The organism is Pseudomonas wadenswilerensis, from assembly GCF_900497695.1.
Classification (GTDB): Bacteria; Pseudomonadota; Gammaproteobacteria; order Pseudomonadales; family Pseudomonadaceae; genus Aquipseudomonas; species Aquipseudomonas wadenswilerensis.
This window is the reverse complement of record NZ_UIDD01000007.1, coordinates 514,200-627,275: the sequence shown is the minus strand read 5'-3', so window position 1 is coordinate 627,275 and position 113,076 is coordinate 514,200. Positions and strand designations below refer to the sequence as shown.

General features: G+C 63.5%; 101 protein-coding genes, 1 pseudogene and 3 riboswitches (2 of these 105 running past the window's edge). Of the genes and pseudogenes, 66 read left to right on the top strand and 36 right to left on the bottom strand.

Annotated features, from left to right (window positions below; genetic code table 11):
• A protein-coding gene (gene mddA, locus CCOS864_RS13975; RefSeq protein ID WP_115086844.1) for a methanethiol S-methyltransferase crosses the window boundary here: on the bottom strand, nt 1–610 show its 5' portion. Its footprint begins 140 nt before the window's first position; 610 of the gene's 750 nt are visible here — the first part of the coding sequence; it begins with the start codon at nt 608–610; the stop codon falls past the left edge of the window.
• 183 nt (nt 611–793) lie between these two features.
• On the opposite strand from mddA, the gene CCOS864_RS13970 reads away from it, so the two are divergent.
• On the top strand, nt 794–1,282 hold the full coding sequence (locus CCOS864_RS13970) for a DUF2199 domain-containing protein (protein WP_115086843.1): 489 nt from the start codon (nt 794–796) through the stop codon (nt 1,280–1,282).
• A 5-nt stretch (nt 1,283–1,287) separates the two neighbouring features.
• On the opposite strand, the gene CCOS864_RS13965 is transcribed toward CCOS864_RS13970, so the two are convergent.
• Nucleotides 1,288–2,340, bottom strand: a complete 1,053-nt coding sequence (locus tag CCOS864_RS13965; RefSeq protein ID WP_115086842.1) for an NAD(P)-dependent alcohol dehydrogenase — start codon at nt 2,338–2,340, stop codon at nt 1,288–1,290.
• 175 nt (nt 2,341–2,515) lie between these two features.
• Between CCOS864_RS13965 and CCOS864_RS13960 the strand changes: the two genes are divergently transcribed.
• Complete coding sequence (locus CCOS864_RS13960) at nt 2,516–3,409, top strand: AraC family transcriptional regulator (protein WP_115086841.1); 894 nt, start codon at nt 2,516–2,518, stop codon at nt 3,407–3,409.
• A 118-nt stretch (nt 3,410–3,527) separates the two neighbouring features.
• Here CCOS864_RS13960 and CCOS864_RS13955 read toward each other — a convergent pair whose 3' ends face one another.
• Nucleotides 3,528–3,848: a cupin domain-containing protein gene (locus tag CCOS864_RS13955; RefSeq protein WP_167458901.1), complete on the bottom strand. Its 321-nt coding sequence runs from the start codon at nt 3,846–3,848 to the stop codon at nt 3,528–3,530.
• A gap of 73 nt (nt 3,849–3,921) precedes the next feature.
• Between CCOS864_RS13955 and CCOS864_RS13950 the strand changes: the two genes are divergently transcribed.
• From CCOS864_RS13950 to chrA, 6 genes are all read left to right on the top strand, one after another.
• The gene (locus CCOS864_RS13950; RefSeq protein ID WP_115086839.1) at nt 3,922–5,826 is read left to right on the top strand and encodes a M14 family metallopeptidase; all 1,905 of its coding nucleotides are present in this window, start codon (nt 3,922–3,924) and stop codon (nt 5,824–5,826) included.
• 92 nt (nt 5,827–5,918) lie between these two features.
• The gene (locus CCOS864_RS13945; protein ID WP_115086838.1) at nt 5,919–7,091 is read left to right on the top strand and encodes an MFS transporter; all 1,173 of its coding nucleotides are present in this window, start codon (nt 5,919–5,921) and stop codon (nt 7,089–7,091) included.
• Nucleotides 7,092–7,172: 81 nt separating this feature from the next.
• The gene (locus CCOS864_RS13940) at nt 7,173–8,162 is read left to right on the top strand and encodes a helix-turn-helix transcriptional regulator (RefSeq protein WP_115086837.1); all 990 of its coding nucleotides are present in this window, start codon (nt 7,173–7,175) and stop codon (nt 8,160–8,162) included.
• Between the two features lie 82 nt (nt 8,163–8,244).
• Nucleotides 8,245–9,987 carry an amidohydrolase gene (locus CCOS864_RS13935; protein WP_115086836.1) on the top strand — a complete coding sequence of 581 codons (1,743 nt, stop codon included), beginning with the start codon at nt 8,245–8,247 and terminating at the stop codon, nt 9,985–9,987.
• A gap of 41 nt (nt 9,988–10,028) precedes the next feature.
• Nucleotides 10,029–10,763: a TorF family putative porin gene (locus CCOS864_RS13930; protein ID WP_115086835.1), complete on the top strand. Its 735-nt coding sequence runs from the start codon at nt 10,029–10,031 to the stop codon at nt 10,761–10,763.
• A gap of 145 nt (nt 10,764–10,908) precedes the next feature.
• Entirely contained in the window at nt 10,909–12,108 is a 1,200-nt protein-coding gene (gene chrA, locus CCOS864_RS13925; RefSeq protein ID WP_115086834.1) for a chromate efflux transporter, read from the top strand.
• Here chrA and CCOS864_RS13920 read toward each other — a convergent pair.
• Nucleotides 12,101–12,886: a PhzF family phenazine biosynthesis protein gene (locus CCOS864_RS13920; RefSeq protein ID WP_115087121.1), complete on the bottom strand. Its 786-nt coding sequence runs from the start codon at nt 12,884–12,886 to the stop codon at nt 12,101–12,103. The genes chrA and CCOS864_RS13920 overlap by 8 nt on opposite strands.
• 5 nt (nt 12,887–12,891) lie before the next feature.
• Nucleotides 12,892–13,587 (bottom strand): helix-turn-helix transcriptional regulator, encoded by a 696-nt coding sequence (locus CCOS864_RS13915; protein ID WP_115086833.1) that lies wholly within the window; start codon nt 13,585–13,587, stop codon nt 12,892–12,894.
• Nucleotides 13,588–13,759: 172 nt separating this feature from the next.
• On the opposite strand from CCOS864_RS13915, the gene CCOS864_RS13910 reads away from it, so the two are divergent.
• The 5 genes from CCOS864_RS13910 (at nt 13,760) to CCOS864_RS13890 (ending at nt 19,095) form a co-directional block, all read left to right on the top strand.
• The gene (locus CCOS864_RS13910) at nt 13,760–14,275 is read left to right on the top strand and encodes a sigma-70 family RNA polymerase sigma factor (protein WP_166675755.1); all 516 of its coding nucleotides are present in this window, start codon (nt 13,760–13,762) and stop codon (nt 14,273–14,275) included.
• Nucleotides 14,272–15,219, top strand: a complete 948-nt coding sequence (locus CCOS864_RS13905; protein ID WP_115086831.1) for a FecR family protein — start codon at nt 14,272–14,274, stop codon at nt 15,217–15,219. Before CCOS864_RS13910 ends, CCOS864_RS13905 begins: the two co-directional genes overlap by 4 nt.
• 77 nt (nt 15,220–15,296) lie before the next feature.
• Nucleotides 15,297–17,753 carry a TonB-dependent siderophore receptor gene (locus CCOS864_RS13900; protein WP_115086830.1) on the top strand — a complete coding sequence of 819 codons (2,457 nt, stop codon included), beginning with the start codon at nt 15,297–15,299 and terminating at the stop codon, nt 17,751–17,753.
• Between the two features lie 125 nt (nt 17,754–17,878).
• A complete protein-coding gene (locus tag CCOS864_RS13895) occupies nt 17,879–18,490 on the top strand; it encodes a hypothetical protein (protein WP_115086829.1) in 612 nt (203 codons plus the stop codon).
• Between the two features lie 17 nt (nt 18,491–18,507).
• Nucleotides 18,508–19,095 carry a hypothetical protein gene (locus CCOS864_RS13890; protein ID WP_115086828.1) on the top strand — a complete coding sequence of 196 codons (588 nt, stop codon included), beginning with the start codon at nt 18,508–18,510 and terminating at the stop codon, nt 19,093–19,095.
• Between the two features lie 73 nt (nt 19,096–19,168).
• On the opposite strand, the gene CCOS864_RS13885 is transcribed toward CCOS864_RS13890, so the two are convergent.
• On the bottom strand, nt 19,169–19,447 hold the full coding sequence (locus tag CCOS864_RS13885) for a DUF7693 family protein (RefSeq protein ID WP_115086827.1): 279 nt from the start codon (nt 19,445–19,447) through the stop codon (nt 19,169–19,171).
• 194 nt (nt 19,448–19,641) lie between these two features.
• On the opposite strand from CCOS864_RS13885, the gene CCOS864_RS13880 reads away from it, so the two are divergent.
• The 4 genes from CCOS864_RS13880 to CCOS864_RS13865 all read left to right on the top strand — a co-directional run bounded on the left by CCOS864_RS13880 (nt 19,642) and on the right by CCOS864_RS13865 (nt 25,114).
• Nucleotides 19,642–21,003 (top strand): M16 family metallopeptidase, encoded by a 1,362-nt coding sequence (locus CCOS864_RS13880; protein ID WP_166675754.1) that lies wholly within the window; start codon nt 19,642–19,644, stop codon nt 21,001–21,003.
• 104 nt (nt 21,004–21,107) lie between these two features.
• Nucleotides 21,108–21,614: a sigma-70 family RNA polymerase sigma factor gene (locus tag CCOS864_RS13875; protein WP_115087120.1), complete on the top strand. Its 507-nt coding sequence runs from the start codon at nt 21,108–21,110 to the stop codon at nt 21,612–21,614.
• On the top strand, nt 21,611–22,585 hold the full coding sequence (locus CCOS864_RS13870; RefSeq protein WP_115086825.1) for a FecR domain-containing protein: 975 nt from the start codon (nt 21,611–21,613) through the stop codon (nt 22,583–22,585). The genes CCOS864_RS13875 and CCOS864_RS13870 overlap by 4 nt, the downstream gene beginning before the upstream one ends.
• Before the next feature lie 54 nt (nt 22,586–22,639).
• Nucleotides 22,640–25,114 carry a TonB-dependent siderophore receptor gene (locus tag CCOS864_RS13865; protein ID WP_415842489.1) on the top strand — a complete coding sequence of 825 codons (2,475 nt, stop codon included), beginning with the start codon at nt 22,640–22,642 and terminating at the stop codon, nt 25,112–25,114.
• A 39-nt stretch (nt 25,115–25,153) separates the two neighbouring features.
• On the opposite strand, the gene gcvA is transcribed toward CCOS864_RS13865, so the two are convergent.
• Nucleotides 25,154–26,023 (bottom strand): transcriptional regulator GcvA, encoded by an 870-nt coding sequence (gcvA, locus tag CCOS864_RS13860; protein WP_095162736.1) that lies wholly within the window; start codon nt 26,021–26,023, stop codon nt 25,154–25,156.
• Nucleotides 26,024–26,173: 150 nt separating this feature from the next.
• On the opposite strand from gcvA, the gene CCOS864_RS13855 reads away from it, so the two are divergent.
• Nucleotides 26,174–27,118, top strand: coding sequence for a DMT family transporter (locus CCOS864_RS13855; RefSeq protein WP_115086824.1), 945 nt, complete (start codon nt 26,174–26,176; stop codon nt 27,116–27,118).
• A gap of 28 nt (nt 27,119–27,146) precedes the next feature.
• Here CCOS864_RS13855 and CCOS864_RS13850 read toward each other — a convergent pair whose 3' ends face one another.
• Nucleotides 27,147–27,533, bottom strand: coding sequence for a hypothetical protein (locus CCOS864_RS13850; RefSeq protein ID WP_208644377.1), 387 nt, complete (start codon nt 27,531–27,533; stop codon nt 27,147–27,149).
• Nucleotides 27,534–27,829: 296 nt separating this feature from the next.
• On the opposite strand from CCOS864_RS13850, the gene CCOS864_RS13845 reads away from it, so the two are divergent.
• From CCOS864_RS13845 to CCOS864_RS13815, 7 genes are all read left to right on the top strand, one after another.
• On the top strand, nt 27,830–28,186 hold the full coding sequence (locus CCOS864_RS13845) for a hypothetical protein (RefSeq protein WP_038995487.1): 357 nt from the start codon (nt 27,830–27,832) through the stop codon (nt 28,184–28,186).
• A gap of 37 nt (nt 28,187–28,223) precedes the next feature.
• On the top strand, nt 28,224–29,303 hold the full coding sequence (locus CCOS864_RS13840; protein ID WP_038995486.1) for a S1 family peptidase: 1,080 nt from the start codon (nt 28,224–28,226) through the stop codon (nt 29,301–29,303).
• A 14-nt stretch (nt 29,304–29,317) separates the two neighbouring features.
• The gene (locus CCOS864_RS13835) at nt 29,318–30,253 is read left to right on the top strand and encodes a hypothetical protein (RefSeq protein WP_038995485.1); all 936 of its coding nucleotides are present in this window, start codon (nt 29,318–29,320) and stop codon (nt 30,251–30,253) included.
• Entirely contained in the window at nt 30,247–30,945 is a 699-nt protein-coding gene (locus tag CCOS864_RS13830; RefSeq protein ID WP_095162742.1) for a M12 family metallopeptidase, read from the top strand. The genes CCOS864_RS13835 and CCOS864_RS13830 overlap by 7 nt, the downstream gene beginning before the upstream one ends.
• Nucleotides 30,946–30,961: 16 nt before the next feature.
• The gene (locus CCOS864_RS13825) at nt 30,962–31,606 is read left to right on the top strand and encodes a DUF1353 domain-containing protein (RefSeq protein ID WP_208644376.1); all 645 of its coding nucleotides are present in this window, start codon (nt 30,962–30,964) and stop codon (nt 31,604–31,606) included.
• Between the two features lie 68 nt (nt 31,607–31,674).
• Nucleotides 31,675–32,373 (top strand): MOSC domain-containing protein, encoded by a 699-nt coding sequence (locus tag CCOS864_RS13820; RefSeq protein ID WP_115086823.1) that lies wholly within the window; start codon nt 31,675–31,677, stop codon nt 32,371–32,373.
• A gap of 336 nt (nt 32,374–32,709) precedes the next feature.
• A complete protein-coding gene (locus CCOS864_RS13815) occupies nt 32,710–33,633 on the top strand; it encodes an EamA family transporter (protein ID WP_052251506.1) in 924 nt (307 codons plus the stop codon).
• A gap of 47 nt (nt 33,634–33,680) precedes the next feature.
• Here the strand turns inward: CCOS864_RS13815 and CCOS864_RS13810 are convergent, their stop codons facing one another.
• A complete protein-coding gene (locus CCOS864_RS13810; RefSeq protein WP_115086822.1) occupies nt 33,681–34,496 on the bottom strand; it encodes a gamma-glutamyl-gamma-aminobutyrate hydrolase family protein in 816 nt (271 codons plus the stop codon).
• A 366-nt stretch (nt 34,497–34,862) separates the two neighbouring features.
• Between CCOS864_RS13810 and hpaR the strand changes: the two genes are divergently transcribed.
• Together hpaR and CCOS864_RS13800 are read left to right on the top strand one after the other, a co-directional pair.
• The gene (hpaR, locus tag CCOS864_RS13805; protein ID WP_010222002.1) at nt 34,863–35,285 is read left to right on the top strand and encodes a homoprotocatechuate degradation operon regulator HpaR; all 423 of its coding nucleotides are present in this window, start codon (nt 34,863–34,865) and stop codon (nt 35,283–35,285) included.
• Between the two features lie 161 nt (nt 35,286–35,446).
• Entirely contained in the window at nt 35,447–35,740 is a 294-nt protein-coding gene (locus tag CCOS864_RS13800) for a hypothetical protein (RefSeq protein ID WP_115086821.1), read from the top strand.
• A gap of 42 nt (nt 35,741–35,782) precedes the next feature.
• Here CCOS864_RS13800 and CCOS864_RS13795 read toward each other — a convergent pair whose 3' ends face one another.
• The 7 genes from CCOS864_RS13795 to CCOS864_RS13765 form a co-directional block, all read right to left on the bottom strand.
• Nucleotides 35,783–36,937, bottom strand: coding sequence for an acetyltransferase domain-containing protein (locus CCOS864_RS13795; protein WP_115086820.1), 1,155 nt, complete (start codon nt 36,935–36,937; stop codon nt 35,783–35,785).
• Between the two features lie 198 nt (nt 36,938–37,135).
• Nucleotides 37,136–37,924, bottom strand: coding sequence for an amino acid ABC transporter ATP-binding protein (locus tag CCOS864_RS13790; RefSeq protein WP_115086819.1), 789 nt, complete (start codon nt 37,922–37,924; stop codon nt 37,136–37,138).
• An 18-nt stretch (nt 37,925–37,942) separates the two neighbouring features.
• Nucleotides 37,943–39,184, bottom strand: a complete 1,242-nt coding sequence (locus CCOS864_RS13785; RefSeq protein WP_115086818.1) for an NAD(P)/FAD-dependent oxidoreductase — start codon at nt 39,182–39,184, stop codon at nt 37,943–37,945.
• A gap of 25 nt (nt 39,185–39,209) precedes the next feature.
• Nucleotides 39,210–39,920 (bottom strand): ABC transporter permease, encoded by a 711-nt coding sequence (locus CCOS864_RS13780; protein WP_115086817.1) that lies wholly within the window; start codon nt 39,918–39,920, stop codon nt 39,210–39,212.
• The gene (locus CCOS864_RS13775; RefSeq protein WP_115086816.1) at nt 39,917–40,636 is read right to left on the bottom strand and encodes an ABC transporter permease; all 720 of its coding nucleotides are present in this window, start codon (nt 40,634–40,636) and stop codon (nt 39,917–39,919) included. Before CCOS864_RS13775 ends, CCOS864_RS13780 begins: the two co-directional genes overlap by 4 nt.
• Nucleotides 40,637–40,779: 143 nt before the next feature.
• Nucleotides 40,780–41,538 (bottom strand): transporter substrate-binding domain-containing protein, encoded by a 759-nt coding sequence (locus tag CCOS864_RS13770; RefSeq protein WP_010222010.1) that lies wholly within the window; start codon nt 41,536–41,538, stop codon nt 40,780–40,782.
• A gap of 34 nt (nt 41,539–41,572) precedes the next feature.
• Nucleotides 41,573–42,442: a MurR/RpiR family transcriptional regulator gene (locus CCOS864_RS13765; RefSeq protein ID WP_115086815.1), complete on the bottom strand. Its 870-nt coding sequence runs from the start codon at nt 42,440–42,442 to the stop codon at nt 41,573–41,575.
• A gap of 149 nt (nt 42,443–42,591) precedes the next feature.
• Here CCOS864_RS13765 and CCOS864_RS13760 point away from each other — a divergent pair, with 149 nt between their 5' ends.
• From CCOS864_RS13760 to CCOS864_RS13720, 9 genes are all read left to right on the top strand, one after another.
• Nucleotides 42,592–43,617 carry an Ldh family oxidoreductase gene (locus CCOS864_RS13760; protein ID WP_115086814.1) on the top strand — a complete coding sequence of 342 codons (1,026 nt, stop codon included), beginning with the start codon at nt 42,592–42,594 and terminating at the stop codon, nt 43,615–43,617.
• Between the two features lie 198 nt (nt 43,618–43,815).
• On the top strand, nt 43,816–45,009 hold the full coding sequence (locus CCOS864_RS13755) for an amino acid aminotransferase (RefSeq protein WP_115086813.1): 1,194 nt from the start codon (nt 43,816–43,818) through the stop codon (nt 45,007–45,009).
• A gap of 250 nt (nt 45,010–45,259) precedes the next feature.
• Entirely contained in the window at nt 45,260–46,537 is a 1,278-nt protein-coding gene (locus CCOS864_RS13750) for a serine/threonine transporter (RefSeq protein WP_115086812.1), read from the top strand.
• Nucleotides 46,538–46,696: 159 nt separating this feature from the next.
• Nucleotides 46,697–47,197, top strand: coding sequence for a thiol peroxidase (gene tpx / locus CCOS864_RS13745; protein ID WP_115086811.1), 501 nt, complete (start codon nt 46,697–46,699; stop codon nt 47,195–47,197).
• A 291-nt stretch (nt 47,198–47,488) separates the two neighbouring features.
• A complete protein-coding gene (locus CCOS864_RS13740; RefSeq protein ID WP_115086810.1) occupies nt 47,489–48,772 on the top strand; it encodes an MdtA/MuxA family multidrug efflux RND transporter periplasmic adaptor subunit in 1,284 nt (427 codons plus the stop codon).
• A complete protein-coding gene (locus CCOS864_RS13735; RefSeq protein WP_115086809.1) occupies nt 48,769–51,864 on the top strand; it encodes an MdtB/MuxB family multidrug efflux RND transporter permease subunit in 3,096 nt (1,031 codons plus the stop codon). Before CCOS864_RS13740 ends, CCOS864_RS13735 begins: the two co-directional genes overlap by 4 nt.
• A gap of 121 nt (nt 51,865–51,985) precedes the next feature.
• Complete coding sequence (locus tag CCOS864_RS13730; protein ID WP_115086808.1) at nt 51,986–55,093, top strand: efflux RND transporter permease subunit; 3,108 nt, start codon at nt 51,986–51,988, stop codon at nt 55,091–55,093.
• A complete protein-coding gene (locus CCOS864_RS13725) occupies nt 55,090–56,595 on the top strand; it encodes an efflux transporter outer membrane subunit (RefSeq protein WP_115086807.1) in 1,506 nt (501 codons plus the stop codon). Before CCOS864_RS13730 ends, CCOS864_RS13725 begins: the two co-directional genes overlap by 4 nt.
• Before the next feature lie 270 nt (nt 56,596–56,865).
• Entirely contained in the window at nt 56,866–58,950 is a 2,085-nt protein-coding gene (locus CCOS864_RS13720; protein ID WP_115086806.1) for a putative bifunctional diguanylate cyclase/phosphodiesterase, read from the top strand.
• Here CCOS864_RS13720 and CCOS864_RS13715 read toward each other — a convergent pair whose 3' ends face one another.
• A complete protein-coding gene (locus tag CCOS864_RS13715) occupies nt 58,951–59,211 on the bottom strand; it encodes a DUF1652 domain-containing protein (RefSeq protein ID WP_115086805.1) in 261 nt (86 codons plus the stop codon). It lies immediately after the preceding gene.
• Between the two features lie 308 nt (nt 59,212–59,519).
• Here CCOS864_RS13715 and CCOS864_RS13710 point away from each other — a divergent pair.
• A pseudogene (locus CCOS864_RS13710) lies at nt 59,520–60,692 on the top strand (pyridoxal phosphate-dependent aminotransferase); the annotation flags it as partial.
• A 9-nt stretch (nt 60,693–60,701) separates the two neighbouring features.
• Here the strand turns inward: CCOS864_RS13710 and CCOS864_RS13705 are convergent.
• The gene (locus CCOS864_RS13705) at nt 60,702–61,349 is read right to left on the bottom strand and encodes a DUF1345 domain-containing protein (RefSeq protein ID WP_115086804.1); all 648 of its coding nucleotides are present in this window, start codon (nt 61,347–61,349) and stop codon (nt 60,702–60,704) included.
• 131 nt (nt 61,350–61,480) lie between these two features.
• Here CCOS864_RS13705 and CCOS864_RS13700 point away from each other — a divergent pair, with 131 nt between their 5' ends.
• Nucleotides 61,481–62,272 (top strand): hypothetical protein, encoded by a 792-nt coding sequence (locus CCOS864_RS13700; RefSeq protein WP_115086803.1) that lies wholly within the window; start codon nt 61,481–61,483, stop codon nt 62,270–62,272.
• A 181-nt stretch (nt 62,273–62,453) separates the two neighbouring features.
• Nucleotides 62,454–63,368 (top strand): site-specific integrase, encoded by a 915-nt coding sequence (locus CCOS864_RS13695; RefSeq protein ID WP_115086802.1) that lies wholly within the window; start codon nt 62,454–62,456, stop codon nt 63,366–63,368.
• Nucleotides 63,369–63,414: 46 nt separating this feature from the next.
• On the opposite strand, the gene CCOS864_RS13690 is transcribed toward CCOS864_RS13695, so the two are convergent.
• The 4 genes from CCOS864_RS13690 to gspG all read right to left on the bottom strand — a co-directional run bounded on the left by CCOS864_RS13690 (nt 63,415) and on the right by gspG (nt 66,592).
• Nucleotides 63,415–64,080, bottom strand: a complete 666-nt coding sequence (locus tag CCOS864_RS13690; protein ID WP_115086801.1) for a TenA family protein — start codon at nt 64,078–64,080, stop codon at nt 63,415–63,417.
• A 3-nt stretch (nt 64,081–64,083) separates the two neighbouring features.
• Nucleotides 64,084–64,731, bottom strand: coding sequence for a TenA family protein (locus CCOS864_RS13685; protein ID WP_115086800.1), 648 nt, complete (start codon nt 64,729–64,731; stop codon nt 64,084–64,086).
• 81 nt (nt 64,732–64,812) lie between these two features.
• Nucleotides 64,813–64,927, bottom strand: a riboswitch (TPP riboswitch).
• A 38-nt stretch (nt 64,928–64,965) separates the two neighbouring features.
• Entirely contained in the window at nt 64,966–66,153 is a 1,188-nt protein-coding gene (locus CCOS864_RS13680; RefSeq protein ID WP_115086799.1) for a type II secretion system F family protein, read from the bottom strand.
• 16 nt (nt 66,154–66,169) lie between these two features.
• Complete coding sequence (gene gspG / locus CCOS864_RS13675) at nt 66,170–66,592, bottom strand: type II secretion system major pseudopilin GspG (RefSeq protein ID WP_115086798.1); 423 nt, start codon at nt 66,590–66,592, stop codon at nt 66,170–66,172.
• 177 nt (nt 66,593–66,769) lie between these two features.
• On the opposite strand from gspG, the gene CCOS864_RS13670 reads away from it, so the two are divergent.
• From CCOS864_RS13670 to CCOS864_RS13575, 20 genes are all read left to right on the top strand, one after another.
• Nucleotides 66,770–67,372 carry a lytic transglycosylase domain-containing protein gene (locus CCOS864_RS13670; protein WP_115086797.1) on the top strand — a complete coding sequence of 201 codons (603 nt, stop codon included), beginning with the start codon at nt 66,770–66,772 and terminating at the stop codon, nt 67,370–67,372.
• A gap of 238 nt (nt 67,373–67,610) precedes the next feature.
• Nucleotides 67,611–73,487: a manganese-oxidizing multicopper oxidase MnxG gene (gene mnxG, locus CCOS864_RS13665; RefSeq protein WP_115086796.1), complete on the top strand. Its 5,877-nt coding sequence runs from the start codon at nt 67,611–67,613 to the stop codon at nt 73,485–73,487.
• Nucleotides 73,488–73,502: 15 nt separating this feature from the next.
• The gene (locus CCOS864_RS13660) at nt 73,503–75,482 is read left to right on the top strand and encodes a cytochrome D1 domain-containing protein (protein WP_115086795.1); all 1,980 of its coding nucleotides are present in this window, start codon (nt 73,503–73,505) and stop codon (nt 75,480–75,482) included.
• Nucleotides 75,479–76,126 carry an SCO family protein gene (locus CCOS864_RS13655; RefSeq protein ID WP_115086794.1) on the top strand — a complete coding sequence of 216 codons (648 nt, stop codon included), beginning with the start codon at nt 75,479–75,481 and terminating at the stop codon, nt 76,124–76,126. Before CCOS864_RS13660 ends, CCOS864_RS13655 begins: the two co-directional genes overlap by 4 nt.
• The gene (locus tag CCOS864_RS13650; protein WP_415842496.1) at nt 76,123–76,767 is read left to right on the top strand and encodes an SCO family protein; all 645 of its coding nucleotides are present in this window, start codon (nt 76,123–76,125) and stop codon (nt 76,765–76,767) included. The genes CCOS864_RS13655 and CCOS864_RS13650 overlap by 4 nt, the downstream gene beginning before the upstream one ends.
• A gap of 3 nt (nt 76,768–76,770) precedes the next feature.
• Nucleotides 76,771–78,306, top strand: a complete 1,536-nt coding sequence (locus CCOS864_RS13645; RefSeq protein WP_115086793.1) for a cytochrome c/ABC transporter substrate-binding protein — start codon at nt 76,771–76,773, stop codon at nt 78,304–78,306.
• A complete protein-coding gene (locus CCOS864_RS13640; protein ID WP_115086792.1) occupies nt 78,303–78,950 on the top strand; it encodes a SurA N-terminal domain-containing protein in 648 nt (215 codons plus the stop codon). Before CCOS864_RS13645 ends, CCOS864_RS13640 begins: the two co-directional genes overlap by 4 nt.
• Before the next feature lie 229 nt (nt 78,951–79,179).
• The gene (locus CCOS864_RS13635; RefSeq protein WP_115086791.1) at nt 79,180–79,713 is read left to right on the top strand and encodes a response regulator; all 534 of its coding nucleotides are present in this window, start codon (nt 79,180–79,182) and stop codon (nt 79,711–79,713) included.
• Between the two features lie 53 nt (nt 79,714–79,766).
• A complete protein-coding gene (locus tag CCOS864_RS13630) occupies nt 79,767–81,467 on the top strand; it encodes a GspE/PulE family protein (RefSeq protein WP_115086790.1) in 1,701 nt (566 codons plus the stop codon).
• Nucleotides 81,418–82,245, top strand: a complete 828-nt coding sequence (locus CCOS864_RS13625; RefSeq protein ID WP_115086789.1) for a hypothetical protein — start codon at nt 81,418–81,420, stop codon at nt 82,243–82,245. Before CCOS864_RS13630 ends, CCOS864_RS13625 begins: the two co-directional genes overlap by 50 nt.
• Nucleotide 82,246: 1 nt before the next feature.
• The gene (locus tag CCOS864_RS13620) at nt 82,247–82,789 is read left to right on the top strand and encodes a pilus assembly protein (RefSeq protein WP_115086788.1); all 543 of its coding nucleotides are present in this window, start codon (nt 82,247–82,249) and stop codon (nt 82,787–82,789) included.
• A complete protein-coding gene (gene pilO / locus CCOS864_RS13615) occupies nt 82,776–83,324 on the top strand; it encodes a type 4a pilus biogenesis protein PilO (RefSeq protein WP_115086787.1) in 549 nt (182 codons plus the stop codon). Before CCOS864_RS13620 ends, pilO begins: the two co-directional genes overlap by 14 nt.
• Entirely contained in the window at nt 83,324–83,824 is a 501-nt protein-coding gene (locus CCOS864_RS13610) for a hypothetical protein (protein ID WP_115086786.1), read from the top strand. The genes pilO and CCOS864_RS13610 overlap by 1 nt, the downstream gene beginning before the upstream one ends.
• Nucleotides 83,821–85,644, top strand: a complete 1,824-nt coding sequence (locus tag CCOS864_RS13605; RefSeq protein ID WP_115086785.1) for a secretin N-terminal domain-containing protein — start codon at nt 83,821–83,823, stop codon at nt 85,642–85,644. The genes CCOS864_RS13610 and CCOS864_RS13605 overlap by 4 nt, the downstream gene beginning before the upstream one ends.
• Before the next feature lie 3 nt (nt 85,645–85,647).
• Nucleotides 85,648–86,124 (top strand): prepilin-type N-terminal cleavage/methylation domain-containing protein, encoded by a 477-nt coding sequence (locus CCOS864_RS13600; RefSeq protein ID WP_115086784.1) that lies wholly within the window; start codon nt 85,648–85,650, stop codon nt 86,122–86,124.
• Between the two features lie 5 nt (nt 86,125–86,129).
• Nucleotides 86,130–86,504: a type II secretion system protein gene (locus CCOS864_RS13595; RefSeq protein WP_115087115.1), complete on the top strand. Its 375-nt coding sequence runs from the start codon at nt 86,130–86,132 to the stop codon at nt 86,502–86,504.
• The gene (locus CCOS864_RS13590) at nt 86,479–87,009 is read left to right on the top strand and encodes a type II secretion system protein (protein ID WP_115086783.1); all 531 of its coding nucleotides are present in this window, start codon (nt 86,479–86,481) and stop codon (nt 87,007–87,009) included. The genes CCOS864_RS13595 and CCOS864_RS13590 overlap by 26 nt, the downstream gene beginning before the upstream one ends.
• Nucleotides 87,006–87,401: a curli production assembly/transport protein CsgE gene (gene csgE, locus CCOS864_RS13585; protein ID WP_115086782.1), complete on the top strand. Its 396-nt coding sequence runs from the start codon at nt 87,006–87,008 to the stop codon at nt 87,399–87,401. The genes CCOS864_RS13590 and csgE overlap by 4 nt, the downstream gene beginning before the upstream one ends.
• A complete protein-coding gene (locus CCOS864_RS13580; protein ID WP_115086781.1) occupies nt 87,398–87,817 on the top strand; it encodes a curli assembly protein CsgF in 420 nt (139 codons plus the stop codon). The genes csgE and CCOS864_RS13580 overlap by 4 nt, the downstream gene beginning before the upstream one ends.
• Nucleotides 87,818–87,846: 29 nt before the next feature.
• Nucleotides 87,847–88,689 (top strand): CsgG/HfaB family protein, encoded by an 843-nt coding sequence (locus CCOS864_RS13575; protein WP_115086780.1) that lies wholly within the window; start codon nt 87,847–87,849, stop codon nt 88,687–88,689.
• A 110-nt stretch (nt 88,690–88,799) separates the two neighbouring features.
• Here the strand turns inward: CCOS864_RS13575 and CCOS864_RS13570 are convergent, their stop codons facing one another.
• Genes CCOS864_RS13570 through CCOS864_RS13550 form a run of 5 tightly spaced genes read right to left on the bottom strand, consistent with a single transcriptional unit; the run spans nt 88,800 to nt 91,158 of the window.
• On the bottom strand, nt 88,800–89,045 hold the full coding sequence (locus CCOS864_RS13570) for a DUF1272 domain-containing protein (RefSeq protein WP_115086779.1): 246 nt from the start codon (nt 89,043–89,045) through the stop codon (nt 88,800–88,802).
• 43 nt (nt 89,046–89,088) lie between these two features.
• Nucleotides 89,089–89,835 carry a precorrin-4 C(11)-methyltransferase gene (cobM, locus tag CCOS864_RS13565; RefSeq protein WP_115086778.1) on the bottom strand — a complete coding sequence of 249 codons (747 nt, stop codon included), beginning with the start codon at nt 89,833–89,835 and terminating at the stop codon, nt 89,089–89,091.
• A gap of 30 nt (nt 89,836–89,865) precedes the next feature.
• Entirely contained in the window at nt 89,866–90,264 is a 399-nt protein-coding gene (locus tag CCOS864_RS13560; RefSeq protein ID WP_115086777.1) for a cobalamin biosynthesis protein, read from the bottom strand.
• Nucleotides 90,265–90,268: 4 nt separating this feature from the next.
• The gene (locus CCOS864_RS13555) at nt 90,269–90,961 is read right to left on the bottom strand and encodes a CbtA family protein (protein ID WP_115086776.1); all 693 of its coding nucleotides are present in this window, start codon (nt 90,959–90,961) and stop codon (nt 90,269–90,271) included.
• Nucleotides 90,962–90,972: 11 nt separating this feature from the next.
• On the bottom strand, nt 90,973–91,158 hold the full coding sequence (locus CCOS864_RS13550) for a CbtB domain-containing protein (protein WP_115086775.1): 186 nt from the start codon (nt 91,156–91,158) through the stop codon (nt 90,973–90,975).
• Between the two features lie 98 nt (nt 91,159–91,256).
• A riboswitch (cobalamin riboswitch) is annotated at nt 91,257–91,484 on the bottom strand.
• 59 nt (nt 91,485–91,543) lie between these two features.
• Nucleotides 91,544–91,742: riboswitch (cobalamin riboswitch) on the top strand.
• A gap of 96 nt (nt 91,743–91,838) precedes the next feature.
• Here CCOS864_RS13550 and cobW point away from each other — a divergent pair.
• From cobW to CCOS864_RS13530, 4 genes are read left to right on the top strand one after another with little or no spacing between them, the layout of a single operon-like run.
• Complete coding sequence (cobW, locus tag CCOS864_RS13545) at nt 91,839–92,906, top strand: cobalamin biosynthesis protein CobW (RefSeq protein ID WP_115087114.1); 1,068 nt, start codon at nt 91,839–91,841, stop codon at nt 92,904–92,906.
• 3 nt (nt 92,907–92,909) lie between these two features.
• The gene (gene cobN, locus CCOS864_RS13540; RefSeq protein WP_115086774.1) at nt 92,910–96,668 is read left to right on the top strand and encodes a cobaltochelatase subunit CobN; all 3,759 of its coding nucleotides are present in this window, start codon (nt 92,910–92,912) and stop codon (nt 96,666–96,668) included.
• A 1-nt stretch (nt 96,669) separates the two neighbouring features.
• Nucleotides 96,670–97,671 carry a magnesium chelatase ATPase subunit I gene (locus CCOS864_RS13535; RefSeq protein WP_115086773.1) on the top strand — a complete coding sequence of 334 codons (1,002 nt, stop codon included), beginning with the start codon at nt 96,670–96,672 and terminating at the stop codon, nt 97,669–97,671.
• Nucleotides 97,596–98,336 carry a vWA domain-containing protein gene (locus tag CCOS864_RS13530; RefSeq protein ID WP_115086772.1) on the top strand — a complete coding sequence of 247 codons (741 nt, stop codon included), beginning with the start codon at nt 97,596–97,598 and terminating at the stop codon, nt 98,334–98,336. Before CCOS864_RS13535 ends, CCOS864_RS13530 begins: the two co-directional genes overlap by 76 nt.
• Nucleotides 98,337–98,446: 110 nt before the next feature.
• Here the strand turns inward: CCOS864_RS13530 and CCOS864_RS13525 are convergent, their stop codons facing one another.
• Entirely contained in the window at nt 98,447–98,713 is a 267-nt protein-coding gene (locus CCOS864_RS13525; protein WP_115086771.1) for a hypothetical protein, read from the bottom strand.
• Between the two features lie 239 nt (nt 98,714–98,952).
• Here CCOS864_RS13525 and CCOS864_RS13520 point away from each other — a divergent pair, with 239 nt between their 5' ends.
• Nucleotides 98,953–100,368, top strand: coding sequence for a hypothetical protein (locus tag CCOS864_RS13520; RefSeq protein ID WP_115086770.1), 1,416 nt, complete (start codon nt 98,953–98,955; stop codon nt 100,366–100,368).
• 280 nt (nt 100,369–100,648) lie between these two features.
• Nucleotides 100,649–101,974, top strand: coding sequence for a sigma-54 dependent transcriptional regulator (locus tag CCOS864_RS13515; protein ID WP_115086769.1), 1,326 nt, complete (start codon nt 100,649–100,651; stop codon nt 101,972–101,974).
• Between the two features lie 41 nt (nt 101,975–102,015).
• Here the strand turns inward: CCOS864_RS13515 and CCOS864_RS13510 are convergent, their stop codons facing one another.
• From CCOS864_RS13510 to pnuC, 8 genes are all read right to left on the bottom strand, one after another.
• Nucleotides 102,016–103,296, bottom strand: coding sequence for a coiled-coil domain-containing protein (locus CCOS864_RS13510; RefSeq protein ID WP_115086768.1), 1,281 nt, complete (start codon nt 103,294–103,296; stop codon nt 102,016–102,018).
• Nucleotides 103,297–103,342: 46 nt separating this feature from the next.
• Complete coding sequence (locus CCOS864_RS13505; protein WP_115086767.1) at nt 103,343–104,089, bottom strand: hypothetical protein; 747 nt, start codon at nt 104,087–104,089, stop codon at nt 103,343–103,345.
• Between the two features lie 33 nt (nt 104,090–104,122).
• Nucleotides 104,123–104,803, bottom strand: a complete 681-nt coding sequence (locus CCOS864_RS13500; protein ID WP_115086766.1) for a C39 family peptidase — start codon at nt 104,801–104,803, stop codon at nt 104,123–104,125.
• Nucleotides 104,804–104,867: 64 nt separating this feature from the next.
• Nucleotides 104,868–106,421 (bottom strand): heme utilization protein, encoded by a 1,554-nt coding sequence (locus tag CCOS864_RS13495; protein ID WP_115086765.1) that lies wholly within the window; start codon nt 106,419–106,421, stop codon nt 104,868–104,870.
• Between the two features lie 52 nt (nt 106,422–106,473).
• The gene (locus CCOS864_RS13490; protein WP_115086764.1) at nt 106,474–107,046 is read right to left on the bottom strand and encodes an adhesin; all 573 of its coding nucleotides are present in this window, start codon (nt 107,044–107,046) and stop codon (nt 106,474–106,476) included.
• A gap of 1 nt (nt 107,047) precedes the next feature.
• Nucleotides 107,048–107,464: a hypothetical protein gene (locus CCOS864_RS13485; protein ID WP_115086763.1), complete on the bottom strand. Its 417-nt coding sequence runs from the start codon at nt 107,462–107,464 to the stop codon at nt 107,048–107,050.
• 344 nt (nt 107,465–107,808) lie between these two features.
• Entirely contained in the window at nt 107,809–108,333 is a 525-nt protein-coding gene (locus CCOS864_RS13480; protein ID WP_115086762.1) for an AAA family ATPase, read from the bottom strand.
• Nucleotides 108,330–108,896, bottom strand: coding sequence for a nicotinamide riboside transporter PnuC (gene pnuC / locus CCOS864_RS13475; RefSeq protein WP_115086761.1), 567 nt, complete (start codon nt 108,894–108,896; stop codon nt 108,330–108,332). The genes CCOS864_RS13480 and pnuC overlap by 4 nt, the downstream gene beginning before the upstream one ends.
• Before the next feature lie 235 nt (nt 108,897–109,131).
• Here pnuC and CCOS864_RS13470 point away from each other — a divergent pair, with 235 nt between their 5' ends.
• Nucleotides 109,132–113,076, top strand: partial view of a hypothetical protein gene (locus tag CCOS864_RS13470; RefSeq protein WP_115086760.1) — the 5' portion only. 2,286 nt of this gene lie beyond the right edge of the window; the window shows 3,945 of its 6,231 coding nt (coding positions 1–3,945); it begins with the start codon at nt 109,132–109,134; its stop codon lies beyond the right edge, outside the window.

The following is a 113,076-nucleotide window of genomic DNA, read 5'->3' as shown; positions in this document are numbered from 1 at the left end:
GCAAGTGGCCAACCGTCATGTGCGGTGTCGCCCAGAAGGTCATGACAAATCCCAGGTACAGCGGATGACGCACCAGCTTGTACAGCCAGGGCGTCTTGAAGGTGCGGGATTCACCCCGGTGCGGGCGAAAAACGTCCAGCGCCTGCTTGAGGCCGAACAGTTCGAAGTGGCTGAGCAGGAAGGTGGCCAGCAGGGCGATGATCCAGCCGAGCCAGTAAAGGCCGTTGATCAGCCCGCGCGCCGCAGGTGTCTCGATATCCCAAAGGGTCAGCGAGATCGGTTGCCAGAGCAGGAACATCAGGCTCAGCGCCAGGCTGCTGAACAGCACATAGGTGGCCCTTTCGATGGGGGCCGCTACCCACTGCAACCAGAATGATTTGAAGCTTTTGCGCGCCATGCCACTGTGTTGCAGAGCGAACAGGCTGATCAGCGCTACGTCGATCAAAGCCGCGAAATACCAGGCAGTCGCCGGTCCCGAGTCGATGTCCTTGGGCACCTGCGGCGGCCCGATGAAGCCCACGAAATACACCAGCACCAGCATCGAGTAGACATAGCAGAACAGGCTGTAGAGCAATCCGAGGCATTTATGCAGCAGCGGTTTCTCGTCCATGAGGCATTCCTTTCAATAAGCACCTGGGCGTCCTGCGCAGGTGGGTTGCAAGGGCTGAACCTTTAACCATAGACCAGAAAACCGGCGGCTTGCCGAGTAGGGCAATCAGCCGCAGCTCAACATTGCGCTGCCGGCCTGATAAAGTCGCCCCCCTGATGACTCGACCCATTGCAGGAGGCAGCTTTGAACACGTGCAGTCAGTGCGGCAAGGACCATGCGGATGACCTGGGGGAACTGGCGTTTCGCCGCCCCGATGCGCTATTCGAACTTTCCCCCGAAGAACGCGAGCACAACGTCAAGCAAAGCAACGACTGGTGCGTGATCGCCGGCGAGCGGTTTTTCCTGCGGGCATTACTGCCACTGAGCGTGGTGGAGCTTAACGACAGCTACTGCATCGGCATCTGGGTCGAACTGCAGCCGAGCGCTTTTGAGCGCGTCTGCGAGCTGTGGCGCGATGAACGCCAGGCGGCCGAGCCGCCCTTTACCGTGCGCCTGGCCAACAGTATCCCGACCCTGCCACAGACCCTGGGGCTCGAAGGCCTGCTGCAATTGAGCGGCCCGACCTCGCGCCCCAGTGTGACGCTGAGCACCAGCAGCCACCCGTTGGCCGTGGAGCAGGCCAAGGGCATTTCCCTGCACCGCGCTCATGAGTACAGCGTGGTGTTCGCCTGAAGGGCTCAGGCCTTTAGCGTGGCCATGTCAATCACGAAGCGGTACTTCACATCGCCGGCAATCATGCGGCTGAAAGCCTCGTTGATGTTGCCGATATCAAGCATCTCGATATCGCAGCTGATGCCGTGTTCGGCGCAGAACTCCAGCACTTCCTGGGTTTCAGCGATGCCGCCGATCAACGAACCGGCCAGTACCCGGCGCTTCATTACCAGGTTGGCCGCATGCAGCGCCGGGTCGACCGGTTCGATCAGGCCGACGAGGATGTGCACGCCGTCGAACGTGAGGGTTTCCAGGTAGGGGTTGAGATCGTGCTGGACCGGGATGGTGTCGAGGAGAAAATCAAAGCAGCCGGCGGCGGCCTGCATCTGCGCTGCGTCAGTGGACACGATCACATGGTCGGCACCCTGGCGCCGCGCTTCTTCGGCCTTGCCCGGTGAACGGGTGAAGAGGGTGACTTCGGCGCCCATGGCTTTGGCGAACTTGATGCCCATATGGCCCAGGCCGCCCATGCCGAGGATGCCGACGCGGTCGCCGGCCTTGACCCCGTAATGCTTGAGCGGCGAGTAGGTGGTGATGCCGGCGCAGAGGATCGGCGCGGCGCTGGGCAGGTCCAGGCCTTGCGGAATGCGCACGACGAAGTGCTCGCTGACCACGATGCTGCTGGAGTAACCGCCCATGGTGTTGCTGCCGTCGACCCGGTCGGGGGTGGCGTAGGTCATGGTCGGGCCTTCCAGGCAGTATTGCTCAAGGTCCGCCTGGCATGCTTCACAGTGACGGCAGGAGTCGACCATGCAGCCGACGCCGACCAGGTCACCGACCTGATAGCGGCTGACGTTGGCGCCGACGGCGGTGACCTTGCCGACGATTTCGTGGCCGGGCATCAGCGGGTAGACGGCGATGCCCCATTCGTTGCGGGCCTGGTGAATGTCGGAGTGGCACACGCCACAGTAGAGAATCTCGATCGCCACATCGTCGGCACGCGGGCTGCGGCGCTGGAAGGTCATGGGCGCCAGGGGCGCGGTGGCAGACTGGGCGGCGTAACCGATGGCTGTGTACATAGGGCCTCAAAAACGGTGATCAGTGAAGGCTGCGCATTCTGCGCATCAAGCGCCGCGCCGCCCATCGTCATTCCTCCGCCTGTCATGCCTAAAACTCCGTAGTTGGTCGCCGGGCCCTGGCGCCTGGCTGTGAAGCTGCGATGATGTCAGTGTCCAATCCTCCGTGCGGTTCTCCATGCAGCTCACTCGCCACTCCGATGCCAACGCCACCCTGTGCTCCCTGATCCGCTCCCTGGCGCTGCGCCCGGGCTTCGTCGACACGCGCCTGGCGCAGGTGCAGGTGCTGTCGGCCAGTCACTACGTGGCCAGCAGCCCGCAGATCTACGAACCGAGCCTGATGATCCTCGCCCAGGGCAGCAAACTGGCGCGCCTCGGGCCGCGTACCCTGGAATACGGCGCCGGGCATTACCTGGTGCAGGCGCTGTCGGTGCCGTTCATGTGCGAGACCTTCGCCACCCCGCAAGAGCCGTTGCTGGGGGTGTCGGTGGCCATTGACCGAATCGTCCTGGGTGAGCTGGTGCAGAGCATGGGCCTGGCGCCGGACCGGGCGATCAAGGCGCAGACCCCGGAGTCGATGACTTCGGCGGCGCTGGATGAGGCCATGCGCGACAGTGTCGAGCGTTTGCTGCGCTGCCTGCACGACCCGCTGGACTGCCAGGTGATGGGCCAGGCGCGGGTGAGGGAAGTGCTGTATGTGGCCTTGCGCGGGCCGCAATCCGGGGTGTTGCGGGCACTGGTGGAGCAGCAGGGCCACTTTGCCCGCATCGCGGCGGCGCTCAGCTACTTGCGCGAGCACTATGCCGAGCCGCTGAGCGTCGAAGCCCTGGCGGCGTGTGCAAACATGAGTGCCTCGACCTTTCACGAGCATTTCAAGCGCAGCACCTTGCTGTCGCCGATGCAGTACCTCAAGCGCCTGCGCTTGCTCAAGGCCCAGCAGATGCTGATTGGTGAAGGCCTGGGCGTGGCCCAGGCGGCGCACCGGGTGGGCTACCAGAGCACATCGCAGTTCAGCCGCGAGTACAAACGCCATTTCGAGCGCAGCCCGGGGGAAGAACAGCTGTATCGGTAGCGCTACACCTGTGGGAGCGGGACTTGCCCGCGATCGAGCGCGAAGCGGTCGCAATCCAGGCGACAGATGATGTGCTGGTTGCACGGGCCTCATCGCGGGGCAAGCCCGCTCCTACCCATCAGTCATAATGCACGGCGAGCCACACCGTGGCCTGGGTGCTGTCGGTCCACTCCACCCGATGCCGGCAATGCGCCGGAATCTCGACAAAATCCCCCGGCCGCAGCACTCGCTCGGCAGGCTCATGCTCCAGCCGCAACCCGGCAGACCCTGCCAGCAACACCACCCATTCCCCCTGCGCCTGGTTGTACCAGAACCCCGGCGGGCTGGCCTGGCCATGGGAGACGATACGCTCGATGCGCAGCCCCGGCCGGGCCAGCAGGGCTTCGAAGTGCTCTTGCGCGCCGGGAGTGGGGAGGGGGTTGAACAGGTTGTCGAGCATGGCGGCCTGGCTCTCGTCTGGTTGCAGATTGTGGTTTAAGGTGGGCACCTGCTTCTCATGACAGGGATCGATCATGAAACACCCGCTTTTGCAGCCCCTCGTTGTCGCGATGTTGCTGGGCACTGCGCTGCCAGCCCTGGCGGCCTTGCCCAGCGCACCGTCCTACATCGACGATAGCCTGTATTCGCCGGCTGCCAAGCAGCGCATCCTGCCGCCGATGTTCGCCCAGACCCTGGCCAGCACCCGCTACCTTGCCAAGCCGGACAACCCGCTGATCACCCAGGCCGAAGCCAGCGAATTCCGCCAGACCAGCAACTACGATGAAACCCGCGCCTACATGACCCGCCTGGCCGCCGCCTCCGGTGGCAGCATCGTGCTCAACGACCTGCCGGAGAAAAGCGCCGAAGGCCACCCGATGTTGATGGCCATTGCCTCCCTTGAGGTCGACAAATCACCCGCCGGGTTGAATGAGTCCGGCAAGCCGACGATCTTCGTCGAAGCCGAAATTCACCCGGGCGAGGCCAATGGCAAGGACGCGATGTTCATGCTCCTGCGTGACATGACCACCGGTGACAAGCCGCTGGCCGCCTTGCTGGAGAAGGTCAATATCCTGTTCATCCCCACCGTCAACGTTGATGGCGACCTGCGCCGCAGCGCCTACGGGCGGATCAACCAGAATGGCCCGGACGAAACCGGCTGGCGGGTCAATGGCCTGAACTACAACCTCAACCGTGACTTCACCAAGCTCGACAGCGCCGAGATCCGTAACGTCGCCTGGGTGTTCAACACCTACCAGCTGAGTTTTTTTGCCGACACCCATTCCACCGACGGCGCCATGTACCCCTACGACAGTTCCTATTGCCACAACGGCAACGGCTGGTCGCCGGCCAGCAGCGCCTGGATGGACAACGTCATGCGTGCGCCGGTGTACCAGGCGCTGGAGGCCGACGGCCATGTGGTGCATGAGTGCATCAGCCTCAACAGCAACCAGGACCCGGGCCAGGGTTACTACCCGTACCGCACCGACTATGCGCGCTTTTCCAACCAGTACGGCGACATTCGCAACGTACCGTCGATCCTGATCGAGCAACACGCCTTGCACCCTTACCAGACCCAGGTGCTGGGTAACTACGTGATGCTCAAGAGCATGTTCCAGGTGATCGGCGATCAGGCAGTGTCGCTCAACGAAGCCATCCGCCAGGACCGCGAGCGCCTGGAGGCCCAGGAGCAGGTGACCCTGACCTGGAAACCGGGCAAGGCCCAGACCACGGCGTTCACCGTCGGTGACTACCGCTATGAGCAGTCGCCGATCACCGGCGCCAGGACTATCGTCTGGAGCAACACACCGAAAAAACTCAACGTGCCGGTCACCGGCAACACCGAGCCCGACCTGGTGGTCAAACGGCCCCGGCAGTACGTGGTGCCGGGGCAGTGGCGCGAGGTGATTGCCCGGCTCAAGGCCCATGGCATTCACATGACTACCCTCGACAAACCGACGCCGATTGCGGTGACGCTGTATCGCATGGATGAGGTGAAAGTGGCAGGTGGCTTCGAGCCCGATCGCACGCAAAGCAACCAGATCCCGGGTTACGAAGGGCGTTTGCTGGTCAGCGGCGTGGCCAAACCGCTGGAGCGCTTGCAGACCTTCCCGGCGGGTTCGGTGGTGATCGATACCGACCAGCCGTTGGGCGTGCTGGCGGTCAACCTGCTGTACCCCGAAAGCCCGGACTCGTTCTGGGCCTGGGGCTTTTTCAACGCGACCCTGGTGGCGGCTGAAGAGCCCGAGGAATACGTGATGGAGCCAATGGCGCGCAAGATGCTCGCCGAGAGTCCGGACTTGAAGGCCGAGTTCGACAAGAAACTCAAGAGCGACAAGGCCTTCGCCGCCAGCCCCAGCGCCCGCCTGCACTGGTTCTACCAGCGCACGCCGTTCTATGACGTCAATGCGTTCGTCTATCCGGTGGGCGCGGTGTACTGATTCCGGTATCAATCGGTCTGAAATCGGTATTGGTGTTCAGCAAAACCTGTGGTCTATAAAGGCTCTGGTCTTCCGGCCAGAGCCTTCACTGCATGAACATCCGTTGCCGTTCACTGTTCGCCGCGAGCATGGCCCACGCCGTGCACGATGGCCTCACCGACGTCATCTACGTATTGCTGCCGCTGTGGCAGGCGCAGTTTGCCCTGAGCTTCGTCCAGGTCGGCCTGCTGCGTGGCGCCTATGCCGGGATGATGGCTGGCCTGCAGCTGCTGGCCAGCCGCGCAGCGAAACGCTGGGGCCGGGAGCGGCTGTTAGTGGGCGGCACCGCCCTGGCCGGGCTGGCTTACCTGGTTGTCGGGCAGGCCGGTGGCCTGGGCATGCTGCTGTTCGCGTTGTTGCTGGGCGGCCTTGGCGCCAGTACCCAACACCCCCTGGCGTCCTCGTTGGTCACCGACACCCATGAGGCCGGGGGCGGGGTCAAGGAGGCGCTGGCGCATTACAATTTTGCCGGTGATATCGGCAAGATGCTGGTGCCCGCCGGGGTCGGCTTGCTGTTGCTGGTGACCAGCTGGCAAACCAGTGTGACCGTGCTGGGCCTGCTAGGCCTGGCTGTCGCTGCCGTGCTCTGGTGGCTGGTTGCACCGCAGACCTCGTTGGCGTCGAGCCCGCGCAAACCCGTCATTGCCAGTGGCAACGAGTCCAGCAATGGCCTGGCCGCATTGCTGCTGACCGGCACCCTCGATAGCGCAGTGCGCATGGGTTTTCTGACCTTTCTGCCGTTCCTGCTGCAAGGCAAGGGCGCAGGCTCTGCGGGTATCGGCCTGGCGTTGATGCTGCTGTTCGTCGGCGGCGCTTTCGGCAAGCTGCTGTGCGGCTACCTGGGCGCGCGCATCGGCATGATGAAAACCGTGTGGTGCACCGAGTCGCTGACCGCGCTGCTGATCGTGTTGATGCTGTTTTTGCCGCTGACGGCGATGCTGGCGCTGTTGCCGCTGCTGGGCCTGGTGCTCAATGGCACTTCGTCAGTGCTGTACGGGGTGGTGCCGGAACTGACGGGGGCGGGCAAGCGCGATCAGGCCTTTGCCTTGTTCTACACCGGCACCATCGGCGGTGGCGCGCTGGCACCGGTGGTGTTTGGGCGGGTAGGCGATGGGGCCGGCATCACGGCGGCAGTGATGACGCTCGCGGCAATCCTGCTGCTGACCCTGCCGCTGTCCTGGTGGGTAGAGCGGCAACTGCAATCGGGTTTGCCGACGACCGTTTAGCCACAGCGGCGCAGGCTGGACGCTATCCCACCCCCTGTGGCACTGTCGGCGCCACAGATCGGCAGCAAGCGGGGTTGGCCAATGCTCAGCAGTACCCAGTTCAAGGCATTCAATCGTTGTGTCCTGCAACTGGCCAGCCTTGCCCGCGAGCGCGGCGGTTCGCATTTCATCGCCGAGGGCCTGCAGGCGTTTCGCGCGCTCGTGCCGTTCGCCTCGGCCTGGTGGGGCGAGATGTCCGGCGCTGTCGCCAGTGCGCCGCCGCAAAGCTGGATGCACGGGCGCATCGACCTGCCGCCGGCCTTTGCCCGCGAATGGAGCGAAGTCGCCGGCATCGACTGCTTCGCCCACACCACCCTGGAGCGGCCGGGGCAGGTCGTGCGCGACAGCGAGTTCACCGACCCCAACGAAGCGGTCAATGTGTTCGCCCGCCGTTACGACCTCTACCACCTGATGTGCATCACCTTCGAGTTGCCACAGAGCGGTCTGAATTTCTACGTCTGCCTGTACCGAGGCCAGCACGATGCTGCTTTCAGCGACAGCGAGGATGAACTGTTCGCCGCCTTCTGCGAGCAGCTGCTGCAACTGTGGCGCTTTCAGGTGCAGGACATGATCCGTCTCGATACCGGCAACGCTGCTGCCGATTTTGGCATTGCCCGTCTGGATGGCAGCCTGCTGTATGTGGGCGCGCGCGTGTGCGCGGCGATCGAGCAAGCGCTGCCGGGCTGGAGCGGCTCGCTGCTGCCGCCGCAGGTGAGCGCGCAACTTGCCAGGGCGCCCTGCGTGATGCGCCTGGGCCGCAGCAGCCTGACCCTCAGTGGCAACGGCGAGCATGTAATCCTGTCGCTGGAGGCGCCACCCCCAGGGGTGCTGTTGGCCCCCCGCGAGCGCACCGCAGCCATGCTGTTCGCTGCCGGTCACTCCTACAAGGAAATCGCCCGGATCCTGTCCTTGAGCCCGGCAACCGTGCGCACCTACCTGCGCAATTGCTACGTGCAACTGGGGGTCAAGAGCAAGGTGGAACTGGGCGCGGCCTTGCGTGCGGCGCTGCCGGTGGCGGAAAAAACTGCCTGACCCTCCTCATTTGCAGAGGTCCCTTGCCTTGCTGCGCTCTATAGGGTGTGACCAGCCCCGATAACAACAAGAGAGCGCTGCAATGCAACGATTGATTCCCACGCTGTTGGCCACTGCGCTGGCCTGTTCTGCGCTGCCGGCATTGGCCGCTGCGGACCTGGTGCTGTTCAACGGCAAGGTGTTCACCGCCGAACCCGGCCAGGGCCTGATGCAAGCGGTCGCGGTCAAGGATGGCAAGGTCCTGCAAGTGGGCAGCGACGCACAGATCCAGGCCCTGGCCGATGCCCACACGCAACGTATCGACCTGGCGGGCAAGGTGCTGATGCCCGGCATGATCGACAGCCACAGCCACCCGGTGGTGGCGGCCTTCGACAGCCTCGGGGCCAACCTGCAGGATGAGGTCAAGCCGCTGCCCGAGCTTGAGCAGTGGATCCTGGCCGAGGTCGGGCAAGGCCGCGGCAAGGCGGGTGAGGTGATCAGTATCGCCGGGGTGAGTTCGGCCTACTGGGACAACAGCCGCGAGCTTGGCCAGCTGTTCAACCAGGGCCGCTGGGCCCGCCAGCCGCTGGTGCTCAGTGGCATCGACGGCCACACCGGCTGGGCCAACCAGGCCATGCTCAAGCGTTTGCAGATCGATGCTGCGCTGGTCAAGGGCCTGTCCGAACAGGACCGCAGCTATGTCGGGCATGACGTCGACTTCACCCCCAACGGCTACTTTGCCGAAGCGCGCTGGGACCAGGTACGCAGCCAGATTCCTGCGGCCAGCCAGGAAGTGATGCTCAAGGCCGCGCGCGAGGCGGTCAGGGTCAACAACCAGTACGGCGTCACCGCCTGGATGGATGCCGCGGCCAATGCCGGCAGCGGTGACTCGCTGTTCGACTTCAAGGCCACCGCGCAGACGGTTGGCGTGCTTCCGTTGTACCGGGCACTGGCCGAACGGGGCGAGCTCAATGCCCATGTCGCGGCGCTGATGATCACCAACCCCAAGAGCCGGCCGGCGGACCTTGAGGTGCTGGCCAAGGTCGTGAAGCAGTTCGAAGGCGTGCCCAACCTGAGCTTTCCGGGCATCAAGGTGTTCGTCGATGGCGTGCTGGAATACCCCGGGCAGACGGCGGCGGTGATCACCCCGTACAGCAACAGCCACAAGAATGGCCAACTGCTGATCGAGCCGCAGCACTTCGGCGAGTTGGTGGCGGCGGCCGAGCAGCGTGACTGGATCGTGCACATGCATGCGGTCGGCGACCGGGCGGTGCGCGAGTCGCTCAATGGCGTCGCCTATGCGCGCACGCTGCAGGGCACGCCGCTCGCCCACAGCATCAGCCACCTGCAATTGGTCGACCCCAAGGACTTTGCGCGCTTCAAGCAACTGGGGGTAATCGCCTCCATGCAACTGCTGTGGGCAACCGGCGAGAACTACACGGTCGAGCTGGTCAAACCTTACGTCAGCGCCCAGGCCTACGCCTACCAATACCCGGCGCACTCGCTGCAACAGGCCGGTGCAGTGATCGCCGGCGCCAGCGACTGGCCGGTGTCCAGCCCCAACCCGTGGAACGCCATTGCCCAGGCCATGACCCGCAAGGGCCCGCTGGGTGTGCTCAACGCCGGGGAAAGCGTCGATCGCCAGGTCATGTTCCAGGCCTACACCCTCAATGCCGCCAAAGCCCTGCGCCTGGAGCGGCAGATCGGCTCGCTGGCGCCCGGCAAGCAGGCCGACCTGATCGTGCTCGATCGCGATGTGTTCAAGGTCAGCGCCGAGGACCTGTTCGAGACCCGGGTGCTCAAGACCTACTTCGCCGGCAAGCAGGTTTACGCCAGCGAGTCCTGAAACCGCCGTTACCCGCACACTCATAACAACAGGGGTCTGGTATGAACACACGCTTGCTCATTGCTTTCGCCTGCCTGGCGCCGCTGACGGCCCAGGCACTGCCACTCAACGATGACTTCAGCCTCGACATGAGCCTTGCCGCCACCAGCGACTACCGCTCCCGTGGCATCTCGCAAAGCCTCGGCGACCCGGCGCTGCAGGCCGGTGCCACGCTGATGCACAGCAGTGGCCTGTACGTCGGCGCCTGGGCCTCGACGGTGGATTACGGCTTCGACTACAAGACCCGCCAGGAAATCGAGTACTACGCCGGCTGGTACTGGCAGGCTACCGAGGCCATCAGCCTGGACCTTGGTTATCTCAAGTACAGCTACCCCAAGGAAGGCCAGTTCAACATGAGCGAGGTTTACGCCATTGTTGACCTCTATGGGCTCAAGCTTGGCGCCTACTATTCCAATGATGCGCCAAATGCCTTTGGCAAGGACCAGGACACGTTGTACAGCTATGTTGCCTACAGTTTCGCCTTGCCGGCCGAGGTTGGCCTGGAGTTGCGGGCAGGGCGCAACGATGTCAAGGACCCGGCGTTCTGGTCGGCCAGTGGTGATGAGCGCAATACGTACTATGAGTGGGAGGCCAGGCTGAGTCGCGAGTTCGTCGGCGTGACCTGGGGCTTGAGCTATATCGATACCGACCTGTCCAAAAGCGAATGCAGCAGTTGGTATGGCTATGACGACCTGTGCTCGGCGACCGTGGTGGTGAGTGCCAGCAAGGCGTTCTGAGCCAGCATCAATCCAATCCTGTAGGTAGCGCCAAACCTGTGGGAGCGGGCTTGCCCCGCGATCGAGCGCGCAGCGCTCGTAATTTGCTGGCTGCACAAAGCCCATCGCTGGCAAGATGGGCGCAGTCCGGTAAAACGAGCGTCGTATGCCCCACGCCAACGATCACACGCCATGGCAGATATTCCTGATCTTCCTGCGCCTGGGCCTGACCTCCTTCGGCGGCCCCATCGCCCATCTTGGCTACTTTCGCGACGAGTTCGTCAGCCGCCGTCGCTGGCTGAGCGAGCGCAGTTATGCCGATCTTGTGACGCTTTGCCAGTTTCTGCCGGGGCCGGCCAGCAGCCAGGTCGGCATCGCCCTGGGGCTGTCGCGCGCAGGTTATGCCGGAGCGCTGGCTGCGTGGGCCGGGTTTACGCTGCCCTCGGCACTGGCGCTGATCCTGCTTGCCCTGGGGCTGGCCGGTTACGCTGAAGCGGTACCCGCCGGCATCCTCCATGGTTTGAAAGTGGTGGCTGTGGCGATCGTCGCCCAGGCGGTCTGGGGCATGGCACGCAACCTGTGCCCGGATGTGCCACGGATCTCCCTGATGGCAATTGCCACCTGCCTGGTGCTACTGGTGCCTGCGGCCTGGGCCCAGGTAGCGATAATTGCCGCCGCTGGCGTCGCCGGCCTGTTGCTGTTCAAGCCGGGCAACAGCGTCGAACACGATCCCTTGCCGATCGCCATCGGCCACCGCGCGGGCAGCCTCTGGCTGCTGCTGTTTTTTGCCCTGTTGCTAGGTTTGCCACTGTTGGCCGAACTCTGGGCCAGCCCGACCCTGAACATGATCGATGCCTTCTACCGCACCGGCTCCCTGGTGTTCGGTGGCGGTCACGTGATGCTGCCGTTGCTGCAGGCCGAGGTGGTGCCCACTGGCTGGGTCAGCAACGAGACGTTTCTGGCGGGGTACGGCGCCACCCAGGCAGTCCCCGGCCCGCTGTTCACCTTTGCCGCCTTTCTCGGTGCCTCGATGCACGGGCCGCAGTCCGGCTGGCCGGGGGCCGTCCTGTGCCTGCTGGCAATCTTCCTGCCGTCGTTTTTGCTGGTGCTCGGTGCGCTGCCGTTCTGGGAGCGCTTGCGCACCAACCAGCGCATGCAGGCGGCGATGCTCGGCATCAATGCGGCGGTGGTGGGGCTGTTGCTGGCGGCGCTTTATCAGCCGGTGTGGACCAGCGCCATCCTCCAGCCCCTGGACTTTGGCCTGGCGCTGCTGGCACTGGTGGCGCTGCTGTTCTGGAAACTGCCGCCCTGGCTGGTGGTGATTGCTTGTGGCCTGGGCGGCCAGTTGTTGAGCCTGCTCAGATGAAGATCGTACCGCGCATGAACAGCGCAGCCTGACCGCTGATGATCACCCGGCCGTTGTCCTGCACTTCACAGTGCAACTGGCCCTTGCGCGCACCGCCTTGCTCGGCTGTCAGGCTGCGCTTGCCCAGGCGCTCGGCCCAGTAGGGCGCGAGCGAAGTGTGGGCGGAACCGGTGACCGGGTCTTCGTTGACGCCTACCCGCGGGCCGAACCAGCGCGAGACGAAGTCGAAGTGCGTGCCGGCGGCAGTGACCGCAATGCCGCGCACGTCAAACGCGGCCAGCGCTGCAAAGTCGGGTTCAAGACCGGCAATCAGCGCTTGATCCTCGACCACCACCAGGTAGTCATCGGTGCGGTACAGCGCCTCGATCCGCTCCAGGCCCAGGGCCTGCAACAAGCCATCGGGCACTGCCACGGCTTGTGGCTGCTTGGCCGGGAAGTCCATGGCCAGGCGAGCACCGTCACGGCGAACCCGCAATTCGCCGCTACGGGTGGCAAAGCGCAGGGTGTCGCACTGTTCACCCAGTTGCTCGAACAATACCCAGGCGGTCGCCAGGGTGGCGTGGCCGCACAGGTCGACCTCTACCGTCGGGGTAAACCAGCGCAGCTCGAACAGCTCGCCGTTGCCTACTACATAGGCGGTTTCCGACAGGTTGTTCTCGGCAGCAATCTGCTGCAGCGTGGCATCCGGCAGCCAGGCTTCCAATGGGCACACCGCGGCCGGATTGCCGCCAAACGCCGTGGCCGAGAAAGCGTCTACCTGGAACATTTCAAGTTGCATGCTGATCATTCCTGTCCGTTATCTGCTGCCCGGATCTGCTCCAGGTAGTTGTAGATGGTGTAGCGGGTTACGCCGAGTGTGGCGGCGGCCTTTTCGATGCCGCCCTTGACGATGAACAGGCCGCGCTCCTGCATTTGCCGCACGGCCTCGATTTTTTGCGCTTTCTTCATGCCGAGCACGCCACCGGGGCAGGCGTCCTGGATGATCTCGGCCATCAGCTGCGTCATGTCTCTGGATTCATCCGGTGCTGGCGCAGGTGCGCTCGCCAGCCCCAGTAGCCCACCGAGCACTTGATGCGCGGCAGCGATTGCGCTGAGGTCAGTGTTGATGCACAGGCTGGCAAACGGCTGCCCGCTGCTGTCGCGATACACCACGGTAGCGCTGCGCAAGGGACGGCCGTCGGGGGCGAGGGTGGCGTAGTTCTCGATCACGACGGGATCGCTACTTGAGCGATCGTCCATAGCCCGGCGCACGGCGGCGAAACCCAGGTCATGGCGTGGCCCACCCAATACCGAACCACCGACCTGGCGCCCGGTGACATGGCCGTTGGCGATGGCGAGGATGGAGCGCTGCGGCTTGAGCAGGTCATGCAGGACAATTTCGGTGTGGGAGCCGAGTGCATGGCTGAGCATTTTCAGCGTGCTGTGCAGTACACCAAGAATCAGCCGTCGTTCGCTGCTCAATGCGCTGGAAACCTTCATCAGGACCTTCGAGAGAGTTGAATAATGGCGATCAAGCTATCAACAGATAGTTGAAATATCAACTTACTGTAGAATATTTAACCTGCATTTCCATCCGGTAGGGCCCTGGCGGATTGCGTCCGCCCGGCTCAGGCACTTAAGATATAACCATTCTCATTTAATGCCTGCGCCAATGAACGTGCCTCCTCCTGCTGACAGTCTCGACACCTTGTACAAGGGCTATCACGGCTGGTTGCTGGGGTGGCTGCGGCGACGCCTGGACTGTCCGCACAATGCCGCCGACCTGGCGCAGGACACCTTCGTGCGCCTGCTCAGTGCGGGTGCCTACGTGGCGCCGCGCGAGCCGCGGGCGTTTCTGGCCACGGTGGCGCGACGGCTGCTGGTCGACCGCAGCCGTCGGCAAAAGCTCGAACAAGCTTACCGTGAAGAACTTGCCCGGTACGTCGAGCACCTCGACCAGGCCCCATCCCCCGAACAACTGCTGGCGGCGGTAAATGCCCTTGAACACATTGCCCGCGCCCTGGAACAGATGAGCTCTCGCGTACGTCAGGTGTTCATCCTGCGTCACCTGGAAGGCCTGAGCCATGCGCAAATCGCCGAGCGCTTTCAGGTCTCGAGCAAAACCGTGCAGAACGATCTGGTCCAGGCTCTGTTGCAGTGTCACGCCGCCAGCGAGTCGGCACGATGAGCCCGTCACCCAGCGCCGCGGTATTGCGCGAGGCTGCCGAATGGTTGGTGCGCCTGGACGATGAGCCGAGCGCTGCCGACCAGCAGGCGTTCGGCGCCTGGTTGGCTGAATCCGACGAACACCTGGACGCCGTGCAACGCTTGCAAGGTAGCCTCGCGTCGCTGCGCCAGCTGCCTCGTGCCCCGGCCCGCGCTGCCTTGCAGCGGGTGACGGCAGCAAGCCCCGGCAAGCACGCACTCAAGGCGCTGGCCGTCGGCCTGGCACTGTTGTTGCCGGCCACGGCGTTGCTCCAGCATTATCCGCCAGCCTACCTGATGGCCGATCTGCGCACGGGCACTGGCCAGTGGCGCAGCGAGCAATTGCCGGACGGCAGCCGCATCAGCCTGGAGGGCCGTTCGGCGGTCGACCTGCAGTTCGATGCACAGACCCGCACCTTGCGCCTGGTCAGTGGCGAGATCCTCGTGGAAGTGGCCAAGGACGCCACTCGGCCATTCAAGGTGGTCACCGAGCACGGCAGTATTCGCGCGCTGGGCACGCGCTTCGTAGTGGAGCGCCTGGGCGATAGCACGCGCCTGGTGATGATCGAGTCGAGCACCGAAGTGCGCAGCGGCGCCAGCACCCAGACGGTGAGTGCCGGGCAGCAGGTGCAGTTCAGTGCCGCGGGCATGCAGGCGCTGCAGGCAGTGGATGCCTCGGGCCTGGAGCAGGCATGGGCCAGGCAGCAGATGCTGGTGCGCGAACAACCCTTGAGCGAGGTGCTGGAGCGCCTGGCCCGCAATCATCAGGGCTACCTGCTGTTCGACGCCAAGGCCCTGGCGCACCTGAACGTCACTGCGGTGCTGCCTGCCGACGACAGTGAGCGGGCCTTGCGCCTGCTGGCGCGCAGTTTCCCGATCCGGGTGGAGCACTACACGCCTTGGCTGACCCGTGTCAGACTCGAATAAAAATTATTATCAAGCGCTTCCAGTTCTTGTTACCCGAGCGTCCTTGTATTAGCCCAATACATCGGAGAGTCGGGAACATGTTTTCACCCAAGCCATTCAAGCCCTGCCGTGCGTTGACCCTGGCGGTCCATTTCGCCCTTGGCGCCGTGCCTCTGCTGGCAGCCCAGCCGCTACAGGCCCAGCAGCAGATAAAACGCTACGACATTCCTGGCGGCCCTTTGGGTGACGTGCTGAGCCGCTTTGCCCGCGAGAGCGGCCTGGCCATCTCGTTCAATGCCGGGCAAGTGGCAGGCCTTGCCAGTGCCGGTCTGCAGGGCAGTTACGCGGTGCAGGAAGGGTTCGCCCAGGTCCTGCGGGGCCATGCATTGCAGGCACAGGCGAGCAGCGATGGCTATGTGCTGGTCGAGGTGCCCGCCGCCAATGGGGCATTGGAACTGGGCGCCACCAGTATCAATGGACAGATGCTGGGAAGCATCACCGAAGACAGTGGTTCCTACACCACCGGGCCGATGCAGACGGCGACCAAACTGCCGCTGACTATCCGCGAGACGCCGCAGTCAGTGACGGTGATCACCCGTCAGCGCATGGACGACCAGAACCTGCGCAGCCTTGAAGATGTGCTCAAGAGCACCCCGGGCATGTCGATGACCAAGGATGGCCCGCAGCGCCCGACGTTCTACGCGCGTGGCTTTACCGTGGAAAACCTGATGAACGACGGGCTGTCCAACGACCTGTCGCATTACCTGTCGCGGGACATGAACTCGGCGCCGGACATGGCCATCTACGACCACGTCGAAGTGGTGCGCGGCGCCACCGGGTTGATGCAGGGGGCGGGTACGCCGTCGGCGGCCATCAACATGGTGCGCAAGCGCCCGACCGCGGACCCGCGCGTGAGCATCACCGCCAGCGCCGGTAGCTGGGACAACTACCGCAGCGAAGTGGATGCTTCCGGGCCACTCAACGACAACGCCACCTTGCGCGGGCGGGTAGTCACGGCGTACCAGACGCGCAACAGCTTTCAGGATGTCACCGACAGCGAGCGTTCGGTGTTCTACGCCATTGGCGAAGCCGACCTCAGCGACAACAGCACCCTGACCCTCGGCGTCTCCAACCAGCGTGTCAACAACACCGCGACCTGGGGCGGCTTGCCAACGGCCATCGATGGCAGCGACCTGCATTTGTCCCGCAAGACCTACCTGGGCAATGACTGGGAGTACTGGGACCAGGACAACACCACGGTGTTCAGCCGCCTGGATTACCGCTTCGACAACGACTGGAAACTGCTGTTGGCCGCCAGCCGCACCTGGTCGGACCTGAAGATGCTGGGCACCATGACCGAACGCATGGGCGACGGGGGCGAGGTGTTCGGTCAGTACCTGGGCCAGTACCACTATGACGATGAGCAGAGCAGTTACGACGCCTACGCATCGGGGCCTTTCCAGTTGCTCGGGCGGACCCATGAACTGGTGGTCGGGGCCAGCCGGCGTGAGCTGACCTTCGAAGGCAAGGGCAACTACAGCGACGACGCAATCGGCATGGATATCTACAACTGGGACCCGGGCTCGCTGCCCAAGCGCGAGCTGGACCTGAGCTACTGGCATCAGGACCGCGAGACCTCGCAGACCGGCGCCTACCTGACCACCCGCTTCAACCTGGCCGATGACCTGAAGCTGATCCTCGGCGGGCGCCTGGACTGGTACGACAACGACACCAGCACCCGCAACGGCAGCCGCGCGCCAACCGGCAGCGACTACTCGGTGACGCGCCATGTCACGCGTTACGCCGGCATCATCTATGACCTGGATGTGCACCATTCGCTATACGCCAGCTACACCGACATCTTCAAGCCGCAGTCGGAACTGGACGCGGCGGGCGCCGCGATCGAGCCGATGGAGGGCAAGAACTATGAGCTCGGGATCAAGGGCGAGTACTTCGACGGCAGCTTGAATGCCAGTGCCGCAGTGTTTCGCATCGACCAGCAAAACCGCGCCAAGACGCTTGAGCTCAATGAGTGCTCGGCGCTGGTGCCCAGTTGCGCGGAGGCTGCCGGCAAATTGCGCAGCGAAGGGATCGAACTTGAGCTCAACGGCACCGTTCTGCCGGGCTGGGAGTTGGGCGCGGGCTATACCTTTGCCCAGGTCAAATACGTCAAGGACAGCAACCCGGCCAACGAGGGACGCCTGTTCGATACTGACATTCCCCGGCATGTGTTCAAGGCCTTCACCACCTATCAACTGCCGGGTGAACTGCAACGCTGGAAGGTCGGTGGCGGCCTGTACCGGCAGAACCAGATCTACAACAAGGGCAACAATTTCTATGCCACCGAGAGCCGTTACCGTATCGAGCAGGAGGCCTATACCCTGGTCGATCTGATGCTCAACTACCAGGCTTCCGAGCACCTCGATGTGCGCTTGAACCTCAACAACGTGTTCGACAAGAAGTACTACCAGAGCATTGCCGGCAATACCGGCTACGGCGGCAACCTGTACGGCGATCCGCGCAACTTCATGCTGACCACGCGCTGGAGCTTCTAAGGCCAGGGCTGGTGCCAAGATGAGGCCGGTGCAGCCAGCACATCAGCTTCGGTGCATGCCGCGCTCAAGTTTCGCCATCTTGCGCCGAAGCACTCTGGCCCTCCGCTCAAAAATAAGGACATCCCGTGTTGAGAAAGCTGCTCCAGGCCACCGCTATCATCGCCACCCTGTCGATGACTGGCTGCGTGTCCTACAACGTCACCGGCCCATTGGGCGCCCCGCAACATCCTGCCGCCAGCACCAGCCCGCGCACGGCGCAAGTGGCCGATGTGGCGGTCACCGCACCGGGTATCGACGAGGCCACGCGCAAGGCCATCAGCCGCTCGCTGACTGCGCAGCTCGACCAGTACGTCGAGGCCGGCAAGTACTTCAAGCAGGTCAGCGAATACCCGACCCGCCTGGATGAGCAGGACGTGATGCTCAAGTTCAACATGACCTCGCTCAAGGGCCATCGCGGGCCACATCCAGGCTACGTGCCGGGGGCCTTGCTGACCCTGACCGTGTGGATCTGGGTCAACGGCCCGATCTATGTCGACAGCTTCGACGTCGCCGGTGACCTGGTGATCGAGGATCGCAACGGCAAGACCCTGGCCAGCTCCCGCCAGGCGCTCAAGCTCGAGCGCAATGTCGGCCTCTACCGCCGCGAATACTGGGCCCCGACCCTGGGTGCGCCGCAACTCAACGAAGTGGTTGCCAAGCTGCTTGACGACGCCACGCTGAAACTGGCCAAACAGTAATTTCCAGGAAGACTCCCATGCTGCGTATCATCAAGGCCAACCTGCTGCTCGGCGCTGTGCTGCTGACTGGCTGCGTCTCTTACTCGCAACACGAATTGGCGCCGGTCCAGAGCTGGCCGCCACAGGCACAAGCGCAGGCGGTTAAGCCGACCGCCTACGTACGTACCACCGCCCAGTACCAGGTCAATCGCGGCCAGCCCAATGCCACCGCCGGCGGGCCGGCCGAAGCCTGGGAGAAAGCGCTGGTCGAGACCTACAATCAGTCCGGGCGCTTCGCCCGGGTGAGCACCGAGAAAGTCGCGGCGGATATCTACGCCGAATCGACCCTGACCAACCATGAGCAGTACAGCGTGGCGTCGGCGATCATTACCGGGGCGACCTTCTTCATCATCCCGTCGACGGCGCGCAATACCTTTACCCTCGACACGGTGTTCAAGGACAAGGACGGCAAGGAGCTGGGGCGCATCAGCAAAAGCGAGTCGGTACGCACCTGGATGCACCTGGTGCTGATCGTCGGGATTCCGTTCCAGCAGGACACCCGCGAACTGGTCCGCCAGTTGACCCAAAGCACGCTGGACGAGGCGGTCAAGCGCCAGTTGTTGTAAGGCCTCATTGCTGCAAGCCAGCTCCTACAGGCCCTGCACCAACCCTGTGGGAGCCGGCCTTGCCGGCGATGGGCTACGCAGTAGCCCCGCGCAACAAGCGCTCGACCTGCGCCAGCTCCCAGGTGCTGAGCAAACTCACCGGATCGGTGCCCCATTGCCAACGGTCCAGCGTGCCCTCACGGCCGTCACTGCTGCAGCACTTGAGGCAATGGTGCAGGTGGGTACCGTCGAAATCCAGGCTCAGGCGCCAACCGTCGATGTCGACTTCAGTGCCGACACGCCGCAACGGACGAACGCCCAGGGCGGCATCACGCAGTTGCTGGCAAACCTCACGGGCGCTCAGGGCTGGCATCGGTTCCCCCTCTCAAGGTGCATGGCATAGGCAAAATGGGGTTCGAGCATAAAGCCTGCCGGCGCCAGTGTCAGCCAGTGCGCCAGGGCTTGATCTGCCGCGGCCAAGTGCGTAGCGTCCGCGCCTTGGCCTTTTGAGTAACCGCTATGACCCTGATGGAACGACTCTTCACCTGCGCGTTTGGATTGAGCGCAATGGCCCCGGCCCTGGCTGCCGACAACCTGGCCATTCAACACTGGACCCAGCCCAGTGGCGCGCGGGTCTACCTGTTGCCTCAAAGCCAGGCCAGCGACCTGCAGATCCAGGTTGACTTCGATGCCGGCAGCCGCCGCGACCCACTGGACCAACCGGGCCTGGCGGTGCTTGGCGCAGCGCTTGCGGTGGAAGGTATCCATGCCCAGGGCGATGCCCCGGAGCTGAACGGCAACGCGCTGCGAATGGCCTGGATGCGCCTGGACAGTGAACTGAATACCCAGGTCGATGCCGACCGCTTCAGCTACATCCTGAAGATCACCGACACCAGTGCCCAGCGCCAGGCCGAGGCCACGGCGTTGCTCGGTCGGCAGATTGCCGAACCGGCCTTTGCCGGCAGCATCTGGTTCCGGGCCAAGCCGTATTACATTCGCCAGGTCAACGGCGAAACCACCCGGCGTTTTGCCGGGGTAGGGCAACGCTTTGCCCAGGCGGTGTATGGCGACCATCCCTATGGCCGCGAACTGACCCGCCCAGGGCTGCAGCGCAACAAGCAGATTGACCTGGACGAGTACGCGCTACCGTTCGGCTATGCTCTGACCCCGGCCATGCTCGAGCGCACCCGCATGGAAGATTTGCGCACGCATTACCGTGCAATGATGCTGCCATGCCGGGCCACGGTCAGCCTGGTCGGCAATCTTGACCGGGCTCAGGCCGATGCCGTGGCCAATGCAGTGCTTGGGCGCTTGCCGAGCGGTGATTGCACCGCGTTGCCAGCGCTGCCCAAAGTGCAGGCGTTGAGCCAGGCCAGCCGCGAGCAACTGGAACCGCAGCAAGGTACGATCTGGATACAGATCGGCCAGCCGGCAGTGCCACGCAGCGACCCGGACTTTTTCCCGTTGCTGCTGGGCAGCGACATTCTCGGTGGCGAGCACTGGCCGACGCGGCTCAATCGGGCCGTGGGCGCTGAGCTTGGCGGCGATGTCAGCTGGGAATCGGCCAGCTACTTCGCCATGGGCCAACAGGCCGGGGCCTTCGTGATCTCGCTGGAAGTCCCTGCCGGGCATCAGGAGCAGGCACAGAAGGCGGCCCATCAGGCGTTGACGCGCTTTGTCAGCGAGGGCCCGAGCGCCGAGGAACTGGCTGAGGCCAAGGCGCGGCTACTCGAGCTTTTTGCCGGCACCAGCCGCCACCGCCTGCTTGAGCATGTTGCGCAGATCGCCTTGAACGGCTTGCCGGACGATACCCTGGTGACCTGGCGCCAACAGCTTGAGGCGGTGACGCCTGCGCAAGTCAAGGCGGCGTTTAAACGCGTCGTTCAGCCACAGAAGCTGGCGACCGTGGTGGCGGGGCAAGATCTGTAGGAGCGGCGGTGCGGCGATCCGACTTGCCCCGCGAAAAGGGGATTGTGAAATTTCCCACGCATCATGATAATGAGAGTAATTACCATTAATGTGTGATCACCCTCGTGCCGAGCTCTGTCCACTCCAAGGCTATCGTCGCCCACCTCTATAGCGACCATCATCGCTGGTTGCGCGCCTGGCTGTACCGCCGGCTGAACTGCCCGCACGATGCAGCGGACCTGGCCCAGGACACCTTTGTCCGGGCCATGACCAGCAGCGCCTTGCCCGCCCTTGAAGAACCCCGCGCCTTTCTCGCCACCGTCGCCCGCCGCCTGCTGAGCAACTTGTTTCGGCGTCGTGCGCTGGAGCAGGCCTACCTCGACGAGCTGGCGTGCCTGCCCGAACACTGCATGCCCTCGGCCGAAGACGTGGTGCTGGTGCGTGAAGCGCTGGCCGAAATCGACCGCGTGCTCGATGGCCTGCCGGTGCGGGTGCGTCACGCCTTTATCCTGCATCGCCTCGAAGGCATGAGCCAGCCGAGCATTGCCGAGCATCTGGGGGTGTCGCTGGCCACGGTCGAGCGCGACCTGCGCCGGGCCTTCGTGCATTGCCTGAGCGCGAGGCCGGAATGAGCAACACACAACTGGACCGCGCCACCCACGAAGCAGTGGACTGGCTGCTCAAGCTGGAGAATGTTGCTGCCGGCAGCCCGTTGCTGGTGGCGTTCAACAGCTGGCTCGAACAGTCTCCCGGCCATCAGGCCGCTTGGCAGCGGGTCAATGCCTTGCTCGGCGACCCCCTGGCCGATCTGCAGCAAGCCGAACAGCGCAACCCCGGCCAGTTGGCCATGGCCAGCCGCAGTTTGCGTGCCTTGCCTTCGCCGTCGCGGCGCAAGGCACTGGGCGGCGGTCTGGCGATGTTGTTGCTGGGGCTGGGCGCCGGGGCAATTGGTAATCGGGTGGCGCCGCTGGGCGATTTGCTTGCCGACCTGCGCACCGGCACCGGTGAACGGCGTACCTTCACCCTGGCCGATGGTTCGCGCCTGTGCCTGAACGCGCGCAGCGCGGTGGATGTGCGTTTCAGCGCCGGGCAGCGGCTGGTGCTGCTGCGCGACGGTGAGCTGCAAGCCGATGTGGCCGCAGAGCCGGGCCGGCCCTTTATCGTCGCTACCCGCGAAGGCCAGGTGCAAGCCCTGGGCACGCGCTTTAGCGTGCGCCAGGAAGAGCGCCAGAGCCTGGTTTCGGTGCAACAGCACAGCGTCATGCTCAGCAGCGGCAGCGCGCCAGCCCAGCGTGTGGAAGAGGGCCAGGCCTTCCGCTTTGATGGCCACGGCAGTCAGCCTGTGGCGGCCTCACTGCGCACCCGGGCGAGCTGGGCCGATGGCCGCATCGATGTCCGCGACGAGCCTCTGGGCGAGCTGATCGAGGCCTTGCGCCCGTACCGCGCCGGGCTGTTGCGCATCAGCCCGCAGGCCGCGCAGGTACGCGTCTATGGCAGCTTCCCGCTGGATGACAGCGAGCGCACCTTGCGCTCCCTGGCCGAGACCCTGCCGATCCGGGTCGACAGCTTTGGCGGCTGGCTGACCCGTATCGATGTGATCTGAATAAAAATAATTACGATTTCGCTGAGGGGATTCGGTCACTGGCGTGTCCTCGTTATGGACAACAACCTCGAACGAGCCAACACCTCCATGCCCGACTCCATGATCCGCCCCAGCCTGCTGGCCCTTGCCATCGCCCTGGGCAGCAGTGCGCCGCTGTACGCGCAGGCGCAAACCGACAGCAGCGTCAGCGCCAGCCAGCGTTTTGATATCCCGGCCGGGGACCTGGGCGAAGCCTTGAGCCACATTGCCCGCCAGTCCGGCCGGGTGCTGTCGGTCAAGCCGGCACTGTTGCAGGGCAAGCGCTCGGCAGCGGTCAGCGGTCAGTTCACTCCCGAGCAAGCGGCAACCCAGGCCCTCAATGGCAGCGGTCTCAACCTCAACATCACCGCCGGCGGCACCTGGAACCTGGTGCCGGCCGAGCAGAGCGGGGCGCTGGAACTGGGCCTGACCCAGATCGTTTCCAACGCCGGCGAAGAGGCCTGGGGGCCGGTCCAGGGCTATGTGGCCAAGCGCACCGGCACTGCGACCAAGACCGACACCTCAGTACTGGAAGTGCCGCAGACCATCAACGTCATCACCCAGGATGAAATCAAGGCGCTTGGCTCGCAGACGGTCACCCAGGCCCTGCGCTACACCCCGGGTATCACCGGTGGTGGTTTCTCCGACCGGGTCGGGATTTTCGACGAGCCGACCTCCCGCGGCTTCAGCCCGACGCCGCTGTACCTGGACGGCCTGCACCTGCCTTACGGCGGCGGCAGTACCGGCGGTGCGCTGCAGATCGATCCGTACGCGCTGGAACGTATCGAGGTGATGAAGGGCCCGGCCTCGGTGCTCTATGGCCAGAACCAGCCAGGTGGCCTGATCAACATGGTCTCCAAGCGCCCGACCGCGACGCCGCTGCATGAAGTCAAACTCGGTGGCGGCAGCCAGGACCGGCGTTACGGCGCGTTCGATTTTGCCGGCCCGGTGGATGACCAGGGCGAGTACCAGTACCGCGTGACCGGCATGGGCCTGGACAAGAACGGCGAGGCCGACTACGTCGAACAGCAGCGCTACATGATCGCCCCGAGCCTGACCTGGAACCCCAACGAGCAGACGCGCCTGACCGTTTACGGCCACTACCAGCGCGACAACGGCGTGCCGGAAGCCCAGGGCCTGCCGGCGGTGGGCACGGTGTTTGCCAGCCCCAATGGGCGGATCAAGCGCAGCCGATTCATCGGCGAGCCGGGGGTCAACTCCTACGATCGCGAGCAGTACACCTTTGGCTATGAAGTCAGTCATGAGCTGGACGACGTCTGGACCCTCAAGCAGAACACCCGCTACGCCTACGTCGATGACAAATACCGGGCGCCGCTGCACGGCTACGCCTTCGTGCCCAACCCGGTCACCGGGGCCGACGACCAGAGCGCGATGACCCGCTACGGGGTCGACTGGGCCCAGCGCAACAAGGTGTTTGGCATCGATAACATGGCCCAGGCCAAGTTCAACACTTTCGACGTCGCCCACACCCTGTTGATCGGCGTTGATTACTACCACTCCAACTCCAAATTCCTCGGCCTGTACGACCGCAATCCGCCGGTCATCGACCTGTACAACCCGGTGTACGGCAAGCCAATGAACTTCGGCCAGCCGTTCAAGTGGGACCGCACCATCAATCAGACCGGCCTGTACGTGCAGGATCAGCTCAAGTGGGACAACTGGTTCCTGACCCTCGGTGGCCGCTACGACTGGGCCGAGGCCGATAACAAGGAGCCGATCGCTGGCACCCATACCACCGTCAAGGACGAGAAGTTCACCGGCCGCGCGGGGCTTGGCTATGCCTTCGACAATGGCGTGACGCCTTATGTCAGCTACTCCGAGTCGTTCCTGCCGCTGAGCGGTGCCGACTACGCGGGCAAGGCGTTCGAGCCGTCCACCGGCAAGCAGGTCGAGGCGGGTATCAAGTACCAACCGCCTGGCCAGGACAGCTTCATTCAGTTGTCGGTGTACGAGATCAACCAGCAGAACATCCTCACCGCCGACGTCGGCAACCCCGGCTTCAACAGCCAGGTCGGCGAACTGCGCTCGCGCGGCGTCGAGCTTGAAGGCAAGGCCAACCTCACCGATAACCTGGGCCTGATCGCTTCGGTATCGCGCAACGACGTGGTTTACACCAAGGACAACGATGGCCGTGAAGGTCGTCATCCGTCGGGCACCCCGCCGATGACCGCATCGCTGTGGCTGGACTATCACTTCACCGGTGATACCCCGATTGCCGGCCTGGGCATGGGGTTGGGTGCACGTTATGTGCGCGGCAGTGACGGCACCGATTTTGCCGATGGCCACTTCAGCATCCCGTCCTACACCGTGTACGACGGCATGGTCTCCTACGACTTGCAGCAGTCGCCATTGCGCCTGAAAGGGGTGAAGTTGCAGGTCAACCTGCAGAACCTGGAAGACAAGGTGTATGTCAGCCGTTGCACCAGTGACGTGGATTGCTACTACGGCGAAGGGCGGACCATTACCACTGACCTGACCTATAACTGGTAAGACCGACTTGCCCGGCGATGGGCTGCAAAGCAATCCCTGCTAGCGACAAGCCAGCAACCACTGACGAAACCCGGCCACCTGCGGCCGTTCCAGTGCCGTCGCCGGGTACACCAGGTAATACGCCAGCTCACTGGCGATGCCCTGTGCAAAGGGCGTCACCAGCATGCCTTCATCCAGCTCCCGCTGCACAAAGCCGCGGCGCACCAGCGCCACGCCCAGCCCCGCTTTGGCCGCTTCAATCGCGCCGTTGCTGTCTACGAACAAGGTACCGCCACTGGCCTCCACCTGTGGCGCCCCGGCTGCATCCAGCCACATCCGCCAGTCGTGGCGGTGCTCATCGTGCAGCAGGTGCACGCTGGCAAGGTCGCCGGGTTGGTGCAGGGCGTGGATGTTGCGCAAGTGCGGGCTGCACACCGGCACCAGATCATCATCCAGCAAGCGTTCGGCGACCAGCCCGTCATAGCGGCCATAGCCATGACGCACCGCCAGGTCGATGCCGTCGCGGGCGAAATCCACCAGGCGCTTGCAGGCGCTGATGCGTACATCGACACCGCTTTGCTGCGCCTCGAAACCGCCTAGCCGTGGCAGCAGCCACTGTACGGCAAACCCGGGTGTGCAACTGAGCGTCAGTACCTGTTGTCTGGCGCGAGCAGTGAGGGCACTGGTGGCCTCACGAATCATGCGAAAGGCGCTGCGCAGGGTCGCGAAATAGTCCTCGCCCTCCGGGGTGAGGCTGAGGCTGCGCGGGCGGCGGACGAACAACTGCACGCCCAGGGCCGCTTCCAGTTCCTTGATCTGCAGGCTGACCGCACCGGGGGTGACGCACAACTCGCGGGCGGCAAGGGTGATACTGACATGCCGGGCAGCGGCTTCGAAGGCGCGCAAGGCGCTGAGTGAGGGGAGGGTCATGACGCTTTAGTTCACCTCAATCATCTGGCGAAAAATGCTCGTTTGTCGTGGTGCTGGTGCCCATGAATACTGGCATTGAAGGGCTCCAGAGGCTGCCAATTGACCTTAGCAGAGCTCAATCTCGATCGCCCGTTTGAGGAGTTAGCCACGATGAACAAAGTCATGAGCCTGAGGGAGTGGGGCCTGTTGATTGCCCTGTCGCTACTGTGGGGTGGTTCGTTCTTCTTCAATGGTATTGCCGTAAAGGAACTGCCGCCTTTCACCCTGGTGATGCTGCGCGTGGGGCTGGCGGCGCTGGTACTGCTTGCGCTGGTACGGCTGCTGGGGCTGTACATGCCGCGAGAGTGGCGGATCTGGCGGGCGTTTTTGGCCATGGGGCTGCTCAACAACCTGCTGCCATTCTGCCTGATCGTCTGGGGCCAGGCCCGCATCGGCAGCGGCCTGGCCTCGATCCTCAATGCCACCACGCCGCTGTTTGCGGTGATCGTTGCGCACCTGCTGACCGAGGACGAAAACATCAGCGTCAACAAGCTGGCCGGTGTTGCGCTGGGCTTTGTCGGAGTGGCGATCATGATTGGCTCGGCGGCTTGGTCCGGCCTGGACGGCAACCTGTGGGCACAACTGGCAGTGTTGGCGGCGGCCTTGTCATACGCCGTGGCCGGGGTTTACGGGCGGCGCTTCAAGGTCATGGGGGTGGCGCCGCTGATCACTGCCGCCGGACAGATCAGTGCGTCGGCCGTCTTGTTGGTGCCGCTGGCGTTGCTGATCGACCTACCCTGGAAGCTGGCCGCGCCAAGCCTGACAACCTGGGCGGCGGTGGCCGGTTTGGTGTTGCTTTCCACCGCGCTGGCCTATGTGGTGTTCTTTCGTATCCTGGCCACGGCCGGGGCGACCAACCTGATGCTGGTGACCTTCCTGATTCCGCTCAGTGCCATCGTGCTTGGCGTGCTGGTGCTGGGGGAGCGTCTGGAGACCAGGCACTTTATCGGTATGGGGCTGATTGCCCTGGGGTTGGCGGCGATCGATGGGCGCTTGCTGAAGTGGCGGCGGGTGGCGGCGGAGGATCCGGACAGTTTTATCGGCCGGGATATTTAGGTCGCAGTCAGCTTGCCGCGCTGCTGTGTCAGGCATCGCGCAACAGGTCATGGGCATCGAGCAGCCGGTAGGCAATCTCCGGTTGCTTCTCCAGCGCCCGCCGGATCGCCGCCGGAATATTCTGCCGGGTCTTGCGACACAAGCCCGGCAGGTCCTCGATTTGAATATTGATGCCACGCATGGTCCGCACTTCATTGAAGCTCGGGGTGATCTGCACGCGAATGCCCAACTGCTCATACAAGCGTCGTTGCATGTGCTCCAGGTCCGCCAGGCTCTGCAGGTTTTCCAGGCGTTCGAGCAGGCGCTTTTCTTCCTGGCGGGTCAGCAGCAGGATGCGCGGGTCCTGCAGCGTCTCGCGGCCGCAATCGCAGGCGCCGGGCGGGCAGGGGGTGCGGGTGGGCAGGGTGGCGTTCATGCCTTGCAGCATAGCGAGGCAAAGGGCGTTCTGCCTACGTGAGCGTGATCAAACCCAGGGCTGGGCTAATCCTGTTTCAATTTGGAAGCACAGGCCGCACGGGGTTGGCAACCTGCCGCTATATAGAGGTTGGCGTTTATTCGAAAAACAATAAGGAAAAAATAATGACGCAAAAAATAAAGCTGCTTTACTTAACTTCATATCCGTCTGTCATGGATCCAAAGCATTCAGTAAAGGTGCCAGAAATCAGTTTATATTGATCGGTATTTACGCTTTTATACTTGGAGGGTTCGACAATGAAACTTGCTGTCGGAGTGACCTGTGCGATGCTGCTTGCGATGACTTCGTTGGCCCGGGCTGAGCACCTTGAAGGCCAAGTTCGCGAAGCCATAGAAGCGGCGATGCAAGGTGAATGTTCGGAGGTATTGAGTACAATGGTAAAGGCAAGCTGTGAGGGCCAGATAGATCGCATGACGCAGGCTTTATCCCAGTTGGGCCCGTTGGCCAGCGTCGAGTTCAAAGGTAATGAAGATACGCCCTCAGGTTCGGCCGAGGTCTACCAGGCCACTCACGCCAATGGCAAGATGCTGTGGCTGGCGATCAAGGCACCCAGCGGAAAGTTGAGTATGTTCTGGTCGCCAGGCCCTCAATAACGGGGTGTTAAATATGCGCTGCCTGATGGTATTGGGTATGCTGTTCTTATTTCTTCCCGCGTGGTGTGTTGCCGGCAGTGAAGCCACGTTGATATGGGATGCTCATCATCAAAAAATAGTGCATGTCGAAGTAATTGGAAAGTTGGCGAACGGTACCAGTGAGTTGGTTCAGGCCGCCTCAGGGTTCCGCGTGGCGCAACCTTACGTTGTCACCAATGCCCACTTGTTTAGTTCGATCGGTAACTATGACTCTGTGCAGATCAATGTACGTTTGGAGTCGCGTAATACCAATCCCTACTCGGCTCACCTGGAAATTACCGACACGGATGTGGATGTTGCCCTGCTAAAGGTCGACGGTCTGCCTGTAGAAGCCGGTTGTCCGTACTTTCTGGTCACGGATTCCAACGCAGTCCGCCCGGGGGCTGACCTGTTTTTTCTGGGATTCCCTATCGATGACGTGCTGCGCATATCAGTCGGCATCCTTTCGATCAATGCCGATCCGACGCTTGCGTTATGGCAAACCGACGCCAATTTGAATGTCGGCAACAGTGGAGGGCCAGGCTTTACCAGTGGCGGCTATCTGGTCGGGATTGTCAAAGGCGCTGTAACTGGCTTCCAGGTAGGTGAGCAAACCAGTAACGTGCAAGGTATTGCGCAGTTCGTACCTTCCATCCGCTTCCAGCAGAGCCAGGTCGGTAAACGCGTGCTGGAAGAGCAGGAGGATGTCAGGTGCTTGCGCGCGGTCGCCATGAACGCTGACGGATCGTTCGGCCTTGGCAGCGATCCACTGGCGCCCATCGACAAGCCCACGCCATTGACGCTGGCCCTGCCGGTTGCGCTGAACTGGAAGGATGGTTCGCCGTTACCGACACCACGCAAGTTCAGCGCCAGCGACAACTATAGAATTACTCGTTGCAAGTTTGAAGGTGTGTCGGTTGAGGGGGCTGAAGTCTGGTGCACTGCCAGCGAATCGGGAACTTATGCCACGCTGGATCTCAAGCCTGTAGGTGCACAAGAGCCAGGTAAAGCACGACGGGTGGTCGGACGGGTAGTGTTGGATCAGATCCCGACGGCAATGGGGTCAGTTGCCCGGCTCCAGTCGCCGGTGGCGAAATGAACAGGGGACCACGAGTGCTGCTGATTCTGTTGAGCGTGATCGCCGCGACGCAGGCTGTTGCGCAGGACTGGTCGAAGCAAGCGATTCGCGTCGAACACAGCACGGATAGGCTGGCCCGTTTGCACGACAAGATTCAGAGCCAAGGGACTGCAGCGCTCAAAGACATCGCAAGCCAGGTCGAGTGGGTGATTTCAGTCAATTCCAGCAGTGAGCCAAACTCGATCTATAACGCTCAAGGGCGCAAAGTTGAGATTCCTGACGCTTTTGTTGCCAGGACTATAAACCTGGCTCGCATGGCAACCCTGGCTACCCAAAGTGGGGAGCTCAACTGCATCGCTCGCTACCGCAAGCACATGGATAGGACTGGGTCGCGCACGGTTCCTGAGAAGTACCTTGAACAGACAGGCGCCGATTGCAGCGCGATGCGGGCACGCTTGCCGCTTGGTGCGCTTCAAGAGGCCCGGGCCGAACAAGAGCTTGATGCGACGCTTGAGTTTGCTTATCTGCATGAACTCGGACACCAATATCACAACCACTATCGCGTGCCTTTACCACCTGATGTCGCGACCCCGCAACACCAGTGCGACTATCTGCGCATCAAGGCACTGTATCGGGCTATGGAGTACGAAGCCGATGATTTCGCGGTCGATGCCCTGGCCAGCCTTGGGGATTCGGCGATTGTTCTATCGATGGCCAACATGTGGTTGCCAGAGCCCGTAGACCCCGACCCGGGGAACATTGCGCGCAGCGAAATGCTCTCGCAACGGCTATCGGAGCATCCGGTTTCGATCTTGCGCTACATCCGGGTCCTGGATCGAACCTCCGGGGTGCTGGCGCGCCAACCTAACGTCAACCCCGAGATTCTGCAGATTATCCAGCAGTTCATCGACGTGCAGAAACGCGCCGAGCAATTTATTGCCGAGAGCGACGAAGAGCTCTCGCCATGTTGAGTCGCATGGCCGGGGTTGCGATAGGTCTGAGTGTTGTTCTGCTGAACCAGACAGGCGCAGCGCTCGCTCAGCCGGCTTTACCCGCAGGAAAGATCATAGAGCAGGACTTCGGCACCATAGTGCGATTGAGCAAGTGGCCCGGCACAACCATCGCGGTGTGCTGGGAGAGCCCCCAAAGTACGGACAGGCAGTTGCGGGAAGTGGTCAAACGTGCCGTTGAAGACACCTGGCAGCGTAACAGTGCGTTGCATTTCGAGGGCTGGCAAGCCTGCCAGGCTGCCAGTCCGGGCATACATATCAGAGTTGCTGAGGATCACCCCCATACCAAGCGAGTAGGCAGATACCTGGATCAGATGCAGGACGGCATGGTGCTCAACTTTCGCCCCGAACGCTGGAGACCTTCCTGTCACTGGCAACTGGAATTTTGTGTGGCGGCCATCGCGGTACATGAGTTCGGCCATGCCATTGGCTTTACCCATGAGCAGAACCGACCGGATGCTCCTGAAGAGTGCAAGGCCGATTCGCAGGGGATCCGTGGCGACTACCTGGTCACTCGCTATGACCCATCGTCGATCATGAACTATTGCAATCCGGTTTGGATTGGAGACGGAAAACTCAGCCAGCTGGACATAGCATCCGTGCGGACAGTCTATGGGGCACCTGTGGTTTCAGCTGTGCACCCAAGCCCATAACGCAGAGGGAAATGAAATGATGACCCGACGTACAACACTGGCGTGTCTTGGCGGCGCCCTGATCATGCCGATGCTTGCCTGCACAGCGAGGAAAGCCGACACAGCGGTGGACTATGCGGATCAGGGAGTGGCTGATGAGTGGATGCGTCAGTGGATGAACGAAGCTGGTAAACGCTCGCCCACTGGTGAGCAGGTACCGGTGGGGCCGTTGTTCATTGGGCGATTCGCCGACCCAGTGTACTACTTGAGGGAGCCCATCGGCTGGAGGCCTGGGCGGGGCGAAATCGGCAAGCATGAGGCGGTCGAAGTGCCTGTCGGTTTTGTGACTGATTTTGCCAGTATTCCCAGGGAGTTTTATTCACTCCTGCGACCGGACGGTCTTTATGCGTATGCAGCGGTTATTCATGACTATCTGTATTGGGACCAATCCCTTGAACGGGACGCTTGCGATGAGATCCTCAAACTGTGCATGAAGGATTTCAGGATTGACTTCGCTACGGTTACTACGATCTATACCGGCGTTCGTACCGGTGGCTGGAAAGCCTGGGCTGACAACGCTGAACTCAAGCGCCGAGGTGAAAAACGCATTCTCAAGCGTTTTCCCATGGATCCGACGATCCGCTGGGCACAGTGGAAGGTGCAGCCAGGTGTCTACCGTTGACGCTTGTTGCCAATTGAGTAACCAGGCTGTAATAGAGACAGTCTTGACATCTGTATAAGAGTGAACCCATGCAGAAGCAGCAACTGACCCTAGACAACGTATTGACCGGCCGTGCCGTGCCCTTCACCCGACCGGGTTCAGCCAGCGCCATCGCCAAGCTACCGCGCGACGGTGAGGTAGCAGTGACCGCGCTGGGCCTGGCCGGCGACGAGCAGGGTGATTTGCGCGTGCATGGCGGGATCGAAAAGGCCATCCACCACTATCCGCGTGAGCACTATGCCGCCTGGGCTGCGGAGTTGGGCGAGCAACCGCTGCTGCAAGCACCGGGCGCTTTCGGCGAAAACCTCAGCACGAGTGGCTGGACCGAACAGACCGTCTGCCTGGGCGACCGTTTTCGCGCTGGCAGCGCCCTGCTGGAAATCTCCCAGGGTCGCATGCCGTGCTGGAAGCTCAATGACCGCTTTGGCGTGAAGGACATGTCGCTGCGGGTGCAGCAAAGCGGCCGCACCGGCTGGTACTACCGGGTGTTGGAGGAGGGCGTGCTGGCCGCCGGTATGGACATCGCGCTGATCGAGCGGCCGCATCCGCAGTGGTCGGTGGCACGCTTGTCGTCAGTGCTGTTCGACAAGCAGGTCGACCTTGAGGTCATTCGCCAGTGCCTGGAACTGCCGTTGGCTGCCTCCTGGCGCCGGACACTTTCGCGGCGTCTGGAAAAGGCCGAAGTCGAGGACTGGGCACCGCGTTTGCAGGGGCCTGTACAGGGATGACGTAGCAACTCACAGCTGCGTGGTTACATCCTTGGAATCTTTTCCGCGGCTGCGGTCTTTAGAGTGTGCCGCCAGTCGGCACCTCTCGATTCCACAGGATCTGGAATACCCCATGAAGAAAGTCATGCAATCGCTGCTGGGTGCAGTCGTACTCGGCCTGGGCACTGCTGTGTTTGCGGCAGGTGGTCCGTAAACCGGAGACATGCTTTACAGGTCTTTCCCTAGCTGGGATAACCAGGATCAATCCTTCGTGAATGTCAGAGAAGTCGCATTTCGACAAATCTGAATATCGAATAGGCTCAGCGCCTCCTGCCTCTGGCCCCGCCTGGTCCTTCCATGTCGCCTTTAGAGTCCGTAACGACAAAGTCTAAGCAGCTAATAGGCAACAGCAACTTACTTGCGATCATCGCTGGGGTGGGCGCCAATATCTGGTTGGGAGGGTCGGCACTGTACTGGAAGGCGCTGCGGGAAATTTCACCCTTGGTGCTCGTTGCGTACCGGGTGTTCCTTTCGCTGGCTGTGTTGATGCTGGTGCTGGTGGTACTGGGCAAGCTGATTACGCTCTACCGGAATTTAACGCCCAAGAGTGTGGTCGTTCACGGGGTAGCTGGATTACTCCTGGCGACGAACTGGGGAGTATTTATTTACGCCTCCATCCAGGGCTACGTTCTGGAGTCTGGTCTGGGGTACTTGATCGCTCCCTGCATCACGGTAGCGGCCAGCGTGTTGATGCTGAGCGAGCGATTAAGCAGGCTGCACTCCGTTGCCTTTCTCCTGATTGGCATCGCACTGGTCTATTTGGTGGTGTACGCAGAGGGGCTGAATACTGGCATCTATCTGGCGATAGCACTTACGTGGGGCGGGTATGTGTGTCTGAAAAGGTTTTCGATGATTGATGCCTTTTGTGGCACTACGCTGGAAACGTTACTGTTATCACTGATCTGTCTCGGAGCGATGTTTTTTACTTCGTGGGATATGGCACTACCTAGGACGTTGCCTCAGTCGACGTCGATTATCCTGCTACTTGCCGGGTTCGTGTCGGTCTTGCCTTTACTGCTGATCGCTTTTTCGGCCAAACACTTAGCGTTGACGACAATGAGCGCATTCCAGTTTCTGTTACCAACCACTCAGTTCGTACTGGCTGTAGTCGTGTACAAGCAGCCGATCAACGTTACCGTCGCGACAGTTATAGTGTTTGTCTGGATACTATTGGCACTGCTCGTGGCCATGCCAGCGATGAAAAAAATGTGTCAGCAGTGATTTGAACTGGTCCCAACGAATCACGAAGGAACCAGTTCAATCAACAATCAGGCAGCCGTACCCAGCTTCTTCACCGCCTGACCCTTGGCAGCCTGCTTGCGGCAGGCTTCACCAAAGGCCTGGAACATCTTCACCGAGTCCGGGTTTTTCGCCGCTTGCCATTCCGGGTGCCATTGCACCGCGAAGAGGAAAGGCGACAGGCTCGGGGCATGGATGGCTTCGACCAGGCCGTCTTCGGCGCGGGCCAGGGGTTCGATGCCTTCGCCGAGGTTTTTCAGGCCCTGGCCGTGCAGCGAGTTGACGCGGATTTCATCGCTCTGCAGCAGCTTTTGCAGCCAGCTGCCTTGCTCCAGTTTGACGCTGTGAACAGCGCTGTACTGCACGTCGACCGGATCGTCCGGGTTTTCCCGGTGGTCGTTGAAGCCTGGCTCGGCGTAGACCTTCTGGTAGATGTCACCACCCAGGGCCACGTTGATTTCCTGCATGCCACGGCAGATGCCGAAGATCGGCAGGCCACGGGCGATGGCCAGTTGCACCAGCGGCAGGTCGAACAGGTCGCGGTCACGGTCCTGGGCCTTGCCTGGGGTTTCATTCTCCTGGCCATAAAGGGCCGGGTCGATGTTGCTGCCGGCGCCGGTCAGGTAAACACCGTCAGCCATGTCCAGGTAGGCTTCGAGGTCGTCTGTACCGCAGCAGGTCGGCACCAGCACAGGTACGCAACCGGCGTGTTCAACCAGCGGTACGATGTATTTGTGGGTCATTACCTGATAGTCGTGGCCTTTGCGCTCCTGGGAGCCCATGGTCATCAGCACGACGGGTTTGCGAGAGGTTTGATTCTTATTGCCAATGTTGCTGTTGGGCATATGTCACCTTGGGACAGGCGCAGCCTGTCATTATTGTGCAGGCGCGCCGCTGAAACCTTTGCGCTGCCTGAGGTTTCGAGCACTGCCGGTACGCCAAGCAAGGGGCTGTATCCGGTCGAAACCTGTCATATAGCTTGCCAGAGCCGTTTAATATGTCAAACGACTTCAGATTGCACGGGCGAAGCTTGAGATTGCCTGAATGCAATTATTGGCTGCAGGCCCCGGTAACCGGTGTGGCGCCTGCTACGGCCAGTTAATTATATTTAACAAGCGTCCGGTGTATGGCCGAAGCAGCGCCCGTGCAGCTTTGCTGCATCGCGCAGTTTCTCTTAAGCTGGCTGTCACCGATGACTACCAGCCTGAACCATGCCCACTCCAAGACCGTCCCTGACCCTGACCCTGTTGCAAGCCCGCGAAGCCGCCATGGCCTTCTTCCGCCCCTCGCTCAATGCCCATGGCCTGACCGAACAACAATGGCGGGTAATCCGCATCCTGCGCCAGCAAGGCGAACTGGAAAGCCATCAACTGGCCGAGCAGGCCTGCATCCTCAAGCCGAGCATGACCGGCGTGCTGGCGCGTCTGGAACGCGATGGCCTGGTGCGGCGCAAGAAGTCGACCCAGGACCAGCGCCGGGTGTTCGTAGGCCTGACCGAACAGGGCCAGCAATGCTTCGTCGACATGAGCGAAGACATGGAGCACAACTACCAGCGCATCCTCGAACAGTTCGGCGAAGACAAACTGCAAGCACTGCTGGGGCTGCTCAATAGCCTGAAGAACATCAAGCCCTGAGCGCCGTTTTGGCGCGCTGGCCGCTTGCTACCTATACTGTGCCCATCCGCAACAGCGTGCCGTCGTTGACCGGAGCCAGGCGCCTCTGTTCCCGTGGTCGTGACTTTCTGTAGTAGCCGGACGCGAGTCGTCAATTCATAACGCTACAAAGGGGTTGGATCATGGATATTGTCAGTCTGATCATTCAGATTGTTGCCGGTGTGGTGGGCGGCAACGCAGCCGGTATGAGCAAGCAGAGCATGGGCCCGTTACTCAACTCGATTTTCGGTGGGGTTGGCGGGGTGATCGTCGGGCAGATACTCGCGGCCTTGACCGGTGAACCCGGCGCTGCAGTGGCGGCGGGCGGTTCACTCGATCTGCCGGCGCTGATCAGCAGTATCGTCGGCGGCGGTGTCGGCGGCGCGGTGCTGACCTTCATTGCCGGTTTTATAAAGTCGAAAATGCATACCCAGTAAGCGGTGACGGGGCTGCCCCTGCTTGCAGGGGCACGCCTTGGCTCAGAAGTATTTGAGCCAGCCGATATCCCGGCGCCGGGCCTTGAGCCTGGCGAACCAGCAAACCGGCGGATAGAGCGCAATGCTCAAGACAATTGCCGTCAGCCATATCGCCCAGACCCCGTCGAAACCAAAGTAACTGTCCTGGTTCAGGCCAAAGCAGGCGACGGCGATCAGGTACAGCAACTTCAGTACGTACAGGTGCAGCAGGTAGAAGAACATCGGTGCTGCGCCGAACACGCTCAGCACCTGTATCGCGCGGTTGCTTTGCAGGTGCTCGAACCTGCGCAGCAGCAACACGCCGACGCCCAGGGTCAGGGCCAGGAACAGTAGCGACGGCGGGTATTTGGTGATGTTGAAGACGCTCATCAGGGTGCGCAGCGTGGTTTCACCGACCTGCCACTGCGCTTCGCCGTAACCGTTTAGCAGGCGCAGCAGCACAAAGCCGACGAGGGCGCCCAGGCCGGTGACTAGCAATTTGCGCTGACGTGCCAGCGCGTCCGCACCCCCGGCAAACCAGGGGCCCATGGCATAGCCCAAGGCAATTACGCCGATCCACGGCAGCAGTGGGTACGAGGTGCGCAGGCGCAAGCTGTCCGACACTTCGATCCAGCCGCGGTCATGCAAGATCGCCCAAGGGATGTGCATCGCCGAACCTGCAGCGAAGTGCAGCGGATCGAGCAGGTTGTGCCCGGCGACGATCAGCGCGCCGAGCACCAGCACCAGCGATCGCGGCAGCCACACCAGGCCGGCCAGGGCGATCATGCTCAGGCCGATGGCCCAGATCACCTGCAGGTAGATCACCTTGGGTGGCAGCTCCAGGGTCCAGGCCAGGCTGACCAGGGTAAATTCCAGTAGCACCAGCACCAGTCCGCGCTTGAACAGGAAGGCCGAGAGCGTGGCCTTGCCCTGGTGCTTTTCACCATACAGATAAGCCGACAGGCCGGTGAGCAGGACGAACACCGGGGCGCACAGGTGGGCGAGGGTGCGGCTGAGGAACAGCCAGGGGTCGGTGTTGGCGACGTCCATCGGGTCGCTGACCTGACGGTGCAGGAAGAAGGTTTCGCGCACGTGGTCGAGCAGCATGAAGACAATGACCAGGCCGCGCAGGGCGTCGATGCAGAGCAGGCGTTGGTTGGCGGGTGGGGCGGTTGGCATGGGTGAGGTCGCTGGCGTGGAATTGCTAAGTTATGCGTTATAACATAACTAATATGCCAGACAATGAACAAGGGCTGCTGCGCAGCCCATCGCCGGCAAGGCCGGCTCCCACAGGATTGGCGCTGGCCTTGAGAGCTGCGCAGAACTTGTGGGAGCTGGCTTTGCCGGCGATGCAAGGCGAAGCCTTGCCCAAAGGCCTCAGTGCAGTATCTGCGCCAGAAACCCTTTGGCCCGCGCACTCTGCGGGTTGTTGAAGAACGCCTCGGGGCTGGCGTCTTCAATGATCTGCCCACCATCGAGAAACAGCACCCGTTCCGCCACCTGGCGGGCAAAGCCCATTTCATGGGTGACGCAGAGCATGGTCATGCCGGTATCGGCCAGTTTCACCAGCACATCCAGCACTTCGGCGACCATCTCCGGGTCCAGCGCCGAGGTCGGTTCGTCGAACAGCATGATCTTCGGTTTCATGCACAGCGCCCGGGCTATCGCCACCCGTTGCTGCTGGCCGCCGGACAGCTGGCTGGGGTATTTGCCGGCCTGGCTTTCGATCCCCACCTTGTTCAGGTAGAAACGCGCTCGATCTTCGGCTTCCTTGCGCGACAGGCCGCGTACGCTCATGGGGGCCAGGGTGCAGTTGTCGAGCACGCTCATGTGCGGGAACAGGTTGAAGTGCTGGAACACCATGCCGATTTCGCTGCGCACGTCGGCAGCCTGGCGAGTGGTCAGGGCAAGGTCGGTGTCGTTGACACGGATGTTGCCCTGTTCGGCAATTTCCAGGCGGTTGATGCAGCGGATCAGTGTCGATTTACCCGACCCGGAAGGCCCGCACAGGACGATGCGTTCGCCTTCACGCACGTTGAGGTTGATGTCGCGCAGCACATGGAAGGCGCCGTAGTGCTTGTTCAGGCCCTCAATGGTCACCACGATCTTGCGTGGATCAACCTGAGGGGCAGGGGAAGGGCTAGCAAGGCTCAGTGAAGCGGTCATGTTGTTATTCTCCCGCGATCAGTTGAAGCGGTCCGCGCGGTACGGCGCAGGATCGGTGAATGGGGTTTCGCCGGTCATCATTTCTGCCAGCAGGCGGCCGGTCACCGGGCCCAGGGTCAGGCCGTGGTGGGCATGGCCGAAGTTGAACCACAGGCCTTTGTGGCGAGCGGCCGGGCCGATCACCGGGCGCATGTCCGGCAGGCACGGGCGGCGGCCCAGCCAGGGCTCGGCATCGACCCGCTCACCCAGCGGGAAGACCTTGCGCGCCAAGGCTTCGCAGCGCTGCAGCTGGATCTGGTTGGCAGCATCGGTGCTGGCGGCGAACTCGATGCCGGTGGTCAGGCGGATGCCCATGGCCATCGGCGCGAGCACGTAACCGCCCTGGGCATCGCAGATCGAATGCTTGAGTTCGGCGCCGTCACGCGCCCGGTAGTGCATGTGATAACCGCGCTTGATCTCCAGCGGAATGCGATAACCCAGCGGCTTGAACAGCTCGGCCGACTGTGGCCCGAGGGCGACCACCACCTCGGGTGCGGTGATTGGCCCCTGGCGGCTGTCGACCTGCCACTCGCTGCCGATCTGGCGCAGGGTGCGGGCGTCGCCGTGGATGAACTGGCCGCCACGCTGCACGAACAGCGCCGCATAGCCGCGGGTCAGGCCGCCGGGGTTGCTGACGGTCTTGGGGTCGAGCCAGTGGATGCCGCCGACCGCATTGTCGCTCAGGTCGACCTCGCGCTCGTGCAGCTGCTGGCGGTCGAGGATTTCGTATTTCAAACCATATGACTTCAGCGCGTGGGCACCGGCCACGGCGTTGTTGTAGGCGTCCTCATTGCGGTACACCTCGATCCAGCCGTTGGCCTTGACCAGTTCGCCGAGGCCCGCTGCGTCGATCAGCGCGTCGTGTTCTTCGACGCAACGCTGCACCAGTGGCAGCATGGCCTGCGTGGCCACGGCCAGGCCCGCTGGCGAGGAGTTTTTCCAGTACTTGAACAGCCACGGGCCGATCTTCGGCAAGTGGGTGAAACTGTAGCGCACGTCGGGCTGGCGGTTCAGGCCATAGCGCAGCAGGCTCGACAGATCATGGGGGAAGGCATAGGGGATGACGCTGGAGCGCTCGATCAGCCCGGCGTTGCCGTGGCTGGTGCCGCTGCCGGGCTCTTCGCGGTCGATGAGGATCACCTTGCGCCCGCGTGCCTGCAGATGAAGGGCCGTGGAGATACCGACGATGCCGGCGCCCAGAACAATGGTTTGGCAATGCATTGGAACGTTCCTCACAAGCAGGCGGTCAGCGCAGGTGGCGGCCCAGGCGGGCTTCTATGTGTTTGAGGCTGCGGCGCACGATCTCGACGATCAGCAGGTAGAGCACGGCGGCCCACAGGTAGATCTGGAAGTCGAAACTGCGCGAGAACGCCAGCTTGGTCACCCCCATCAGGTCGTAGATGGTCACCAGCGAGGCGATGGCGCTGGCCTTGATCATCAGGATCAGTTCGTTGCCCAGCGGGCCGATGGCGACGATCAGTGATTGCGGCAGGATCACCTTGAAGAACGTGGTCGAACGCTTCAGGCTGAGGGCCTTGGCTGCCTCGTACTGACCGGGAGCGACCGCCATCAGGCTGCCGCGGAAGATCTCGGCCTGGTAAGCGGCGGTGTTGAGGGTGAAGGCCAGCACCGTGCAGTACCAGGCATCCCGGAAGAACCACCACAGACCGACGTCCTGCCAGAAGCCCTTGAGCGAGCCCAGGCCGTAGTACAGCAAGAACAGCTGGGCGAGCAGCGGCGAGCCGCGGAAGAAGTAGATGTAACCTGCGCTCAGGCGTTGCAGCACCAGGTTGTTCGACAGCCTGGCCAGGGCCAGCAGCATGCCAAGCAGGGCGCCGAGGGTGAAGGACAGTGCCACCAGCTTGCCGGTCACCAGCAGGCCGTCGATAAAGCGCGGGCCGTAGCGTTCCAGCAGGTCGGGGTCGAGCACCAGGGCCAGCAGTTGATCGAAGCTCATGTACGTGCCCCCCGCAGATGACGGCTGAAGTACTGCTCGATGAAATTGAACACCCGGCCCGACAACGCCGAGAACAGCAGATAACCCAGGCAGGCAACGCCGTAGAAGAACATCGGCTCCTTGGTCACGCTGACCGCAAGGTTGGTCTGGCGCATCAGGTCGACCAGGGAGATGGTCGACACCAGCGAAGTGTCCTTGAGCAGCGACAGCCAGTTGTTCGACAGGCCCGGCAGGGCGATGCGCACCAGCTGTGGAAAGACCACCTTGCGAAAGGTAGTGGCCTTGCTCAGGCCCAGCGCCGCCGAGGCTTCGTACTGGCCTTTGGCGACAGTCTTGAACGCCGCCAGCCAGATCTCGCTGGAGAACGCGGCAAACACCAGGCTGAAGGCGATCATCGCCGCCAGGAAGGTGTTGATCAGCACTTCACCTTCGTAGCCCATGGCGGCAAGAATTTTCTGCGCGGCAATCTGGCAGCCGTAATAGATGATCAGCAGGGTCAGAAGCTCCGGCAGGCCACGAAACACGGTGGAGAACACCGTGGCGGCAGCACGCGGGAAGCGCTTGGAGGAACGGGCGGCGAGCGCGACGCCCAGGCCCAGCGGCAAGCCGATGGGCAGGCAGGCCAGGGCCAGGGAAATGGTCACCAGGGCGCCGGCCAGCAGAGCCTGGCCCCAGCCGCCGCTGGCGAAGGAAAGCAGTGACAGTTGTTCGAGCATGCTCAAACCCTCTCGCAAGACAGACACACAGCCCCGTGGGAGCCGGCCTTGCCGGCGATGGCATCGACACGCATTCAGTCAGTGCGCGGCGTCTGCATCGCTGGCAAGGCCAGCGCCCACAGGTCCCTCACAGGACGTGAGATTTACTGGTAGATATCGAAGTCGAAGTAACGACTGGCGATCTTCTGGTAGGTGCCGTTGGCGACGATTGCGTCCAGGGCCTTGTTCAGGCGTTCGCGCAGGGCTTCATCTTCCTTGCGCACGGCAATCGAGGCGTCGGCCTTGGTGCCGTTGACGTCGCCAAGGATCTTGCAGCAGTCCTTGCCGGCCTTGCCCAGCCATTCGGTCAGCGGGAACTTGTCGGCAATCACCCCGTCCAGGCGCCCGGCGGCGAGGTCGGCATTGGCTTCATCGAGGGTCGGGTAGAGTTTGACGTCGGCGCCGGCCTTGCCGTAGACGTCCTCGGCATAGATAGCCTGGGTCGAGGAGGATTGCGCGCCGACCGTGTAGCCTTTGAAGTCGGTTTGCGCGTCGGTGATTTCACTGTCCTTGGCCACGGCCACCGACAACGGGGTCTTGTAGTAGTGGTTGGTGAAGGCGATCTTCTTGCGCCGTTCTTCGGTATTGATCATCGACGCCACCACGGCGTCGTATTTCTTCGCCATCAAGGCCGGGATGATGCCTTCCCAGTCCTGGGCCACCAGGGTGCATTCGACCTTCATCTGCTCGCACAGGGCGTGGGTGATGTCGACGTCGAAGCCGTGCAGTTTGTTGTCTGAATCGACGTAGTTGAACGGAGGGTAAGCGCCTTCGGTGGCGATCTTCAGGGTTTCGGCCTGGGCCATGGTCGAGCCGGCGAGCAGCAGGGCGCAAGCCCCTGCGAAGCGGATAACGGGTTTCATGACACACCTCGATCTGTTGTTGTTTGCACTCTTGCTATTGTTTGCTCGTTGACGTGTAGCCAACGAATTCGTTGTGTAGAGCTGCAGTTGCTTCCAAGCGTTTTTCAACATCCGGTCCTAGCTTCTTGCAGACCTCGTTGACCATCAGGTGTACCCACGACAGCATCGTCGCGGTGGACTCCCAGAACAGATTGAATTCGGTGGGGATGCGAAACACCTCACTGGCGTTGGCATCGGCCCAGTCACAAAAAGTGTCGGTAACCAGGGTTACCGGAATGCCTGCCGCATGCGCCTTGCGACACAGGGTCAGGGCATGGCGGGAATAGCGGCGCGCCTCGAACACCACCAGGGCGCAATCGGCCGGAGCGCTGAGCAGTACCTCGCCAAAATGCCCGGCACTGCCATCGACCACCTGCACGCCATCGCGCAGGTATTGCAGCAGGTGGGCCATGCACTGGGCGATGCCGCGCTCGGTCTGAAAGCCGGCGACGAATACCTTGCGTCGCTGCGCCAGGCGCTGGCTGACGGTGTCCCACGCCGCGGTGCGGCTGTATTCGTAAACCCGCACCAGCGCGCCAACTTCCTGTTCAAGGCTGCGCGCAAGGCCGGCGGCGTCCTTGCCGTGCTGCTGGCGAAATTCTTGCAGACGATCACCGACCAGCCACGGGCCTTCACCCAGATCGTCCTTGAGGTCATGTTTGAGGGCCTTGAGGTGCTCGTAACCCAACGAGCGGCAGAAGCGCCCGACACTCGACTCGCTGACGCCGATTTTTGCCGCAAGGCTTGCGGAGGTTTCGAAGGGCAGGTCGGTGAGGTTGGCGAGCATGTGGCTGGCGATCTTGCGCCCGGACGCTGCTGCGTTGTGCAGGCTGTGTTCCAGGCGCTGTTTGATCGGTTGGCTCACAGGGCGATTCTCGAAGGCGGCGGCAGGTGAATCAGAAAATGAATGTTTTCTGTCATCAAGTCAATATTTGACAGTTTGCTGTCACTGGAGGAAAGTCTGGCCATTGCCCATCGCTGTCGCCCACTCCAAATCCAATAAGGGAGCTTCAGATGTCCGCACGTCCCGACACTGCTGTCGCGCAGATTGCTTTTGCCGACCTGCAGGCCTTGTTGCAGCGCATTTTCGTCCGTCATGGTTGCAGCGAAGTGGTGGCCCGGGTCCTGGCCTTCAACTGCGCCAGCGCCCAGCGCGATGGCGCGCACAGCCACGGTGTGTTCCGTATTCCCGGTTATGTCTCGACCCTGGCCAGCCATTGGGTCAATGGCCAGGCCGTACCCGAAGTCGAAGATGTTGCCAGCGGTTATGTGCGCGTCGACGCCAAGGGCGGTTTTGCCCAGCCGGCCCTGGCGGCAGCCCGCACGCTGCTGGTAGAGAAGGCTCGCAGTGCCGGGATTGCCGTACTGGCGATCCACAACTCCCACCATTTCGCCGCCTTGTGGCCGGACGTCGAGCCCTTTGCCGATGAAGGCCTGGTGGCCCTGAGCGTGGTCAACAGCATGACTTGCGTGGTGCCCCATGGTGCCCAGCAACCGTTGTTCGGCACCAACCCGATCGCCTTTGCCGCGCCGTGCGCCGGCAGCGACCCGATCGTCTTCGACATGGCCACCAGCGCCATGGCTCACGGCGATGTGCAGATCGCCGCGCGCAAGGGTGAACTGCTGCCTGAAGGCATGGGCGTCGACAACAAAGGCGAGCCGACCCGCGACCCGCAGGCGATTCTCGACGGCGGTGCGCTGCTGCCGTTTGGCGGGCACAAGGGCTCGGCGCTGTCGATGATGGTCGAACTGCTGGCGGCGGCGCTGACCGGCGGCAATTTCTCGTTCGAGTTCGACTGGTCGCAGCACCCGGGGGCGAAGACGCCCTGGACCGGGCAACTGATCATCGTCATCGACCCGGCCAGGTCGGTGGGCAACCGCTTTGCCGAACGCAGCCGTGACCTGGTGCGGCAGATGCAGGCGGTGGGCTTGCAGCGCCTGCCGGGCGAGCGCCGCTTCCGTGAGCGTGAGCAGTCGGCAAAGCAGGGCGTGACGCTGACAGTGGCGGAGCTTGAGCAGTTGCAGGGCTTGGCCCAGTAGTGAACTTGAGCACGCTATCGCTGGCAAGCCAGCTCCCACAGGGTTTTTGCTGATCATTGTGGGAGCTGGCTTGCCAGCGATAGCTGTGCACACATGCACTGATCAGTTGCACCAGAGGTAATGTTCCTCGGCCTCAGGTACAGGTATCCTCGACACAGCTTTTAGTCCGAACTGTCCTGACCCAAGGAGCTGTGCGCTGTGTTCAAACATGTCGATGCCTATGCCGGCGATCCGATTCTTTCCCTGATGGAGACCTTCAAGGCCGATCCCCGCGCCGCCAAGGTCAACCTGAGTATCGGCCTGTATTACGATGCCGCAGGCGTGGTGCCACAGTTGGCCGCGGTGCGCGAAGCCGAGCAGCGCTTTGCCGCCCAGCCTCACGAAGCCTCGATGTACCTGCCGATGGAAGGCCTGAGCAGCTACCGCCAGGCGATCCAGGCGTTGTTGTTCGGTGCTGGCCATCCAGCCGTTGAAAGCGGCCGCGTCGCCACCGTGCAGACGGTCGGCGGTTCCGGCGCGCTGAAAGTCGGTGCCGACTTCCTCAAGCGCTACTTCCCCGAGTCGCAGGTGTGGGTCAGTGATCCGACCTGGGACAACCACCGGGCGATCTTCGAAGGCGCAGGTTTCAAGGTCAACAGCTACCCGTACTTCGACCCGGCCAGCCGCGGCGTCAACTTCGACGGCATGCTCGGCACCCTCAAGGGCTTGCCGGCCAACAGCGTCGTCCTGTTGCACCCGTGCTGCCACAACCCCACCGGGGTCGACCTGAGCCAGGCGCAATGGCAGCAAGTAATTGAAGTGGTCAAGGCGCGCAACCTGATCCCGTTCCTCGACATCGCCTACCAGGGCTTTGGCGAAGGCCTGGCTGAAGATGCCTATGCCATTCGCGAAGTGGCCCGCGCCGGCGTGCCGTGTCTGGTGAGCAACTCGTTCTCGAAGATCTTCTCGCTGTATGGCGAGCGGGTCGGCGGCCTGTCGGTGGTCTGTGATGACGCCGACACCGCGCAAAGCGTGCTCGGCCAGCTCAAGGCCACCGTGCGCCGCAACTACTCCAGCCCGCCAAGCTTCGGTGCCCAGTTGGTGGCCGCGGTGCTCGGTGATGCTGAGCTCAACGCCCAGTGGGAAGCGGAAGTGGAGAAGATGCGCCTGCGTATCCTCGATATGCGCCAGGCCCTGGTCGATACCCTGGCCGAGCTGCTGCCGGGGCAGGACTTCCAGTTCTTCCTGCGCCAGCGCGGCATGTTCAGCTACACCGGCTTCAGCGTCGAGCAGGTGCGGCGCCTGCGTGACGAGTTCGGGGTGTACCTGATCGACAGCGGCCGGGTGTGCATGGCCGGCTTGCGTCCGGACAACCTGCAGCAAGTGGCCAAGGCGTTCGCTGCGGTTCAGTAAGTCACTTCAATCGCGGGGCAAGCCCGCTCCCACCGCTACTCACCTGATTTCAAGGATGGGGTAGTTCCGGTGGGAGCAGGCTTGCCCCGCGATGCTTTCAGCCCAAGGTGCAACCACTCCTCGGCCAGGGCTTTGCAAGTGCAACCAAACGGCGCACAATCGCGCCCCTCTTTGTATGGCTAAGAGGGGTGAGGCGTCTGTTTCGCCACTCTCAGCCCTGTTGCAGTCTTGCGAGTGGAGTTGCACCCGGATGAATGAGCAGGCCCCAAGCGTTGAACAACGCTTCGAATCGACCCCCGCCGCCCTCGGCAGCTGGGCCCGTCAGGACACTACCTGGATGCTGGGCCTGTTTGGCACGGCGATTGGCGCGGGGACCCTGTTCCTGCCGATCAACGCCGGCCTCGGCGGCTTCTGGCCGCTGCTGATCCTGGCGCTGCTGGCGTTCCCGATGACCTTCTACGCGCACCGCGGCCTGACCCGCTTCGTGCTCTCCGGGCGCGACGGCACCGACATCACCGACGTGGTCGAGGAGCATTTCGGCCTCAGCGCCGGTGCCCTGATCACCCTGCTGTATTTCCTTGCCATCTTCCCGATCCTGCTGATCTATAGCGTGGCCCTGACCAACACCGTCGGCAGCTTCATGGAGCACCAGCTGCACATCGAGCCGCCACCGCGCGCGGTATTGTCCTTTGTGCTGATCCTCGGCCTGCTGGCCATCGTGCGCTGTGGCGAACAGGCCACGGTCAAGGTCATGAGCTGGCTGGTCTATCCGTTCATCGTCGCCCTGGCGTTCCTGGCGGTGTTCCTGATTCCGCACTGGAACGGCGGCATCCTCAGCACTGCTACCGAACTGCCATCGGGCTCGGCGTTCCTGCACACCCTGTGGCTGGCGATCCCGGTGATGGTCTTCTCGTTCAACCATTCGCCGATCATCTCGGCCTTTGCCGTTGATCAGAAGCGCCGTTATGGCGTGCACGCCGACGAACGCAGCGGGCAGATCCTGTGCCGTGCCCACCTGCTGATGGTGGCCATGGTGATGTTCTTCGTGTTCAGTTGCGTATTGACCCTGACCCCGGCGCAACTGGCCGAGGCCAAGGCGCAGAACCTGTCGATCCTGTCGTACCTGGCCAACCACTTCAGTAACCCGACTATCGCCTTCGCCGCGCCGCTGATTGCCTTCATCGCCATCGCCAAGTCGTTCCTGGGCCACTACATTGGCGCCAGCGAAGGCCTCAAGGGCCTGGTCGTCAAGACCGGCAAGCGCCCTGGCGCCAAGGCCCTGGATCGCATGACCGCGGCCTTCATGCTGGTCATCTGCTGGATCGTCGCCACCCTCAACCCGAGCATTCTCGGCATGATCGAAAGCTTCGGCGGCCCGGTCATTGCCGCGATCCTGTTCCTGATGCCGATGTACGCCATCCGCAAGGTGCCGGCCATGAGCAAGTACCGCGGGCAGATGTCCAACGTCTTCGTCGTCGCCGTGGGCCTGGTGGCCATTTCGGCGCTGGTTTACTCGCTGCTGAGTTAAACCGCTGGGTTCGGGAGCCGGCAATCGGCTCCCGAACAACTAAAGATTGTCCACAAAAGTTGTCTGGCAATTCAACAATTTAACACTGGCCCATAGGTAGACGGGCACTTTCATGGTTAACTCTGGTCCTTTACTCACCCCCGCATAAGGACTTCGTTCATGGCTCAAGTGACTCTCAAAGGCAACCCGGTTCAGGTCAAAGGCGAACTGCCGAAAGTAGGCGCCCAGGCACCTGCGTTTTCCCTGGTTGGTGCTGGCCTGGCCGACGTGACCCTGGCCTCCCTGGCCGGCAAGCGCAAAGTGCTGAACATCTTCCCAAGCGTCGATACCCCGACCTGCGCGACTTCCGTGCGCACCTTCAACAAGAAGGCTGGTGAACTGAACAACACCGTCGTGCTGTGCATCTCCGCTGACCTGCCATTCGCTCAAGCGCGCTTCTGCGGTGCTGAAGGCCTGGAGAACGTACAGAACCTGTCGCTGCTGCGCGGCCGTGAGTTCTTCGGCAACTACGGCGTTGAAATCGCCGACGGCCCGCTGGCCGGCCTGACTGCCCGTGCCGTGGTGGTGCTGGATGAGAACGACAAGGTGCTGCACAGCGAGCTGGTTGGCGAAATCGCCGAAGAACCAAACTATGAGGCTGCTTTGGCAGTCCTGAAGTAATAGCGACCCCGCCGGGGCTGCTGCGCAGCCCATCGCTGGCAAGGCCAGCTCCCACAATGCACCTGCGTACGCTGTTCCTGTGGGAGCCGGCCTTGCCGGCGATGAAGGCGACGCGATTATTGTTAATAATTGCTAAGAGTTGTTGCGGCCTGGCCCTCGTCCAGGCCGTTTTTATTTATAGTTCATTACTTTAGCAACGTAAGCTCAAGGTAAAGTGCCGGTAAAGGCGCTTTGCTTATCCGTCTTCAGTGCTTATCGTTCAGCCTCCTCAAAAGAATTCTTTCCCGCACAATGGTCGATCACCCGATGCTTTCTCGTTCCCGTTCCCCTCGTCGCTGGCTTGTCGGCCTGCTGATCCTGTTGCTGGTCGCCGGCCTGTGCTGGTGGCTGTGGCCGTCGCCGGCCGCGCAAAAGGCCGGCGCTGCGCCAGGCGGCAAGGGCGGACGGCCGGGCTTTGGCGCGTTCGGTGGGCCGGTGCCGGTACGGGTCGAATCGGCGACGGTGGGTGATTTCCCGGTGTACCTCAAGGCCCTGGGTACGGTGACCGCGACCAACACGGTGAATGTGCGCAGCCGGGTGGGCGGCGAGCTGGTCAAGGTCAATTTCCAGGAAGGGCAGAAGGTCAAGGCCGGTGATCTGCTGGCCGAGATCGACCCGCGCACTTACCAGATCGCCCTGCAACAGGCCGAAGGCACGCTGGCGCAGAACCAGGCGCAGTTGAAAAACGCCCAGATCGACCTGCAGCGTTATAAAGGCCTGTACGCCGAAGACAGCATCGCCAAGCAGACGCTGGACACCCAGGAAGCACTGGTCGGCCAGTACCAGGGCACGATCAAGACCAACCAGGCGGCGGTGGGTGACGCCAAGCTCAACCTCGACTTCACCCGTATCCGCGCGCCGATCAACGGCCGCCTGGGCTTGCGCCAGCTTGACGTCGGCAACCTGGTGGCGGCCAACGACACCACCGCCTTGGTGGTCATCACCCAGACCCAGCCGATCACCGTGGCCTTCACCTTGCCTGAAACGGAGCTGAACACGGTGCTGGCGCGTTATCGCAGCGGCGCTCAGCTGCCCGTTGAAGCCTGGGACCGTGGCGATATCAAGCAACAGGCAGTCGGCGTGCTGCGCAGCCTCGACAACCAGATCGACACCACCACCGGCACCCTGAAGTTCAAGGCCTTCTTCGAGAACCAGGACGAAGCGCTGTTCCCCAACCAGTTCGTCAACGTGCGGCTGCTGGCCGATACCCTGAAGGGCGTGGTGCTGGCACCGTCAGCGGCGATCCAGTTCGGCACCGACGGCTCGTTCGTCTATGTCATGGAAGGCGACAACAAGGTGCGTATCCGCAAACTTACCCTCGGCGCCAGCGATGGCGACCACACCGTGGTCAACGAGGGCCTGGCCCAGGGCGAGCGGGTAGTGCTCGAAGGCACCGACCGCCTGCGTGATGGCAGTGACGTCGAGGTGGTCAACGACAGCGCCGAAGTACCGGTCACCCCCGGCCAGCACCTGCAGGGCCAGGATAAAAAAGACGCCTCCGTCGCTCCCGCTGAACAGGGCAAGGCCGGCGCATGAACCTCTCGCGGCTGTTCATCCTGCGCCCGGTGGCGACCACCCTGAGCATGCTGGCCATCGTTCTGGCCGGCTTGATCGCCTACAAGATGCTGCCGGTGGCGGCACTGCCCCAGGTCGATTATCCGACCATCCGGGTCATGACCCTGTACCCCGGCGCCAGCCCGCAGGTGATGACCAGCGCGGTCACCGCGCCGCTTGAGCGCCAGTTCGGGCAGATGCCCGGGCTGACCCAGATGGCCTCGACCAGCTCCGGTGGCGCCTCGGTGCTGACCCTGCGCTTCAGCCTGGACATGAACATGGACGTTGCCGAGCAACAGGTGCAGGCGGCGATCAACGCTGCCAGCAACCTGCTGCCCAGCGACCTGCCGGCACCGCCGGTGTACAACAAGGTCAACCCGGCAGACACACCGGTGCTGACCCTGGCGATTTCGTCGAAAACCATGCCGTTGCCCAAGCTCAACGACCTGGTCGACACCCGGGTGGCACAGAAGATCGCCCAGATTGGCGGCGTCGGCATGGTCAGCATCGCCGGCGGCCAGCGCCAGGCGGTGCGGATCAAGGTCAACCCCGACGCCCTGGCTTCGGCCGGGCTGAACCTGGCTGACGTGCGCACCCTGATCGGCGCTTCCAACGTCAACCAGCCCAAAGGCAACTTCGATGGCCCGACCCGGGTATCGATGCTCGACGCCAACGACCAGCTGCGTTCGCCCGAGGAATACGCCAACCTGATCCTCGCCTACAACAACGGCGCGCCGCTGCGCCTGAAAGACGTCGCCGAGATCGTCGACGGCGCCGAGAACGAGCGCCTGGCGGCCTGGGCCAACCAGAACCAGGCAGTGCTGCTGAACATCCAGCGCCAACCCGGGGCCAATGTCATCGAGGTGGTCGACCGGATCAAGGCCATGCTGCCGTCGATCACCGACAACCTGCCGGCGGGCCTCGACGTCAGTGTGCTTACCGACCGCACCCAGACCATCCGCGCCTCGGTCAAGGACGTACGCCACGAGCTGTTGATCGCCATTGTCCTGGTGGTCATGGTCACTTTCGTGTTCCTGCGCCGCTTCAGTGCCACCCTCATTCCCTCGGTGGCCGTGCCGCTGTCGCTGATTGGCACCTTTGCGGTCATGCACCTGGCCGGCTTTTCGATCAACAACCTGACCCTGATGGCCCTGACCATTGCCACCGGCTTTGTGGTCGACGATGCCATCGTCATGCTGGAGAACATCTCGCGGCATATCGAAGAGGGCGAAACGCCGATGCAAGCCGCGCTCAAGGGCGCCCGGCAAATCGGTTTCACCCTGATTTCGCTGACCTTCTCATTGATCGCGGTACTGATCCCGCTGCTGTTCATGGCCGACGTGGTCGGCCGGCTGTTCCGCGAGTTCGCCATTACCCTGGCGGTGGCGATCCTGATTTCCCTGGTGGTGTCGCTGACCCTGACGCCGATGATGTGCGCGCGCTTGCTCAAGCGCGAGCCCAAGGAAGAAGAACAAGGGCGCTTCTACCGGGCCAGCGGTGCCTGGATCGACTGGATGATCGACTACTACGGCCGCGGCCTGCAGTGGGTGCTCAAGCACCAGCCGCTGACCCTGCTGGTGGCCGTGGCGACCCTGGGGCTGACCGTGCTGCTGTACCTGGTGGTGCCCAAGGGCTTTTTCCCGGTGCAGGACACCGGGGTGATCCAGGGTATTTCCGAGGCACCGCAGTCGGTGTCGTTCACCGCCATGAGCCAGCGCCAGCAGGAGCTCAGCGCAGTGATCCTCAAGGACCCGGCGGTGCAGAGCCTGTCGTCCTATATTGGCGTCGATGGTGACAACGCCACCCTCAACAGCGGCCGCCTGCTGATCAACCTCAAGCCCCATGGCGAGCGTGACCTCACTGCTACCCAGGTAATTGCCCGCTTGCAGGGGGAGGTCGACAAGCTGGTCGGCATCCGTCTGTTCATGCAGCCGGTGCAGGACTTGAGCATCGAAGACCGGGTCAGCCGCACCCAGTACCAGTTCAGTTTGTCATCGCCCGATGCCGAGCTGCTGGCGCAGTGGAGCGGCAAGCTGGTCGATGCCCTGCAGCAGCGCCCGGAGCTGACGGATGTCGCCAGCGACCTGCAGGACAAGGGCCTGCAGGTGTTCCTGGTGATCGACCGCGACGCTGCCAGCCGCCTGGGCATCAACGTCGCCGACATCACCAACGCCCTGTACGACGCCTTCGGTCAGCGGCAGATCTCGACCATTTACACCCAGGCCAGCCAGTACCGCGTGGTGCTGCAGGCCGAGGCCGCGTCCAGCATCGGCCCGCAGGTGCTGGAGCAGATTCACGTCAAGGCCAGCGACGGCGGCCAGGTGCGGCTGTCGAGCCTGGCGCGCATCGAGCAGCGCCAGGCGCAACTGGCGATTGCCCATATCGGCCAGTTCCCGGCGGTGATGATGTCGTTCAACCTGGGCGATGGCGTGGCCCTGGGTGAGGCGGTCAAGGTCATCGAGCAGGTGCAGCAGGACATCGGCATGCCGGTGGGCGTGCAAACCCGCTTCCAGGGCGCGGCAGAAGCCTTCCAGGCCTCGCTGTCGAGCACCTTGCTGCTGATCCTGGCGGCGGTGGTGACCATGTACATCGTGCTCGGTGTGCTGTACGAGAGCTACATCCACCCGGTGACCATCCTTTCGACCTTGCCGTCGGCGGCGGTGGGCGCCTTGCTGGCGTTGATCCTCTCGGGCAACGACCTGGGCATGATCGCCATCATCGGCATCATTTTGCTCATTGGTATCGTCAAGAAGAACGCGATCATGATGATCGACTTCGCCCTGGAGGCCGAGCGCAACCAGGGCATGGCGCCCGAGGCGGCGATCTACCAGGCGGCGCTGCTGCGCTTCCGGCCGATCCTGATGACCACCCTGGCAGCGTTGTTCGGCGCCATCCCGCTGATGCTCGCCACCGGTTCCGGCGCCGAACTGCGCCAGCCGCTGGGCCTGGTGATGGTCGGTGGGCTGCTGGTCAGCCAGGTGCTGACGCTGTTCACTACGCCGGTCATCTACTTGTACTTCGATCGGTTGTCGAGGCGCCTTCGCTCCCGTGGCTTGACCGGAGACTTGGTATGATCGGCGCCAGCTACAAGCCGCAAGCTGCAAGCTGCAAGCGGTCCGGTGTTCGATCTGTGCATCGAAGGTCACCTCAAGTTGCTTGCAGCTTGCAGCTTGCAGCTTGCAACTGGAGCCACCCATGAACCTCTCAGCTCCGTTCATCGCCCGCCCAGTGGCGACGATGCTGCTGAGCCTGGCAATCATGCTGCTGGGTGGCGTCAGCTTCGGCCTGTTGCCGGTGGCGCCGCTGCCGCAGATCGAGTTCCCGGTGATCGTGGTCCAGGCCAGCCTGCCGGGCGCCAGCCCCGAGGTCATGGCCTCGACCGTGGCCACGCCGCTGGAGCGCTCCATGGGCGCGATCTCCGGGGTCAACACCCTGACCAGCAGTTCCAGCCAGGGCTCGACCCGGGTAATCCTCGGCTTCGACCAGGGCCGTGACATCGACGCGGCGGCGCGCGAGGTGCAGGCTGCCATCAACGCCTCGCGCAACCTGTTGCCCAGCGGCATGCGCAGCATGCCCACCTACAAGAAATACAATCCGTCCCAGGCGCCGATCATGGTCCTGGCACTGACCTCCAGCGTGCTGCAGAAGGGCCAGTTGTACGACCTGGCCTCGACCATCCTGTCCCAGAGCCTGTCCCAGGTGCCGGGGGTAGGCGAGGTGCAGATCGGCGGCAGTTCGCTGCCGGCGGTGCGCGTCGAACTCGAGCCGCAGTTGCTCAACCAGTATGGCGTGGCCCTCGATGACGTGCGCCAGACCATCGCCAATGCCAACCAGCGCCGGCCCAAGGGCTTTATCGAAGATGGCCAGCGCAACTGGCAGGTGCAGGCCAACGACCAACTGGAGAAAGCCAAGGACTACGAGCCCCTGGTGATTCGCTACCAGGACGGCGCGGTGCTGCGCCTGAGCCACGTGGCCAAGCTCAGCGACGCGGTGGAGAACCGCTACAACAGCGGGTTCTTCAACGATCAGGACGCGGTGCTGCTGGTGATCAATCGCCAGACCGGCGCCAACATCATCGAGACCGTAAGCAAGATCAAGGAGCAGCTGCCGGCCCTGGAGTCGCTGATGCCCGCCAGCGTCAAGCTGGACGTGGCCATGGACCGCTCGCCGGTGATCAAGGCGACCCTCAAGGAAGCCGAGCACACCCTGATCATCGCCGTGGTGCTGGTGATCCTGGTGGTGTTCCTGTTCCTTGGCAACCTGCGCGCATCGTTGATCCCGACCCTGGCGGTGCCGGTGTCGCTGGTCGGCACGTTTGCGGCCATGTACCTGTGCGGCTTCTCGCTGAACAACCTGTCGCTGATGGCCCTGATTCTCGCCACCGGCCTGGTGGTCGACGACGCCATCGTGGTGCTGGAGAACATCTCCCGGCATATCGACGAGGGCGTGCCGCCGATGCGCGCCGCGTACCTGGGCTCCAAGGAAGTCGGCTTCACCTTGCTGTCGATGAACCTGTCGCTGGTGGTGGTGTTCGTCTCGATCCTGTTCATGGGCGGTATCGTCGGTTCGCTGTTTCGCGAGTTCTCCATCACCCTGGCGGTGGCGATCCTGGTGTCGCTGCTGGTCTCCCTGACCCTCACGCCGATGCTCTGCGCACGCTGGCTCAAAGCCCAGCCAGAGGGCGAGCAGACTCGCCTGCAACGCTGGAGCGCGCAGCTCAACCAGCGCATGATGGCCGGTTACGGGCGCAGCCTGGACTGGGTGATGCGCCACCGGCGCCTGACCCTCCTGAGCCTGCTGGTGACCATCGCGGTCAACATTGCCTTGTACGTGGTGGTGCCCAAGACCTTCCTGCCGCAGCAGGACACCGGCCAGCTGATGGGCTTTGTCCGCGGCGACGACGGCCTGTCGTTCCAAGTGATGCAGCCGAAGATGGAAATCTACCGCCGCGCCTTGCTGGCCGACCCGGCGGTGGAAAGCGTCGCCGGCTTCATCGGCGGCAACAGCGGCACCAACAACGCCATGGTGATCGTGCGCCTCAAACCGCTCAGCGAGCGCAAGGTGTCGGCGCAGAAGATCATCGAGCGCCTGCGCAAAGAGATGCCCAAGGTGCCCGGCGGGCGGCTGTTCCTGATGGCCGACCAGGACCTGCAGTTCGGCGGCGGCCGCGACCAGAGCAGCTCGCAGTTCCTCTATACCCTGCAAAGCAGCGAACTGTCGGCCCTGCGCGAGTGGTACCCGAAGGTGGTCGCCGCGTTCAAGGCGCTGCCGGAGCTGACTGCCATCGACGCCCGCGAGGGGGGTGGCACCCAGCAGATAACCCTGGTGGTCGACCGCGAGCAGGCCAAGCGCCTGGGCATCGACATGAGCATGGTCACCTCGGTGCTCAACAACGCCTACAGCCAGCGGCAGATCTCGACCATCTACGACAGCCTCAACCAGTATCAGGTGGTGATGGAGATCAACCCCAGGTACGCCCAGGACCCGCGTACCCTGGAGCAGGTCCAGGTGATTACTGCCGATGGCGCAAGGGTGCCGCTGGCCACCTTCGCCCATTACGAGAACAGCCTGGCCGACGACCGCGTCAGTCACGAGGACCAGTTCGCCTCCGAGAGCATCAACTTCGACATCGCCGAAGGCTACAGCCAGGACCAGGCCCTGGCTGCGGTGGAGCGGGCGGTGGCCAAGGTCGGCCTGCCCGAGGACGTGATCGCCAAGCTCGGCGGTACCGGCGATGCCTTCGCCGAAAGCCAGAAGGGCCAGCCGTTCATGATCCTCGGCGCCTTGCTGGCGGTGTACCTGGTGCTGGGCATCCTCTACGAAAGCTACATTCACCCGCTGACCATCCTCTCGACGCTGCCATCGGCCGGGGTAGGGGCCTTGCTGACCCTTTACGTGGTCGGCAGCGAGTTCAGCCTGATCTCCCTGCTCGGCTTGTTCCTGCTGATCGGCGTGGTGAAGAAGAACGCGATCATGATGATCGACCTGGCCCTGCAACTGGAGCGTCACGAGCACCTGAGCCCGGAGGAGTCGATCCGCCGTGCCTGCCTGCTGCGCCTGCGGCCGATCCTGATGACTACCCTGGCGGCCATCCTCGGCGCCTTGCCGCTGCTGCTCAGCCACGCTGAAGGCGCCGAGATGCGCCAGCCACTGGGCCTGACCATCATCGGCGGGCTGGTCTTCAGCCAGATCCTCACGCTTTACACCACCCCGGTGGTCTACCTCTATCTGGACCGCCTGCGCCATCGCTTCAACCGCTGGCGCGGCGTGCGTACCGACGCTGCTTTGGAAACCCCGCTATGACCCGACGTCCGCTTTTTTCCGACCGTTCGCTGCAGCCGCTGCTGGCTGCCCGCGGCTCGCGCCTGCTGGCCTCGGCCCTGTGCCTGGCGATGCTCAGCGCTTGTACCCTGAGCCCGGATTACCACCGGCCCGAGACCCCGGCGCCGGTGGCGTTCAAGCACGCCGAAGGCTGGACCCAGGCCAACCCTTCGGACGCCATTGCCCGCGGCGCCTGGTGGGAGCTGTACGGCGACGCCCAGCTCAATGGCCTGGTCGAGCAGCTCAATGCCAGCAACCAGACCGTCGCCCAGTACGAAGCCCAGTACCGCCAGGCCCAGGCCCTGGTGCGCAGCGCCCGTGGCGCACTGTTCCCAAGCCTCGACCTGTCGGCCGGCAAGACCCGTTCCAGCCAGGGCACCGGCAGCTCAAGCTCGAGCCTGAGCAACAACAGCAGCGGCATCCGCAACACCTATAGCACCCAGCTGGGGGTGAGCTGGGAGGCCGACCTGTGGGGCAAGCTGCGTGACGGCCTGGCCGCCAACCAGGCCAGCGCCGAGGCCAGCCTTGCCGACATGGCGGCGATCCGCCTGAGCCTGCAGTCGGAGCTGGTGCAGAACTACCTGCAGCTGCGGGTGCTCGACGAGCAGAAGCGCCTGCTCGAGGCCACCGTCGAGGCCTATGAGCGTTCGCTGAAAATGACCGAGAACCAGTACCGTGCCGGCGTCTCGGGCAAGGACGCGGTAGCCCAGGCGCAAACCCAGCTGAAAAGCACCCAGGCCGACCTGATCGACCTGGTGTGGCAGCGCGCGCAACTGGAAAACGCTATCGCCGTGCTGCTGGGCAAGGCCCCGGCCGAGTTCGCCCTGGCCGACAGCAAGGACATCCCGGCACTGCCGCAGGTACCGCTGGCCTTGCCCTCGCAACTGCTGGAACGCCGCCCCGACATCGCCAAGGCCGAGCGCAACGTGATGTCGGCCAACGCCAGCATCGGCGTGGCCCGCGCCGCCTACTTCCCGGACCTGACCCTGAGCATGAGCGGCGGCTACAGCAGTAGCCGCTTCAGCGACTGGATCAGCCTGCCGAATCGCTTCTGGTCGGTCGGCCCGCAGTTGGCCATGACCCTGTTCGACGCCGGCCAGCGCGCCGCCGAAGTGGACCGCAGCGAAGCGGTCTACGACCAGACCGTGGCCCAGTACCGCCAGACCGTGCTCGACGGCTTCAAGGAAGTGGAAAACTACCTGGTGCAGCTCAAGGTCTACGAAGACGAAGCCCGGGTGCGCAGCGAAGCCCTGGACTCGGCCCGCGAATCCCTGCGCCTGACCAACAACCAGTACAAGGCCGGGCTGATCGCCTACCTGGACGTGGTCAACGTGCAGACCACCGCCCTGAGCAACGAGCGCAGCGTGCTCAACCTGCTGCAGGGGCGGCTGGTGGCCAGCGTGCAGTTGATTGCGGCGCTGGGCGGTGGCTGGGACTCGCAGGCGGCGTTTGTTGAGCAGGAAGATGAAGATAAATCCTTATAAAACAAGTGAATAGATAAACTTGTTAAAGTCGTATGTTCGGTATGGCGGCTTTCGATGCAGATTGCATTGAATGCTGCCATATAGCTTTAATTTATGATCTTAACTTACTGTTTTATATGATAAATATATTCTAGAAATCATCTGAAGAGGCGATGATTCGTTATTGCCATCTTCCACCGAAACTCCGTGCGTTTCGCCAAAGGTTGAGTACAATCATCGGCTTTTATCCGGGCCTTGCCAGTGCCCGGTCTACGGGTTGTGGAAGGCCTCATGCTGATCGGTAGTTACTCTTCTTCGCTGGTATTGATTTCGCTGTGTGTGGCCATCCTTGCTTCGTATACCGCCCTTGACCTGACCGGCCGGATCACCACCGCCAAGGGCCGTGCGGTGTACCTGTGGATCGCTGGCGGGGCGCTGGCCATGGGCACCGGGATCTGGTCGATGCACTTTATCGGCATGCTCGCCCTGAGCCTGCCGATCGAGCTGGGCTATGACATTACCCTGACCTTGCTGTCGCTGCTGATCGCCGGGCTGTCGTCGGGCTTTGCCCTGTGGCTGGTCAGCCAGCCGACCTTGCCCTGGTTGCAGCTGGGTTTTGGCGCACTGATCATGGGCACCGGTATCAGCAGCATGCATTACACCGGCATGGCCGCGCTGCGCATGGCGCCGGGCATCGACTACGACCCCACGTTGTTCAGCGCCTCGTTGCTGATCGCCGTCGGCGCTTCGGCGGCGGCCTTGTGGATCGCCTTCCGCCTGCGCCAGCAGACCCTCTACGTGCGGCAGATCCGTGGCGGCGCGGCGATCGTCATGGGCGTGGCAATCGTCGGCATGCATTACACCGGCATGGCCGCGGCGAACTTCCCTGAAGGCAGTTACTGCGGCGCCCTGGGTAATGGCCTGAGCGGCAACGGCCTGGATTACCTGGTGCTGATTACCACCCTGGCGGTGCTGGCCGCGGCCTTGCTGACCTCGGTGCTGGATGCTCGCCTGGAAGCCCGGACCGCCGAACTTGCCCGTTCGCTGACCCTGGCCAATCAGGAACTCACCCAACTGGCCCTGCACGACACGCTCACCGGCTTGCCCAACCGCACGCTGCTGGCCGACCGAATCGACCAGGCGATCAGCAAGGTGGCCGAGCAGGGTGGCTGTTTCGCCCTGATGTTCATCGACCTGGATGGCTTCAAGCCGGTCAACGATGCCTTCGGCCACCATATGGGCGACCAGTTGCTCAAGGAAGTCGCCCTGCGCCTGCGCGGACATCTGCATAGCCAGGACACCCTGGCGCGGATCGGCGGCGATGAGTTCGTGCTGCTGGTGGACCTGCAGGAAGCCGATGACGCCGTGGGCGTGGCGGCCAAGCAGGTCAACCTGATCTCGCGCAGCTTTCGCGTTGCCGAGCAGAACCTGCAGATCTCGGCGAGCATCGGTATCGTCCTGTACCCGGGTAATGGCATCGACCAGCACGAGCTGCTGCGCAACGCCGATGCCGCCATGTACCACGCCAAGAGCGCCGGCAAGAACGGCTACAGCTTCTTCGACGTGTCAATGAACAGCAACGCGCGCCTGCAGTTGCAACTGCTGCAGGATTTGCGCGTGGCCCTGGAGCAGGGCCAGTTCCGCCTGTATTACCAGCCCAAGTTCGATGCCCACAACTGCCAGCCGATCGGTGCCGAAGCGCTGCTGCGCTGGGAACACCCGCAGCACGGCCTGCTGCTGCCGGACCGCTTTATCGTCCAGGCGGAGAAAACCGGGTTGATCATCCCCATTGGCGAGTGGGTACTGGACGAGGCCTGTCGGCAGATGCGCATCTGGATCGACCAGGGCCACAGCGACTGGCGCATCGCCGTGAACCTCTCGGCCATCCAGTTCTGCCACAGCGGGTTGGTCGAGAGCGTGGCCAAGGTCCTGGAGCGCCATCAGTTGCCGGCCAACAGCCTGACCCTGGAGATCACCGAAACCACCGCCATGCGCGATGCCGACGCCAGCATGCAAGTGTTGCAACAGCTTGCAGACATGGGGGTGGACCTGTCCATCGACGACTTCGGCACCGGCTATTCGAGCCTGATGTACCTCAAGCGTCTGCCGGCCAACGAGCTGAAGATCGACCGTGGCTTTGTTCGCGACCTGGAGCAGGACAGCGACGATGCCGCCATCGTCTCGGCGATTGTCGCGCTAGGGCAGGCATTGGGGTTGCGGATTGTTGCCGAAGGCGTAGAGACCGATCGCCAGCAGAGCTTCCTGACCCGGCTGGGTTGTGATTCCTTGCAAGGGTACCTGCTCGGCCAGCCACAGCCGGCCGAGCGCTTCATTGCCGATATCGAGCGAGGGCGCGAGCCCCTGGCCGCCAGCTGATCAGCCGACGGCGCGCAGGTTGCAGGAGGGTTCGAAGGCGTCGAGTTCCGCCTCCACCGCTTCGATGATGCGTTCGACGTCAGCCGCCTGCATCAGCGTGGCACAGGGAATGCCGGCAATCGCCAGCAGGGTTTCGCCGGTGGCCCGGTCGAACAGGCGCGCAACCATGCTTCGCGGAGCGTCCATGCTGGCCTCGAAGCCCAGCGGATGAAAATGCCAGCGCATCATCTGGCAGGCGTTGGGGAACGTCAGCTTGTTCATGCCGGCCTCCTTGTACGGTGAACCTCACGCAAGAGTGGGCGGGCCGAGGTGACCCGGACAGAAACCTAAACATAGCATCACCGGCATCAGTGTCCGCCGCCGATCATGACGGTTTTTCGTTTGTTTGACCCAGGTCACGCGCGGTGCAGGGCAGGGCGAACACATTTGTTTGCCAGGCAAACGTTTGCACGGAATATTTCCCCGCGTCGAGCAATACCGTTCTGCTATTTTTACCGGCAGTCGGCTGGGATGCTTGCCAGGGAGTTTCAGACCAATGGCGCGTCCAGGTTCAGTCAAGGAGACCGTCCATGCGTTATTCCGCGCTCACCCAACGTATCGCCGGTGACGGTGCTGCAGCCTGGAACATTCACTACCGCGCCGTCGAACTGCAAGGCCAGGGCCGGGATATCATCCTGCTATCGATCGGTGACCCGGATTTCGATACGCCACAACCCATCGTCGACGCCGCCATCGACAGCCTGCGTGCCGGCCATACCCATTATTCCGACGTGCGCGGCAGCGAGGCTTTGCGCAGCGCCATCGCCGCTCACCACACCCGCCGCAGTGGGCAGCCGGTCGACCCGCTGGAAGTCGTGGTGCTGGCCGGTGCGCAATGCGCGCTGTATGGCGTGGCCCAGTGCCTGTTCGACCCGGGTGACGAAGTCATCGTCGCCGAGCCGATGTACGTCACCTATGAGGCCGTGTTCGGCGCCTGCGCCGCGAGGGTGGTACCGGTGCCGGTGCACCCGGAGCAGGGCTTTCGGGTCGACCCCGACGATGTCGCCCGGCTGATCACCGCACGCACGCGCGCCTTGCTGCTCAACAGTCCGCACAACCCCTCCGGCGCGAGCCTGCCCAAGGCCACCTGGCAGCGCCTGGCGCAGTTGTGCATCGACCACGACCTGTGGCTGATCTCCGATGAGGTGTACAGCGAGCTGCTGTTTGAGGGCGAGCATTTCAGCCCGGCGAGCCTGCCGGGCATGGCCGCACGCAGCGCGACCATCAACAGCCTGTCCAAGTCCCACGCGATGTCCGGTTGGCGGGTAGGCTGGGTGATTGGTCCGCAGGTATTGGCCGAGCACCTGGGCAACCTGGCCCTGTGCATGCTCTATGGCTTGCCGGACTTTATCCAGAACGCCGCCCAGGTGGCGTTGGAGCAGGATCTGCCCGAGGTGCGGCAGATGCGCGAAACCTACCGCGAGCGGCGCGACCGGGTTTGCGCCAGCCTCGAAGGCTGCCCGGGTATCCGCGTGCACAAGCCCGATGGCGGCATGTTCGTGATGATTGATATCCGCGAGACCGGAATCGGCGCCCAGGCCTTTGCCGAGCGCCTGCTGGAGGAACATGGGGTGTCGGTGCTGGCCGGTGATGCTTTCGGCCCCAGCGCCGCTGGGCACCTGCGCTTTGGCCTGGTACTTGATAGCGAACGCCTGGAGCAGGCCTGCCAGCGCATTGCCCGCTGCGCCGTACAAGTCCTTGAAGGCTTGCCGTCAGTTCAGCAAACCGGCCGCGATGTTGATGGTAAAGCCCAGAATCGCGGTATTGAACACGAAGCCTACCAGGGAGTGGGCCAGGACGATGCGGCGCATCTGCCGATCGGCAACCCCCACGTCCGAAGTCTGCACCGCGACGTTGAGGGTGAACGAGAAATAATGAAAGTCCCAGTAATCGGGGTTCAGCTCGCCGTCGGCAAAGCGCAGTAAAGGCTCCTTGCTGCCGGCGGTGTAGAACAGCCTGGCGTAGTGCAGGCTGAAGATCATGCCGATCATCAGCCAGGAGCCCGCGACGGTGAAGCCGGTGTAGGCGTAGTGCAGCAGTTGCGGGCCACCGGCCAGCCCTCGGCTGGCGGCCAGTTGCAGGGTCACTGCGGCGAGGCTGGCGATCGCCGCGATGCTGACGGTGAACAGCACCAGGCCGGCGTTTTCATCCTCGATGCAGGCGACTTCGCGAACCTTCTCGGGGCTGGCGCGCAAGGTCAGCCACAGCACCAGCAGCAGGTACAGCCAGACGCCGATGTTCCAGCCGGTAAGAATATGCTGGACCAGGTTGTCGGCGGGAATCAGCCAGCCCCCCAGGCAACCGGCGACGGCAGAAAAGCTCAGGCGCGGGTGGGTGCGGGTCAGTCGATGGAAAGCCATGGTGCCTCAGGTCGGGGGGTACCTGGGCAACTGTAGCCCATTGCTGCGGCCACCGGACACGGAAATGCTTGCTGGCAGGCGTGGCCTTGGGCATCCTTGCGCGCCTTGTATGCTCATGGATGACGCCGCCTTTGTTTGCCCCTTCTTTTCGCCTGGCCGCTTGTGCCCTGGGCGCTGCACTGTCGCTCGGCGGTTGCAGCCACGGTATCGAATCGATGCCGCTGGAGTTCAGCTCCTTCACCTATCACGACGGCTCCTATTACCTGCGCTTTCGCAGCGACGAAGAGATTGTCAGCCTGTTCAAACGGCACACCGGCGATGGCCAGATCGGTGAGTGGCTCAAGTGCGCCCTGGGTGACGACCAGGACTTCACTGTCGGTCATGCAATGATCTACAACCTGGGTGGCGGGGTGGACTTCGAGGGCATTTCTGAAATTCGGGGCTACAACTATGTGGTCTGGGCACGTTTCAACAAGACCACCCCGGACCGTTCTACCGAGACGGCGCTGCTCAAGCCGGCAATCCATCGCCTGCTGGAGGGCAAGACCAGCATCCCCTGCAAGCTGAGCATTACCGCCTTTGCCTACAACGCCTACTACTCGAAAACCATGCAACTGCCGGTCGCCCAGGTGCTCAGCGAAGTGGCCAAGCACCGCGACCGGCTGCCGGAGTGGGTGCCCGACCCGATAGTGGTCGGTCGTGCGCCCCTGGTGCCGCTGATCGACCCGTTGCCGCTCTACAGTGACCGGATGCAGATCATCGACACCGACACCGGCAAGCCGCGCGGCTATGTGCCCTACGTGGTCAAACGCAGTGACGGCTACCTGGAGCATGGCGAGAGCGATTTCGACGGCCTGACCCATGAAGTGCTGTCGCTGACCCGGGAGACGGTAAAGCTGTACGTGGAAGATCCGGTGCCATGAAATTGCCCTCAATCGATTCCGGGGGCATCGATGAGGTACTATCGGGATTCTTGCCGTGGCTAAAAAGACTTGCCAATCAATGACCTGATTGTGATGCAGGTCAGTTGCCGCGGCGTTGTGACGAGTCAGACTGGCCCGTTGCAGGCCCCTGACCTCTGTTGCGCTCTACAGGATTCCCGGTTTGTCCGATTCACTGCAAAACCCCTTGCTGCAATACCTCGCGCGCCTGGCGCCCTCCAGCCAGCTGACCATGAAGTACATCCTCCAGGATGCCGCCGACCGCCTGGGTTTCGAGGATTGCGATATTGCCGAGGTGCCCTGGCACCAGCTTGAACCCGGGCATGTCACCGCGTTGGTGGCGGCCTTGCGCGCCGACGGCTATGCGCCGAACACCTCGTCGCTGTACGTCAACGCGGTGCGTGGGGTAATGAACGAGGCGTGGCGCCTGAGCCTGATCAGCCAGGAGCAGTTGCTCAAGATTCGCACGGTCAAGCCGACCCAGGGCACGCGCCTGCCGGCCGGGCGCAACCTCAAGCGCAGCCTGATCCGCGAACTGATGGATGCCTGCGCCGCCGACCCGCGGCCCCAGGGCCTGCGTGATGCGGCGGTAATCGCCTTGCTGTACGGCACCGGCATGCGCAAGTCCGAGTCGGTCAACCTGACGTTAAGCCAGGTGGATTTCGACGAACGTAGCCTGCAGGTGCTGGGCAAAGGCAACAAGCAACTGATCAAGTACGCACCGCCCTGGGCCTTCGAGAAGCTCAATGCCTGGCTGGCGTTTCGCCGCGAGCAGTTGCCTGAAGGGCAGGCTGACGATGAGTTCCTGTTCAACCGCATCCGCCGCGGCAGCCACATCACCCGCGAGCGCATCACCAAGCACGCGATCTACTACATTGCCCGTCAGCGCGGCACCCAGGTCGGCGTGAAGATCATGCCCCATGATTTTCGCCGCTCGTTCATCACCCGGGTGATCGAGGAACATGACCTGTCGATCGCGCAAAAGCTTGCCCATCACACCAACATCCAGACCACCGCCAACTACGACATGCGCGATGACAACGAGCGGCGGCGGGCGGTAGATCGCTACGATTACTGACCTGTGGGCCCTGCAGCCTACGCCCCCTGTGGGAGCTGGTGCAGTATTACGGCCTCGCGGCCTCCAGCCCCATCTGCCAGAAGTCCGCTTCCAGCCGCGAGGCCTGGGCGAAGACCTTGACCAGTTCCTCGAAACGCCGTTCGGTCATGGTCCGTGAAGCCAGGTCATCCAGGTGCGCGCGGGCAGCGGTGGCCACGCCCTGGTAACCGGCGCCGGCGTATTCGCCAATCCACTCGCGATAAGGATGATCGCCCAGCGCCTCAACGCCATTGGGGGTCAGGTTGCGGCCGATCTCGGCGTAACCGATCACGCACGGCGCCAGGGCCACGTGCAGGTCGAGCAGGTCACCGGCGGCGCCGCAGTCCAGCACGAAACGGGTGTAGGCCACGGTGGCCTGGTGCTCTGGCGTCGCCGCGAGGTCTTCGGGCGACAGGCCCCAGCGTTGGCACAGACGCACGTGCAGCTCGGTTTCGTCGAGGATCGCCGCAAGCCCGGCCTGGGCGGCGCGGATATCGGCGAGGGTGCGGCTCTTGTAGGCGGCCAGGGCCCAGGAGCGGGCGAACTGGATCAGGAACAGGTAGTCCTGCACCAGGTACTTGCGAAACGCCGCTTGCGCCAGGTTGCCGGCGCCCATCTGGCGAACGAAATCGTGCTCTACATAGCTGTGCCAATCGGCGCTGGCGGCCTGTTTCAGGCGCTCGAAGATATCCATGGCTTACCCCTCGATGTCGTAGGCTGCGTCGAAAAACGCCTGCTCCAGCGCCACAGTGCGCAGGAAGAAGTCGCTGCTGATTTGCGGGTGATCGGGCCCGACCCGGTCCAGCTCGGCACGCAGGAAGGCGACGAAGTCCTGGAAGGCCGGGTTGTCGTGCAGGGTGATCCACTCGGCATGCTCGAAGCGCGGCGGCAGCTGCTGGTTGGCCCGCAGGGCCCAGTCCAGGTACAGGCCTTCGGCAACGTTGAGCACCGCCAGGGCGGCGGCGTAGGAGCGGGTGGCCGCGGCTTCGCGCATGATCGCCTTGAAGCCGGCAGTCGGTACTGAATCCGGCGCTTCGAGGCGCCGGGCCTCGCTGACGCCAAGGGCTTCGAAGGCCCGCAGGAAGTAGGTGTTCTCTTCACCGGCAATCACCCCGGTAAAGCGCCCCAGGCGAATGCGCGCCTCGAAGGTATCCGCCGTGGCGATGGCTGCACCGAGCAGGGTCAGGAAGGCATCGATGAAACGGTGGTCCTGGATCAGGTAGTTGACCAGTACCGGGTCGGCCAAACGGCCCTCGAGCAGTTCGTTGACGAAGCGGTGCTCGATGCACTGGGTCCAGCTTGGCTCGCTTTGCTGGCGAAGGCTGTCGGTGAAGCGCGCGCTCATGCTGCTGTCCTTTTTAGAGTGACGACAGCGGAGCCGGCAATGTCAGGCATGGTCGGCCCCGCAGTGAGGCCGGCAAAAAGGCAGGTGCACAATACCCATCCCTTCGCCGGCATGATCCGGATCAGGTTCGAAGGGTCACCGCGCTGCAAGTGCCAGCGGTTTCTCAGCCCGTTGCCGGGCTCCCCTTGGTGGCCGAATCTATACAGCAAGGGCCGATGATTGTCACGTCGCGTGCTAGTGGATGCTCGAGGCCAGTTCGAAGATCGGCATGTACATGAGGATCACGATCAGGCCGATCAGCAGGCCGATGAAGGTCATCAGCAGCGGCTCGAACAGGCGCACGAACCACTCGATCCAGCGGCTGATTTCCGCGTCGTAGAAGTCGGCACTGCGCTCCATCATCTGCCCGAGGTTGCCGGACTGCTCGCCAGCGCGCAGCAGGCGCAATGACACGGGCGTCACCAGTTGCCCGGCTTCCAGCGCCGCCGACAGCGACAGGCCCTCAGTGACCCGTTCACAGGCCTGCTCCAGGCGCTGCGCGCCGGCTGCACCGAGCAGGCCGCGAGCCATGGCCATGGCGGTGAGGATCGGGATGCCGCCTTGCAGGAGGATCCCCAGCGAGCGGTAGAAACGCGCCAGTTCGTACATCACCAGGCGCTTGTGCAGGGCCGGCAGGCGCTCCAGCTGGCGGTTCAGCCAGCGGCGTACCCGTGGCTCGCGGCGCATGACAAACAGCAGCACCATCAGCAGCACGAAACCGCTGCCCATGGCCATCTGATGGGCGTGCAGGAACATCCCGGCCTGCATCAGCCAGCGCGACATCCACGGCAGTTCGGTGCCCAGGCCTTCGAACACCAGGCTGAAGCGCGGTACCACATACCCCAGCAGAAACAGCACCACGCCACCACCGACCAGCAACAGCAGCAGCGGGTAGATCGAGGCGCTGATGATCTTCTGGCGCACTTCGTCCATGCGCTGGCGGTAGGCGACATAGCGGCCGAGGGCATCGCCCAGGGCGCCGGTCTTCTCGCTCGACTGCACCAGGGCCACGTACAGCGGCGGGAACACGCTGGGCAACTGCGCCAGGGCCTGGGACAACGACTTGCCTTCGTACAGCAGGCGCACCAGCTCACCGAGGGTCTTGCACGCCTGGGGCGCGGTCTCTTTCTCGGCCAGGCTCTCGAGGGCGTCAATCAGCGGCAGGCCGGCGTTGATCAGGGTGGTCAGCTCCTGGCTGAACAGCACCAGGTCGAACACCTCGCCACGCCGCCAGCGCAAGCCGGCCAGGCGCTGGCAACTGCGCACGCTGACCACCCGCAAGCCCTGTTGCTCGACCTGCTCGCGGGCGAGGCCTGCGTCCTGGGCGTCGACCTGCAGCAAGACCACGCCGGCCTTGCCCAGTGCCTTGAGTTCGTAGCGCATGTGCAGCCCCTCCCGACTATTGCCAACTGGTGATCTCGGCGTTCTCGCCATCGCCGCCGGGTTGGCCGTCCTTGCCCATCGACAGCAGGTCGTACTCGCCGTTTTCACCGGGCTGGCGGTAGATGTAGTTACGCCCCCAGGGGTCTTGCGGGACCTTTTTCTGCAAGTACGGGCCTGACCAGCGCACCTCATCGCTGGGGGGGACCACCAGCGCCTGCAAGCCTTGTTCTGAGTTGGGGTAGTGCCCCACCTCCAGCCGGTACAGGTCCAGGGCCTTGCCCAGGCCTTCGATCTGGGCCCGGGCCACCTTGGCCTCCGAGCGCCCCAGCTGACTGAAGTACTTGGGTGCGACGATGCCGGCCAGCAGCCCCAGCACCACCAGGACCACCAACAGTTCAAGCAGGGTGAAGCCACGTTGCGCGCGATGGTTGTTGTTCATTGCCAGGCCCTCCGTAGGTGCGCTGCAAGGGCTTATGCAAATGCCGTGCGCGTCTGCGCCGGGCCTTTGCCGCACGGCCCCGGCAAGGCGGCACAGTGCTTGCGTCAGGAGGGTGAAGCCCTGGCAATCGGGGCATATGCCCCACTTTCTGGGGGACGCAACGGGGAGGGTGGCACGATGCGCTGGCTCACTGCGGGAATCCTGGCCTGGTTGGCCACAAGCAATCCGGCTCAGGCCGATGTGTACATCTCGGTCAAGGCCGATGGCAGCTATGTGTTGAGCAACGTCCACCGGCCGGGCCGAACGTACCAGCGGGTGGTCAGCGAGACAGCGCCGAGCCTGGCCGGCAATGGTCGGCAATTGATCACCGGCATGCCATACGCCGAAGTCGTGGCGGCCGCCGCTAGAACCCATGACCTGCCAGCCGCGTTGCTGCATGCAGTGATCCAGGCCGAATCGCGCTACGACCCCAATGCCCGCTCCACCAGTGGCGCGGCGGGGCTGATGCAGTTGATGCCGGACACCGCCAAGGAGATGGGGGTGAAGAATGTCCTCGACCCGGCCGCGAACGTGCAGGGTGGGGCGCGCTACCTCAAACGCATGCTCACCCTGTTCGACAACGACATCACCCTGGCAGTGGCCGCCTATAACGCCGGGCCCGACGCGGTGCTGCGCCGCGGCCGGGTGGTACCGCCGTTCGCCGAAACCCAGCGCTATGTGCCCAAGGTGTTGCGCCAGTACCGGCGGCTGCAGGGCCTGGCGGTGGATGCGCCTTTGTGAACGGCAAGGCTATGCCGGCTCCCACAGTAGTCCTGTCCCGTGGGAGCCGGCGTTGCCGGCGATCGAGCGCGCAGCGGTCGCAACCCAGAGGCAACCCCCGATTAGTGGGGAATACCGGGGAATCACCCCCAATCAGGATTCACTAATCTTTGTAAGTAACTGAAAAACAACAATAAAAAATATGGCATGGGCCTTGCTCCAGCCCCTCCAGAGTTCCCTTGCACCACAGAGGCACGCCATGATGACTCCAATCAAAGGCTCAGTCCTGACTTCACTGCTGATCGCCGCCGCCAGCTTGGGCTGGCAGCCGCTCAGCGAAGCCGCCGTGCGCTGCGAGCGCAACCTGGTGGCCAATGTGGTGGCGATCGATCAGCCACTGATGTTCAACCGCCTGGGTGCGCAGAATGCCAACGGCATGATGTTCGCCCTGCGCCGCGATGTGGTCGACGAGCACCAGGTGTCGCTGGCCAGTGGCGGAGCGGCAGTGCCGGGTAAAGTCAGCCTGCGCCCGGACAAGCGCCCGCGGCCGATCGTGCTGCGGGTGGCGGCGGGCGACTGCCTGACCATCAACCTGCAGAACCTGCTGGCCTACCAGGCCAACCCGAACAAGCACGGTATCGACCACGAAGAAGAGAACGAGGTCGAAGGCGAGGAAAACGAAGCTGAAGAGAACGAAGCCGCCGCAGGCAACGAGCCAGGCGGCGAGCATTTTGTCGCCGACGAACAGGTTACCGACCGCCATGTCGGCTTTCAGGTCAACGGCATGCAGGCGGTCAACAGCATCGCCGACATCGCCGCCAACACCGGGCGCAATGGCAACTTCCTGATCGCCCCCGGCGCCAGCCGCTCCTACACCTTGTATGCCGAACGCGAAGGTGCGTTTGCCGCCACCAGCCAGGGCGCGACCTTTGGCGGTGAAGGCGCTGCCGGCAACGTCGCCAACGGCCTGTTCGGCCAGGTCGTGGTGCTGCCCAAAGGTGGGCGCACCTTCCGCAATACCCTCACCGAAGAAGAAATGCGCCTGAGCAGCAGCGGCCGCACCCCCACTGGCCAGCCGATCGTCGACTACCAGGCGCGCTACCCGCAGCAGGAACCCTGGATCAGCGAGGGCAAGGCCGGCGCGCCGATCATTGCCATGACCGACGGCAACGAGATCATCTCCAGTGAGTCCGACGCCATCGTCATGGGGCCCAACGCCGATGGCAGCTTCCCGGCCTCGACCTACCCGCTGGAAAGCCTCGGCAAACGTAACCCGGCCATCCCCAACCGCCTGGAGCCGTTTCGCGATTTCGCCGCGCAGTTCACCGATGAAGCCGCCTCGACCCAGGCCTTTCCCGCTTACTGGGCCGACCCGGTGATGGGGCATGTTCTGGAGCCGACCCGCGATTCGTTCATGATCAACTACGGCTCCGGCGGCATGGGCGCCGAGGTGGTGGCCAACCGTCTGGGCGTGGGACCGATGCATGACTGCCTGTCCTGCGCCTACGAAGAGTTCTTCTTGAGTTCGCACACCGTCGGCGACGTGGCGATGCTGGTGGACGTACCGGCCAACGTCGGCCTTGAGAACATTCGCCCGGGCCAGACCCCGAGCGCCGAGCAGGTCGGGGTCAAGGCCACCATGGCCCTTTACCCGGCGGAACCGGCCAACGTCAACCACAGCTACATCGGCGACATGGTCAAGTTCCGCAACACCCATAACGGCCACGAGCAGCATATCTTCCACCTGCACGGTCACCAGTGGCTGTTCAACCCCAATGACGACAACTCCGACTATGTCGATGCCCAGGGCATCGGCCCGGGTGTCGGCTACACCTACGAAATCGCCAACGGCGGCTCGGGCAACCGCAACCGCGTGGCCGGCGACGCTATCTACCATTGCCACTTCTACCCGCACTTTGCCCAGGGCATGTGGAGCATGTGGCGGGTCCACGATGTGTTCGAGGAAGGCACCCGCCTGGAAGTGTCGGGCCAGAGCGAGAGCGGTTTTCACAGCGTGCCGTTCGCCTTGCGCAGCGGCAAGCCTGCCGCGGGCGCCCGGGCCTTGCCGGACGGTGAGATCATCGCCGGTACACCCATCCCGGCCATCGTACCGTTGCCAGGCAAGGCCATGGCGCCGATGCCGGGCAAGGTCGCGGTGATTCCGAAGCTGGCGCAAACCCTGGTCGCGAAAAACGATGACGACGAGCAAGAGGAGGGCGATGACGACTCCGGCCATCACGACGCCGCGCCACGCGCTGTCGGTTCCCTGGCCCTGGTCGATCGCAGCGAAGCCAACCGCAACGCCGACGGCAGCCTGAAGAACCCGGGCTTCCCGTTCTGGATCGGCGGCATGGAAAACACCGTCGGCCAACGCCCGCCAACTCCACCGCTGGACATGCTCGATCCGGCCAAGGCGCAACAGCTGAAGAACTCCGGCAACGCCCTGTGGGCCAACCTCGACCCGGCCCAGGTCGGTGGCTGGGACGGCGGCTTGCCACGGCATGCCCTGGATGGACTGTCTGCCGGTGGCGAAGCCGTGGTCACGACCACCGCACTGGACTTCACCAAGGCGATCACCAAGGCCAAGGCGGTGTTCCTGCCCGAGGAGGGCACCGACGTCGAACAGGCGGCGATGAGCTTCCATTCCAAGCTGGAACACCCAAGCTATGCCGTGCTGCCGGGCAAGCAGACCGTGGCGCGTAACTTTCGCACCAACGGCGCGGCGCCCACCGCCGGTGCACCGTACTACGAGCCGTGCATGGACGACCGCGCCAAGCGTCTGACCCAGTTCTCCGGGGCCGGTGAGTTCAACAGTGGCGAGCGCCTGGACGGCATGAGCTTTACCGGCAGCTCGACCTTTACCGCCGACCGCCCGCGCATCTACAAGGGCGCCAACATCCAGTTCGACGCGGTGTACAACAAGGTCGGCTACCACTTCCCGCAAGCGCGGATCATCAGCCTCTGGGAAGACGCCTGGCCGGTGATCAACAAGCAGCGCCCACCTGAGCCGCTGGTGATGCGCATGAACACCTTCGACTGCGTGATGTACCAGCACACCAACCTGATCCCCTCGTACTACGAGATGGACGACTACCAGGTGCGCACGCCGACCGACGTCATCGGCCAGCATATCCACCTGCCGAAATGGGACCTGACCGCCGCCGACGGCTCGGCCAACGGCTGGAACTACGAAGACGGCATTCTTTCCCCAGGCACCGTGGTCGAGCGCATTCATGCGATTCGCGAGTTCAATCAATGCCGCGCCGGCGACCCCCGCGAAGGCACGGCCGAGTGCCCGGTGGCCAAGGCTCACCCGTTCTTCGGCCGCTACGGGCGCGCCGACTGGCTGGGCGCACGTACCGCCATGCAGCGCTGGTTCGTCGACCCGGTGGTCAACGTGCATAACGTCGACCGTGGCCTGGGCACCATCTTCACCCACGACCACCTCGGCCCATCGACCCACCAGCAACTGGGCCTGTACGCCACCGTACTGGCGGAGCCGGCCGGTTCCACCTGGTACCACGCCGAAACCGGCGAGCTGCTGTACAACAGCGCCCTGCGCGAAGACGGCGGGCCGACGTCCTGGCAGGCGGTGGTGAAAACCGGCGACCTCGACGGTGACGGACGCAACGACAGCTACCGCGAGTTCTTCCTTGAGTACAGCGACTTCCAGCACGCCTATGAAGCCGGGGTGTATGTCGGTGCAGGCCCGAATGGCATCCCCAATGCCCAGGCGTACCCGGCCAGTGCCGACAGCTTCCGCTATGCGATCAACCCGCCGGTACGGCAGAAGGCCTCGAACCTGCTGGAGTCGGTGGTCGAATCGCGCGGCGGCCTGAACCCGGGCTGCCCGAGCCGGCCGTGCCCGCAGGCTATCTCGGTGGACGATCCAGGCATGTTCGTCGTCAACTACCGCAACGAACCGCTGGCCCTGCGCGTCTACGACCCCAACAAGGTGGCCCCGGACGGCAAGCGCGGCATGCAGGCCGATGGCCTGGCCGGTGACCTGGCCTACGCCATGCAAAGTCGCACCGACCGCGCCATCCCGGCGATGAACCTGTCGCCGGCGGCGATTACCTCGGCGGTCGGCCCGACCGGTGGCACCACGCGGTTCCCGCCGCACATCAATACCGCCGGGGCAGAGCCGGGCGACCCGTTCACGCCGATGCTGCGCACTTACTCCGGTGACAACGTGCGCCTGCGCATGCATGCCGGTGGCCATGAAGAAGAGCACAACGTGACCCTGCACGGCGTCAAGTGGCTGCAGAACGGCTCGGGCTTCGGCAACAGCTCGAACTCCGGCTGGAAAGCCTCGCAGATGGTGGGCATTTCCGAACAGCTGGGCTTCATGGCGCCGGTGTCGATGATCTCCAGCGCGTCTGCGCCCAACGGCGATTACCTGTACTCGCTCGATGCCGCCCACGAAGGCTACTGGAACGGTATCTGGGGGGTAATGCGCAACTACACCAGCAGCCGCAACGACCTGTTTGCCTTGCCCAACAACCCGCTGCCGATGGCGGCGCGCAACACCGTGGCGTTTGACGGGATCTGCCCACGCTTTACCGCCAACAGCAACGGCATCGGCACCCGGCCGACGGTGCAGCGCAGCTATGAAATCGTCGCCGCCCTGGCCAACGACATCCTCGGCAACGCGTTGGGTGTGAGCATCAACGACCCGGCCGGTGTCGGCCAGCATGTCGGCGGCCCGCTCAAGGCCAACGGCGGTACCCTGGTGTACAACAGCCGGCGTACCAGCATCCCGCAGGTGACGGTGACCGACCCGGAAGATGGCGAGACCTTCACCATCGGCGGCCATAGCGGGCCACTGCATGACCCGACCGCGATCCTCTATGTGCGCAAGGCCGACCTCGACCCCGGCACCGGCAAACTCAAGCCCGGTGTGCCGGTGGAACCGCTGGTGCTGCGCGCCGCTGCCGGCGAGTGCCTGAAGGTCACCCTGGAGAACCGCCTGCCGCTGGTCATGCCGGACCTGGCCAGCACCGCCGTGATGCAGAACGTGGTCAAGCGCGACCGCAATGGCAGTGAAGGCTCCACCGCCTTCAACAACAACCTGATGCGTCCTTCCAGCCATGTCGGCCTGCATACCCAATTGCTGGCCTACGACATCACCAAGTCGGACGGCGCCAACGTCGGCCAGAACCCGGTACAGACCGTGCCGCCCCGCGCAGGCAACAGCGGCGCGTACCCGAACAAGGTCTACCAGTACTACGCCGGGCATCTGGAGCGCGAAGGCAAGCCGGTGCTGCAGATGGGCCGCGCGGTGGACAACATCAACACCACCGCCATCGAGTTCGGCGGCCTGAACATCACCCCGGCCGATGTCATCAAGCAGGGGCAGAAGGGCCTGATCGGCGCCATGAGCATCCTGCCGCTCAACGCCACCTGGAGCGAAGACACGGCAAGCCGGGCCTCGGCCACGGTGCAGGTACCGGGGCAAACCGCCTACCGCGACTTCGCCACGCTGTGGCAGCGCTCGCTGAACATGCGCTGGGCCGATGGCCGGCCGGTGGAAGGCATTGCCACTGAAGGCAACGGCGTGCCGGGTGATCCGAAGGACAACTCGAACATGGCCATCAACTACAAGACCGAGCCGTTGTGGTTCCGCTTCGGCCTGGCCCCGGATGCGCCGTTCGGCCATGCCGATGGCAATGGCTGGGCCGACGTGCCCAACGCCCACATGGCCTACAGCAATGCCCTGGTCGGCGGCGACCCACAAACCCCGGTGCTCTGGGCCAAGCCTGGCCAGCCGTTGCGCAACCATGTGCTGATGCCCACCGGCGGCAGCCGCGGCATCACCTACCAGCTCGACGGGCACCTGTGGCCGCTGCATGCCTACCAGCCGGAGAAGGCCGACCCGGGCGGCTACCCGATGTACCTGCCGGGTATCGGTTCGGTGCGCTTTGGCTACAACCCGCAGGCCATGTACATCGGCGCCCAGGAGAGCGTGCTGCCGGCCGCGCACTTCAGCTTCATGCTGCCCAGCGCCGGCGGCAGCAACGCGGTGCCGGGCGACTACCTGTTCCGCGACTACGCCGCCTACGGCAACGTGTCCGGCTTGTGGGGGATCCTGCGGGTGACCAACGAAACACCACCGGCCACGCCGCCAGCACAGTGAGTGAGGGGAAGGGTCATGACCAAGAAGAATCGACCGCTGTACCTGGGCCTGCTGGCGGGCCTGACCCTGATGGGCCTGGGGGTGAGTTACGAAAGCCTGTGGTGCGACCCGCGCAGCGAGCTGGCCGAGAGTGACCCGCAGGGCTTGCATAGCCTCAGCCGCGACGGTGTCACCGTCGAGTTCGAGGCGCGGCCGTTGGGCTCGGGCGGGACGCTGACCGAAGGCAGCTTCGCCAATGTGCGCTTCACCATCACCGAGCAGAACAGCGGTCAGCCATTGTCGGGGCTTTCCCCCGGCGCCTGGCTGGACCCGGCGCTGACCGGGGATGCCGCCAAGGACCGCAGCAACAGCTGCAAGGCGCGGGTGGCGCTGTTCCTCAAAAGCAGCATCGGCGCGCGGCCGTTGCTGGACCTCAACAGCTACTTCCTGCTGGTGCTGAACAAGGATGCCAGCCTCACCGTGATCGACCCGTCGGTGTCGGTGGGCGGCGTCACCAGCACCCTGGCGCGCATCGAGCTGCCAGGCACGCCGATGGACTGGGTGGCGAGCAAGGATGACAAGCAGGTCTACGTGTCTATCCCCGAGCGCGGTGAAGTGGCGCTGATCGACACCGAGACCTTCCAGCGCGTCGCCAACCTGCCGGCCGGCAAGCAACCGCTGCGCCTGGCCATGCAGCCCGACCAGCGCCTGCTGTGGGTCGGCAACAACGCCAGCGATCCTGAGAACAGCGGGGTGACGGTCATCGATGTGCCCAGCCGCACGACCTTGAAGTTTTTCGCCACGGGCGCCGGCCACCATGAAATCGCCTTCAGCGCCGACTCGCGCTACGCCTTTGTCAGCAACCGCGACAGCGCCACCCTGAGCGTGATCGACGCCAGCGAGATGCGCCTGGTGAAAACCCTCAAGGTGGGCTCGCACCCCTTGTCGGTGGCTTATTCGCCGCTGTCCCAGGCGGTGTATGTGGCCGATGGGCGTGACGGCAGCATCAGCGTCATCGATGCCCGCAGCCACACCCAGCGTCACCTGATCGCAGGCCAGCAGGGCCTGGGGCCGATGCGCTTCAGCAATGACGGGCGCTTCGGCATCGTCCTCAACACCCTGGAAAGCCAGGCCATGGTCATCGACGCCAGTACCGACCGGTTGATCCACAGCCTGCCGGTGGCCGCCGAACCCTACCAGCTGACCTTCACCCAGGCCTACGCCTACATCCGTGGCCTGGCGTCGCCCAAGGTCAGCATGATCAACCTCGGCAGCCTGGGCGAAGGCCGCCAGCCGATCGTCCAGGGCTTTGAAGCCGGGCCTGCGGCGCCGCGCCGGGCCGGTGACCTGCCGCTGGCCCAGGGCCTGACCGTGGCCCGTGACGAGAACTCGGTGTTCGTGGTCAACCCGGTGGACAACACCACCTACTTCTACGCCGAAGGCATGAACGCGCCGATGTCCGGCTACGCCAACCGTGGCCACAGCGCCCGCGCCGCGCTGGTCATCGACCGCAGCCTGCGCGAGGTGGCGCCGGGGGTGTACAGCTCGACGGTCAAGCTGCCGGCCGCCGGTACCTTCGATGTCGCCTTCCTGCTCAACCAGCCACAGATCATCCACTGCTTCAGCACTGAAGTGGCGGCCTCCAGCAGCGCACCGCACCGGCAGACGCCGCAGGTGGAATTCCTCATCGGCGCCTCGGTGGTGGACCAGGGCCGGCCCGTTGTCGCGCGCTTTCGCATCAGCGAGGGCAACGGCACGCCGCGTACCGGAATCAAGGACCTGAGCCTGCGCTACTTCCTCGCACCCACCTCGCGGGCCCGCACCAGCGTGGTCAGGGAAGTGGGCGAGGGCATCTACGAGGCGCCCCTGGAGCAACTGGAAGCGGGCGCCTGGTACCTGCATGTGCAGGCGCCCTCGCTGGGCAAGCGCTTTGCCGAGAACAACTACACCAGCTTGCGGGTACTGCCCGCTGGCGCACAGCAAGCATCCGACGCCGGACCAAGGAGTGTGCAATGAAACTGCTCGATCGCTGCAGACTGTTCAGCCTCTGCCTGCTCGCCGCCAGCTGCGGCCTCGCCCAGGCCCATAACGGTGTCGACCACAGTGCCCACGGGGCGCCCGCCGCCCATCAGGAAAAGACCTCGGTGCGCTTTGCCGATGTCTCGCTGCTCGATCAGAACGGCATGCCGGTGCGCCTGGAACAGGACCTGGTAGCCGATCACCTGGTGGTCATGGGCTTTATCTACACCAGCTGCACCACGGTGTGCCCGGTGGTCTCGTCGATCATGGCCAAGGTGCAGAAGCAGCTGGGTGGCCGGGTCGGCACCGAGGTGCAACTGGTGTCGATCAGCGTTGACCCGCAGCGCGATGATCCCAAACGCTTGCTCGGCTACGCACAGATCTTCCAGAACGGGCCGGGCTGGAGCTGGCTGACCGGCACCCCGTATGCGATCAACGAAACCCTCAAGGGCCTGCTCAGCTTCAGTGCCGACCTGGGCCAGCACCCGCCGTTGATCCTCGTCGGCGATGGCCACAGCGGCCACTGGACCCGTTTCTACGGCTTCACCGACCCGCAACTGCTGATTAGCGAGATCGACCGCCTCAGCGCTCGCCGGGTGCATGCCAAACACACCGCCATTGCCCAGGAGGTGCAACCATGAGCGCCGCCAGCCGTGGCATGCGCAGCACCGACTGGTTGGCCCTGGCGCTGTGCCTGTGGATCCTCAGCTCCGTGGCCCTGGCCCATGAGGGCCACGCTTCGCCGACCCCGAGCGCCACCCCGGTAACCACCGAGGGCGGTACCCGCGACGCCCGCAGCTACTTCACCGACACCGTGCTGCAGGACCAGAACGGCCGCAGCCTGCGCTTCTACGAAGATGTCCTGAAAGACCGGGTGGTGCTGCTCAATGTGATCTTCACCCACTGCAACGATGCCTGCCCGCTGATCACCCGCAAGTTGCGTGAAGTGCGCGAAGCCCTGGGCGAGGAGGCGGCCAGCAAGGTCACGTTCATTTCGTTGAGCAGCGACCCGCAGAACGACACCCCGGCGGTGCTCAAGGCCTTCGCCGAAAAACAGGGAGTAGATGGCCCCAACTGGCTGTTCCTCACCGGCGACAAAGCGCAGATGGATCGGGTGCTGGCACGCCTGGGCCACCTGATTCCCAGCCCCGAGCAGCACTCGACCCAGTTGATTGCCGGCGACGTGGCCAACAAGCGCTGGAGCAAGATCCGCCCTGACGCGCCGGCGCCAGCCATCGCCCAGCGCCTGCAGTTGCTGTCGCAACCTTTGGCGGGGCGCTGAGTCATGTCCGCGCGCCTGCGCACCGGTCTGCTGTTGAGCGTGCTGCTGGTCAGCCCGCTGGCCAGCGCCCTCGCTCTCAACCCGCAGGAGCAGGCCGGCAAGCGCCTGTACCGCGAAGGCCTGTCGAGCAGCGATGCCCAGGTCTCGGCACGGGTCGGCGCCGCCGACATGCGGGTGCCGGCCAGTGTCGTGCCCTGTGCCAGTTGTCACGGCAACGATGGCCTCGGCCGGGCCGAGGGCGGGGTACGCCCGCCGTCGCTGAACTGGCAGCGCCTGGCCGGCGGGCAGGGCGCGCGGCAGGCCAACGGGCGCAGCTATCCGGCCTATTCCCAGGCCAGCCTTGCCCGGGCCATCCAGGAGGGCCGCGACCCTGCCGGTAACCGCCTCGACCCGGCGATGCCGCGCTTCGTCCTGAGCATGGCCGACCAGCGCAACCTCAGCGCCTACCTCAAGCGCCTGGCCGATGACCGCGACCCGGGGCTTGAGGAGCAGACCCTGCGCCTGGGCACCTTGCTGCCGACCCGCGGCGCCCTGGCGGAGCCGGCGCGGGTGGTGGCGGCGGTATTGAATGACCGCATCGCCCAGATCAACCGCCAGGGCGGTATTCATGGTCGCGCCTTGCAGTTGATCAACCTCGATCCCGGCCCCGATCAGGCCAGTGCCGAGCAGGCGCTGGGGCAACTGATCGGGCAGGAGCGGGTGTTTGCTTTGATCGCGCCCATGGCGCCGGGGCTGGAGGCCACGCTGGTCTCCCGCCTGGAACAGGCGCGCCTGCCCTTGATCGGCGCAGCGCCGCAGTTGGCCAGCAGCCGCCAGGTGTTCGACCCGTTGCCCGGTTTGCGCGAACAACTGCTGAGCCTGGCCGACTACGCCCAGGGCAGCCTGTCGTTGCAGGGGGCCGAGGTCAACATCGTATATGCCGACGCAAGTTTTGCCGCCCTGGCGGCCAACCTGCGTCAGGCATTGCTTGAGCGTGGCTGGCGCAACGTCAGCGCCGAGCCATTCGAGCAGCAGGCACCGGCGGCGCAGGCGCTGTTTTACCTGGGCAAGGCTTCGGGCTTCAGCCGGTTGACCGAAGCCCTGCAACAGGCGGGGCGCACGCCTTACCTGTTCGCGTCTTCAAACCAGGTCGCCAGTGAGCTGCTGCTGGTGCCGCCAGCCTGGTCGCGGCGCGTGTTTCTCGCCTATCCGTTTATTCCCGGCGACTGGACAGCGCAAGGCCGCGCGGCGCTCACCGCCATGCGCCAGCGCCAGGGCCTGGATGGCCGCCAGGGCTTGTTGCAGGTCAGCACCTGGTGCGCCATGCAACTGCTGGAAGAAGCGCTCAAGCGCGCCGGGCGCGATGCCAGCCGCGAGAAACTCACCCAGGCTTTGGAAGGCCTGCACGACGTGCAGACCGGCCTGACCCCGGCCCTGGGCTTTGGCCCGGGCCGGCGCCAGGGCCTTAACGGGGCCCATGTGGTAACGGTTGAAATGCCCGGCCCGGTGTTCTACCCGGTCGCCGCCTACCAGAGTGTCCTTGAGACGAGGTCGCCATGAACCGCCTGATGCCGTTGCTGCTGTGCCTGTTGGCCCTTTCGCTGCACGCCGCAGACGCTCCGCCCGCGGCGCGGGTCAACGGCGTGGAAATCAGCCAGCTGCGCCTGGAGCGCTATTTTGCCGAATACCTGCAAGACCAGGGCAGGGCGCTGACCAGCATCCGCAACCCCAGCGTGTACAAACGCCTGCGCGAACAGGCGCTGAACGACCTGATCGACCGCGAGCTGCTGTGGCAGGAAGCCCAGCGCCAGGGCGTGACGGTCAGCAATGACGAAGTCCAGGCGCGTATCGGCCACCTGCGCCAGGCCTTCGGCTCAAATGAAGTGTTCGAACGGCGCCTGGCCGAAGCCGGCTTCGATGTACAGAGCTTTGCCGCCTATACCCGTCAGGAGCTGGCGGCGCAGCAGGTGTTCCTTGCCGCCAGCCGCGTGCCAGAGCCCAGCCAGGCTCAGGTCCTGGCCTTCTATGCGGCCAATGGCAAAACCTTTGCCGGCGCGCAGAACCAAAGCCAGCAAGGCCCTGTCCAACGCGAGCAGGGACTTGCACTGGCTAAAACCCTTCTTATCGATCAGCTGCAGGCGCAGGCGCGTCAGGCGTTGTTGCAACGCCTGCGCGACAGCGGCCAACTGCAGCGTATCGACTGAGCGCCAGGCCGCCCCCCAATGTTGGGGCAGGCCAAGGGGCAAAACGCCATCTACCCCCCGGGATTGGGGAAGGGGCTAGCGCCCGTTTGCGTCTATGCTTACAGAATCAACGACATAGCACAGCGATTTGCGCGGTATCACGCCTGGCACGAAGCATGCGTAAGCCTCTACAAGGCCGCACTTCTGCCGGGTCGGGAAACCGGGTCAGCAATGCTTCAGGGAGTGGACCTTGGTGAACACAGTATTGGTAGTCGATGACGAACAGACCCTTGCCGGCAATATCCAGGCGTACCTGGAAGCCCAAGGCCTGAACGTCCATGTTGCCCACGACGGAGCAAGTGCCATCGGCCTGGCCGAGCGCACCACCCCTGACGTGATCGTGCTGGATTATCGCTTGCCCGATATGGAGGGTTTTCAGGTTCTGGACGCTGTGCGCAAACGCAGGGACTGTCATTTCGTGCTGATCACCGCCCACCCGACCGCCGAGGTCCGTGAGCGGGCCGGCCAACTGGGTGTCAGTCATATCCTGTTCAAGCCGTTTCCCCTGGCGGAACTGGCCCGCGCAGTCCTCGACCTGATGGGCATCAAGCGAGAAAACCGACGCGTAGCCGACACGGACACAGGGTTCGTCGAACGACGCCAAAGCAGGAGTGAGAGTTTCCCCCTGCAGCTGTTCGACGGTAGCTGGGTCCTGGCCGATCGCCGACGTAATGGCGCACGGCCGCCGGGGCCCGACGACGACCAGCTGCTCACCGGGGAATGACGCGCGAGCAGGGCTGAACCAGGCTCTCCGCGCCCCGCGTTGGAGAGCAAGCCATGGAACCGTTGTCGCTCGTTCCTTCCGTTGTTGCCAGCACCCCGGCGCCCCTTGGCCGCGCGTTGCTGGCCCAGGCCAGGGCCAGTGCCGAACTCAGCGGCGAGCGCCTGCTCGATACCCTGCAAGCACTCAGCGGTCTTGAACCTGCCGATTTCGTCCAGTGCCTGGGCGCCACCCTGCATTACCCGGTGCTCGATGGCCCGTCGCTGTTTGCCGCCATGCCCTTGTTCGAACGGGTCAGCCTGGCGCAGTGCCTGAAACGCGAATTCATCCTCCTGCAACATGCCGGCATGACCCTCGGAGTGTTCGCCGACCCCTTCGACAACGCCCGCCTGGCCTGGATCGACGAGTGCCTGCAAGGTGCGCCGCTGTACCTGGTGCAAGCCGCCGAACTCAAGGGCTTTCTCGCCCGCCACGAAGAAAGCTTTCACGCCGTCGATTCACTGGACACCGAAAACGAAACGGTCAACGAGCTCGACAGCCTGCAGAGCCTGTCGTTGGCCAGCATCAGCGAAGACCAGAGCCGGGTGGTCAAGCTGGTCAACTCGACCCTGTACGACGCCCTGAAGATGCACGCCAGCGACATCCACCTGGGCGTGACCGGCAGCGGCCTGGTGATCAAGTACCGCATCGATGGCGTGCTCAACAGCATCAGCAAGGTCAGCGGCAGTGAGTTCGCCGATCAGGTGATCTCGCGGATCAAGGTCATGGCCGAGCTGGACATCGGCGAAAAACGCGTGCCCCAGGACGGCCGCTTCAAGATCGGCATCAGCGCCCGGCAGATCGACTTCCGGGTCTCGATCATGCCGAGCATCTTCGGTGAAGACGCGGTGCTGCGGGTGCTCGACAAACAGGACCTGGCCGACCGCGTCAGCGGCGTGCAACTGCAGGCTCTGGGCTTTGAAGAGCAGACCCTGCGCAGCCTGCGCCGCCTGGCCAGCGAACCCTACGGCATGATCCTGGTCACCGGCCCCACCGGCAGCGGCAAGACCACCACCCTCTACGCCATGATCAGCGAGATCAACCATGGCGTGGACAAGATCATCACCATCGAAGACCCGGTCGAATACCAGTTGCCGGGGGTGCTGCAGATCCCGGTCAACGAGAAGAAGGGCCTGACCTTCGCCCGCGGGCTGCGCTCGATCCTGCGCCACGACCCGGACAAGATCATGGTCGGTGAGATCCGCGACCCGGACACCGCGCAGATCGCCGTGCAGTCGGCGCTGACCGGGCACCTGGTGTTCACCACCATTCATGCCAACAACGTCTTCGATGTGATCGGCCGCTTCAGCCAGATGCAGGTCGACCCCTACAGCTTCGTCTCGGCGCTCAACGCGGTGCTGGCCCAGCGCCTGATTCGCCTGGTCTGCCCGCACTGCGCCGCCCCTCAGCAACCCACGGATGACGAACTCGGCGCCTCGGGCCTGGAGCCCGGCCAGGTCGGCCATTACCGCTTCGTTCACGGCAGCGGCTGCGGCCAGTGCCGGGGCAGCGGTTACCGCGGGCGCACGGCGATTGCCGAGCTGCTGCACCTGGACGACGACCTGCGCCAGATGATCGTCGAGCGCAAGCCCCTGGCCCAGATCAAGACCCTGGCCTGTCAACGCGGCCTGCGCCTGCTGCGCAGCTCGGCGCTGGAACTGGTGCGTGATGGCCGGACCACCCTGGAGGAGATCAATCGTGTCACTTTTATCGCCTGATCGCTTTATCGCCGTGCTCGGCGCCCAAGGTGTGGGTTTGGGCCAACGCCAGGGCACCCGGCAACAGTGGCTCGGCAGCCTGGACTTTAGCGCCGAACGCAGCCAGGTCTGGGCGGTTGCACTGGAGTCGCTGCAGCACCTGCTGGCTGAACAACCGTGCAAAGGCGCACAGTTGCAAGTGTTGCTCTCGGCCCAGTACAGCCGCTTCTGCCTGGTGCCCTGGAGCGCCGCCATCAGCCGTCCGGACGAGCTCCAGCAGTACGCCCGCGCCTGTTTCGAGGCGCATTACGGGCAGAGCCTGGAAGGCTGGCGCATCGTCGTCTCGCCCGAAGCCGCCGGTTGCCCGCGCATCGCCAGCGTTACGCCGCAAGGCTTGCTCGATCAGCTCGATGCCCTGTGCCGCAGCCTGGGGCTGCGCCTGCGCTCGGCACGGCCTTACCTGATGGCGGCCTATAACCACTTTGCCGAGCAACTGGGGCAGGGCGACTTTCTCTTCGTCCTGGCCGAGCCGCAACGCAGTGTCTGCCTGCTGGCACAGAACGGCGCCTGGCAACAGGTCAGCGCCCAGGGCTGTGCTGACAGCGACCAGGCCCTGCACGCCTTGATTGCCCGCCAGGCCGAGCTGCACCAGGGCCAAGGGCAGTTGCCGGTGTACCTGCATGCGCCCGGTCGCCTGGAACAACCGCCAGCGCTGCAGGGTGTGCAGCTGTGCGAGCTGGCGCCCACCCCGTTAGCGGTACGCGACGTGCTGTGCAGCATGTCCCGGGCGGTGGCCTGAGATGCGCCGCCTGATGCTGGATTTGCAGCCCGCTCGCACCGGCCTGCCAGCCTGGGTGCTGTTGGCTTGTGGGCTGAGCCTGCTGCTCGGCGCCGTGCTACTGCAGCACGGCCTCGATCAACAACAGGCCGACCTTGAGCAGCACCTCGAACAGCTCGACCGCCAACTGGGTAAACGTCCGCAGGCCGGGCAACCGCTCAATGCCGCGCAAAGCCGCGAGCAGGCCGAGAAACTGGCGCAGATGCGTAGCGTCTCGCAGCAACTGCAACGGCCTTGGGAGCGGCTGTTCGGCATGCTCGAAGGTCTGCCGCAAGACGACATCGCCTTGCTCACCCTGACCCCCGACGCGCGCAAGGGCCAGCTGCGCATCAGCGCCGAGGCCCGCGACCTGGAAGCCATGCTGGCCTTCCACAAGCGCCTGGAAGCCAGTGCCGAGCTGCGCGATGTGTCGCTGCTCAACCACGAAATCATCGCCAAGCAGGCCGAGCATCCGGTGCAGTTCAACCTGTCGGCCATCTGGGAGAACGGCAATGCGCATCCCTAGCCTGATCCTGCATGAACGCGCCCGCCAGCTCGGTGTAGTCGGCCTGGCCGGTGCCGGGCTGCTGGCCCTGGCGCTGCTGTACGGCGTCACCGTGCTGCTGGCGCAATGGCAACAGCTGCAACAGCTGGAGCAACAACGCGATCAGGCCCTGGCGCAGGTCGCGCAGTTCAAGCAGGGCACGCGGAAGCTGCCGCAGGTGCCACAGCACGAGCTGGAAGATTTCCACAAGCAGCTGCCGGCCCAGCCCCAGGCCACCGTGGCCATCGACCGCATCTACGCCCTGGCCAAGGCCGAGCAGATCACCCTGGCCCGCGGCGAGTACGCCCTGGGTGTCGACCCCAAGACCCAGCTGGCGCGTTACCAGATCCTCCTGCCGGTGCGCGGCAGCTACCCGCAGATCCGCCGCTACGTGCATGCCTTGCTCGGCCAGCTGCCGGCGCTGGTGCTGGAAGACATCGACCTGCAACGCAAGAAGATCGGCGACCGCGAATTGACCGGGCGCCTGCGTATGACCCTTTACCTGTCGAGGTCATGATGAACACTCAACGCAGCCTGGCCTGGCTGGTTTTTCTCGGCACCGCCGCGGTGCTGGCCTGGGGGCCAGGGTACTTCTTCGAAGAGGCGGCTGAAGACGGCGAGGCAGGTATTGTCGTTACCAGCAAGGCCGTAGCAACCGAGACAGCGCTGGCGCAGAAAGACGCCAAACCCGCAGCCCTCAAGCCTCGCGACCTGTTCCCGAGCAAAAGCTGGAAGCCGGCGGTGCAGATGACCACGGTCACCGAGCAACCCGTCGCCATGGCCCCGGTGGCCTTGGCGCCTGCCGTGCCAGCCCTGCCATTCCAGTTCGTTGGCCGCCTGGATGATCGCGACGATCAGCAGGTGTTCCTGCAAAGCGGCGAAAAACTCTACGTCGTGCGTCGCGGCGACGTGATCGATGACACCTACCGGATCGAGCAGATCTCCGCCACGGAGCTGAGCCTGGTCTACCTGCCGTTGCACCTGTCCCAGACTTTGTCTGTAGGGAGCGCACCATGAATTTGCCAAGGCTCAGCCACAAAGCGCCGTACCTGATGCTTGCCCTGTGTGTCGCCCTGGCCGGTTGCGGCACCGCCGGTGTGCGCAAGGACGCCCAGGCCCTGATCGGTGAAGGGCAATATGAGGCCGGGATCGCTCAGCTCGAAGAAGCGCTCAAGCAACACCCGCGCGACACCGAGCTGAACATCGCCCTGATCCAGGGCCGGCGCCAGGCAATCGAAGCGCTGCTGACCCAGGCCGACAGCGACCGCAGCCGCCATGATTTCGGCGGTGCGCGCAGCGGCTACGGCCGGGTGCTGACGCTGGAGCCGAACAACCGCCGGGCCCTGGATGCGGTACGCCAGATCGAACAGATGCGCAATCTTGGCGAGCGCATCGCCCTGGGCCAGGCGGCGCTGCGTGGGGGCGATCTGTTCGGCGCCGAGCGGCACATGCGCGAAGTGCTGCTGCTCGACCCGCAGAACGAAGGCGGCCTGGCCCTGCGCAAGGACATCGAGCTGGTGCAAAGCCGCACCGCCCGGCCCAACCCACAACTGCGCAGCAAGCTCGAACGGCCGGTGACCCTGGAATTTCGCGACGCCAACCTGAAGACCATCTTCGAGGTGCTGTCGCAGGTGGCGGGGCTGAACTTCATCTTCGACAAGGACCTGCGCCCGGACATGAAGGCAACCATCTTCGTCCGTGACGTGCGTATCGAAGACGCCGTGGCCCTGCTGCTGGAGCAGAACCAGTTGCACCAGAAGGTGGTGAACGACAACACCCTGCTGATCTACCCGGACTCGCCACAGAAGACCAAGGATTACCAGGAACTGGTGATGCGTACCTTCTACCTGACCAGCATCGATTCCAACACTGCACTGAACCTGGTCAAGACCATGCTCAAGACCCGCGACGTATTCGTCGACGAGCGCCTCAATACCCTGACCATGCGCGACACCCCCGATGCCGTGCGCATGGCCGAGAAACTGTTGCAGTCCCAGGATCAGTCCAACCCGGAAGTGGTGCTGGAAGTGCAGGTGATGGAAGTGGCCCGCTCGCGGATCCTCGAGCTCGGCCTGCAATGGCCCAACACCTTCGGCTTGCTCAACGCCGACGGCAACCCGGTGGGCATTCTCGACCAGCTGCGCGGCATCAACTCCTCGCGCATCAGCATCGCGCCGGCACCGCAAGCCAAGATCAATGCCCAGGACAACGACATCAACACCCTGGCAAGCCCGGTGATCCGCGTCAGCAACCGTGAGCAGGCGCGCATCCACATCGGCCAGCGGGTACCGATCATCAGTGCCACCTCGGTGCCCTCGACCCAGGGCCCGGTGATCACCGAAAGCGTCACCTACCTGGATGTCGGCCTCAAGCTCGAAGTGACCCCGGTGGTGCACCTGAACAACGAAGTGGCGATCAAGGTGGCCCTGGAAGTCAGCAACGCCAAGCCGCTGGAGCCGACCCGCCAGGGCACCATCCCGGTCCAGGTCGACACCCGCAACGCCCAGACCAGCCTGCGCCTGCACGACGGCGAAACCCAGGTACTGGCGGGCCTGGTGCGTAACGACCAGGGCGCCAGCGGCAACAAGATCCCCGGCCTTGGCGACATTCCCGGCCTGGGCCGGCTGTTCGGCAGCAACCGCAGCGACAACAGCCAGTCGGAGCTGGTGCTGTCGATCACCCCGCGAATCATCCGCAACCTGCCGTACCAGAGCCCGTCGGACATGGAATTTGCCACCGGTACCGAAACCAGCATGCAGATCCGCAACCTCAACCGCAGCGTCGAGGTGGAGGACGAACAGACGCTGGTGGCGGTACCTGGCGCGGTGAGGCCCTGAATCATGAAACGGCCGATGGCAGGTTTCAGCCTGATCGAAGTGATGCTGACCCTGGCGCTGCTCGGGTTGCTGGCCTCGATTGCCGCGCCGCTGACCGAGACCCTGGTGCGGCGCAACAAGGAGCAGGCGCTGCGCACCGCGCTGTACCAGCTGCGCGATGCCATCGATGCCTACAAGCGTGCCTTCGACGCCGGCTACATCGAGAAATCCCTCGATGCCAGCGGCTATCCGCCGAACCTGCAGGTACTGGTCGATGGCGTGCGCGATGTGCGTAGCGCCAAAGGTGCGAAGTTCTACTTCCTGCGCCGGATTCCCCAGGACCCGCTGGTAGCAGCGCGCAAGGACGATGAGCAGGGCGGCTGGGGGCTACGCGCCTACGACAGCTCGGCGCAGAACCCGCGCGACGGCCAGGATGTTTTCGACGTGTATTCCAGGGCCCGTGGCAAGGGCCTCAACGGCATCGCCTACGGGCAGTGGTGAGCATGATGAAACGCAGCCAGGGCTTTACCTTGATCGAGTTGCTGGTGGTGATGGCGATCATCGCCACCCTGATGACCATCGCCATGCCGCGCTACTTCAACAGCCTCGAAACCTCGCGCGAGACCACCCTGCGCCAGAGCCTGGCGGTGATGCGCGAGGCGCTGGACCACTACTACGGCGACTCCGGCCGCTACCCCGAGTCGCTTGAACAGTTGGTGGAGCAACGCTACCTGCGCAGCGCACCGCTGGACCCGATCACCGAACGCCGCGACCTCTGGCAGGTGGTGGCGCCGCCCGAAGGCGTTGCCGGTTCCGTCGCCGACATCAAGAGCGGTTCAACCGGGAGGGCCCGTGATGGCAGCCTTTATGCCGAGTGGTAATGCCGGGCAGGCAGGCTTCACCTACCTGGGCGTGCTGCTGCTGATCGCCGTCACCGGCATGGCCCTGGCGGCCACCGGCACGCTGTGGTCGACCGTCGCCCAGCGCGAGCGCGAACGCGAGCTGCTATGGGTCGGCGGCCAGTATGCCCAGGCCCTGCGCAGCTACTTTCGCAGTTCCCCGGGCCTGGCCCAGTACCCGCAGAGCCTTGAGGAACTGCTGGAAGATGCCCGCTATCCCGAGCCTAAGCGGCACTTGCGCAGGCTGTACCTGGACCCGATCACCGTCAGCGACGACTGGGGCCTGCTGCGTTCGATCGACGGGCGCATCACCGGCGTCTACAGCCGCTCACAGGCCATGCCGCTCAAGCAAACCGGCTTTGCCGCCCAGTGGTCGGAGTTCGAGGGCCTGGAGCACTACAGCGACTGGCAGTTCGTTGCCGAGAAGGCCTTTGCCGAGACCGCCGCCGGCGCACGCAAGGGCCTGGCCCAGGGAGCCGGGCAATGAACCGCCGCCTGAGTGCCTTGGCCCTGGCCCTGGTGCTGCTGGCCGGCAGCGCCAGGGGCGGCGCCGAGGACGAGATGATGGGCTTTATCGTCGACAACACCATTTCGCACATCGGCCACGACTTCTATTACAGCTTCGCCGAGCGGCTGCGTGCCACCAGCCGCCTGGATTTCAACCTGGTGGTACGCGAACGGCCCGACCCGCGCTGGGGCAGCCTGGTGACGGTCGAGTACGAGCAACGGGTGGTGTACCGGCGCTTTCTGCCACCCAACACAACTGAGCTCAAGGACGCCGCCTATGAGGCTGCGGACCTGGTCAAGGCGCAGATTATCCAGCGCAAGCTGCAGATGCTGCTGCAGGACACCACTGATCTGGAGAGGGATGAGTTATGAACAACAACAAAACCTGCAGCCTGGCCTCCCTGGTATTGCTGGCGGCCCTCGCCAGCCAGGCCAGTGCCACCGAACTGGTCTACACCCCGGTCAACCCGGCGTTTGGCGGCAACCCGCTGAACGGCACCTGGCTGCTCAACAACGCCCAGGCGCAGAACGATCATGAAGACCCGGCCATCAAGGACCGCGCCTCGGCGTTCGCCAGCACCTCGGCGCTGGAGCGCTTCACCAGCCAGCTGGAGTCGCGCCTGCTGTCGCAGCTGCTGACCAACATCAACAACGGCAACACCGGCAGCCTGCAGACCGACGCCTTCATCATCAACGTCATCGACGACTCGGGGGCCCTGAGCATTCAGGTGACCGACCGGGTGACCGGTGAGATTTCGGAAATTCAGGTCAACGGCCTGAACCCTTGAAGGGCACAGGACAACGGGGAGAAACAGCCATGAAACGATTTCTGAGCACACTGCTGATCCTGGCCGCCTTGCAAGGCTGCAGCCTGCGCGAACCGATGCCGGCCGAACAGGACAGCGAAAGCCCGACCCTGACGCCGCGGGCCTCGACCTACTACGACCTGCTCAACATGCCGCGGCCCAAGGGCCGGCTGATGGCAGTGGTGTATGGCTTTCGCGACCAGACCGGGCAATACAAGCCGACCCCGGCCAGTTCGTTTTCCACCAGCGTCACCCAGGGGGCGGCGAGCATGCTGATGGATGCCCTACAGGCCAGCGGCTGGTTCGTGGTGCTCGAACGCGAAGGGCTGCAGAACCTGCTGACCGAACGCAAGATCATCCGCGCCTCGCAGAAAAAGCCCGATACGCCGGTGAATATCCTGGGTGAACTGCCGCCCCTGCAGGCGGCCAACCTGATGCTCGAAGGCGGTATCATCGCCTACGACACCAACGTGCGCAGCGGCGGTGAGGGCGCGCGTTACCTGGGCATCGACCTGTCGCGTGAGTACCGGGTCGACCAGGTCTCGGTCAACTTGCGGGCGGTGGATGTGCGCAGCGGCCAGGTGCTGGCCAACGTCATGACCAGCAAGACCATCTACTCGGTCGGGCGCAGCGCCGGGGTGTTCAAGTTCATCGAGTTCAAGAAGCTGCTGGAAGCCGAGGTCGGCTACACCACCAACGAGCCCGCGCAGCTCTGCGTGCTGTCGGCGATCGAGGCGGCGGTCGGGCACTTGCTGGCCCAGGGCATTGAACGGCGCTTGTGGCAGGTGGCCGGGGATGGTGCGGGGGACAAGGCGGTGCTGGATAAATACCTGAGCCAGTACCAGAGCCCATGAAACCCATCGCTGGCAAGCCAGCTCCCACAGGTTCGGCGGCGTACACAGATCAATTGTGGGAGCCGGCCTTGCCGGCGATGCAAGGCAAAGCGTTGCCAGTCGGGTTTACCTCAATGGCTCGGGCAGCCCTGTTCCTTGACGATCCGCTGGGTCGACGCCGGGTTGTTGACCAGCTTGGCCGCCGAGCGCGCCGGGCGCTTGACCAGCTCACCGCCGCAATTGGGACACTGGCCCTTGAGCTGACGCTCATTGCAGTCGCGGCAAAAGGTACATTCAAACGAGCAGATCAACGCGTCCGGGCTCTCGCCGGGTAGATCAGTGCCACAGCATTCACAGTTCGGGCGCAGTTCGAGCATGGTCAGGTCCTCGCAGGCGGATCGGAATCGTCAGTGTATACGCTCAGGGCCGGTACAGGTGGGCATGCCCGGCGCGGTACAGCGCCGACTCCGAGAAGGTGTCGTTACCCAGCACCCGGCCCACCAGAATCAGCGCGGTACGGCGAAAATCCTTGGCCGCGGCCAGCTCGACAATCGTCTCCAGGGTCCCCAGCACCCAGTCCTGATCCGGCCAGGTCGCCCGGTGCACCACGGCAATCGGGCAGTCAGCGCCATAGTGCGGGCGCAGTTCTTCGACGATTTTTGCCAGGTGCTTGACCCCCAGGTGCACGGCCAGGGTGGTCTGGTGGCGGGCAAGATCGGCCAGTTGTTCTCCAGCGGGCATCGGTGATTTGTCGGCGTAGCGAGTGAGGATCACGCTCTGGGCGATGTCCGGCAAGGTCAGCTCGCAGCCGAGCAGGGCGGCGCTGGCTGCAACGGCGGTGACGCCGGGGACGATCTCGTAGGGAATGCCCAGCTCGCGCAGGTAGCGGATCTGCTCGCCGATCGCGCCATACAGGCTGGGGTCGCCGCTGTGCACCCGGGCCACATCATGGCCCTGATCATGGGCGCGCTTGATCGCCTCGATGATCTGCGCCAGGTGCAGTTCGGCGCTGTTGATCAGGGTCTCGGCGCGGTGACCTTCCAGCACTGCGGCCGGGACCAGGGAGCCGGCGTAGATGATCACCGGGCAGCGCTGGATCAGGCGCTGGCCCTTGACGGTGATCAGCTCCGGATCGCCGGGGCCGGCGCCGATGAAATAGACGGTCATGGGGAGTCCTTGCGGGGAAAGTGCAGATTATCAGCGAAAACCGCTGGTGCAGGCCAATGCCAGGCTGGCGTCGGCCTGCAGGGTGCGGGGTACCAGTAGGCGGGCCGGGCTGCCAAGCTGCTCGGCCAGGGCCAGGGCGGCGCTCTCGGCCACGCCATAACAGCCACTGTGCCGGTAAGCCACCGCAGAACGATGGCTCAGGCGTTGTTCGAAAACAGCCAGTTGCGCCGCACTGAAGAACAGCAGCGGCACGCCCAGGCACCGGGCCAGTTCATGCAGGCCGGGTTCGTCGTGCTTGAGGTCGATGCTGGCTAGGCCCATGACCGCGCCGGGCGGCAGGTCATGGGCGAGCAGGGTACGCGTGAGCAGGTCGCTCAGGGCGTCGGCCGGGCAGCCGCGACGGCAACCCAGGCCGAGGTACAGCTGCATCCGTTCAGGCCTGGCTCGAACGGCGATACAGCCAGGCACTGATCAGGCCCAGGGCCAGCCAGAACGCGGCGTTGGTCAGCAGCGAAGCGACCTTGAACTCGGCTTCCAGGGCTTCTGGGGCGAGCATCTGGTGGACTTCAGGCTGCGGCGCGCCAATCACGTGAGGCACCACCAGCAACACTGCACCGACTATCTTCAGCAGCCAGTTGTGGGCGAACACGATCAAGGCCAGACCGACGGCGGTGGCGGCAGCCGTGCCGACCCACCAGGCTTGGCGCTGGGCCAGGTCGGCGGCAGCAGTACCCGGCAGCTCCGGGGGCAGGCCCAGGGTCGGCGCCAGGCAGAACACGGCAAAGCCGCCCAGGCCCCAGAGCGCGCCGCTGATCACGGTCTTCGGTGCGCGCAGGGTGTAGAGCGCGGCGAGGATCAGGGCGAAACCGACCGCCACCACCAGGTTGCCGCCGGTGGTCGACAGCACCCGCTGCCAGCCGTCTTCCGGCGACCAGGCTTCGCTGTCGTGATGATGCTCGGCGGTACCGGCCGCATGTTCATGGGGCGCCTCGACCGCAGGCGCGGCGCTTTCATAGGTTTCCGCCTGGAGAATCAGCGGCGCGACCCAGAAGCTTTGCAGCAGGGTCAGCAGCAGGGCGGCCAGCAGGCCGGTAAAGCCTGCAGTACTGGCGATACGCTTGATCATCGGGGCAGCACTCAGTGGCAAGGGAAGGCGGCGCTGTGGCGGGTATCGTGGGCGGCGTTATGCACCGCTTCGATGTGCGAGAAACCGGCGAAGTAGACCAGGCACAGGCCCAGCAGCGAGGCGCCGACAGCAACCAGCAGGCGCTGGCTGAGGCTTGAAGGGGTAACGGCTTCATTACTGGCGGTACTGGTACGCATGGCGCTTTCCTCTTGGTGTTGTCGGCAACAGGCAAGCGCAGCCAACCCCTGCACGAGGATCGCCCAGGGGGTGTAACAGCGCCCGCCCACCGCGGGTTTGTTCGGTCAAGCGTCGGGCCGGTCTCCGGGCTGGTGAGGGTTGGCAGCTGGCCACACCACAGGCGCCACCTTCCCATGCCAGGCAGCGGGCACAGTGGTTCTGACGCTTTTCTCACTTACCGTTGCGGGGGCAGCACCGGACTTGTCGTACACCTAATAAAGAAGTGTATGACGCACCGGTTTCCCAGTTTCACCCTCAAGGGGCACCCAAACGAATGGCGTTAGCAAATCACGGGCGCGGGCAGGCGTCAATCGTGACAGCAGTTGACCGCTCACCGGGCACTGCGTAGCCTAGCCGCTTCGAGGTTCTTCGGCGCTGGCCGAAGCTAAGACGGGAACGCGGTTGAAGCCGCGGCTGCCCCCGCAACTGTAAGCATTGAAGCGTTCGACACAGCCACTGCACCGCGTGCGGGAAGGCGTCGTTCGACTGGCCCTGGCGCCGGTGCAATGCAAGCCAGGAGACCTGCCTCGGACAGTTTCCGACATTCAACCGGGCGGGGTGATCCGGTGGCGAACAGGCCAGGTGCGTGACACCTTTGGCGCTCGTCCCGCATGCCCGCCATCCTGCCAAGGGCATCGACATGAAAACACTGGCCAAACTCCCCGTCACCATCGTTACCGGCTTCCTCGGCTCGGGCAAGACCACGCTGCTGCGGCATATGCTCGACAACGCCCAGGGGCGGCGCATCGCGGTGATCGTCAACGAGTTTGGCGAGCTGGGCATCGACGGCGAAATCCTCAAACAGTGCAGCATCGGTTGCAGCGAAGAAGAGGCCAACGGCCGCGTCTATGAGCTGGCCAACGGCTGCCTGTGCTGCACCGTGCAGGAAGAGTTCTTCCCGGTGATGCGCGAATTGGTGGCCCGTCGCGGCGACCTCGACCATATCCTCATCGAAACCAGCGGCCTGGCCCTGCCCAAGCCCCTGGTGCAAGCCTTCCAGTGGCCAGAGATTCGTAACGCCTGCACGGTCGACGCGGTGATCACCGTGGTCGACAGCCCGGCCGTCGCCGCCGGCACCTTTGCCGCCTACCCGGACCAGGTCGATGCCCAACGCAAGCTCGACCCCAACCTGGACCACGAATCGCCGCTGCACGAGCTGTTCGCCGACCAGTTGGCCAGCGCCGACCTGGTGGTCCTGAACAAGGCCGACCTGATCGCTGCCGACGACCTGGCCAAGGTGCGCGCCGAAGTTGTAGAAGAGCTGCCACCGGCGGTGAAGGTGATCGAAGCCAGCAGCGGCCGTCTGCCGCTGGACGTGCTGCTGGGCCTGGGCGCCGAATCCGAGGCGCATATCGATGGCCGCCGCACCCACCACGATTCGCACCACGACGGTGACGATCACGACGACCATGATCACGACGCCTTCGACTCGATCTCCATCGAGCTGCCGCAAGCCGACGAAAGCCTGTTGCTCGATGCCCTGACCCAGTTGGTCGTGCAGCACGGCATCCTGCGGGTCAAGGGCTTTGCCGCTATCCCGGGCAAGCCGATGCGCCTGCTGATCCAGGGCGTGGGCACCCGTTTCGACAAGCACTTCGACCGCGCCTGGCGCAGCGAAGAGCCGCGCACCACGCGCCTGGTGCTGATTGGCCAGGAACTGGATGCGGCACAACTGGAAGCGAGCCTGCGCGCCGCCCTGGGCGCTTGACCGATGCACCTGCTGCGGACCCAGCCCGGTGGTTTTGTACCGGACGACAGCATTGCCGACCTCGGCCAGACCCCGGCCGAGCTGGTAATCCTCTGCAGCGGTGACTCGCACCTGGCGCTGCTGGCCGAAACCGCCCAGCAGTTGCCCGAGGATTTCCCCAGCCTGCGTCTGGCCAACCCGATGCAGGTACAGAATCACGCCTCGGTCGACCTGTATGTCGACCAAGTGCTGCGCCATGCCAAGGTCATCCTGGTGTCGCTGCACGGTGGCGTCGGCTATTGGCGCTATGGTGTGGAACAGCTGCTGGAACTGGCCGCCCGTGGTGTACAACTGATCCTGGTGCCGGGCGACGACCGTCCGGACCCGGAGCTGACCAGCCTCAGCACGGTGCCGGCCGAGCAGGCCGAACGGCTCTGGCACTTTCTGCGCCAGGGCGGCAAGGCCAATGCCCTGAACCTGTTCAACTGCCTCGCCAGCCAGTACTTGAATTGCGCCTACTCCTGGAGCGAGCCGCAACAACTGCCGCGCACTGCGGTGTATCACCCGCGCAAGGCGGCTGCGGCGCTGGAGGACTGGTTCGGCGAGTGGCAGGTCGAGCAGCCGGTGGTGCCGATCCTGTTCTATCGCTCGCACCTGCAGGCGGCCAACACCGCCTTCATCGATACATTCTGCGAGCGTTTGCAGCTGGCCGGGCTCAACCCCTTGCCGATTGCCGTGGCCAGCCTCAAGGAGGCCGGTTGCCTGCAGCAGGTCGAGGACTGGCTGGACCAGGTCGACGCTGCACTGATCATCAACACCACAGGCTTTGCCCAGTCGAGCCCCGAGCAGCCGCACCTGCGGCCGTTTCGCCGCGATATCCCGGTGTTGCAGGCGATCTGCGCCCAGGACAACGAGCCGGCCTGGCAGGCCAGCGAGCAGGGCCTGGGTGCCCGCGACCTGGCCATGCACATCGCCTTGCCGGAGCTGGACGGGCGCATCATCACCCGGCCGATCAGCTTCAAGGACCTGGCCTGGCGCAGCGAGCGCAGCCAGTCCGACGTGGTCTGCTACCGTGCCCAGCCCGAGCGCATGGACTTTGTCGCCGAGCTGGCGCGGCGCTGGTGTGACCTGGCGCAGCTACCCAACGCACAGAAGCGTGTGGCGCTGATCCTCGCCAACTACCCGACCCGCGATGGCCGCATCGGCAATGGCGTGGGGCTCGACACCCCGGCCGCAGCGCTGAATATCCTGCGCGCCTTGCAGGCGCAGGGCTATCCCCTGGCCCCCTTGCCCGCCAGCGGTACGGCGCTGATCCAGGCCTTGCTCGGTGGCGTCAGCAATGACCTGGACAGCCTCGACCTGCGCCCGTGCATGCAGAGCATGGCCCTGGACGATTACCTGGCGGCGTTTGCCGCCTTGCCCGAGGCCAACCAGATAGCCGTGCGCGAACGCTGGGGCGAGCCGAGCCAGGACCCGATGTTCCGCAGCGGGCGGATGATGATCGCCGGCCTGCGCTACGGCCTGACCTTCGTCGGCATCCAGCCGGCCCGTGGTTACCAACTGGACCAGAGCGCGGTCTACCATGACCCCGACCTGGTGCCGCCGCACGCTTACCTGGCGTTCTACTTCTGGCTGCGTCACGGCTTTGCCGCCGATGTGCTGATCCATGTCGGCAAGCACGGCAACCTGGAATGGCTGCCGGGCAAGGGCGTCGGCTTGTCCGACAGCTGCTGGCCGGACGCCTTGCTCGGCCCGCTGCCGAACATCTACCCGTTTATCGTCAACGACCCGGGTGAGGGCGCCCAGGCCAAGCGGCGCACCCAGGCGGTGATCATCGACCACCTGATGCCGCCGCTGACCCGCGCCGAAACCTATGGGCCCTTGCGTCACCTGGAACTGCTGGCCGACGAGTACTACGAGGCGCAGTTGCTCGACCCGCGCCGGGCCCGCGAGCTGCAGCGCGACATCCTGGCGCTGGTGCGCGACAACCATATCGACCGCGAGCTGCAGATCGAAGGTGCGCTGGACGATGCCGCGGTGTGGCTGCCGCGCCTGGACACCTACCTGTGCGACCTCAAGGAGTCGCAGATCCGCGATGGCCTGCATGTGTTCGGCGAGTCGCCTGCCGGGCGTTTGCGCACCGATACCTTGCTGGCCCTGTTGCGGGTGGAGCGCGGTGATGGGCGCGGGGCCAACGGCAGTTTGTTGCGGGCCCTGGCCAGGGCGCTGAACCTGGGCTTCGATCCGCTCGATTGCGACCTTGGCCAACCCTGGCAGGGCCCGAGGCCTTCACTGCTGGCTACATTGGACGAGGCATGGCGCACGGCGGGCGATACCCGCGAGCGCCTGGAGCTGTATGCCAGCCAGTTGATCGAGCAGATGCTCGACGGCACCGTGCAGCTTGCCGGCGGCCCGGAATGGGCGCAAGTGCAGGCCATTCTCGAGGCGCTGGAGCAGCAGGTCGCACCGCGACTGGACGGCTGCGGCCCGGCAGAAATGCACGGCCTGCTCGCTGCCCTCGACGGCCGTTTCGTGCCCGCTGGCCCGAGTGGCGCGCCAAGCCGCGGGCGCCTGGACGTGCTGCCGACCGGGCGCAACTTCTATACTGTCGATGTGCGCAACCTGCCGACCACCACCGCCTGGCGCATCGGCTTTGCCTCGGCCAACCTGATCCTCGAGCGTCATCTGCAGGACCATGGCGATCACCTGCGCCAACTGGGCCTGTCGGTGTGGGGTACGGCGACCATGCGCACCGGTGGTGACGATATCGCCCAGGCCATGGCCTTGCTCGGTGTGCGACCGGTGTGGGCCAGCGGCAGCCAGCGGGTCGACGATTTCGAAATCCTGCCCTTGAGCCTGCTCGACCGGCCGCGGGTGGACGTCACCTTGCGCGTCTCGGGTTTTTTCCGCGATGCCTTCGGCAACCTGATCAAGCTGTTCGACGCTGCTGTGCAAGCGGTGGCGGCACTGGATGAACCGGATGACCTCAACCCCCTGGCGGCCAAGGTCCGTAGCGAACGTACTGAATTGCTGGCCCAGGGTGTGGATGCCGAACAGGCGGGCCGTCAGGCCGGCTGGCGGGTGTTCGGGGCCAAGCCGGGCGCCTATGGCGCTGGCGTGCAGAATGCCATCGACGGGCGCCTGTGGAATGACCGCCAGGACCTGGCCGAGGTTTACCTGAACCACGGTGGCTATGCCTACGGCGCTGCCGATGACGGCACGCCGGCGCGCGCCCACTTTGCCCGGCGCCTGAGCCAGGTGCAGGCGGTGGTGCAGAACCAGGACAACCACGAGCACGATCTGCTCGATTCCAACGACTACTACCAGTTCCAGGGCGGCATGCTCGCCGCCGTGGAAAGCCTGGGCGGCAGCAGCGTCGCCAGCTACCACGGCGATCATAGCCAGCCGGATCGGCCGCGCATCCGCACGCTGAAAGAAGAGCTGAACCGGGTGATCCGTGCCCGGGCGCTGAACCCCAAGTGGATCGACGGGGTCAAGCGCCACGGCTATAAAGGTGCCTTCGAACTGGCTGCCACCGTCGACAATCTGTTCGCGTTCGATGCCACCACGCAGTTGATCGACGACCACCATTACCAGTCGCTGGCCGACGCCTATGTGCTCGATGGCCCGACCCGCGACTTTATCCGCCAGCACAACCCCGAGGCGCTGCGCGACATCACCGAGCGCCTGCTCGAAGCCCAGCAACGCGGGCTCTGGCAGGAGCCCGGCGAGTACCGCGAAGCCCTGGAAGAACAGCTGCTGGACGGCGAAGAAGAGAATTGAAATGAGTGAACCTGCACACTTCCCCCTGGCTGCCGTGGTCGGCGCCGATGAGCTGAAACTGGCGCTGTGCCTGACCGCCATCGACCCGAAGATCGGCGGCGTGCTGATCGAAGGCCCGCGCGGCATGGCCAAGAGCACCCTGGCCCGGGGCCTGGCGGATTTGCTCGGAGCGGGGCCGTTCGTGACCTTGCCGCTGGGTGCCAGCGAAGAGCGCCTGGTCGGCACCCTCGACCTGGATGCGGCGTTGGGCCAGGGCAAGGCGCAGTTTTCCCCCGGGGTGCTGGCCAAGGCCGACGGCGGCGTGCTGTATGTCGATGAAGTCAATCTTCTGGCGGATCATCTGGTCGACCTGTTGCTGGACGTCGCCGCCAGTGGCACCAACCGGGTCGAGCGCGACGGCATTTCCCACCGCCACAGTGCCCGTTTCGTGCTGATTGGCACCATGAACCCGGAAGAGGGCGAGTTGCGCCCGCAATTGCTCGACCGCTTCGGCCTCAATGTGCTGCTCGAGGGCCAGCCGTTGCCCGAAGCCCGTGGCCAGATCATTCGCAGGCGCCTGGATTTCGACAGTGATCCCGAGGCGTTCTGTGCCCAGTGGGCACCCGCTCAGGCGGCCCTGCGCGAGCGTTGCCATGGCGCCCGTGAACGCCTGCAACAGATTGCCCTGGACGACCTGGCCCTGGCGCAGATTACCGAGCGCTGCTTTGCCGCTGGCGTCGATGGCCTGCGTGCCGACCTGGTCTGGCTGCGTGCGGCCCGGGCCCACGCAGCCTGGCGCGGAGCGCTGGCGATCGAAGCCGAGGATATCGATGCCGTGGCCGAATTCGCCTTGCGCCATCGCCGCCGTGAAGCCCCGGCGCCACAATCGCAAGCGCCAGACAACGGTGCGGCGATGCCGCCATCGGCCGGCCAGCAAGGCCAGGGTCAATGGGGCGAACTGCCGCCACAAGCCACCCCGAGCGGCGCCCGGCGCGAGGTACCGAACTGGGCAAAAAAGCCCTGAGCATCCGTCGGCACACCAGCGCGGATGCCAGACCCCGACCCGGTGCACTGACTGCGGGCCCGCGTGGGCGCGGCAAACAGGCGGCATCCGGCGCGGTGGCCTGGCCGGCGACCTTGCTCAAGGGCCGCCCGCGCACGCGCAACGACCTGTGCTGGCAGCAGCGCACGGCCAGCGCCCAAGAGCTGTGGCTGGTGATTGTCGATGCTTCGGCGTCAACCCGCCGTCACCAGGCCCTGAACCGGGCCAAGGGCATGCTGGCGGGGTTTTTCGATCAGGCCTACCGCAACCGCGCGCGACTGACCCTGCTCACCGCCAGCGGCAAAGCGCCGCGCTGGCAACGTCACGGGCTAAAAGCCTCGGCGAGCTTGCAGCCGTGGCTGGAGGCGTTGGGGGCGGGGGGCGGTACGCCATTGCTGGCGGCACTGGAGCAGGCACGGAATTGGCTGCAGGAGCGTCAACGACGCTATCCGGCAGAACTGCAGCGATGCCTGATCGTGACCGATGGCCGGCTCAAGGCTTGGCAGGCGCTGCAGCCGCTGCCTTGCCAATCGCTGTTGGTGGATATCGAAAGTTCGCCGGTCAAGCTGGGAAGGGCACAGTTACTTGCGCAACAACTGCATGCCGATTACCAGCACCTGGAGACACTGGCACTGCTCGGCGGATAACCTGGTATCAATAAAAACAACTGCGGCCAAGTGTCGCAGTTTGTCCAGCGAGTTATAGCAAAGTTGCCAAAGGCGTGCGCGAATACAGCGCCTTTGGCAATTAACCGCTATTACTTGGGCATCGACCAAGGCTGCAGCGTATAACCTTTCTCGCTCAACTCGGCACGAACTTCTTCAATCAAATGAGCCAGTTGCGCAGGGTCGGAATAGGTGCTGCAAGGGACTTGCTTGCTGCCAATGCGGGTGCTGGTCCGGTCGATGACTGCCAGGCTCAACTCGCCGGTACCGTTGGGTACATCCCAGGCAACACACTGGAAAGGTTCAAAGGCGTGGTCGGCAATCAGCAGGGCATCGTTGACACGCAGCGGGGCGTTCATGGGTTCGGTCTCTCTGTGGGCCCAAACATGGAATAAACCCGCGCGCCTGTTTGCGCAGCGGTGAGTTACTTGTACTGATGCACCCGACCGGGGGGTAAGTCACACTTCTTTGGAAAATATTTTAATACCGTTTATCGGTTCATACCGGGGTACCTGGCATTTTTGTCAGTAGCGGCCAGGTTGGGAGGGGAGTTGAATAAGCTCCCGGCCGCAGGGCACTAATGATGACAGGGGGAGGTATGAGCCAAGGAACATCAGCGAGGCAGGGCTTGCAGTCTCCGGTTGTACTCGAGGCCGTGGGAAACAACCTCGTCGATACACTTGAGCGTGCGACAGTGCAAATTCCTGCGTACTCGCAAATGGCCGCCCAGCAGCTGGTGCGAATGATCTGGGATGGCCGGCGGGCGAACAACCAGCACTATTTTCATAGCGAGGACCGTGTCATTGAAGCCGATGAGGTGGGAGGGGCCATCGATTTCATCGTGCTGGCGGAACATATCGCTCCGCTCAACAACGGTACAGTGTCGGTGCACTATCGAGTGTTCGATTATGACAGCGGCTGGCACGAGTCTGAATACCTTGACCTGGAGGTGGGTAGCCTTGAACTGGTACTTCCCCCTCCGTTGGTGGACGAATCCGAGAACGGCAGGCTGGATCCTGTCGGCCTGACGGCCGCCACCGTGCGGGTTGGAATCTACGATGGCATGTTATCTGGGCAGACGGTGTACCTGGAGTGTGTGAGAACAGGTGTCGGCGGAAGCCATTCCCAGCATATCCAGGTTACCGACATACAAGATCTGACCTTTGCCGTACCTGTCGACTTCATCACCCCGGCCGTTAGCCACAACATTATTTTCCGTTACTGGGTGGTTGAAGCGGGTGTACGAGCCAGGCACTCGTGGTTTCTGTTGCTGCAGATCAGGCTAAAGACCCTGGAGCTACAGTTACCCTCGGTTGTCCAGGCCTGTGGTGGCCAACTTGATCCGCTGCTGGCGTTGTCTGGCGTCAGGATCAAGATTCGCTATGCGCATATGACCACGCAGGAAAGAATCACCTTGCACTGGACAGGCACGGCTTTGGGGTCGACCACGCTGGGGCCGCTTACGGGCGATCCTGCCGGTGAGCTTGAGTTCACCGTTCCCCCTGACGTTGTAGGCGCAAACATTGGCCCTAGCCAGCGCGAAGTGGCGGTCCGCTATGGCGTGACTCGCCTGGGGGCTGAAGCGCAGGAGTCACCGCTACTGAGACTCGGTATACAGCCCCTGGCAGGCTTGCCACTACCCGAGGTCGCGGGTGCAGTCGGGTCGACTCTGGACCTTGATCGTTTTGTCGGCGACTCGGCTGTCTCGTTAATACTTTGGCGTTTCGCCCGGGCGGGTCAAAGGGTCTGGCTACGCTGTCATGGTACGAAGCTCAATGGTGAGCCGGATCTCATCGAGTTGATCAGCGCAGGCGAGCTCAATGAAGATGAAGCTGCGAGTGGCCTCAGCAGGGTACTTGCCCGCAATCGTTTGTTGCTGCTACGGGACAACTCCGAGTTTCGGGTTGAATTCAAAGTCAGCTTCGATCAGACGCCGCAGGAAAGTAATGCGGTAACCTTCCCCTTGCTTTGCCTGACCCTGCGCACTGGGCTTAGGTGTACGGTCCCAGAATGAGATGGTGCGGATTAATTGTGAAACGGTCCGGTTCTTGAGTCCAGGCCTCACAGATCACCTTATGCGCTTGACTGCATAATCCCCCACGGTGGCCGCAGTGATACCGCCCCGGTATTCAGCCCGTTGCGGCGCCGCTTTTGACCCGAAATCCGCGACCAATGCGCCCTCTCAACAGACAGACGGTAGTGGGATATTGACGCATCGTTGCTACTGTTAAAACGGGCCTGCCAACACCCTGTTTCTACTTAAAATTCCAACTATTGGCGCCAAGGAAAAGGTCATGCTAGAGCCTGCATCCAACCGCCGCCTGCTGATCGTCGATCCGTGCGATGACTGTCATCGCCTGTTGCCAGGCTTGCGCAGTGTGGGCTGGGATGTGCATAGCTGTACCTTGTCTTCGGCCCTTGAGCATCCCTGCGACGTAGGCCTGTTGCGCTTGCAGGCTTCGCACCTGCAGCCCCCGGATGCGGTCAAGGACCTGATCAGCCGCAGCAACACCGAATGGATCGCGGTCTTGAGCGCCGAAGAGCTGCGAGCGCAGAATGTCGGCGATTTTGTCTGTGAATGGTTTTTTGACTTTCATACCTTGCCGTTCGATGTCTCGCGGGTGCAGGTCACCCTCGGCCGCGCCTTTGGCATGGCGCGCCTGCGAGGCAAGGGCAATGTGCATGTCGACGAGACCGAGCATGAGCTGTTGGGCGATAGCCGTCCGATCCGCGAACTGCGCAAGCTGCTGAGCAAGCTGGCGCCTACCGAGTCGCCGGTGCTGATTCGTGGCGAAAGCGGCACGGGCAAGGAGCTGGTCGCGCGGACCTTGCACCGCCAGTCCCAGCGCCGCGACAAACCCTTCGTGCCGATCAACTGTGGTGCCATCCCCGAACACCTGATCCAGTCCGAGCTGTTCGGCCATGAGAAAGGCGCCTTTACCGGCGCCCATCAACGCAAGATCGGCCGTATCGAAGTGGCCAACGGCGGCACCTTGTTTCTCGACGAAATCGGCGACCTGCCGCTGGAGCTGCAAGCCAACCTGCTGCGGTTTTTGCAGGAAAAGCACATCGAGCGGGTCGGCGGCAGCCAACCGATTGCCGTGGATGTGCGGGTATTGGCGGCAACCCACGTGGACCTGGAAAAGGCCATTGATAGCGGCCGCTTTCGCGAAGACCTGTACTATCGCCTCAATGTGCTGCAGGTCGTGACCGCGCCGCTGCGCGACCGGCATGGCGACCTGTCGATGCTGGCCAGCCATTTTTCGCACTTCTACAGCCTGGAAACCGGCCGCCGGCCACGTTCGTTCAGCGAGGAAGCCCTGGCGGCCATGGGCAAGCATGACTGGCCGGGCAATGTGCGCGAGCTGGCCAACCGGGTGAGGCGGGGCCTGGTACTGGCCGAAGGCCGGCAGATCGAGGCGCAGGACCTGGGGTTGCACAGCCAGCAGAATTTCGAAGCGAGCATGGGCACCCTGGAAGACTACAAACATCGGGCCGAGCGCCAGGCCTTGTGCGATGTGCTCAACCGGCACAGCGATAACCTGAGCATTGCCGCCAAGGTACTCGGGGTTTCCCGGCCGACCTTCTACCGGCTGCTGCACAAGCACCAGATCCGCTAAGCCTGGCAGATACCACAAGCCCGCCGAAGCGGGCTTTTTGCTTAGAAGTAGTAAGGGAATTTCAGGCTGAAGGAGAAGTCCGGCGAGTCGTCGGTCAGGCCAATGGAGAGGTTGGGGACGATGGTCAGGTTATCGGTGGCCGCCAGGGTCATGCCGATGTTGAAGTTTGCCGAGTTGTAGTCGCTGCTGGGAACCGACTGCCAGTCGCCGCCATCAGGCTTGATCTTGCTTTTGCTGGCAAATTGGTCGGAGAACGAAAACGACATACTCATCTTCTCGTTCAAGGCAAAGGCAATACCGGCGCCGATCTGCCAGGAGTCGCCGAGTTTCACGTCACCCGGGACCTTGGTGTTGACGGTAGGGCTGATGTCGCTGAAGGAGTCCTGCATGTTGTAGGTATAGGACAGGCTGCCGAACAGCACGGCAGGGTCGAAGGTCTTGACCAGCGAGATACCCGGGGTGATGGCCCAGACCCCGTTGCCGGTAGGGAGGCTTTCAGGTACCGACAGGTTGTCGTTGGTGGGATCGTTGACCAGTTTGATGCCATAGGGCTCCTCACCGGTGGGGGCCTTGATCCGCAAGGTGGCGACTGCGTCGGGCCAGTTTTCCGATTCGTCCAGGAACTTGTAGGCTATGCCGACGTTGACATCGCCGATTGTGGGATCGCGTCTGACGGTTGCGTCGGATGACACCGGCCCGGCGCCACCCGCGCCGCCAGAGGAATACGTGGATTGGCGGTAGACCACCGGGACGTTGATGTCGAACTGCCAACGTTGATCCAGGTTGTAGCGGGCGGTCAGGTCCAGGGTCCAGTTATCCGCCTTGATGCGGTCGAGGTTGATGTTACCGAGGAAAATAGAGTCCAGGGCCAGGAACCCGTTGAGCACCAGCGCCCGGGTATCGTAATGGGTGTAGGTCAGGCCGGTTTCGACGCTGAACTTGCCGCCACCGAAGAATCCGCTGGCCTCGTCATACAGGTTGGAAACGCTTTGCGCGGGCTCCGAATCTTCCTTCAGTGACTGGCCGTATGAGCTGCCTGTGGTGCCCGGCGCGCCTGCGGCCACTGTCTGGCCACCCTTGACCGTCTCAGCCGGGGATTTGGTCAGACGTTTGGGAGCAGGTGTCGCAGGTGTTTCTTCGACTTGGCGAACGCGTTGTTCGAGGACCATCAGTGCTTGCTGCTGTACTTCGTAACGCTGTTTCAACTCCATGAGTTCTTGTTTTAATGCTTCTACCTGAGGGTCGGCGGCTGCGTAAAGCATTGTGGCCGGAGTCAGGCTACTCAAACAGACGATAGCTCTGAACGTTAACGATCGATGCATGGGTTGGCCGTCCCTTCTGACTACATTTGATGAGACTGAGCGTAGATCAGAATCCGAGAGTGCGAAGACCTTTGAGCTGATCCAGGTTGCCGTTGACCGACCCTGCGGTCGGTGCGTTGTCACGCAGCACGACATTGAGGGACGTGAGGTTGCTGACCCGGTTGCCACCGCCGAGCAAGGTGGTGTTCTGCATCAGCCTACCCTGGGCCAGGCGTTGCGCGGTGCTGCCCTGGTTGTTGTTGGCGACGATATTCATTTGCACGCCGGTACCGCTCGAGGAAACGCTCAGCGAGCCCGCGCCGTTGGCGCCGACCAGGGTCGAGCCAGCGGCCAGTACCTGGCCCTGCTGCTGCGTTGCTGGCGCCTGGTTAGCCTTGGTGACGTTGATATCAACGTTGTTGTAGGCCGTGTTGTTGTCTCCGGCAGCCCGCACGACCTGCGTGACGCCCTCGGTACTGTTGAGGCCGCTGCCGCCCGTGATGGTACCGGTACCGCTGCTTTGCGAGTGTGCCGAGGCATGACCTTTTTCGTCGATCATCGACACATAGAACTGCGGTTTGATCGTCGATTGTTGAATTTGCATCGACGACGTGGCGCCGATCACTTCACCGTTGGCATTTTGCCAGGTGCTGGTCATGACAATGCCGAAACTGATGATTCGCCCCGGCATGACATAGCGGCCTCGCAGGTTCGCCAGTTCCTGATCCTTCAGTTCAATCGGCTTGAGCGTCTGTGCCTGGGTCGGCAGGCTGGCGGCCAGGCAAACGGCCGCTAGCCAGATTGGGGTCTTCATTGGATGCTCCCGGAGCCTCGTGCTCCCTTGTCATTAGAAGAAGTCGCTTTGGATGAATCCGAAATCCATCAGCTCGGCGTCTTGCACCGGGGTGAAGTTGTTGATGCGGTTCTTGGCGGTCAGCGGCAGAGGCGGGTCGAGCAGGGCATTGGTCTTGTCGTAACCCTGGCCGATGACGGCGAAGATGATGCCGTTCCAGCCTTTGACGAAGTCGTCGACCTTGAAGCGCTTATGGCCAAGTACCGGGTCACCGATGTATACCCAGCCGTTGGCGACTTTTTGCATGACCACAAAATGCTTGTAGCCACGGATGTCCATCAGTACCACCACCGGAATGCGGATGGTGTGCAAGGTCTCGACGGCCACCCGGTAACCACGGGCACGCATGCCCAGGCTTTCCACGTAACGCTTCATGTCGAGCATGGAGAAGCCCTGGGTACGGACCAGGTCCTGATCGGCATGGGCCAGCATGCCTTCGATGATCTGTTGTTCATCCACGTCCAGCCAATAGGCCTGGCGCAATATGGTCGCCAGGGCCGCGGCGCCGCAACTGAAGTCGGTTTTCTGTTGCACCAGGTCGGCGAATTTGCGCTCGCGTATGCTCTGGATGGGCTTGAATATCACCGCACCACCCGGCAATACGGAAAGTGGCATTTGTGCAGCTTCACTCAGACTGGCCAGGCAAAGCAGAAACGCCAAAGCGATAATGCGCATGTTCGATGCCCCCCTGCTGGTAGTGAAAAAAGGCCCCCCGAAGGGGGCCTCCAGGCCACGGCAATTACATCGAGGTGTTGGAGATGGCCAGCGAGTTGCTTTGTTGGTTGCCCACACCGGCAGCTACGTTGACGCCCAGGTTGCCACTGCCACCATTAACCGAACCGTTCAGGGTTGCAGTGTTGGTCACAGGGTTTGCCCAGCCAATTGGAGTCAGCACTTGGAAGGAAACACTGTTGCTCAGCTCAAACGAGTCGGCTTCGCTGTAGCTTTTCGAGATGGAGCTCGAAGACTCAGAAGCTTTTTCGTAGGCTTTCTCGAACGAGGAGGACGACGATTTATCGTACGAAGATTCACGGGACTTATCGTAAGAAGAGTCACGGGACTTATCGTAAGAAGAATCACGGGATCTATCGTAGGAAGAATCACGCGATTTGTCGTACGCATAGTCACGCGATTTATCCCACGACGAGTCGCGCGATCTGTCGAACGAAGAGTCGAACGAAGTTTCGCGCGATGCATCGATCGATGCATTAAGCGTTACATCAAGCGATGCACTGGCTTCTTCGCTGCGGGTGCGTTCGCGACGGCCATCATCCGTGGTGACGGACCTGGCAGCCTCGGCGGCGGCGTTCAGCGCGACGTCCAGCGAAGCACTGCTGGTTGCGCTGGTATCGCGGCTGTTGGAACCACTGGCATTCGAGCTGTGGGAACCGCTGGCACTCGAGCTGCCCGAACCGCTGGCACTCGAGCTGTTGGAGCCGCTGGCACTCGAGCTGTTGGAACCGCTGGCAGTCATGCTGTTGGAACCGCTGGCACTCCAGCTCTTCGAACCGCTGGCCTCAGAGCTGCGCGAACCGCTGGCACTGGAGCTCGACGAAGCGCTCTTATCAACACTGGCGTCGAAGGTGCCTTCGCGAGAAGACGAACCGCTGATGGTTTTGGTAAAGGTCAGCGTATCCAGACGGGTTTCCCGATCGGCGTAGTTGTTGACAGTCAGGCCAGGGCCGTTTTGATTGGCAGAGGCGGTGGCCCTTGCGTTACCGAGTGGCGCATTGGTATTGGCAATGGCCATGGTGTTTTTCTGTTGGTTAAGGTCGCCACCAGCAATGTTGATACCGACGTTGCCGTTGGCACCACTTGCAGATCCGCTCATGACCGCAGAGTTTTGCGTCGACCAGTTGTTGACCTTGTTGTTGTTGCTGTATTGCGTGACGCGGGCGGTAGCTTCGGCAGTGCCGAACACGAAGGTGTTGTCGACGCTCGATTCGGACTGAGCGTTGGCGATGGCCGCGGCGTTGTCTTGTTGGTTGCCGTTACCGGCCGCCACGTTGACACCGACGTTGCCGCTCGAGCCTTCGGCGGAATCGGTCATCTCGGCTGAGTTCTCGGTCCCTTCGTTGTGGATCCGGTTGCCGGTGCTGCGCTGACTGTCATAGGCATTGGCAGTCGCATAGACAGGGATCTTGGTTGGAGGAGGGGTGTGGTGGCCGTTGTTATGATGACCATTATTATGGTGATCATTGCCACGCCGATCGTTCTGCCCAGCTTGTACAGCAACAGCCATGACCGCAGCAATTGCGAAAACCAGAGGCTTTAATGCCATCGAGGGTTTCATGGTGATTCTCCGTACTTTATTTTAGGTTAAGTGTTGTTCCTACCTGTTTGGGTCAGTCCGCGACCCGTATGCTCAGGGTGTTGGCCGTTCGATTTCCCACCCCGGCACTCTGATTCAACTGAATCACCCCACGGCTACCGGTGAAAGCCTGGTCACTTGTAGTGACCTGGCGATAGCCGGGTGCAGAGTCGGTTGGATCGGAGTTGTTGAGCAGCGCCACGTTCTGTTGCAGGAGGACGCTGTCGTCGATACTTTGCGGCTGAGCACCGATGCTGATGCGCAGTGCGTTGGCTTGCTGGTTACTGGCGCCCGCGCTCTGGTTGACTCCCAGCGCACCGTTGCCGTGACTGAAGGCGTCGCCCTGGATGCCGGACCGGGCATCCATCGCCGGGTCGACATGGGTGCGCAAGCGTTGACGAATCTGTGTGGTTGCGCTGGCGCCATGGCCAACCGCGATGGCCCGGGCGTTAGCCTGCTGCTGTTGATCGCCGGCAGCCTGGTTGACCGTGAGGTTGCCCTGGTATTGCTTGCCGGAACTGTCGATGTTGGCGTTATTGATTACTGGGGGTTGGGCGAAGGCCGGTGCACTGCAAAACGTGGCCAGAATCAGCAGCGTGTGCCTCATCTCACTGGCCTCCGGTCAAGATCTGCAGGGGGGCAAGGCCTTTCTGGATGTTGGAGTTGACCATGTTGGAAATGCCATTGCCGGAGCCCCCGGAACGTCCGCCAGCCAGGTTGGGCAGTTGGGTCTGATTACCGAAGTTGCCGCCCAGGTTGTTGGTCTGTTGCGTGATCAGGGGGGTAATGCCTGCACCGCTGCTGATGCTGGCAAAGTCACCATCGCTCAACTCGTTGGTTTGTTTGATGACATGTGCGGACGGGTTGGTATTGACGGTGACCGGGTAGGGGTCGGGAACCAGGGGGGGACGCATTGCGTTGCGCGGTTGCACATCGCGGGTGATGACGATGATCCCGTTTTCGGCCTGAACCGGCAGGCTGACGCTCGGTGTCAGTACCCATCCGAGCAACAGGAGGCGATACATGCCTTTACCAATATTTCCCACGATGGCAATTCCTTCTTCGGTGCGCAGGCCTGTTCAGCGTTGCGAGGAAGAGAGCAGAAGGTGTGCCGGTTTTTATTTGTCATGGAAAAACAACGGTTTGAGTTTATTCACCGCAATTGTGAAAAATTCGTGTAACGCCGTTGAGACAAAGGCATCGTACAAACCTGGATCCAGTGGGCGCCCGCGCTCATCAAGGGGCCCGGAGGTCGGCTGTTTCAGGTGTTTAACACTTTTGCGTACACGCGCCGGGCCCGCTTTAGATCGCGGGTTTGCGCCGTGAGCAGTGTTTCAGGAATGGACATCTGGCCGCATTGGGCGGCCATTTATACCTTGAGCAAGCGCGTTACCGCTGCAAAGGCTGCGCACCTGCGCTGCTCCCAGTCGCCTTGGACTACCTGACAAGGCTGCCGGTGCCGTACCAGCCAGTCACCGGTGGCCTGGAAAAACGCCTGGCGCTCAGACAACTGCGGCTGGCAGCGTTGCCCATCGTCGTGCCAGGCGATGGACTCGGGGCTGAGCAGCAGGTGCAGGTCATAATGGCGTGCCAACAATGCTTGTTCCAGCCACGCCGGGCAATCGTCAAACAGCGTACGGCTCCAGAGCATGTTGCTTAGCAGGTGCGTGTCGAGAATCAGCAGTTGCGGTTGCCGGGCGCGGGCCGCGTCTTCCCAGGCCAGTTGTCCGCGGGCAATGGTCGGAATGTCGGCATAGCAGGTATCGCGTGCCTGTTCGTCAATGAAGTGACGTACGAACTCGCCCACCAGCTCGCCACCGAAGTGCGCCTGGATTTCGTTGCCGAGCCAGCTTTTGCCGCTGGATTCAGGGCCTGTGAGTACCAGTACCTTCATGTGTACGCCAGCGCCGGATCGCGCCGCCAATCGCGCCAGCCCTGCACCGCGATCAGGGTGAACAGCGCATACAGCGCGGCAGTCAGGTACATGGCCTTGGACAGGAACAGGCCAACGAAAATCACATCCAGCACGATCCACAGCGGCCAGCACTGCAGACGTTTTTGCGCCATCCACAGCTGCGCGACCAGGCTGAAGCCGGTCAGGGCGGCGTCCAGCCAAGGGTGGGCGGCGTCGGTCCAGGTGGCCATGGCCGCACCCAGGCCCAGACTGCCGAGCAAGCCTATGCCCAGGCCAAAGGCAACCGCCTGCGGCGTCAGCAGGCTGACCTCGCGCGCCTCGCGCACGCTGTCCGGACGCGTCCATTGCCACCAGCCATAGAGCTGCAGCACGGCATACACCAGTTGCAGGAGCATGTCCGAATACAGCTTCACGTCATAGAAGACCCAGGTGTAGAGCAGCACCATCACCAGGCCGATCGGCCAGCACCAGGGGTTCTGCTTGGCAGTCAGCCAGACGGCGATGACGCCGAGCACGGCGGCGAACAGTTCGAGGCCGGACATCGGCGTTCCTTGGTAGTTTGCACAAGGGTGCGATTGTACCTGTTGGCGCCACTTCTGGCATACGCGCGGGACGCCCAGGCATGAGGTTCGGACTGCCACCTAGCATTTTTGTCAGTTGTTGGCCTCGATAACGAGGTATTGAATAAGGGTCGACTCTCACCCAGTCGGCCCTTTTTCATGGCGGTAAGCACGCAGGGCCGAAACGCTGTTTCCCCTGCTACCGAGGCTGTCTGCCATGAATGACATGCAAACCGATACCATCGAATCCACTACCACCAGCGAGCTGCCTGCGCTGTCGCTGTTCGCCTCGGTGACGCCGGTCAGCGGCTATGACGCGGGCGTCAACCTCCATACCCTCAGCACCAGCCTGCAAGGCGTGCTGGCGACCGTGCCGGCGTTCGCCGACGTGCGTGCCGGCGACGAGCTGCGGGTGTACATGGACGCGGACAGCACCCCGGTTGTTGCGCCGCTGGTGCTCGAGGGTTTCGATCTCGGCCGGCCCCTGCACCTGCACCTGCCCACCGAGCGGTTTACCCCGGGCGCGCATGCGCTGCGCTACCGCTTCAGCCGCAACACTATCGAGTATGGCAATTCCCGCGACCTCTCAGTGCTGGTCAAGCTGGACCGCCCGGGCGGTTCCGAGCCCGGGCACCAAGGCCTGGTGGCGGCGGATGTCGCAGTCAATCCGGTGACCGCTGAACACCTGGAGAACGGCGTCCAGGTGCAGGTCTATTTCTACGAGCACCGCGCCGTTGGCGATGTGATCCGCCTGAGCTGGGGCGGCGTGATGTTGAGCTATACCCTGGTCGAGGCCGATCTCAATCAGCCGGTGGTGTTCACGGTGCCCGGCAGCGTCATTCGCCAGGCCGGTGACAGCCCCAACCTGGTGGTGACCTGGGAAGTGCACGATATTGTCCACAACACCAGCCAGAGCTGGGCGCCCCATGTGTCGGTGGTGGTCGATACCGGCCAGGCGCAATTGCCGGCTGTTTCGGTACCGGGGCTCGATAACGAGGGCTATATCAACCTCGAGGTGCTGGGTAGCGATGACCTGCTGATACATGTGCTGGCCAGCGCACCGGCGTTCGCCATCGGCGACACAGTCAGGTTGCGCTTTACCGGCTACATCGATTCGGGCCAGCTGACCCAAATCGACCTGGACCAGACCCTCCGCGGGACGTTGCCGCAAACCCTGACCTTCAGCATTGTCAATGACAAAGCCTGGGCCCTGGCCAGCGGCCTGGCGGTCGTGGGCTACACGCTGGTGAAGGCTGGCGGCGAGCAGCACTCGCAGCGCCTGAGCATCGGTTTCAAAGGGCAGCCCAAAGCGTTGAGCGTGCCGAGGGTGGCGCAGGCTGTGGCGGGCGTACTGCCTTACGATGTTGCCCGGGCTGCCGTGATGATCCCCAAGTACCAGGGGCGCACGGCAGGCCACCAGCTTACCCTGGTGTGGCAGGGCACCCAACTTGGCGGCAGACCAACCCTGCATGAAGTCCGGCGTGTGGTGACCGCCTCGGAGGGGGCAGGGGACCGCGAGCTGGCGATCAATGTCGGCACGGAACACATCCGCCTGCTGGAGTCGGGCTCGGTCAAGGTCTACTACCAGGTGCGCATGCTCAGCACGCGCAGCGTCGGCTTTCGGCAATCGGAACCGCTGGAGCTGCGCATCAGCGCCGCCGGATTGTTGCCGGCGCCGGAGGTGGACGAGCCGGTCAATGAACTGGACCCGCATTTCTACCCTCTCGGGGTGCAGGTGACGGTCAACTACCCGGGCAAGCAGGTAGGCGACAAGGTCACGTTCACCTGGCAAGGCGCCGGACCGGAGAGCAGCTACAGCGAAACCAAGGCAGTCGACAGCAGCGGCGCGCTGCCAACGTTCCGTGTACCCCAGGCCATCGCCAACGTCGGCCTGGGTAGCACGGTATTGATGCGCTACGAGGTCGAGCCGGCGCTGGGCGGGCGGCCGTTGCCGTCCCAGGAGCGGGCGCTGGCGTTGCGCTCCGTCGCCCCAGTGCCGCAACTGCCGCAACTGACGGGCGCGCAGAACGGCAGCTACGACCCGATGCTCGGGCTGCATGGCGCCCAGGTGCTGATCAGCTACCCGGGCATGCGCGACAGTGATCGGATTGTCTTGTTCTGGAAAGGCGCTGCGGGCGCTGGCACCCCGGTGCTGCCTGAGCGTGCGGGCAGTGACACCGGCAGCATCACCATCAGCGTGCCGGCGGCGGCGGTGGCGGCGAACTTCAACGGTTCGGTGCAGTTGTATTATGAGGTGCTGCGCAATGAACTGGCGGCGCTCGAATCGCCCAGGCAAACCGTGCAAATTGGCGCGCCGAGCGCCGAAGATTTGCCGCGCCCGAGGATCGATGAGGCTAACGGCAGCGAACTGGACCTGGACCTGTTCGAGGGTGATGCCCGCATCAGTGTCAGCGCCTGGCCATTCATTGCCCTGGGCCAGCGGCTGTGGCTGGAGGTGCGCAGCGCCAATGCCACGCTGCCGCTGTTGGTGGACAGCCCGGTAGAGCAGGTGGCGGGGCTGAACGTGGCGCTGCCGCGCGAGTTTCTCGACGAGCTCGACGATGGCAGCGCGTTGTCGCTGCACCTGAGGGTCAACTTCGGTGGCGCTGCGACGCTGGATTTCCCGGTCAGAACCTACACCGTGCGCCAGGGGCAACTGCACATCGGTGTCTCCGATTCGGGCCTGGCCCGTTCCGCCTTGCCCGAGGACTGGACGCTGCCGACCCAGACCTGTGCGGTGACCCTGGTCGGGCGGCCGGGCGCGCAAGGCAGCCTCAGCGTCAATGGCTCGGCGCAATTCGACAACGACAGCCAGCAGTTGGACTTCACCCTGGATGCCAAGGGTGAGTTCATTGCCTGGCTGGGCGACCCCTACGCCGAGACGGTACTGGTCAGCGCGGTGATCGGCACGGGCCAGGCCCAGCATGTGCCGGTGCGCTTTACCGATGTCTTCCCGTTCGATCAACAGCAGGAAGATCAACGCGTGCGCGCCCGCGCGGCCAGCGGTGCGCTGGCCAACGGCCGTGCCGCCAACCGCGTGTGTTTTGATGCTGGCGGCTTCACCGATGTCACTTACGTGCAGGTTGAACTGAGCGGCAGTGCACGGATTGTCGGCCACCCTGGCCAGGTGGTCAGCCTGCCGTTGATGGTACTGAGCGGTGATTGCCAGTTCGACGTGGTCGACAGCGTCGCCGAAGAAGTGACGGTGACCTTTCTGTTGCCCCAGGGCGGCAGCTGGACCCGCTTCAGCAAGACCCTGTACTTCTCCAGCCTGGCTTCACGCTATGCGGCCCGGGGTGTGGCGGCCGACGGCATTCCCTGGTTCATGCGCGTCAACCAGATCAGCAGCGTCGAAACCAGCCATGTGCGCATCCCGCACATGCGCGAGTTCAGCGATCATCCCGCAGGCCTTGATGGCGGCATTGGCGTGGGGGCCATGGAAGCCGACAGCAAGGGGTTGCTGGTGCTGGTCGAGCCTTACCTGCAAATGGCCGCCGGCGACAAGATTCACGTGCACTTCGGCGACGAAGAGGTGCCTGCCACGCCATTGCCGATCGTGGTATTGCCCGAGGAAGTGAACAACCTGGTCACCCTGTTCGTGCCGGCTGCCCGCATTCCCAAAGGCGTCAGCGAGGTATGGTTCACGGTCGAGCCGCTCAGCGGCAACAAACGGGCGTCTGCGCGCTTGCGGGTCAAGGTCAAGGTCACCTTGCCCGGCGGGCCCAATCCGACCCCAGGCAGCCCTCATCATGCCGGCTTGATGTCGCCGGACGTGCCCTTCGGCCTGATTGACTGGGAGATGGCCCAGGACGGCGTGACGGTGTACGTCAATCCCTGGTACTACATGGAAGTCGGCGACACCCTCAATTTGAGCTGGGGTGGCGCCAAGGTCACACACGTGGTCCAGGAAGGCGAGGTGCGCAAAGTCATACCGGTGTTCGTCGACTTTGCCACCATCGAGGCGGGCGGCGATGATGAGCGCCTGCTGGTCCTGTACTGGCTGGAAGACGAGGTGGGCAACGACTCCGATGGCGCCTCGTTGCCCAGCTATGCCTTTGTCGAAGTCAGCCTGCTGTTGTTGCCACGGCCAGGGGTGGCCGGGATTGACGAGGAAGGTTTCCTCGACCTGGGGGCGCTGCAGGGCGCCGATGTCGGCATATCG

What these genes read in the sequence shown, in the direction of transcription:
- CCOS864_RS13965 (WP_115086842.1), bottom strand. Translation starts at nt 2,340, where the DNA reads ATGTACACAGCCATCGGTTACGCCGCCCAGTCTGCCACCGCGCCCCTG.
- CCOS864_RS13960 (WP_115086841.1), top strand. Translation starts at nt 2,516, where the DNA reads ATGCAGCTCACTCGCCACTCCGATGCCAACGCCACCCTGTGCTCCCTG.
- CCOS864_RS13955 (WP_167458901.1), bottom strand. Translation starts at nt 3,848, where the DNA reads ATGCTCGACAACCTGTTCAACCCCCTCCCCACTCCCGGCGCGCAAGAG.
- CCOS864_RS13950 (WP_115086839.1), top strand. Translation starts at nt 3,922, where the DNA reads ATGAAACACCCGCTTTTGCAGCCCCTCGTTGTCGCGATGTTGCTGGGC.
- CCOS864_RS13945 (WP_115086838.1), top strand. Translation starts at nt 5,919, where the DNA reads ATGAACATCCGTTGCCGTTCACTGTTCGCCGCGAGCATGGCCCACGCC.
- CCOS864_RS13940 (WP_115086837.1), top strand. Translation starts at nt 7,173, where the DNA reads ATGCTCAGCAGTACCCAGTTCAAGGCATTCAATCGTTGTGTCCTGCAA.
- CCOS864_RS13935 (WP_115086836.1), top strand. Translation starts at nt 8,245, where the DNA reads ATGCAACGATTGATTCCCACGCTGTTGGCCACTGCGCTGGCCTGTTCT.
- CCOS864_RS13930 (WP_115086835.1), top strand. Translation starts at nt 10,029, where the DNA reads ATGAACACACGCTTGCTCATTGCTTTCGCCTGCCTGGCGCCGCTGACG.
- chrA (WP_115086834.1), top strand. Translation starts at nt 10,909, where the DNA reads ATGCCCCACGCCAACGATCACACGCCATGGCAGATATTCCTGATCTTC.
- CCOS864_RS13920 (WP_115087121.1), bottom strand. Translation starts at nt 12,886, where the DNA reads ATGCAACTTGAAATGTTCCAGGTAGACGCTTTCTCGGCCACGGCGTTT.
- CCOS864_RS13915 (WP_115086833.1), bottom strand. Translation starts at nt 13,587, where the DNA reads ATGAAGGTTTCCAGCGCATTGAGCAGCGAACGACGGCTGATTCTTGGT.
- CCOS864_RS13910 (WP_166675755.1), top strand. Translation starts at nt 13,760, where the DNA reads ATGAACGTGCCTCCTCCTGCTGACAGTCTCGACACCTTGTACAAGGGC.
- CCOS864_RS13905 (WP_115086831.1), top strand. Translation starts at nt 14,272, where the DNA reads ATGAGCCCGTCACCCAGCGCCGCGGTATTGCGCGAGGCTGCCGAATGG.
- CCOS864_RS13900 (WP_115086830.1), top strand. Translation starts at nt 15,297, where the DNA reads ATGTTTTCACCCAAGCCATTCAAGCCCTGCCGTGCGTTGACCCTGGCG.
- CCOS864_RS13890 (WP_115086828.1), top strand. Translation starts at nt 18,508, where the DNA reads ATGCTGCGTATCATCAAGGCCAACCTGCTGCTCGGCGCTGTGCTGCTG.
- CCOS864_RS13885 (WP_115086827.1), bottom strand. Translation starts at nt 19,447, where the DNA reads ATGCCAGCCCTGAGCGCCCGTGAGGTTTGCCAGCAACTGCGTGATGCC.
- CCOS864_RS13880 (WP_166675754.1), top strand. Translation starts at nt 19,642, where the DNA reads ATGGCCCCGGCCCTGGCTGCCGACAACCTGGCCATTCAACACTGGACC.
- CCOS864_RS13870 (WP_115086825.1), top strand. Translation starts at nt 21,611, where the DNA reads ATGAGCAACACACAACTGGACCGCGCCACCCACGAAGCAGTGGACTGG.
- CCOS864_RS13865 (WP_415842489.1), top strand. Translation starts at nt 22,640, where the DNA reads ATGGACAACAACCTCGAACGAGCCAACACCTCCATGCCCGACTCCATG.
- gcvA (WP_095162736.1), bottom strand. Translation starts at nt 26,023, where the DNA reads ATGACCCTCCCCTCACTCAGCGCCTTGCGCGCCTTCGAAGCCGCTGCC.
- CCOS864_RS13855 (WP_115086824.1), top strand. Translation starts at nt 26,174, where the DNA reads ATGAACAAAGTCATGAGCCTGAGGGAGTGGGGCCTGTTGATTGCCCTG.
- CCOS864_RS13850 (WP_208644377.1), bottom strand. Translation starts at nt 27,533, where the DNA reads ATGAACGCCACCCTGCCCACCCGCACCCCCTGCCCGCCCGGCGCCTGC.
- CCOS864_RS13845 (WP_038995487.1), top strand. Translation starts at nt 27,830, where the DNA reads ATGAAACTTGCTGTCGGAGTGACCTGTGCGATGCTGCTTGCGATGACT.
- CCOS864_RS13840 (WP_038995486.1), top strand. Translation starts at nt 28,224, where the DNA reads ATGCTGTTCTTATTTCTTCCCGCGTGGTGTGTTGCCGGCAGTGAAGCC.
- CCOS864_RS13830 (WP_095162742.1), top strand. Translation starts at nt 30,247, where the DNA reads ATGTTGAGTCGCATGGCCGGGGTTGCGATAGGTCTGAGTGTTGTTCTG.
- CCOS864_RS13825 (WP_208644376.1), top strand. Translation starts at nt 30,962, where the DNA reads ATGATGACCCGACGTACAACACTGGCGTGTCTTGGCGGCGCCCTGATC.
- CCOS864_RS13820 (WP_115086823.1), top strand. Translation starts at nt 31,675, where the DNA reads ATGCAGAAGCAGCAACTGACCCTAGACAACGTATTGACCGGCCGTGCC.
- CCOS864_RS13815 (WP_052251506.1), top strand. Translation starts at nt 32,710, where the DNA reads ATGTCGCCTTTAGAGTCCGTAACGACAAAGTCTAAGCAGCTAATAGGC.
- CCOS864_RS13810 (WP_115086822.1), bottom strand. Translation starts at nt 34,496, where the DNA reads ATGCCCAACAGCAACATTGGCAATAAGAATCAAACCTCTCGCAAACCC.
- hpaR (WP_010222002.1), top strand. Translation starts at nt 34,863, where the DNA reads ATGCCCACTCCAAGACCGTCCCTGACCCTGACCCTGTTGCAAGCCCGC.
- CCOS864_RS13800 (WP_115086821.1), top strand. Translation starts at nt 35,447, where the DNA reads ATGGATATTGTCAGTCTGATCATTCAGATTGTTGCCGGTGTGGTGGGC.
- CCOS864_RS13795 (WP_115086820.1), bottom strand. Translation starts at nt 36,937, where the DNA reads ATGCCAACCGCCCCACCCGCCAACCAACGCCTGCTCTGCATCGACGCC.
- CCOS864_RS13790 (WP_115086819.1), bottom strand. Translation starts at nt 37,924, where the DNA reads ATGACCGCTTCACTGAGCCTTGCTAGCCCTTCCCCTGCCCCTCAGGTT.
- CCOS864_RS13785 (WP_115086818.1), bottom strand. Translation starts at nt 39,184, where the DNA reads ATGCATTGCCAAACCATTGTTCTGGGCGCCGGCATCGTCGGTATCTCC.
- CCOS864_RS13780 (WP_115086817.1), bottom strand. Translation starts at nt 39,920, where the DNA reads ATGAGCTTCGATCAACTGCTGGCCCTGGTGCTCGACCCCGACCTGCTG.
- CCOS864_RS13775 (WP_115086816.1), bottom strand. Translation starts at nt 40,636, where the DNA reads ATGCTCGAACAACTGTCACTGCTTTCCTTCGCCAGCGGCGGCTGGGGC.
- CCOS864_RS13770 (WP_010222010.1), bottom strand. Translation starts at nt 41,538, where the DNA reads ATGAAACCCGTTATCCGCTTCGCAGGGGCTTGCGCCCTGCTGCTCGCC.
- CCOS864_RS13760 (WP_115086814.1), top strand. Translation starts at nt 42,592, where the DNA reads ATGTCCGCACGTCCCGACACTGCTGTCGCGCAGATTGCTTTTGCCGAC.
- CCOS864_RS13750 (WP_115086812.1), top strand. Translation starts at nt 45,260, where the DNA reads ATGAATGAGCAGGCCCCAAGCGTTGAACAACGCTTCGAATCGACCCCC.
- tpx (WP_115086811.1), top strand. Translation starts at nt 46,697, where the DNA reads ATGGCTCAAGTGACTCTCAAAGGCAACCCGGTTCAGGTCAAAGGCGAA.
- CCOS864_RS13740 (WP_115086810.1), top strand. Translation starts at nt 47,489, where the DNA reads ATGGTCGATCACCCGATGCTTTCTCGTTCCCGTTCCCCTCGTCGCTGG.
- CCOS864_RS13735 (WP_115086809.1), top strand. Translation starts at nt 48,769, where the DNA reads ATGAACCTCTCGCGGCTGTTCATCCTGCGCCCGGTGGCGACCACCCTG.
- CCOS864_RS13730 (WP_115086808.1), top strand. Translation starts at nt 51,986, where the DNA reads ATGAACCTCTCAGCTCCGTTCATCGCCCGCCCAGTGGCGACGATGCTG.
- CCOS864_RS13725 (WP_115086807.1), top strand. Translation starts at nt 55,090, where the DNA reads ATGACCCGACGTCCGCTTTTTTCCGACCGTTCGCTGCAGCCGCTGCTG.
- CCOS864_RS13720 (WP_115086806.1), top strand. Translation starts at nt 56,866, where the DNA reads ATGCTGATCGGTAGTTACTCTTCTTCGCTGGTATTGATTTCGCTGTGT.
- CCOS864_RS13715 (WP_115086805.1), bottom strand. Translation starts at nt 59,211, where the DNA reads ATGAACAAGCTGACGTTCCCCAACGCCTGCCAGATGATGCGCTGGCAT.
- CCOS864_RS13705 (WP_115086804.1), bottom strand. Translation starts at nt 61,349, where the DNA reads ATGGCTTTCCATCGACTGACCCGCACCCACCCGCGCCTGAGCTTTTCT.
- CCOS864_RS13690 (WP_115086801.1), bottom strand. Translation starts at nt 64,080, where the DNA reads ATGGATATCTTCGAGCGCCTGAAACAGGCCGCCAGCGCCGATTGGCAC.
- CCOS864_RS13685 (WP_115086800.1), bottom strand. Translation starts at nt 64,731, where the DNA reads ATGAGCGCGCGCTTCACCGACAGCCTTCGCCAGCAAAGCGAGCCAAGC.
- CCOS864_RS13680 (WP_115086799.1), bottom strand. Translation starts at nt 66,153, where the DNA reads ATGCGCTACGAACTCAAGGCACTGGGCAAGGCCGGCGTGGTCTTGCTG.
- gspG (WP_115086798.1), bottom strand. Translation starts at nt 66,592, where the DNA reads ATGAACAACAACCATCGCGCGCAACGTGGCTTCACCCTGCTTGAACTG.
- CCOS864_RS13670 (WP_115086797.1), top strand. Translation starts at nt 66,770, where the DNA reads ATGCGCTGGCTCACTGCGGGAATCCTGGCCTGGTTGGCCACAAGCAAT.
- mnxG (WP_115086796.1), top strand. Translation starts at nt 67,611, where the DNA reads ATGATGACTCCAATCAAAGGCTCAGTCCTGACTTCACTGCTGATCGCC.
- CCOS864_RS13660 (WP_115086795.1), top strand. Translation starts at nt 73,503, where the DNA reads ATGACCAAGAAGAATCGACCGCTGTACCTGGGCCTGCTGGCGGGCCTG.
- CCOS864_RS13655 (WP_115086794.1), top strand. Translation starts at nt 75,479, where the DNA reads ATGAAACTGCTCGATCGCTGCAGACTGTTCAGCCTCTGCCTGCTCGCC.
- CCOS864_RS13650 (WP_415842496.1), top strand. Translation starts at nt 76,123, where the DNA reads ATGAGCGCCGCCAGCCGTGGCATGCGCAGCACCGACTGGTTGGCCCTG.
- CCOS864_RS13645 (WP_115086793.1), top strand. Translation starts at nt 76,771, where the DNA reads ATGTCCGCGCGCCTGCGCACCGGTCTGCTGTTGAGCGTGCTGCTGGTC.
- CCOS864_RS13640 (WP_115086792.1), top strand. Translation starts at nt 78,303, where the DNA reads ATGAACCGCCTGATGCCGTTGCTGCTGTGCCTGTTGGCCCTTTCGCTG.
- CCOS864_RS13630 (WP_115086790.1), top strand. Translation starts at nt 79,767, where the DNA reads ATGGAACCGTTGTCGCTCGTTCCTTCCGTTGTTGCCAGCACCCCGGCG.
- CCOS864_RS13625 (WP_115086789.1), top strand. Translation starts at nt 81,418, where the DNA reads ATGGCCGGACCACCCTGGAGGAGATCAATCGTGTCACTTTTATCGCCT.
- CCOS864_RS13620 (WP_115086788.1), top strand. Translation starts at nt 82,247, where the DNA reads ATGCGCCGCCTGATGCTGGATTTGCAGCCCGCTCGCACCGGCCTGCCA.
- pilO (WP_115086787.1), top strand. Translation starts at nt 82,776, where the DNA reads ATGCGCATCCCTAGCCTGATCCTGCATGAACGCGCCCGCCAGCTCGGT.
- CCOS864_RS13610 (WP_115086786.1), top strand. Translation starts at nt 83,324, where the DNA reads ATGAACACTCAACGCAGCCTGGCCTGGCTGGTTTTTCTCGGCACCGCC.
- CCOS864_RS13605 (WP_115086785.1), top strand. Translation starts at nt 83,821, where the DNA reads ATGAATTTGCCAAGGCTCAGCCACAAAGCGCCGTACCTGATGCTTGCC.
- CCOS864_RS13600 (WP_115086784.1), top strand. Translation starts at nt 85,648, where the DNA reads ATGAAACGGCCGATGGCAGGTTTCAGCCTGATCGAAGTGATGCTGACC.
- CCOS864_RS13595 (WP_115087115.1), top strand. Translation starts at nt 86,130, where the DNA reads ATGAAACGCAGCCAGGGCTTTACCTTGATCGAGTTGCTGGTGGTGATG.
- CCOS864_RS13590 (WP_115086783.1), top strand. Translation starts at nt 86,479, where the DNA reads ATGGCAGCCTTTATGCCGAGTGGTAATGCCGGGCAGGCAGGCTTCACC.
- csgE (WP_115086782.1), top strand. Translation starts at nt 87,006, where the DNA reads ATGAACCGCCGCCTGAGTGCCTTGGCCCTGGCCCTGGTGCTGCTGGCC.
- CCOS864_RS13580 (WP_115086781.1), top strand. Translation starts at nt 87,398, where the DNA reads ATGAACAACAACAAAACCTGCAGCCTGGCCTCCCTGGTATTGCTGGCG.
- CCOS864_RS13575 (WP_115086780.1), top strand. Translation starts at nt 87,847, where the DNA reads ATGAAACGATTTCTGAGCACACTGCTGATCCTGGCCGCCTTGCAAGGC.
- CCOS864_RS13570 (WP_115086779.1), bottom strand. Translation starts at nt 89,045, where the DNA reads ATGCTCGAACTGCGCCCGAACTGTGAATGCTGTGGCACTGATCTACCC.
- cobM (WP_115086778.1), bottom strand. Translation starts at nt 89,835, where the DNA reads ATGACCGTCTATTTCATCGGCGCCGGCCCCGGCGATCCGGAGCTGATC.
- CCOS864_RS13560 (WP_115086777.1), bottom strand. Translation starts at nt 90,264, where the DNA reads ATGCAGCTGTACCTCGGCCTGGGTTGCCGTCGCGGCTGCCCGGCCGAC.
- CCOS864_RS13555 (WP_115086776.1), bottom strand. Translation starts at nt 90,961, where the DNA reads ATGATCAAGCGTATCGCCAGTACTGCAGGCTTTACCGGCCTGCTGGCC.
- CCOS864_RS13550 (WP_115086775.1), bottom strand. Translation starts at nt 91,158, where the DNA reads ATGCGTACCAGTACCGCCAGTAATGAAGCCGTTACCCCTTCAAGCCTC.
- cobW (WP_115087114.1), top strand. Translation starts at nt 91,839, where the DNA reads ATGAAAACACTGGCCAAACTCCCCGTCACCATCGTTACCGGCTTCCTC.
- cobN (WP_115086774.1), top strand. Translation starts at nt 92,910, where the DNA reads ATGCACCTGCTGCGGACCCAGCCCGGTGGTTTTGTACCGGACGACAGC.
- CCOS864_RS13535 (WP_115086773.1), top strand. Translation starts at nt 96,670, where the DNA reads ATGAGTGAACCTGCACACTTCCCCCTGGCTGCCGTGGTCGGCGCCGAT.
- CCOS864_RS13530 (WP_115086772.1), top strand. Translation starts at nt 97,596, where the DNA reads ATGGGGCGAACTGCCGCCACAAGCCACCCCGAGCGGCGCCCGGCGCGA.
- CCOS864_RS13525 (WP_115086771.1), bottom strand. Translation starts at nt 98,713, where the DNA reads ATGAACGCCCCGCTGCGTGTCAACGATGCCCTGCTGATTGCCGACCAC.
- CCOS864_RS13520 (WP_115086770.1), top strand. Translation starts at nt 98,953, where the DNA reads ATGAGCCAAGGAACATCAGCGAGGCAGGGCTTGCAGTCTCCGGTTGTA.
- CCOS864_RS13515 (WP_115086769.1), top strand. Translation starts at nt 100,649, where the DNA reads ATGCTAGAGCCTGCATCCAACCGCCGCCTGCTGATCGTCGATCCGTGC.
- CCOS864_RS13510 (WP_115086768.1), bottom strand. Translation starts at nt 103,296, where the DNA reads ATGCATCGATCGTTAACGTTCAGAGCTATCGTCTGTTTGAGTAGCCTG.
- CCOS864_RS13505 (WP_115086767.1), bottom strand. Translation starts at nt 104,089, where the DNA reads ATGAAGACCCCAATCTGGCTAGCGGCCGTTTGCCTGGCCGCCAGCCTG.
- CCOS864_RS13500 (WP_115086766.1), bottom strand. Translation starts at nt 104,803, where the DNA reads ATGCGCATTATCGCTTTGGCGTTTCTGCTTTGCCTGGCCAGTCTGAGT.
- CCOS864_RS13495 (WP_115086765.1), bottom strand. Translation starts at nt 106,421, where the DNA reads ATGAAACCCTCGATGGCATTAAAGCCTCTGGTTTTCGCAATTGCTGCG.
- CCOS864_RS13490 (WP_115086764.1), bottom strand. Translation starts at nt 107,046, where the DNA reads ATGAGGCACACGCTGCTGATTCTGGCCACGTTTTGCAGTGCACCGGCC.
- CCOS864_RS13485 (WP_115086763.1), bottom strand. Translation starts at nt 107,464, where the DNA reads ATGTATCGCCTCCTGTTGCTCGGATGGGTACTGACACCGAGCGTCAGC.
- CCOS864_RS13480 (WP_115086762.1), bottom strand. Translation starts at nt 108,333, where the DNA reads ATGAAGGTACTGGTACTCACAGGCCCTGAATCCAGCGGCAAAAGCTGG.
- pnuC (WP_115086761.1), bottom strand. Translation starts at nt 108,896, where the DNA reads ATGTCCGGCCTCGAACTGTTCGCCGCCGTGCTCGGCGTCATCGCCGTC.